At 33.3% G+C, this 112,839-nt stretch carries 102 protein-coding genes and 2 tRNA genes; 65 read left to right on the top strand and 39 right to left on the bottom strand.

Translation table 11 applies throughout. The annotated features are described in order from the left end of the window. The 3 genes from APR43_RS15760 to APR43_RS15750 all read left to right on the top strand — a co-directional run. On the top strand, nucleotides 1-2,105 hold a 2,105-nt coding region (locus tag APR43_RS15760), incomplete at its 5' end, for a gliding motility-associated C-terminal domain-containing protein (protein WP_123959152.1). A gap of 50 nt (nucleotides 2,106-2,155) precedes the next feature. Then, nucleotides 2,156-3,067: a type IX secretion system membrane protein PorP/SprF gene (locus tag APR43_RS15755; protein ID WP_053471673.1), complete on the top strand. Its 912-nt coding sequence runs from the start codon at nucleotides 2,156-2,158 to the stop codon at nucleotides 3,065-3,067. 9 nt (nucleotides 3,068-3,076) lie between these two features. Continuing rightward, nucleotides 3,077-5,080, top strand: coding sequence for an OmpA family protein (locus APR43_RS15750; RefSeq protein ID WP_053471672.1), 2,004 nt, complete (start codon nucleotides 3,077-3,079; stop codon nucleotides 5,078-5,080). 49 nt (nucleotides 5,081-5,129) lie between these two features. Here the strand turns inward: APR43_RS15750 and APR43_RS15745 are convergent, their stop codons facing one another. Next, complete coding sequence (locus APR43_RS15745) at nucleotides 5,130-5,468, bottom strand: hypothetical protein (protein ID WP_053471671.1); 339 nt, start codon at nucleotides 5,466-5,468, stop codon at nucleotides 5,130-5,132. An 87-nt stretch (nucleotides 5,469-5,555) separates the two neighbouring features. Between APR43_RS15745 and APR43_RS15740 the strand changes: the two genes are divergently transcribed. From APR43_RS15740 to APR43_RS15655, 17 genes are all read left to right on the top strand, one after another. Continuing rightward, entirely contained in the window at nucleotides 5,556-5,798 is a 243-nt protein-coding gene (locus APR43_RS15740) for a helix-turn-helix domain-containing protein (RefSeq protein ID WP_053471670.1), read from the top strand. Nucleotides 5,799-7,470: 1,672 nt separating this feature from the next. Further along, a complete protein-coding gene (locus APR43_RS15730; protein WP_053471668.1) occupies nucleotides 7,471-7,896 on the top strand; it encodes a CBS domain-containing protein in 426 nt (141 codons plus the stop codon). Between the two features lie 156 nt (nucleotides 7,897-8,052). After that, complete coding sequence (locus APR43_RS15725; RefSeq protein ID WP_053471667.1) at nucleotides 8,053-10,344, top strand: NADP-dependent malic enzyme; 2,292 nt, start codon at nucleotides 8,053-8,055, stop codon at nucleotides 10,342-10,344. Between the two features lie 80 nt (nucleotides 10,345-10,424). Beyond that, a complete protein-coding gene (gene ruvA / locus APR43_RS15720) occupies nucleotides 10,425-11,006 on the top strand; it encodes a Holliday junction branch migration protein RuvA (protein WP_053471666.1) in 582 nt (193 codons plus the stop codon). A gap of 24 nt (nucleotides 11,007-11,030) precedes the next feature. Next, nucleotides 11,031-18,251 (top strand): cell surface protein SprA, encoded by a 7,221-nt coding sequence (gene sprA / locus APR43_RS15715; protein ID WP_053471665.1) that lies wholly within the window; start codon nucleotides 11,031-11,033, stop codon nucleotides 18,249-18,251. An 85-nt stretch (nucleotides 18,252-18,336) separates the two neighbouring features. Next, nucleotides 18,337-18,717: a glycine cleavage system protein GcvH gene (gene gcvH, locus APR43_RS15710; protein ID WP_053471664.1), complete on the top strand. Its 381-nt coding sequence runs from the start codon at nucleotides 18,337-18,339 to the stop codon at nucleotides 18,715-18,717. After that, nucleotides 18,710-19,093, top strand: a complete 384-nt coding sequence (locus APR43_RS15705; RefSeq protein ID WP_053471663.1) for a VanZ family protein — start codon at nucleotides 18,710-18,712, stop codon at nucleotides 19,091-19,093. The genes gcvH and APR43_RS15705 overlap by 8 nt, the downstream gene beginning before the upstream one ends. A 114-nt stretch (nucleotides 19,094-19,207) precedes the next feature. Beyond that, nucleotides 19,208-19,948 (top strand): deoxyribose-phosphate aldolase, encoded by a 741-nt coding sequence (gene deoC / locus APR43_RS15700; RefSeq protein ID WP_053471662.1) that lies wholly within the window; start codon nucleotides 19,208-19,210, stop codon nucleotides 19,946-19,948. Between the two features lie 19 nt (nucleotides 19,949-19,967). Further along, complete coding sequence (locus APR43_RS15695; RefSeq protein WP_053471661.1) at nucleotides 19,968-22,082, top strand: energy transducer TonB; 2,115 nt, start codon at nucleotides 19,968-19,970, stop codon at nucleotides 22,080-22,082. 158 nt (nucleotides 22,083-22,240) lie between these two features. Continuing rightward, entirely contained in the window at nucleotides 22,241-23,143 is a 903-nt protein-coding gene (gene cyoE, locus APR43_RS15690; protein ID WP_053471660.1) for a heme o synthase, read from the top strand. Between the two features lie 2 nt (nucleotides 23,144-23,145). Next, the gene (locus APR43_RS15685) at nucleotides 23,146-23,733 is read left to right on the top strand and encodes a heme-copper oxidase subunit III (protein WP_053471659.1); all 588 of its coding nucleotides are present in this window, start codon (nucleotides 23,146-23,148) and stop codon (nucleotides 23,731-23,733) included. Between the two features lie 42 nt (nucleotides 23,734-23,775). Beyond that, a complete protein-coding gene (locus APR43_RS15680) occupies nucleotides 23,776-24,762 on the top strand; it encodes a cytochrome c oxidase subunit 3 (RefSeq protein ID WP_053471658.1) in 987 nt (328 codons plus the stop codon). 18 nt (nucleotides 24,763-24,780) lie between these two features. After that, nucleotides 24,781-25,131 carry a cytochrome C oxidase subunit IV family protein gene (locus APR43_RS15675; RefSeq protein ID WP_053471657.1) on the top strand — a complete coding sequence of 117 codons (351 nt, stop codon included), beginning with the start codon at nucleotides 24,781-24,783 and terminating at the stop codon, nucleotides 25,129-25,131. 78 nt (nucleotides 25,132-25,209) lie between these two features. After that, nucleotides 25,210-25,866: a hypothetical protein gene (locus APR43_RS15670; protein ID WP_053471656.1), complete on the top strand. Its 657-nt coding sequence runs from the start codon at nucleotides 25,210-25,212 to the stop codon at nucleotides 25,864-25,866. 11 nt (nucleotides 25,867-25,877) lie between these two features. Continuing rightward, nucleotides 25,878-26,564, top strand: a complete 687-nt coding sequence (locus tag APR43_RS15665) for an SCO family protein (RefSeq protein ID WP_053471655.1) — start codon at nucleotides 25,878-25,880, stop codon at nucleotides 26,562-26,564. Between the two features lie 2 nt (nucleotides 26,565-26,566). Then, a complete protein-coding gene (locus APR43_RS15660; RefSeq protein WP_053471654.1) occupies nucleotides 26,567-27,151 on the top strand; it encodes a DUF420 domain-containing protein in 585 nt (194 codons plus the stop codon). Next, the gene (locus APR43_RS15655) at nucleotides 27,141-27,398 is read left to right on the top strand and encodes a hypothetical protein (protein ID WP_053471653.1); all 258 of its coding nucleotides are present in this window, start codon (nucleotides 27,141-27,143) and stop codon (nucleotides 27,396-27,398) included. The genes APR43_RS15660 and APR43_RS15655 overlap by 11 nt, the downstream gene beginning before the upstream one ends. 29 nt (nucleotides 27,399-27,427) lie before the next feature. Here APR43_RS15655 and APR43_RS15650 read toward each other — a convergent pair whose 3' ends face one another. Next, the gene (locus APR43_RS15650; protein WP_053471652.1) at nucleotides 27,428-28,834 is read right to left on the bottom strand and encodes a DUF4403 family protein; all 1,407 of its coding nucleotides are present in this window, start codon (nucleotides 28,832-28,834) and stop codon (nucleotides 27,428-27,430) included. A 178-nt stretch (nucleotides 28,835-29,012) separates the two neighbouring features. Here APR43_RS15650 and APR43_RS15645 point away from each other — a divergent pair, with 178 nt between their 5' ends. The 8 genes from APR43_RS15645 (at nucleotide 29,013) to tsaB (ending at nucleotide 37,110) form a co-directional block, all read left to right on the top strand. After that, a complete protein-coding gene (locus APR43_RS15645; RefSeq protein WP_053471651.1) occupies nucleotides 29,013-29,714 on the top strand; it encodes an ABC transporter ATP-binding protein in 702 nt (233 codons plus the stop codon). Next, nucleotides 29,707-30,951 (top strand): ABC transporter permease, encoded by a 1,245-nt coding sequence (locus APR43_RS15640; RefSeq protein WP_053471650.1) that lies wholly within the window; start codon nucleotides 29,707-29,709, stop codon nucleotides 30,949-30,951. The genes APR43_RS15645 and APR43_RS15640 overlap by 8 nt, the downstream gene beginning before the upstream one ends. Nucleotides 30,952-30,953: 2 nt before the next feature. Continuing rightward, nucleotides 30,954-32,219, top strand: coding sequence for an ABC transporter permease (locus APR43_RS15635; protein ID WP_053471649.1), 1,266 nt, complete (start codon nucleotides 30,954-30,956; stop codon nucleotides 32,217-32,219). A 42-nt stretch (nucleotides 32,220-32,261) separates the two neighbouring features. Further along, nucleotides 32,262-33,380: an efflux RND transporter periplasmic adaptor subunit gene (locus APR43_RS15630; RefSeq protein ID WP_053471648.1), complete on the top strand. Its 1,119-nt coding sequence runs from the start codon at nucleotides 32,262-32,264 to the stop codon at nucleotides 33,378-33,380. Nucleotides 33,381-33,461: 81 nt separating this feature from the next. Beyond that, nucleotides 33,462-34,850, top strand: coding sequence for a TolC family protein (locus tag APR43_RS15625; protein WP_053471647.1), 1,389 nt, complete (start codon nucleotides 33,462-33,464; stop codon nucleotides 34,848-34,850). Nucleotides 34,851-34,856: 6 nt separating this feature from the next. Further along, nucleotides 34,857-36,146, top strand: coding sequence for an efflux RND transporter periplasmic adaptor subunit (locus APR43_RS15620; protein WP_053471646.1), 1,290 nt, complete (start codon nucleotides 34,857-34,859; stop codon nucleotides 36,144-36,146). A 9-nt stretch (nucleotides 36,147-36,155) separates the two neighbouring features. Then, complete coding sequence (locus tag APR43_RS15615; protein WP_053471645.1) at nucleotides 36,156-36,410, top strand: hypothetical protein; 255 nt, start codon at nucleotides 36,156-36,158, stop codon at nucleotides 36,408-36,410. A gap of 25 nt (nucleotides 36,411-36,435) precedes the next feature. Beyond that, nucleotides 36,436-37,110, top strand: a complete 675-nt coding sequence (tsaB, locus tag APR43_RS15610; protein ID WP_053471644.1) for a tRNA (adenosine(37)-N6)-threonylcarbamoyltransferase complex dimerization subunit type 1 TsaB — start codon at nucleotides 36,436-36,438, stop codon at nucleotides 37,108-37,110. Between the two features lie 8 nt (nucleotides 37,111-37,118). On the opposite strand, the gene APR43_RS15605 is transcribed toward tsaB, so the two are convergent. The 3 genes from APR43_RS15605 to APR43_RS15595 form a co-directional block, all read right to left on the bottom strand. Next, on the bottom strand, nucleotides 37,119-37,931 hold the full coding sequence (locus APR43_RS15605) for a mechanosensitive ion channel family protein (RefSeq protein ID WP_053471643.1): 813 nt from the start codon (nucleotides 37,929-37,931) through the stop codon (nucleotides 37,119-37,121). Between the two features lie 91 nt (nucleotides 37,932-38,022). After that, nucleotides 38,023-38,349: a hypothetical protein gene (locus tag APR43_RS15600; RefSeq protein ID WP_053471642.1), complete on the bottom strand. Its 327-nt coding sequence runs from the start codon at nucleotides 38,347-38,349 to the stop codon at nucleotides 38,023-38,025. A 135-nt stretch (nucleotides 38,350-38,484) separates the two neighbouring features. Then, nucleotides 38,485-39,384 (bottom strand): NifU family protein, encoded by a 900-nt coding sequence (locus APR43_RS15595; protein ID WP_053471641.1) that lies wholly within the window; start codon nucleotides 39,382-39,384, stop codon nucleotides 38,485-38,487. Nucleotides 39,385-39,527: 143 nt separating this feature from the next. On the opposite strand from APR43_RS15595, the gene APR43_RS15590 reads away from it, so the two are divergent. Next, nucleotides 39,528-40,517: a type IX secretion system membrane protein PorP/SprF gene (locus APR43_RS15590; protein WP_053471640.1), complete on the top strand. Its 990-nt coding sequence runs from the start codon at nucleotides 39,528-39,530 to the stop codon at nucleotides 40,515-40,517. A gap of 9 nt (nucleotides 40,518-40,526) precedes the next feature. Beyond that, nucleotides 40,527-41,039, top strand: coding sequence for a gamma carbonic anhydrase family protein (locus APR43_RS15585; RefSeq protein ID WP_053471639.1), 513 nt, complete (start codon nucleotides 40,527-40,529; stop codon nucleotides 41,037-41,039). 110 nt (nucleotides 41,040-41,149) lie between these two features. Here the strand turns inward: APR43_RS15585 and APR43_RS15580 are convergent, their stop codons facing one another. The 5 genes from APR43_RS15580 to APR43_RS15560 all read right to left on the bottom strand — a co-directional run bounded on the left by APR43_RS15580 (nucleotide 41,150) and on the right by APR43_RS15560 (nucleotide 45,210). After that, entirely contained in the window at nucleotides 41,150-41,866 is a 717-nt protein-coding gene (locus APR43_RS15580) for a LytR/AlgR family response regulator transcription factor (protein WP_053471638.1), read from the bottom strand. A gap of 117 nt (nucleotides 41,867-41,983) precedes the next feature. After that, on the bottom strand, nucleotides 41,984-43,075 hold the full coding sequence (locus APR43_RS15575; RefSeq protein WP_053471637.1) for a sensor histidine kinase: 1,092 nt from the start codon (nucleotides 43,073-43,075) through the stop codon (nucleotides 41,984-41,986). Continuing rightward, nucleotides 43,076-43,405: a DUF4907 domain-containing protein gene (locus tag APR43_RS15570; RefSeq protein ID WP_053471636.1), complete on the bottom strand. Its 330-nt coding sequence runs from the start codon at nucleotides 43,403-43,405 to the stop codon at nucleotides 43,076-43,078. Beyond that, entirely contained in the window at nucleotides 43,395-44,402 is a 1,008-nt protein-coding gene (locus tag APR43_RS15565) for a Kelch repeat-containing protein (RefSeq protein WP_053471635.1), read from the bottom strand. The genes APR43_RS15570 and APR43_RS15565 overlap by 11 nt, the downstream gene beginning before the upstream one ends. A gap of 16 nt (nucleotides 44,403-44,418) precedes the next feature. After that, nucleotides 44,419-45,210 carry a DUF6268 family outer membrane beta-barrel protein gene (locus APR43_RS15560; RefSeq protein WP_240514959.1) on the bottom strand — a complete coding sequence of 264 codons (792 nt, stop codon included), beginning with the start codon at nucleotides 45,208-45,210 and terminating at the stop codon, nucleotides 44,419-44,421. 281 nt (nucleotides 45,211-45,491) lie between these two features. Between APR43_RS15560 and APR43_RS15555 the strand changes: the two genes are divergently transcribed. Together APR43_RS15555 and APR43_RS15550 are read left to right on the top strand one after the other, a co-directional pair. Beyond that, nucleotides 45,492-46,820, top strand: a complete 1,329-nt coding sequence (locus APR43_RS15555) for a DUF4270 family protein (protein WP_053471633.1) — start codon at nucleotides 45,492-45,494, stop codon at nucleotides 46,818-46,820. Further along, nucleotides 46,821-48,059 carry an aromatic hydrocarbon degradation protein gene (locus APR43_RS15550; RefSeq protein WP_053471632.1) on the top strand — a complete coding sequence of 413 codons (1,239 nt, stop codon included), beginning with the start codon at nucleotides 46,821-46,823 and terminating at the stop codon, nucleotides 48,057-48,059. On the opposite strand, the gene murI is transcribed toward APR43_RS15550, so the two are convergent. The 8 genes from murI to APR43_RS15510 all read right to left on the bottom strand — a co-directional run bounded on the left by murI (nucleotide 48,060) and on the right by APR43_RS15510 (nucleotide 56,488). Next, nucleotides 48,060-48,836, bottom strand: a complete 777-nt coding sequence (gene murI, locus APR43_RS15545; RefSeq protein WP_053471631.1) for a glutamate racemase — start codon at nucleotides 48,834-48,836, stop codon at nucleotides 48,060-48,062. It abuts the gene before it with no gap. Nucleotides 48,837-48,985: 149 nt separating this feature from the next. Next, nucleotides 48,986-49,489 carry an OmpH family outer membrane protein gene (locus tag APR43_RS15540; protein WP_177178064.1) on the bottom strand — a complete coding sequence of 168 codons (504 nt, stop codon included), beginning with the start codon at nucleotides 49,487-49,489 and terminating at the stop codon, nucleotides 48,986-48,988. A 13-nt stretch (nucleotides 49,490-49,502) separates the two neighbouring features. Beyond that, on the bottom strand, nucleotides 49,503-50,528 hold the full coding sequence (locus tag APR43_RS15535) for an OmpH family outer membrane protein (RefSeq protein ID WP_053471630.1): 1,026 nt from the start codon (nucleotides 50,526-50,528) through the stop codon (nucleotides 49,503-49,505). Nucleotides 50,529-50,587: 59 nt separating this feature from the next. Next, nucleotides 50,588-53,335, bottom strand: coding sequence for an outer membrane protein assembly factor BamA (bamA, locus tag APR43_RS15530; RefSeq protein WP_053471629.1), 2,748 nt, complete (start codon nucleotides 53,333-53,335; stop codon nucleotides 50,588-50,590). Then, nucleotides 53,268-54,008: an isoprenyl transferase gene (locus APR43_RS15525; RefSeq protein ID WP_053471628.1), complete on the bottom strand. Its 741-nt coding sequence runs from the start codon at nucleotides 54,006-54,008 to the stop codon at nucleotides 53,268-53,270. The genes bamA and APR43_RS15525 overlap by 68 nt, the downstream gene beginning before the upstream one ends. Nucleotides 54,009-54,013: 5 nt before the next feature. After that, complete coding sequence (locus tag APR43_RS15520) at nucleotides 54,014-54,703, bottom strand: DUF6089 family protein (protein WP_053471627.1); 690 nt, start codon at nucleotides 54,701-54,703, stop codon at nucleotides 54,014-54,016. 173 nt (nucleotides 54,704-54,876) lie between these two features. Continuing rightward, complete coding sequence (locus APR43_RS15515) at nucleotides 54,877-55,761, bottom strand: NAD kinase (RefSeq protein ID WP_053471626.1); 885 nt, start codon at nucleotides 55,759-55,761, stop codon at nucleotides 54,877-54,879. Between the two features lie 67 nt (nucleotides 55,762-55,828). Further along, nucleotides 55,829-56,488, bottom strand: a complete 660-nt coding sequence (locus APR43_RS15510) for a CBS domain-containing protein (protein ID WP_053471625.1) — start codon at nucleotides 56,486-56,488, stop codon at nucleotides 55,829-55,831. A 116-nt stretch (nucleotides 56,489-56,604) separates the two neighbouring features. Here APR43_RS15510 and APR43_RS15505 point away from each other — a divergent pair, with 116 nt between their 5' ends. The 4 genes from APR43_RS15505 (at nucleotide 56,605) to APR43_RS15490 (ending at nucleotide 61,531) form a co-directional block, all read left to right on the top strand. Further along, the gene (locus APR43_RS15505; protein ID WP_053471624.1) at nucleotides 56,605-57,318 is read left to right on the top strand and encodes a pyridoxine 5'-phosphate synthase; all 714 of its coding nucleotides are present in this window, start codon (nucleotides 56,605-56,607) and stop codon (nucleotides 57,316-57,318) included. 9 nt (nucleotides 57,319-57,327) lie between these two features. Further along, nucleotides 57,328-58,314, top strand: coding sequence for a YhcG family protein (locus APR43_RS15500; RefSeq protein WP_053471623.1), 987 nt, complete (start codon nucleotides 57,328-57,330; stop codon nucleotides 58,312-58,314). A gap of 86 nt (nucleotides 58,315-58,400) precedes the next feature. Continuing rightward, on the top strand, nucleotides 58,401-60,674 hold the full coding sequence (locus APR43_RS15495) for a TonB-dependent receptor plug domain-containing protein (RefSeq protein ID WP_053471622.1): 2,274 nt from the start codon (nucleotides 58,401-58,403) through the stop codon (nucleotides 60,672-60,674). Nucleotides 60,675-60,676: 2 nt separating this feature from the next. Next, nucleotides 60,677-61,531, top strand: a complete 855-nt coding sequence (locus APR43_RS15490; protein ID WP_053471621.1) for a DUF4249 domain-containing protein — start codon at nucleotides 60,677-60,679, stop codon at nucleotides 61,529-61,531. Between the two features lie 48 nt (nucleotides 61,532-61,579). Here the strand turns inward: APR43_RS15490 and APR43_RS15485 are convergent, their stop codons facing one another. Then, the gene (locus APR43_RS15485) at nucleotides 61,580-62,935 is read right to left on the bottom strand and encodes a hypothetical protein (RefSeq protein WP_053471620.1); all 1,356 of its coding nucleotides are present in this window, start codon (nucleotides 62,933-62,935) and stop codon (nucleotides 61,580-61,582) included. 220 nt (nucleotides 62,936-63,155) lie between these two features. Here APR43_RS15485 and APR43_RS15480 point away from each other — a divergent pair, with 220 nt between their 5' ends. The 7 genes from APR43_RS15480 to APR43_RS15450 all read left to right on the top strand — a co-directional run bounded on the left by APR43_RS15480 (nucleotide 63,156) and on the right by APR43_RS15450 (nucleotide 69,950). After that, entirely contained in the window at nucleotides 63,156-63,920 is a 765-nt protein-coding gene (locus APR43_RS15480; protein WP_053471619.1) for an alpha/beta fold hydrolase, read from the top strand. Nucleotides 63,921-64,063: 143 nt separating this feature from the next. Beyond that, nucleotides 64,064-64,993: a sterol desaturase family protein gene (locus tag APR43_RS15475; RefSeq protein ID WP_053471618.1), complete on the top strand. Its 930-nt coding sequence runs from the start codon at nucleotides 64,064-64,066 to the stop codon at nucleotides 64,991-64,993. Nucleotides 64,994-65,083: 90 nt separating this feature from the next. Further along, entirely contained in the window at nucleotides 65,084-65,428 is a 345-nt protein-coding gene (locus APR43_RS15470) for a phage holin family protein (RefSeq protein ID WP_053471617.1), read from the top strand. Between the two features lie 114 nt (nucleotides 65,429-65,542). Then, complete coding sequence (locus APR43_RS15465) at nucleotides 65,543-66,865, top strand: trigger factor (protein WP_053471616.1); 1,323 nt, start codon at nucleotides 65,543-65,545, stop codon at nucleotides 66,863-66,865. A gap of 222 nt (nucleotides 66,866-67,087) precedes the next feature. Then, nucleotides 67,088-67,762, top strand: a complete 675-nt coding sequence (clpP, locus tag APR43_RS15460; RefSeq protein ID WP_053471615.1) for an ATP-dependent Clp endopeptidase proteolytic subunit ClpP — start codon at nucleotides 67,088-67,090, stop codon at nucleotides 67,760-67,762. A 170-nt stretch (nucleotides 67,763-67,932) separates the two neighbouring features. After that, on the top strand, nucleotides 67,933-69,165 hold the full coding sequence (gene clpX / locus APR43_RS15455; protein WP_053471614.1) for an ATP-dependent Clp protease ATP-binding subunit ClpX: 1,233 nt from the start codon (nucleotides 67,933-67,935) through the stop codon (nucleotides 69,163-69,165). A gap of 131 nt (nucleotides 69,166-69,296) precedes the next feature. Continuing rightward, complete coding sequence (locus tag APR43_RS15450) at nucleotides 69,297-69,950, top strand: murein L,D-transpeptidase catalytic domain-containing protein (protein ID WP_053471613.1); 654 nt, start codon at nucleotides 69,297-69,299, stop codon at nucleotides 69,948-69,950. Nucleotides 69,951-70,105: 155 nt separating this feature from the next. Here APR43_RS15450 and APR43_RS15445 read toward each other — a convergent pair whose 3' ends face one another. Beyond that, nucleotides 70,106-71,071, bottom strand: coding sequence for a GlxA family transcriptional regulator (locus tag APR43_RS15445; RefSeq protein ID WP_053471612.1), 966 nt, complete (start codon nucleotides 71,069-71,071; stop codon nucleotides 70,106-70,108). A 143-nt stretch (nucleotides 71,072-71,214) separates the two neighbouring features. Between APR43_RS15445 and APR43_RS15440 the strand changes: the two genes are divergently transcribed. The 7 genes from APR43_RS15440 to serB all read left to right on the top strand — a co-directional run bounded on the left by APR43_RS15440 (nucleotide 71,215) and on the right by serB (nucleotide 75,396). Beyond that, complete coding sequence (locus APR43_RS15440; RefSeq protein ID WP_053471611.1) at nucleotides 71,215-71,625, top strand: VOC family protein; 411 nt, start codon at nucleotides 71,215-71,217, stop codon at nucleotides 71,623-71,625. Nucleotides 71,626-71,646: 21 nt separating this feature from the next. Continuing rightward, nucleotides 71,647-72,054, top strand: a complete 408-nt coding sequence (locus APR43_RS15435; RefSeq protein ID WP_053471610.1) for an SRPBCC domain-containing protein — start codon at nucleotides 71,647-71,649, stop codon at nucleotides 72,052-72,054. A gap of 24 nt (nucleotides 72,055-72,078) precedes the next feature. After that, nucleotides 72,079-72,483 carry an SRPBCC family protein gene (locus tag APR43_RS15430; protein ID WP_053471609.1) on the top strand — a complete coding sequence of 135 codons (405 nt, stop codon included), beginning with the start codon at nucleotides 72,079-72,081 and terminating at the stop codon, nucleotides 72,481-72,483. A 117-nt stretch (nucleotides 72,484-72,600) separates the two neighbouring features. Further along, on the top strand, nucleotides 72,601-73,008 hold the full coding sequence (locus APR43_RS15425; RefSeq protein ID WP_053471608.1) for a VOC family protein: 408 nt from the start codon (nucleotides 72,601-72,603) through the stop codon (nucleotides 73,006-73,008). A 2-nt stretch (nucleotides 73,009-73,010) separates the two neighbouring features. Then, a complete protein-coding gene (locus APR43_RS15420) occupies nucleotides 73,011-73,454 on the top strand; it encodes an ATPase (RefSeq protein ID WP_053471607.1) in 444 nt (147 codons plus the stop codon). 116 nt (nucleotides 73,455-73,570) lie between these two features. Then, nucleotides 73,571-74,008 (top strand): VOC family protein, encoded by a 438-nt coding sequence (locus APR43_RS15415; protein ID WP_053471606.1) that lies wholly within the window; start codon nucleotides 73,571-73,573, stop codon nucleotides 74,006-74,008. 158 nt (nucleotides 74,009-74,166) lie between these two features. Then, nucleotides 74,167-75,396, top strand: coding sequence for a phosphoserine phosphatase SerB (gene serB / locus APR43_RS15410; RefSeq protein WP_053471675.1), 1,230 nt, complete (start codon nucleotides 74,167-74,169; stop codon nucleotides 75,394-75,396). Between the two features lie 241 nt (nucleotides 75,397-75,637). Here the strand turns inward: serB and APR43_RS15405 are convergent, their stop codons facing one another. Then, entirely contained in the window at nucleotides 75,638-77,146 is a 1,509-nt protein-coding gene (locus tag APR43_RS15405; RefSeq protein ID WP_053471605.1) for a GH3 auxin-responsive promoter family protein, read from the bottom strand. 220 nt (nucleotides 77,147-77,366) lie between these two features. Here APR43_RS15405 and APR43_RS15400 point away from each other — a divergent pair, with 220 nt between their 5' ends. Further along, the gene (locus APR43_RS15400; protein WP_053471604.1) at nucleotides 77,367-78,161 is read left to right on the top strand and encodes a DUF2797 domain-containing protein; all 795 of its coding nucleotides are present in this window, start codon (nucleotides 77,367-77,369) and stop codon (nucleotides 78,159-78,161) included. A gap of 332 nt (nucleotides 78,162-78,493) precedes the next feature. After that, nucleotides 78,494-79,498, top strand: a complete 1,005-nt coding sequence (locus APR43_RS15395; protein WP_240514958.1) for a glycosyltransferase family 9 protein — start codon at nucleotides 78,494-78,496, stop codon at nucleotides 79,496-79,498. A gap of 76 nt (nucleotides 79,499-79,574) precedes the next feature. Here the strand turns inward: APR43_RS15395 and APR43_RS15390 are convergent, their stop codons facing one another. The 3 genes from APR43_RS15390 to sppA all read right to left on the bottom strand — a co-directional run bounded on the left by APR43_RS15390 (nucleotide 79,575) and on the right by sppA (nucleotide 85,063). Continuing rightward, complete coding sequence (locus tag APR43_RS15390; protein ID WP_053471603.1) at nucleotides 79,575-82,175, bottom strand: AsmA-like C-terminal region-containing protein; 2,601 nt, start codon at nucleotides 82,173-82,175, stop codon at nucleotides 79,575-79,577. Between the two features lie 170 nt (nucleotides 82,176-82,345). Continuing rightward, on the bottom strand, nucleotides 82,346-83,293 hold the full coding sequence (locus tag APR43_RS15385; protein WP_053471602.1) for an alpha/beta hydrolase: 948 nt from the start codon (nucleotides 83,291-83,293) through the stop codon (nucleotides 82,346-82,348). A gap of 12 nt (nucleotides 83,294-83,305) precedes the next feature. Continuing rightward, nucleotides 83,306-85,063 carry a signal peptide peptidase SppA gene (gene sppA / locus APR43_RS15380; protein ID WP_053471601.1) on the bottom strand — a complete coding sequence of 586 codons (1,758 nt, stop codon included), beginning with the start codon at nucleotides 85,061-85,063 and terminating at the stop codon, nucleotides 83,306-83,308. Between the two features lie 137 nt (nucleotides 85,064-85,200). On the opposite strand from sppA, the gene folK reads away from it, so the two are divergent. Then, entirely contained in the window at nucleotides 85,201-86,334 is a 1,134-nt protein-coding gene (gene folK / locus APR43_RS15375; RefSeq protein WP_053471600.1) for a 2-amino-4-hydroxy-6-hydroxymethyldihydropteridine diphosphokinase, read from the top strand. Between the two features lie 92 nt (nucleotides 86,335-86,426). Here the strand turns inward: folK and APR43_RS15370 are convergent, their stop codons facing one another. From APR43_RS15370 to APR43_RS15360, 3 genes are all read right to left on the bottom strand, one after another. Beyond that, nucleotides 86,427-89,462, bottom strand: coding sequence for a T9SS type B sorting domain-containing protein (locus APR43_RS15370; RefSeq protein ID WP_082356412.1), 3,036 nt, complete (start codon nucleotides 89,460-89,462; stop codon nucleotides 86,427-86,429). 113 nt (nucleotides 89,463-89,575) lie between these two features. Continuing rightward, complete coding sequence (locus tag APR43_RS15365; protein WP_053471599.1) at nucleotides 89,576-90,112, bottom strand: RNA methyltransferase; 537 nt, start codon at nucleotides 90,110-90,112, stop codon at nucleotides 89,576-89,578. Nucleotides 90,113-90,186: 74 nt separating this feature from the next. Then, entirely contained in the window at nucleotides 90,187-90,618 is a 432-nt protein-coding gene (locus APR43_RS15360) for a DUF1573 domain-containing protein (RefSeq protein WP_053471598.1), read from the bottom strand. A 156-nt stretch (nucleotides 90,619-90,774) separates the two neighbouring features. On the opposite strand from APR43_RS15360, the gene mutS reads away from it, so the two are divergent. From mutS to APR43_RS15340, 4 genes are all read left to right on the top strand, one after another. Next, complete coding sequence (gene mutS / locus APR43_RS15355; RefSeq protein ID WP_053471597.1) at nucleotides 90,775-93,381, top strand: DNA mismatch repair protein MutS; 2,607 nt, start codon at nucleotides 90,775-90,777, stop codon at nucleotides 93,379-93,381. A gap of 161 nt (nucleotides 93,382-93,542) precedes the next feature. Continuing rightward, nucleotides 93,543-93,615, top strand: a tRNA-Gly gene (locus APR43_RS15350). A 14-nt stretch (nucleotides 93,616-93,629) separates the two neighbouring features. Beyond that, nucleotides 93,630-93,715 (top strand) — tRNA-Leu (locus APR43_RS15345). A gap of 134 nt (nucleotides 93,716-93,849) precedes the next feature. Then, entirely contained in the window at nucleotides 93,850-94,230 is a 381-nt protein-coding gene (locus tag APR43_RS15340; protein WP_053471596.1) for a hypothetical protein, read from the top strand. A 159-nt stretch (nucleotides 94,231-94,389) separates the two neighbouring features. Here APR43_RS15340 and APR43_RS15335 read toward each other — a convergent pair whose 3' ends face one another. Beyond that, nucleotides 94,390-94,614, bottom strand: coding sequence for a hypothetical protein (locus tag APR43_RS15335; RefSeq protein WP_053471595.1), 225 nt, complete (start codon nucleotides 94,612-94,614; stop codon nucleotides 94,390-94,392). A 344-nt stretch (nucleotides 94,615-94,958) separates the two neighbouring features. Next, a complete protein-coding gene (locus APR43_RS15330; RefSeq protein WP_053471594.1) occupies nucleotides 94,959-96,191 on the bottom strand; it encodes a 3-deoxy-D-manno-octulosonic acid transferase in 1,233 nt (410 codons plus the stop codon). Nucleotides 96,192-96,324: 133 nt separating this feature from the next. Between APR43_RS15330 and APR43_RS15325 the strand changes: the two genes are divergently transcribed. The 5 genes from APR43_RS15325 to APR43_RS15305 all read left to right on the top strand — a co-directional run bounded on the left by APR43_RS15325 (nucleotide 96,325) and on the right by APR43_RS15305 (nucleotide 100,053). Continuing rightward, nucleotides 96,325-97,458, top strand: a complete 1,134-nt coding sequence (locus APR43_RS15325; RefSeq protein ID WP_053471593.1) for a DegT/DnrJ/EryC1/StrS family aminotransferase — start codon at nucleotides 96,325-96,327, stop codon at nucleotides 97,456-97,458. A gap of 35 nt (nucleotides 97,459-97,493) precedes the next feature. Then, entirely contained in the window at nucleotides 97,494-98,510 is a 1,017-nt protein-coding gene (gene galE / locus APR43_RS15320) for a UDP-glucose 4-epimerase GalE (RefSeq protein WP_053471592.1), read from the top strand. Nucleotides 98,511-98,592: 82 nt separating this feature from the next. After that, nucleotides 98,593-99,498, top strand: coding sequence for a DMT family transporter (locus APR43_RS15315; RefSeq protein ID WP_053471591.1), 906 nt, complete (start codon nucleotides 98,593-98,595; stop codon nucleotides 99,496-99,498). A 52-nt stretch (nucleotides 99,499-99,550) separates the two neighbouring features. After that, on the top strand, nucleotides 99,551-99,748 hold the full coding sequence (locus tag APR43_RS15310) for a hypothetical protein (RefSeq protein ID WP_053471590.1): 198 nt from the start codon (nucleotides 99,551-99,553) through the stop codon (nucleotides 99,746-99,748). Beyond that, a complete protein-coding gene (locus tag APR43_RS15305; RefSeq protein WP_053471589.1) occupies nucleotides 99,736-100,053 on the top strand; it encodes a hypothetical protein in 318 nt (105 codons plus the stop codon). Before APR43_RS15310 ends, APR43_RS15305 begins: the two co-directional genes overlap by 13 nt. A gap of 91 nt (nucleotides 100,054-100,144) precedes the next feature. Here the strand turns inward: APR43_RS15305 and fabD are convergent, their stop codons facing one another. Together fabD and APR43_RS15295 are read right to left on the bottom strand one after the other, a co-directional pair. Continuing rightward, the gene (gene fabD, locus APR43_RS15300; RefSeq protein ID WP_053471588.1) at nucleotides 100,145-101,020 is read right to left on the bottom strand and encodes an ACP S-malonyltransferase; all 876 of its coding nucleotides are present in this window, start codon (nucleotides 101,018-101,020) and stop codon (nucleotides 100,145-100,147) included. A 72-nt stretch (nucleotides 101,021-101,092) separates the two neighbouring features. Continuing rightward, nucleotides 101,093-101,455 carry a DUF983 domain-containing protein gene (locus APR43_RS15295; RefSeq protein WP_053471587.1) on the bottom strand — a complete coding sequence of 121 codons (363 nt, stop codon included), beginning with the start codon at nucleotides 101,453-101,455 and terminating at the stop codon, nucleotides 101,093-101,095. A gap of 96 nt (nucleotides 101,456-101,551) precedes the next feature. On the opposite strand from APR43_RS15295, the gene APR43_RS15290 reads away from it, so the two are divergent. Then, entirely contained in the window at nucleotides 101,552-102,415 is an 864-nt protein-coding gene (locus APR43_RS15290) for a helix-turn-helix domain-containing protein (RefSeq protein WP_053471586.1), read from the top strand. 299 nt (nucleotides 102,416-102,714) lie between these two features. On the opposite strand, the gene APR43_RS15285 is transcribed toward APR43_RS15290, so the two are convergent. From APR43_RS15285 to APR43_RS15270, 4 genes are all read right to left on the bottom strand, one after another. Next, on the bottom strand, nucleotides 102,715-103,248 hold the full coding sequence (locus APR43_RS15285; RefSeq protein ID WP_053471585.1) for a YceI family protein: 534 nt from the start codon (nucleotides 103,246-103,248) through the stop codon (nucleotides 102,715-102,717). Between the two features lie 157 nt (nucleotides 103,249-103,405). Continuing rightward, nucleotides 103,406-104,122, bottom strand: a complete 717-nt coding sequence (locus APR43_RS15280) for a pirin family protein (RefSeq protein WP_053471584.1) — start codon at nucleotides 104,120-104,122, stop codon at nucleotides 103,406-103,408. Nucleotides 104,123-104,551: 429 nt separating this feature from the next. Continuing rightward, entirely contained in the window at nucleotides 104,552-104,911 is a 360-nt protein-coding gene (locus APR43_RS15275) for a hypothetical protein (protein WP_053471583.1), read from the bottom strand. Between the two features lie 6 nt (nucleotides 104,912-104,917). Next, entirely contained in the window at nucleotides 104,918-106,399 is a 1,482-nt protein-coding gene (locus APR43_RS15270; protein ID WP_053471582.1) for a helix-turn-helix domain-containing protein, read from the bottom strand. A gap of 196 nt (nucleotides 106,400-106,595) precedes the next feature. Here APR43_RS15270 and aceB point away from each other — a divergent pair, with 196 nt between their 5' ends. Both aceB and aceA read left to right on the top strand, forming a co-directional pair. Beyond that, complete coding sequence (aceB, locus tag APR43_RS15265; protein WP_053471581.1) at nucleotides 106,596-108,197, top strand: malate synthase A; 1,602 nt, start codon at nucleotides 106,596-106,598, stop codon at nucleotides 108,195-108,197. A 339-nt stretch (nucleotides 108,198-108,536) separates the two neighbouring features. Then, nucleotides 108,537-109,817 carry an isocitrate lyase gene (aceA, locus tag APR43_RS15260; protein WP_053471580.1) on the top strand — a complete coding sequence of 427 codons (1,281 nt, stop codon included), beginning with the start codon at nucleotides 108,537-108,539 and terminating at the stop codon, nucleotides 109,815-109,817. A gap of 209 nt (nucleotides 109,818-110,026) precedes the next feature. Here aceA and APR43_RS15255 read toward each other — a convergent pair whose 3' ends face one another. The 4 genes from APR43_RS15255 to APR43_RS15240 are packed head-to-tail and all read right to left on the bottom strand — an operon-like array spanning nucleotide 110,027 to nucleotide 112,568. Further along, nucleotides 110,027-110,602, bottom strand: a complete 576-nt coding sequence (locus APR43_RS15255) for a Crp/Fnr family transcriptional regulator (RefSeq protein WP_053471579.1) — start codon at nucleotides 110,600-110,602, stop codon at nucleotides 110,027-110,029. Continuing rightward, nucleotides 110,602-110,919 (bottom strand): DUF6370 family protein, encoded by a 318-nt coding sequence (locus APR43_RS15250; protein WP_053471578.1) that lies wholly within the window; start codon nucleotides 110,917-110,919, stop codon nucleotides 110,602-110,604. Before APR43_RS15250 ends, APR43_RS15255 begins: the two co-directional genes overlap by 1 nt. 3 nt (nucleotides 110,920-110,922) lie before the next feature. After that, the gene (gene purT, locus APR43_RS15245; protein ID WP_053471577.1) at nucleotides 110,923-112,083 is read right to left on the bottom strand and encodes a formate-dependent phosphoribosylglycinamide formyltransferase; all 1,161 of its coding nucleotides are present in this window, start codon (nucleotides 112,081-112,083) and stop codon (nucleotides 110,923-110,925) included. Further along, a complete protein-coding gene (locus APR43_RS15240) occupies nucleotides 112,080-112,568 on the bottom strand; it encodes a hypothetical protein (RefSeq protein WP_053471576.1) in 489 nt (162 codons plus the stop codon). The genes purT and APR43_RS15240 overlap by 4 nt, the downstream gene beginning before the upstream one ends. Between the last annotated feature and the right edge of the window lie 271 nt (nucleotides 112,569-112,839).

Below are 112,839 nucleotides of genomic sequence, written 5' to 3'. Positions count from 1 at the left end.
CAGGATTGACATTAAATGCAGACGGAACGGTAACAGTTGCACCAAATACACCGGCAGGAACTTACGATGTTACATACAGCATCTGTGAGATCAGTAACCCAACAAATTGTGATACAGTAATCTCAAAAGTTGTGGTAATTAGTGGAGCACTATTACAAGCGATTGATGATGTAGTAGGATCTGTAGTTGGAGTAAATCATCCGCAAACAATTATTAATGTATTTAATAATGATACTAACAACGGATTACCAGTTGTTGCAAATGATCTTAATCTTTCAGTTGTAACTCCAGATCCAACAGGATTCTTAACATTAAATCCTGACGGAACAGTTACATTGGGAGCAAATGCACCAAGAGGAACATATGAGTTGACTTATCAGATTTGTGAAAAACTGAACCCAACAAATTGTAGTTCGGCTTCGATTAAAGTAACAGTTGATGAACCAACAATAACAGTAACAGCAAGCAGTTATTGTTCAAATAACGTTCCTTATGTGAAATACAATGTCGTGGCAGATAATTTTACACCAACTAATTTATTAACGATTCAATGGATCGATAGTGCAAACAATGTAGTTGCAACTCAAACTAACTTACCATTAAGCGGAGATATATTATGGCCGGGTGCAACTATTGATGGCAGCGGAAATGGAACAGACTGGCCGGGATGGGTAAATACAAACGGTCAATGGACAGAAGCTGCTGATGGATTTGAGAAAACAAGACCAGGAGTTACAATGGTATTCTCATTAAACCCAACAGTTAGTGTACCGGTAAATTATCCAGCAGCTACGGGAGATTGTAATGCAAGACCAACTTTTGCTATCCAGGCAAATAATGATACAGCAGGACCAATTGATGTTAGCAAAGGAGAAACTTCTGGTATAAATGTATTTAATAATGATACGCATAACGGAGCACAAGTTATTCCAGCAAACGTAATTTTAAGTACAGTTACTCCAGATGCTAATTTAACTTTAAATGCAGATGGTACAGTTGGTATTAAACCTGGAACACAAACGGGAACGTATCACTTGACGTATCAAATATGTGATGCTTTAAGTTCATCTAATTGCAGTCAGGCAGTTGTAACTATTGAAGTCTTGAATACAGTTATTCCGGTTACACCTACAAAACCAATTGTAGCTAACAATGACGGAGTAATATCGGTTGATGGAATTAATGGTTCTCTTGAGTTCATAAATGTATTAGATAATGATTTATTAGACGGATTAGCAGTTAATCCTGCAGACGTTACTATTACAAACACATCTGGAAACAACAATTTTGAATTTAATGCAGACGGAACCGTAAATGTAAAACCAAATACACCAGGCGGACCTTACGATATTACATATCAAATTTGTGAGAAAGCAGCAACGACTACAAATTGTGCTTCGGCAACATTGACAGTTTTTGTAGAAGTTCCGGGAATTGCAATTGTTAAAACAGCGGTATTCAATGATGATAATCATAACGACATCGCAAATGCAGGCGAAACAATTACATACAAATTCGAAGTAACAAACACAGGAAATGTACCGTTAACAGGAATTACAATTTCAGATCCACTGCCGGGAGTAATCGTTTCAGGACAAGCTATCAGTTTAGCTGTTGGCGAATCAAACGATACAAACTTTACAGCAGTTTATAAAATAACACAAACAGATATCAATAATGGAAAAGTTACAAATCAGGCAAGTGTTAAAGGAAGCAGTGCAAAAGGAGTAGTAGTTGAGGATCTTTCAGATAATGATGGAATAAACGGAGACAAACCTACTGTGATAACATTAAATGGTTGTGAAATTGACGTTAAGAAAGGTTTCTCTCCAAATGGAGATGGTAAAAATGAGCGATTCTACATTCAGGGAATAGAATGCTACCCAGATAATACAGTAGAAATCTACAATCGTTGGGGAGTATTGGTTTTCGAAAAATCTGGATATAACAATGAAGACAGAGTATTTAAAGGATATTCAGAAGGGCGTACAACTATGAAACAATCAGAAGGATTGCCGGTAGGAACCTATTTCTATATTCTAAAATATAAAGACAGCGGTTCAAACCCTCACGAAAAATCAGGTTATTTATATATCAATAAATAAAAATTACAAACGGCTTAGTAGAAGCTAAGCCGTTTTTAAAACTCTTATAAATGAAAAAATTAGGCTTAATTTTCATGTTTTTTACAATTGTGTGTTCTGCTCAGCAAGATTCTCAATTCACACAATATATGTATAATACAATCGAAATCAATCCGGCATATGCAGGTTCGCGCGGCGTATTAAGTGCTTTCGGTTTATATCGTACACAATGGGTTGGTCTTGACGGAGCACCGGTAACAAGTACTTTTTCTGTAAATACACCTCTGGACAATAGTAAATTAGGATTAGGGGTTTCGTTGGTAAATGATAAAATTGGACCAACGACTGAAAACACACTATCGGCAGATTTGTCTTATAGCGTTCCAACTTCAGAGTCATTTCAGCTTTCATTTGGTATAAAAGCCACAGCCAATCTTTTTAATCTTGATGCAAGTAAATTAAGCTACGAAGATCAAAATGACGAAATGTTTCAGGATTTAAGAAACAAGTTTACACCAAATATTGGAGCCGGAATTTACTGGCATTCAGATCGTGCCTATTTAGGATTATCTGTTCCAAATTTTATCGAAACAAATAGATACGATGATAACGATGTTGCCATCTTCAAAGAAAAAATAAACTACTATTTCATGGCAGGTTATGTTTTCAATTTAGATCGTTTAGAATATATAAAATTTAAACCGGCATTGTTAACAAAAATGGTAGAAGGAGCACCTTTGCAGGTAGACGTTTCAGGAAATTTTATGTTTAATGATAAATTTGTTGTAGGACTTGCTTACCGTTGGAGCGCTTCTGTAAGTGCGATGGCAGGTTTTCAGGTTACAAGAGGAATGTATGTAGGATACGGTTACGATCATGAAACCACACGTTTACAAAAATACAATTCAGGATCACATGAAATTTTCCTTCGTTTTGATTTCTTCAATAACTACAGCAAACTAACTTCACCAAGATTCTTTTAATATTTAAATATGAAGATGAAAAATTTAATTTATTCCTTTTTGTTCCTTTGCCTTTTCATCAATGCAAATGCACAAACTGCCAGTATAAAAAATGCAGATCAAAAATATGATAACTACGCTTACGCGGATGCTATAAAAGCTTACGAAAGTTTAGTAAAAAAAGGAGTTAAAGAAGAAAGAATATTTCAAAGACTTGGTAATTCTTACTATTTCATAGGAGAATTAGAAGAGGCCTTAAACTACTATCAGGAATTATTCAATTTAAATGAAAATCAGGAAGCAGAGTATATGTACAAATATGCTCAATGCTTAAAATCAATTGGAAGTTATCGTAAAGCAGATGAAGTTTTAGAAAAATTCAGCCAAAAAGCACCTTCAGATAAAAGAGCCATTTTATTTTTAAAGAACAAAAGCTACCTGGAAGATATCAAAGCAAATTCAGGCCGATTTGATATTGCCGATGCCGGAGTTAATTCAAAAGATTCAGATTACGGAAGTACAATTTTAGACAATAAATTAGTATTTACATCTGCAAGAGATACTGGTGCGATCATCAAAAAGAATTTTAAATGGACAAATAAAGCCATTTCAACATTATATACAGTCGAATTAAATGCTGATGGAAGTATAGAAAAACCTGTATTATTTCACAAAAAGAATTTAAAAGTAAACTTCAACCAGTCGACTCCGGTTTTTACAAAAGACGGACGAACCATGTATTTTACCAGAAACAATTCTGTAAACGGTAAAAGAAGACAAAACGAAAAGAACATTACGCTTTTAAAACTTTATAAAGCAGTTTTAATAGATAACGAATGGAAAGAAGTGCAGGAACTTCCTTTTAATAGTGACGAATACAGCGTGGCGCATCCAGCCTTAAGCCCTGATGAAAAAACACTATATTTTGCGTCAGATATGCCGGGAACACTTGGGCTTTCGGATATATTTAAAGTAAGTATAGCTGCCGATGGAACTTTTGGAACACCAGAAAATTTAGGCCCGGAAATCAATACAGAAGGAAGAGAAACATTTCCTTTTATTTCAGATGAAAACGAACTTTATTTTGCCAGCGACGGAAGACCAGGTTTAGGCGGACTTGATATTTATGTTTCAAGAATAACTAAAGAAGGTTTATTTGATGAAGTACTAAATGTTGGAGAACCAGTAAATAGTAAACAAGACGATTTTGCTTTTATAATTAATAGTAAAAACAGAAATGGTTTTTTCTCTTCAAACAGAGTAAACGGCCACGGACTGGATGATATTTACCGTTTTACAGAAAACCGAAGATTAATTTGTGAGCAGCTATTATCTGGAATCGTTACAGATCTGGAAACAAACGAACCACTTTCAAATGTTAATTTGATTTTATTTGATGAAGCTGGTAAAACTGCTGTTGAAACAAAATCTGATTCAAACGGAAATTATGCTTTCGCCGATGTAAGATGCGGGAAAAAATATTTCATAAAAACATCAAAAGAAGATTATTTGTTTAAAGAAGTTTCTCTAACACTAAAAAAAGCAACAGGTTCAACTACGCTGCCAATAGCTTTAGAGCAAAAACCAAAACCAATTGTAAAAGCAATGCCGGTTGTAATAAAAGGAAACTCTATTAAACCAGTTAAAGTTAACATTACAATAGGAACCGATTTGGTAAAACTTTTAAACATACCAATGAACTTTTTCGATTTAGGTAAAGCAACAATTAAAAAAGAATCTGAGCCTAAACTGCAAAAAATTGTTGATATACTAAAACAATATCCAAACATAAAAATAGATATTCGTTCGCATACAGACAGCCGTTCATCATCAGAAAGCAATCAGATTTTATCAGATAAAAGAGCACAATCTTCAAAAAGCTGGTTGGAACAAAAAGGAATTGATCCAAGCCGCTTAACAGCAAAAGGATACGGAGAAACGCAGCTGGTAAATCAATGTGCCGATGGCGTAAAATGTACAGAGAAAGAACATCAGCAAAACAGACGAAGCGAATTTATAATTACAAGTATGTAATTTTATAATATAAAAAAGCCCTTTTCAAATCCAGAAAAGGGCTTTTTATTTATGAATTAATGTTGCTAGGTTTTTCAATTAACATCTCACTAATTTCACTTAAAAACTCAAATTCATCTAAAGGAAACATTTCTAAAACGGTTTCTAAAACTAGAGACACATTAACGGGATTTTTATTTGTTTCCGAAATTTTATCTGCTTGTTTGTCTAATGTCAAAATGCACATTTTTATCATATTGGTTATAACGCAACCAAGTTCAAAATAATTTATAAATTTAATTTGAGCGACATTATTTTCTGTTTTATCGTCAGATGGTTTTAAGGTACAGAAATATCTAGCGGTTAATTTTTGTAATTGCTCTAAATTTTTAATTTCATTTTTTTCCATAGTATGTTTTTAGCAAATGTAGTATTATATTTTAAACACGACATATATGTCGCAGTTATTTTTTTCACAGTTTAATAGATTTGATTTGTGGAAAAAAATAAATACGAGTTAGAGATTATTAAATTAGGTTTATTAATCAAAGAACTCAGAGGAAAAGAAAAGATTACACAAGAACAATTGTCAACATTATGTAATGTTGATGTAAGAACTATTCAAAGAATTGAAAAGGGAAAACAAAATATTACCATTAGTTTACTTTTTTCATTAGCTGATTCATTGAAAATAGAATCAAGTGTATTAATAGGTAAAATATTTTCTGAAAATCCATAATAAATCAATTAGACTTCAAATTAAAACCCTTTATATAATCCCTACGGGATATTTTTGGATTGGGATTTCTTTTTTTCTACCGATATTTAACTCCTAACGGAGTACTTCCTAAAAATTTATATTCGGTTTTGTCATCATTCAATATTTCGTAGAAATTATATATCGGTAGCCATTTCAAAATATCGACATGCATTTGTCTCGTAGAGACTATATATTTAATATTGTTTCATATCTCCCTACGGGAAATTGTTTGGGTGAAAATTTCTTTTTTTTCTACCAACCAATTACTCCTAACGGAGTATTTCCTAAAAATTTATATTGGGTTTTGTCATCATTTAATATTTTGTAGAAATTATATATCGGTAGCCATTTAAAAATATCAACATGCATTTGTCTGGTAGAGACTATACATTTAATATTGTTTCCTATCTCCCTACGGGAAATTGTTTGGGTGGAAATTTCTTTTTTTTCTACCAACCAATTACTCCTAACGGAGTATTTCTAAAAATTTATATTCGGTTTTGTCATCATTTAATATTTCGTAGAAATTATATATCGGTAGCCATTTAAAAATATCGCCATGCATTTGGTCTCGTAGAGGCTATACATTTAATATTGTTTCCTATCTCCCTACGGGAAAGTTTGGGTGGGATTTCTTTTTTCGTCCAACCAATTACTCCTAACGGAGTATTTCTAAAAATTTAAATTCGGTTTTGTCATCATTTAATATTTCGTAGAAATTATATATCGGTAGCAAAAAAATTATCACCAAGCATTTTGTCTCGTAGAGACTATACGTTTAATATTGTTTCATATCTCCCTACGGGAAATTGTTTGGGTGAAAATTTCTTTTTTTTCTACCAACCAATTACTCCTAACGGAGTATTTTCTTAAAATTTAAATTCGGTTTTGTCATCATTTAATATTTCGTAGAAATTATATATCGGTAGCCATTTAAAAATATCAATATGCATTTGTCTCGTAGAGATTATACATTTATTATTGTTTCATATCTCCCTACGGGAAATTATTGGATTGGTGATTTCTTTTTTTCTACCAACCAATTACTCCTAACGGAGTATTTTGTAAAAATTTATATTCGGTTTGTTATCATTTAATATTTCGTAGAAATTATATATCGGTAGCAAAAAAAATTATCGACATACATCTTGTCCCGTAGGGACTATACATTTAATATTTTTTCGTATCTCCCTACGGGAAATTATTGAATTGATGATTCGTTTTTGCTGCCAACGATATACTCCTAACGGAGTATTCACAAATTATAACATTTGATTTTACCAATATTTAACTTCTAATGGAATTTCTTCTAAATATTTAATTTCTACGAAACACTCCGTTAGGAGTGACTGGTCGGTAGCAAAAAAAAATATCCGACATGCATTTTGTCCCGTAGGGACATTTGATCGTCGACAAAAACATCAATATATAATGAAATTCATATTTTATTACGAACACATCAAAACGTTAAAAAATCTATTTTTCTACAAAAAATCTTTGTAAATCTTTTCTTTCTTTAACGTATAATTTTTAAAATTTTAATTTTTGTGTATTTTGTTTAAAATGAGCAATTTGCGTTTTTAAAAAATCGATTTCGTTGCGCATTGTATTTGTTTTTATTTTAACTTTATAAATCTAAAATTTTTCAGATATGACTGTACATCAAATACTTAATGCAAAAGGAAGGAATGTATATTCCGTACGTTCAACAACAACCGTTTTTGAAGCCTTAAAAGTAATGGGCGATAAAAACATAGGCGCCATTCTTGTTATTGACGGAAACGATTTAAAAGGGATTTTGTCTGAGAGGGATTATGCTCGAAAAATTGTTTTAAAAGACAAATCTTCAAAAGAAACTTTTGTACATGAAATTATGGAAAGCAATGTTTTCTCGGTACTGCTTTCAAATAATATCGAAGACTGCATGGAACTCATGAGTTCAAAAAGAATCAGACATCTTCCTGTTTTAGAAGATGGAACAGTAGTGGGAATTATTTCAATTAGCGATGTTGTTAAGGCAATTATCGAAATTCAAAAAGACACTATTAATCACTTAAACTCTTACATATCACAGTAAATACGCTTATTAAAATACTTTTTTCAATAGTCCGATACAGCTCGGACTATTTTTTTTGACCTCTCGATTTTGATATTTTAACAAAAGAAAGAACCAAAACGCCCCATTTTAAAACTAAGACTTATATCTTTGTAAGCTAGAATAAAAGCTAAAATAATGAACAAAGAGAGTAAAAAAAGAGAGGCGTTACTGTATCACTCAGAGCCAACTCCAGGAAAAATTCAGGTAGTTCCAACAAAAAAATATGCAACCCAAAGAGATTTATCGCTGGCTTATTCGCCAGGAGTTGCTGAGCCTTGTTTAGCAATTGCAGAAAACATTGAAGATGTATATAAATATACTGCAAAAGGAAATTTAGTTGCCGTAATTTCAAACGGTACAGCTGTATTAGGTCTTGGAGACATAGGTCCGGAAGCAGGAAAACCTGTAATGGAAGGAAAAGGTTTGTTGTTTAAAATATTCTCTGATATTGACGTTTTTGACATCGAAGTTGGTACAAAAGACGTTGAAGAATTTATTCAGACTGTAAAAAATATTGCTCCAACTTTTGGAGGTATTAATCTTGAAGATATCAAAGCACCGGAATCCTTTGAAATCGAAAGAAGATTAATAGAAGAATTAGATATTCCGGTAATGCACGATGACCAGCACGGAACCGCAATTATTTCTTCTGCAGCTTTAATCAACGCGCTTGAATTAGCAGGAAAAAAAGCCGAAGATGTAAAAGTTGTAGTTTCCGGAGCAGGATCTGCAGCAATTGCTTGTACAGACTTATATGTATTATTAGGAGTAAAAGTGGAGAATGTTTTAATGTATAACAGTAAAGGACTTTTAACAAAAGACAATCCTTCACTTTCAGACTTACAATTAAAATATGCAATCGACGGTCCAAAAATTGAATTAGCAGAAGCTGTAAAAGGAGCTGATGTTTTCATCGGATTATCATCTGGAGATATTCTTTCGCCAGAAATGCTATTGACAATGAAAGATAACCCGATTGTTTTTGCAATGGCAAATCCAAATCCGGAGATCGATTATAATTTAGCTGTAGAAACTCGTAAAGATGTTATTATGGCTACAGGCCGTTCTGATTTTCCTAATCAGGTAAATAACGTTTTAGGATTTCCTTATATTTTTAGAGGAGCTTTAGACGTACGTGCTACAAAAATTAACGAAGCGATGAAAATGGCTGCTGTAAAAGCATTGGCTATTTTAGCAAAAGAACCAGTTCCAGAACAGGTTAACGTAGCTTATGGAGCAACAAAATTAGGTTTCGGACAAGAATATATCATTCCAAAACCATTTGATCCTAGATTAATTACCGTTGTAGCGCCTGCAGTTGCAAAAGCAGCAATGGAATCTGGAGTAGCAAAAAATCCTATTACAGACTGGGCAGCTTATGAAGATAAGCTTCGCGAACGTATGGGTAATGATAATAAAATGGTACGTTTAATTACAAACCGTGCTAAATTAGATCCTAAACGAATTGTTTTTGCTGAGGCAGACCAATTAAATGTATTAAAAGCAGCGCAGATTGTACACGAAGACGGAATTGGTATTCCGGTTTTATTAGGAAGCAGAGAAACTATTTTAGAATTAAAAGAAGAATTAGGTTTTGATGCTGAATTAGAAATCATTGATCCTAAAACAAACGAAGAAGAAGAAAGACGTAACAAATTTGCAGCTTCATACTGGGAAACAAGAGAACGCAGAGGAGTTTCATTGCTTGATGCTCAAAAATTCATGCGCGAAAGAAACTATTTTGCTGCCATGATGGTAAACGAAGGCGAAGCAGATGCTCTTGTTACAGGTTACTCAAGAAGTTACCCAAGTGTAGTAAAACCAATGCTTCAATTAATTGAAAAAGCACACGGAGCTTCACTTGTTGCAACAGCAAACATGATGTTAACGTCACGCGGGCCAATGTTTTTATCAGATACAGCAATAAACATCAATCCATCATCTGAAGATTTAGTGAACATTGCATTAATGACAGCTAAAACAGCAAAAATGTTCGGAATTGAACCTGTTATTGCAATGGTTTCGTATTCAAACTTTGGTTCATCATCACATCAAAATGCTTCAAAAGTAAGAGATGCTGTGGCGTATTTGCATAAAAATCACCCTGAGATGGTCGTAGATGGTGAAATTCAGGCAGATTTTGCTTTAAATTCAGAAATGCTTCAGGAGAAATTCCCTTTCTCTAAATTAGCAGGAAAAAAAGTAAATACACTGATATTCCCTAACTTAGAGTCAGCAAATATCACTTATAAGCTGATGAAAGAATTGAATAAATCAGCTTCTATTGGACCAATTATGATGGGATTGAATAAACCTGTTCACATTTTTCAATTAGGCGCAAGCGTTGAAGAAATGGTAAACATGGCAGCAATCGCTGTTATCGACGCTCAGGAAAAAGAAAATAAAAAAAATAAATTGGCTCAATAAGTAGAATTAAATAAGGATCAAATAATATTGTCTTATTTTTATTGCATTTTTATTATATTTGATACTTATTAATAATACATATGATAGCACATTTGCAGGGAAAATTAGTCGAAAAGAATCCCACAGAAGTTGTAATTGATTGCGGTGGAGTAGGATACCACGTAAATATTTCTTTACATACTTTTTCATTAATCCCTAATGCTGATTTTATAAAATTGTATACGCATCTTCAAATCAAAGAAGATGCGCATACTTTATTTGGATTTGTAGAAAAATCTGAACGAGAAATATTTAGAATGCTTTTGTCTGTATCAGGAATTGGGGCAAACATTGCACGAACAATGCTTTCTTCAATAGAACCAAGACAAATTATTAATGCAATTGCCTCAGGAGATGTTGGTTTAATTCAGTCCATAAAAGGAATTGGAAACAAAACTGCACAGCGAGTAATACTTGATTTGAAAGAAAAAGTGTTAAAGTTGTACGATTTGGATGAAGTTTCAGTAGTTCAAAACAATACAAATCGAGATGAAGCGTTATCTGCTTTGGAAGTTTTAGGTTTCGTTCGAAAAACTTCAGAAAAAGTAGTAGAGAAGATCGTAAAAGAAGATCCGGAAGCTACTGTAGAAACGATCATCAAAAAGGCTTTAAAAAGCTTATAAAACCAATTTTTTATAACCAATTGTATGCGTAAAATTTGTATTTTTTTACTGGTTTTATTTTGTGGTAATGTTATACGATCACAAGTAAATCCGGCGGTTCAAGATACAACTAAAACTCAGTTTTCTGTAGGGAAACTCGAGATCGATAATCCTCCAAGCATACTTTCGGCTTATAAATACGATCCCATTACAGATCGATATATTTACACTACTTCGGTTGATGGCTTTTCAATCGACTATCCTCTTGTTTTAACTCCTAAAGAATATGAAGATTTAGTTCTAAAAGAATCACGAAGAGATTATTTTAGAAAAAAAGCAGATGCAATCGATGGTAAAAAAACCGGAGCCGAAGCCGCTAAAAAAGATTTACTGCCAAGATACTACATCAATTCAAGTCTTTTTGAAAGCGTTTTTGGAAGTAATACCATTGATGTAAAACCTACAGGTTCTGTCGAAATGGATTTAGGTGTTCGTTACACCAAACAAGACAACCCTTCATTCTCACCTCGAAACAGATCAAGTCTTACTTTCGACTTTGATCAGCGTATCAGTATGAGTTTAATGGGGAAAGTGGGAACAAGATTAGAAGTAAATGCTAATTATGATACACAATCAACATTTGCATTTCAAAACTTATTTAAACTAGCGTATACTCCTTCTGAAGATGATATTATTCAAAAAGTAGAAGTAGGTAACGTGAGTATGCCGCTGAATAGTACGTTAATACGTGGAGCACAAAGTTTATTTGGGGTAAAAGCACAATTACAATTTGGAAAAACAACCATTACAGGGGTTTTCTCCGAACAAAAATCACAAACAAAAAGTGTAGTTGCAGAAAACGGAGGAACGGTTCAAAACTTTGATTTATATGCTTTAGACTACGATAGCGATCGTCACTTTTTCTTATCTCAATATTTTAGAAATAAGTACGATGCATCATTAAAAAAATATCCATTTATTGACAGCCGTGTGCAGATTACAAGATTAGAAGTTTGGGTAACAAACAAACAAAATCGTGTAAGCACCAATAACAATAACCTTAGAAACATTATCGCGCTTCAGGATTTAGGTGAAGCTCAAATTACAGGAATTCCAGATAATCAGGTTGTAGTTATTAGTTCAACTGCAGGATTTTTCAATAATGGGATAGATTCGCCAACGGATAACAATAATAATAAGTACGACCCGGCAACAATAGGTCAGGCAAGTTCTTTCCTGAATTCTAAAATTAGAGAAATTGTAACAGCAAAAGCCGGATTCAACAATACAAACGTAAGTGAAGCAACAGATTATTCTGTTTTAGAAAATGCCAGAAAATTAACTACTGCAGAGTATACATTTAATCCGCAGTTAGGATATCTTTCTTTGCAGCAGCGTTTGGCAAATGATGAAATTCTTGCCGTTGCCTTCGAATATACAATTGGAGGAAAAGTGTATCAGGTTGGAGAATTTGGTAGTGATGGTGTCGACGGAACAGTCGTAACAGGAAATAACAACGCAAATCAGGCAATTATTACACAGAGTTTAGTTTTAAAAATGCTGAAAAGTAATTTGACAAACGTTCAAAATCCGGTTTGGAACCTGATGATGAAAAACGTTTATCAAATTCCGCAGGCATATCAAATTAAACAAGACGATTTCAGGTTAAATATTCTTTACACAGATCCTTCGCCTATAAATTATATCACGCCGGTTCAGGGATCGAGTTTCCCTTCAAACCCAACATCGGATATGAAGGTAGAAAATACCCCATTATTAAATGTTTTCAACCTAGACCGTTTAAATTATAATAACGATCCACAAGCTGGAGGTGATGGTTTCTTCGATTATATTCCGGGTGTTACAGTCGATGTTCAAAACGGACGAATTATATTTACCACAAAAGAGCCTTTTGGGGAACTTATATTTGACAAATTGAAAGATGGTGGTCAGAATTATAACGATCCATCAACCTATAATGCAAACCAGCAGAAGTATGTATTTAGAAATATGTACCGAAATACACAAGCAGGTGCATTGCAGGACAGTGATAAAAACAAATTCTTATTAAGAGGAAAATACAAATCATCCGGAAGTAACGGAATCCCTATTGGAGCATTTAACGTGCCGCAAGGTTCTGTTGTCGTTACAGCGGCCGGAAGAGTTTTGGTTGAAGGAATAGATTACAGCGTCGATTACCAATTAGGAAGGGTTCAAATTCTTGATCCATCATTGCAGGCATCAAATACGCCAATTGAAGTTTCGTTAGAAAATAACTCCATCTTCGGACAGCAGACCCGAAGATTTATGGGATTAAATGTCGAGCATAAAATTTCGGATAAATTTGTAGTGGGCGGAACTTTCTTAAAAATGACAGAAAGACCATTTACCCAAAAATCAAGTTATGGTCAGGAATCTGTAAACAATACCATTTTTGGATTCAACGGAAACTATTCAACAGAAGTTCCATTCTTAACCAGATTAGCAAACAAACTTCCAAATGTTGATACAGATGTTCCTTCGAATTTATCTATTCGTGGTGAAGTTGCATTTTTAAAACCAGATGCGCCAAAAGCCAGTGATTTTGAAGGAGAAGCAACAATTTATGTTGATGATTTTGAAGGTTCGCAGTCAACTATAGATATGCGTTCTGCTTATGCATGGAGTTTATCTTCTGTTCCATTTATTAATAATGATGCAGATAATACCTTTAATGCAGGTTTTAATACTTTAGAGTACGGTTTTAAGAGAGCAAAATTATCCTGGTATACCATTGATCCGGTATTTTATACCTCAAAACCATCAGGAATCTCAAATGATGATTTATCATTAAATACAACAAGAAGAATTTACAGCAGAGAGCTATATCCAAATACAGATATTGCTCAAGGGCAGATACAGGTAGTCAATACACTTGATTTAACGTATTATCCATCTGAAAGAGGTCCGTATAATAATAATCCCAATTTTGCATCCACTAATCCGGCAACAAATTTTGGTGGAATTATGCGTGCTTTAAATTCAACCAATTTTGAGCAGGGAAATGTCGAATATATTCAGTTTTGGGTTCTTGATCCTTATGTCGGAAACTCAGAAGCACCGGCAAATAATACAGGTAAAATTTATTTCAACTTAGGAGAAATTTCTGAAGATGTTTTAAAAGACGGAAGAAAGCAATACGAAAACGGATTAGGACCAGATCAAATTAAGGTTAATCCGAGGCCGCTTTGGGGAGATGTTCCGGCTTCGCAATCTTTAATTTATGCTTTTGATACTAATCCTGACAATAGAAAAAATCAGGATATTGGTTTAGATGGATTGCCAAGTTCTCAGGAAGGTCAAATTTATACCAATTATGCAGGCGAGGCAGATCCGGCTGCAGATGATTATACGTATTATTTAAATACAGATGGAGGCGTTTTAGAACGCTATAAAAATTATAACGGTACAGAAGGAAACTCTGCAGTAAGCATCGACGATCCTAATCGTGGTTCTACAACTCTGCCGGATGTTGAAGATATTAACCGTGACAACACAATGAGTACCATCAATGCGTATTATGAATATAGTATTGATATTAAACCAGGAATGCAGATTGGTCAAAACTACATTACAGATATTCGTGAACCGGGTGATTTAGGACCTATAGAATTGCCAAATGGAGGAACAACAACTGCCAGATGGATTCAATTTAAAATCCCTGTTTCGCAGCCGCAAAATACGATTGGAAACATTACAGACTTTAGATCTATTCGTTTCATGCGTATGTTCATGACCGGATTTAGCAGTCAGGCCACAGTACGTTTTGGTGCTTTAGATTTAGTAAGAGGAGAATGGAGAAGATATACAGGAACATTAGATGTTAATCACCCAAAACCGGAAGATTCTACTGTAGAATTTGATGTTGCAGCCGTAAATATTCAGGAAAACAGCAATAAATGTCCAGTTAACTATGTAATTCCTCCGGGAGTACAAAGAGAACAGCTGTACAATAACAATACAGTTATTAATCAAAACGAACAGGCATTAGCAGTAAGAGTTGCGGGTTCAGGGTTACAATATCAGGATTCGAGAGCAGTTTTCAAAAACGTAAGTGTTGATATGCGTCAGTATAAAAAACTGAAAATGTTTTTACACGCAGAATCTTTACCACGTGAAAACACACTTGAAAATGATGAAATGGTAGGTTTCATTCGTTTTGGAAATGACTTTACACAAAACTTTTATCAAGTAGAAATTCCGTTAAAAGTAACTCCTACAGGAGCATCTTGTAACATAAGTCCGGATCAGGTTTGGATGGAAGAAAATGATATTGATTTGGCGCTCGAATTGCTGACTAAAATGAAAATCAAAGGGATGAGCATTGATATCAATTCTACTAAAAGAGATGTCAATGGTATTTATTACCCGGATAATGACCCGGATGTTGAAGGTGGTGACGGAAGCGACAGATTAACTTTAGGTATTAAAGGAAATCCTAACTTCGGTTTAGTCCGAAATTTAATGGTGGGAGTAAAGAGTAGGGCGGATCATAAAGATATTAAAGGAGAGGTTTGGTTTAACGAACTTCGTATGTCTGATTTAGAAAATAAAGGCGGTATGGCGGCGATATTAAATGTCGACACCAATATGGCCGATCTTGCTACACTTTCTGCAACGGGTAGAAAAAGTACAATTGGTTTCGGTTCTTTAGAGCAGGGAGCAAATGAACGCAGCCGTGAAGATATTCAGCAGTATAACATTGTAACCAATTTAAACTTAGGAAAATTACTGCCTAAAAAATGGGGAATTAACCTGCCATTTAATTATGCAATTGGCGAAGAAGTAATTACTCCGGAATATGATCCGTTCAACCAGGATATTAAGTTAGATCAATTAATTAGAGAAACAACAGATCAGGCAGAAAAAGACAATATTAGAACCCGTGCGGTAGATTATACAAAAAGAAAAAGTATCAACTTTATCGGCGTAAGAAAAGACAGAGCGCAAGAGCAAAAACCTCATGTTTATGATGTGGAGAATTTTACATTTTCACAATCCTACAATCAGGTGGAACGTCATGATTATGAAGTTGAAAACTATGAAGACGAACAATCAAATACGGCTGTAAACTATGCTTACACATTCCAGCCAAAAGAAGTTGTTCCGTTTAAGAGTACTAAATTCATGAAGAAAAGTGATTACTGGAAATTGCTAAGTGATTTCAACTTTAATTATCTTCCTTCAAATATATCTTTCAACTCTAATATTTTAAGACAAAGCAATCGCCAGCAGTTTAGAGAAGTTGAGTTAACTGAAAATAGTATTGGACTTGATCCGCTTTACAGAAGAAATTTTGCCTTTAATTATCAATATGGTTTTGGTTTTAATTTAACCAAATCTTTAAAGCTGAATTATAGTGCAACATCAAATAACATTGTTCGAAACTTTTTAAACGATGATAATACTCCAAAAGAAGATTTTAATATCTGGGATGATTACTTTGATATTGGAACGCCAAACCAGCACGCACAGCAATTGGTCTTGAATTATGAGATTCCAATTAACAAAATTCCAATTTTTAGTTTTGTAAAAGCGAGTTATTCTTATACGGCAGATTATAACTGGCAGCGTTCATCAACAGCGTTTTCTCAATATGAAGATCCTAATACCGGTGCTATTTATGATTTAGGAAATACAATTCAAAATGCAAACTCAAATACGCTTACAACGACCTTAACTATGGCTACGTTGTATAAGTATTTAGGTTTAGTTCCTGGTGCAAAAAAGCAAGCGAAACCTAAACCGGCAGCTCCGCCAAAACCGGGAGAAAAAATTGTAAATACAGCTAAACCAGTAGTAAGCAGCAGTCCGTTTTACGATGGTTTAATTGGCGTATTAACAAGTCTTAAAAATGTACAGATTAATTATACTAAAAACAGCGGAACCGTTTTACCGGGTTATACGCCAAGTATTGGTTTCTTAGGAACATCTAAACCAAGTTTAGGATTTATTTTCGGAAGTCAGGATGATGTACGTTACGAAGCGGCTAAAAACGGATGGTTAACAACTTATCAGGATTTCAACCAAAGCTATTCGCAGGTTACAAATAAATTGTTGAAGGTTACGGCTAATATTGATTTACTGCCAGATTTAAAAGTTGATTTATCGATGGACCGTTCTTATTCTGAAAATACTTCAGAACAATATACGGTTGATCCGGCGACTCGTGAATATATGCCGTTGTCTCCTTATACTTATGGAATGTTCTCTATTTCGACAGTATTAATAAAGACAGCTTTTCAAACCAGCAACGAAAATGAGTCAGCTGCATTTGATGATTTTAGAAATAACCGTTTAATAATTGCAAACCGTTTGGCAGAGCAGCATTACGGTTCAGGAGTTGAGATTCCAAGATATGGAGATGTGAACAATCCAATTCCGGCACCGACAGCTCCAAATTACGCGATTTATACAGCCAATGAAGGATATCCAATAGGGTATACTAAGAGTAATCAGGCCGTATTATTGCCGTCATTCCTTGCGGCGTATGCAGGAAATGATGCTTCTAGTTCATCAACAGATATATTTAGAAGTTTCCCAATTCCAAACTGGAGTATTAAGTACAATGGATTAATGCGTTACAAATATTTCAAAGATAAATTCAAGCGTTTTTCATTACAGCATAATTATAGAGCATCGTATACAATCAATCAGTTTAGATCAAATTTTGATTATAATGATACGCCAACAGTGCAGGACGTTAATACCAATTTCTTCAATAAAATTATTATGTCGAATATCAACTTGGTAGAACAGTTCAGCCCATTAATTAGGATGGATTTTGAGTTGAAAAGCTCGCTGAGAGTTCTTTCTGAAATTAAAAAAGACAGAGCATTATCCATGAGTTTTGACAATAATTTATTGACAGAAGTTAAAGGTATTGAATACGTAGTTGGTTTAGGATATCGATTTAAGGATGTTATATTCTCATCAAGACTTGCGGATAATCCAACAGGAATTATTAAAAGTGACATCAACATAAAAGCTGATTTTTCATTTAGAAATAATCAAACTTTAGTTCGTTACTTAGATTATGATAACAATCAATTAGCGGCCGGACAAAATATCTGGTCATTAAAATTAACAGCAGATTATTCATTCAGTAAAAACCTTACGGCAATATTCTATTACGATCATTCGTTCTCAAAGGCAGTGATTTCAACATCATTCCCTTTAACGAACATTCGATCAGGTTTTACGCTTCGATATAATTTCGGAAATTAAATTTAGGTTTATAATCGAGAATTTATTAGAAGATTATTACATTTGTTGCTGAATTATTAAAATATCAATTTTCAAACATACTATTATGAGCATACCAGCAAATTTAAAGTACACAAAAGATCACGAATGGGTTAGCATCGAAGGAGATGTTGCGACTGTAGGAATTACTCATTTTGCACAAAAAGAGTTAGGGGATATCGTGTATGTTGAAGTAGAAACTTTAGATCAGACACTTGATAAAGATGAGGTTTTTGGAACAGTTGAAGCTGTAAAAACAGTTTCTGATTTGTTTTTGCCTTTAACTGGAGAAATTATTGCTTTTAATGAAGATTTAGAAAGCGCTCCTGAAACTGTAAATTCTGATCCTTACGGAGCTGGATGGATGATTAAAATTAAAATTGCTGATGCATCAGAAATAGATAGTTTATTATCTGACGAAGCTTATAAACAACTTATCGGTGCCTAAACAATTATTGTTAATCTGGGCAATTATCTGCTCTGGAATCATTGCGTATTTTTGTTTAATAGATTCAAGTAATATTCCGGCGGTAAATTTTCCGAGTATTGACAAAATTGTGCATTTTTGTTTTCACTTTGGCTTTACAATTTCCTGGATCTTATTCTTTAAAAAAGAGCTTAAAGGAAAAGATGCGAACGATTACAAAGCGTATTTGATTTCGTTTATCTTTTCTGTTTTCTTCGGAATAACAATCGAAATTATGCAAAGTGTTTTAACAACAACACGAGCATCAGATGTAACAGATGTTTTAGCAAATGCATTAGGTGCATTCGTAGGCGTTTTTTCGGCGATAGCCTTCAAAAAACAAATCGATAAAATATAAGAATATAATTACCCACTTCGGTGGGTTTTTTATTGGCATAAAATCAAGCTTTTAAAACAGTATTTTTTCTGAATTTAAATGTATTTTTGCCCCATTCGATCTAACTTCAATATTATGAATGTTAAGCAATACTTAGATTCTACTTATTTAAAAACTGCTGCTCAAGCCGGAATTTCGGAAGAGCATAATAGTATTGTAGTTAAAAATGCAATTGCAGAAGCGATTCAGGAAAAGTTTAAACTCATCATGATTCGGCCTGAATATGTGAGTCTGGCCAAAGAAATGATCTTAAAAGAAAATTCGAATTTACTGGTTGGAACCGTAATAGATTTTCCAAAGGGAAATTCAAGTTTGGAATCTAAGATTAAAGAAGCAAACGAAGCGATTGAAAATGGTGCCGATGATTTAGATTTTGTCTGCAATTATGAAGCTTTTAAAAACGGAGACGTTTCATTAATAAAAGAAGAAATTCTAATAGGAAGCCAAATAGGATTAGCCAGCAATAAAACAGTAAAATGGATTATTGAAGTTGCAGCATTAACGGATAAAGAAATTATTCAGCTTTCGGCTTTAATAAAAAATGTTGTTATATCGAATTTTAAAGAAGATTATGCTTCTGTTTTTGTAAAATCATCAACAGGTTTTTATAAAACCGAAAATAATCTGCCAAACGGAGCCACAATTCCAACTATTATAATGATGCTCGAAAACGCATCGCCTTTGCCGGTAAAAGCTGCCGGCGGTGTTCGCTCTTATGAAGATGCAGTAGAAATGATTCGTTTAGGAGTTAAACGCATCGGGACTTCGGCAGCAAAAGCGATCGCAGACGGAAAAAATACCACAAATCAATATTAAATCATAAGCCCCAATCTACGTGAATAAGTTTTTTTTATCTTTTGTTATCACCCTGTTTACCTTACTTGGTTTTGCACAGCAGACTAATGTAAAACCTGATTTTACTTCAGAGCAGTTTCCTGTTTTTCCGCATTGCGAAAATCTTCAGTCTAAAAATTTAGAAAACTGTTTTTACAGAGAAGTGCAGAATTTTGTCTATGATAATTTTCAAATTCCTGAAAACTTAAAACAAAACAATTACAAAGGAGAAGTAAAGGTGCTTTTTGAAGTGGATGCAAACGGTGAGTTTAAAGTAATTTACGTAAATGCGGCAAATGATCAATTAGGTGAAGAAGCAAAACGTGTTTTCGGGAAATTTCCAAAAATAAAACCTTCGACTTATAACGGAAAACCGACTTATTCAAAATACACTATCTCAATTGATATTCCTTTAAAAAGTGCAGATCAGATTGCAGCAGAAGCTTTGGCAGCATCTGAAATTGAAAAGCCAATTGAAAAGCCAATGACAGAATTAGACAGTATTGTATACAAAAAATACAATATGCCTGAATTTGAAAGTCATTTAAATATTCCATTTTCGCATAGTTATTATGCACAGTTTGATGGCGCAATGAACCAGGTGGGAAGTAATAATCATACCGCTTCAAAACCGTATACTTATGCTGAGGTTTCAAAATATTATAATTTAAAAGCAGTAAACGAATCGCTTCAGAAAAAAGTTTCAGGCTGGTGGGGAAGAAAACTTTGGAATGAAAACCTTGTTCAGATTCAGGGTGAAGATTACTGGCTGGCATTAAATCCAATTCTTGATTTGCAAATGGGGAAAGCGTCAGATCTTGATGCATCTTATTCATATGTAAATACGCGCGGACTTAATTTTAGAGGAGGTTTAGGAAAACAGATTAATTTTACCACAACCATTTTTGAAAGTCAGGGAAGATTTGCAGGTTATTACAATGATTATGCAGAAACATTAAAACCTTCTGGAGGAAATCCGGCGATTATTCCGGGAATGGGAATTGCTAAAAGATTTAAAACAGATGCTTACGATTTTCCTTTGGCGGAAGCCAATATTACTTTTGCACCAAGTAAAATATTTGACTTACAATTAGGTTACGGAAGAAATTTTATTGGAGACGGATATCGTTCTTTACTTGAAACTGATGGAGCAAGTCCTTATCCTTATTTTAAAATCAATACGACTTTTTGGAAAATTAAATATACCAATACTTATATGTGGCTTAAAGATGTTCGGCCAGACGTAACAGTCGATAGAACGTATGCAAGCAAATATATGGCGAATCATTATTTGAGCTGGAATGTGTCGAATAAACTGAATTTAGGTTTCTTTGAATCTGTAGTTTGGACGGATACCAACAACAGGGGATTTGATGTTAATTTTGTAAATCCTATTATTTTTTACCGTTCTGTTGAGTTTGCCTCATCATCCCGAAGCGGAAATGCGCTTTTAGGAATGACGTCTAAATACAAATGGAATAACAATGTTAATTTATACGCTCAGTTTTTATTAGATGAATTCTCGATTGGCGATATGAAGTCCGGAGATCAAAGCTGGAAAAATAAATTTGGTTACCAGTTAGGCGCTAAATATTACAACGCTTTTCATGTAAAAGATTTGCTTTTACAATTAGAATACAATCACGTTCGTCCTTATGTGTATTCTCATAGTGATCCAATTACGAATTATGGCCATAATAATCAAAGTATTGGGCATCAATGGGGAGGAAACTTTGAAGAATTTATTGCAATTGGCCGTTACCATAAAGGACGTCTTTTTGCCGATGCTAAATTTACGGTTGGAAAAAGAGGCTTGGATTTTGATACCGCAGAAAACACTTATAATTACGGAGGAAATATCTATAAAGACTATGATTTAAACCGTCCTTATGATACAGGTGTAAAAGTGGGTCAGGGAAATAAAACGAGTATTTTTATTGCCGATATACAAGGAGGATATTTAATAAATCCGATCACAAATTTAAAATTATTCGGAAGTTTTATTTACAGAAATTTTGATCCAACTCAGGAAACGGCGACAACATTTAAACAAAGTACGACCTGGTTTACTATTGGTTTACGTTCTGATATCTTTAACTGGTATTTTGATTACTAGAATTTTTAATAAGATTTTTCGAAATAATAGTGTTAAAGATTGGAAAGTTCTTATTTTGTAGAGGTTTTATTGGAAAAAATCTAATTTTAAAGTTCCAAATTCTATAATCTAATTTGTACATTTGCACCACTCAAAAAAAATATACAAAGACTACGGTATTGAACGCTGCTAAAAATACAATTTCAATCAAATCAATATTTCTGGATTTCAAAGAGATAACTAAGGCCGGCTTGGCTATTAGTGTTTTGTTTTCTTCAATCGCCGGATATTTATTAGGAGTTAATGACGAACATCCTTTTAAATGGAGTGTTCTGCTTATTTTGTCAATTGGCGGTTATTGCATGGTTGGAGCTTCAAACGCTTTCAATCAGGTAATTGAAAAAGATATCGATTCGTTAATGGATCGAACAAAAAATCGTCCGGTTCCTTCCGGAAGAATGTCTCCCGTAACGGCATTAATTGTTGCAAGTCTGCTTACTATAATAGGTATTGCATTGTTGTACACGATCAATGCAAAATCTGCAATGTTTGCCGCAGTATCAATATTTTTATATACAAGCATATATACACCATTAAAAACCGTAACTTCATTGTCGGTTTTTGTTGGTGCATTTCCCGGAGCAATTCCATTTATGTTAGGCTGGGTTGCGGCAACAGGAGAATTTGGTATCGAAGCCGGAACATTATTTTTAATTCAGTTTTTCTGGCAGTTTCCTCATTTTTGGGCCATTGGATGGTTTTTGTATGATGATTATGCAAAGGCAGGTATTTTCATGCTTCCAACGGGAAATAAAGATAGAAAAACAGCTTTGCAGGTTATTTTATATACGATTTGGTTAATTATTGCTTCCTTATTACCAGTTTTAGGATATACAGGGCAGTTATTTATTTCGCCAATCGCAGCAGTTTTAGTGTTTTTATTAGGTTTATGGATGTTATTTTATGCGGTGCGTTTGTATCAATTAAGAACACCAAAAGCGGCAAGAACATTAATGCTGGTAAGCGTATCGTATATTTCGTTGCTGCAAATTGTATTTATAGTAGATAAATTTTTAAGATAGTTATGGAAATGGCAATTCAAATAAGTGAAGAGCAGGTAAGAAAATCAAAATCGGCAAAACTGATTTTGCTGTTCGCAATGGTAAGTATGACCATGATGTTTGCAGGACTTGCAAGTGCGTTTGTGGTAAGTAAATCAAGAGCAGACTGGTTGAGTAATTTTCAAATACCAACTGCATTTTATTTTAGTACAGCAGTTATTATTGGCTGCAGTGTTACTTTTTATTTAGCGAAAAAAGCAATCGAAAAAGGAAACAGAAGCGCAACTTCTGCATTTCTTTTAGGAACATTTGGTTTAGGAATTCTATTTGTATTTTTACAATTTAGAGGTTTCGGGCAAATTATCGAAAGCGGTTATTATATGACAGGACAAGGTAGCTCAATTACTACAACTTTCCTTTATGTAATTGCGCTTATGCACCTATTGCACTTGGCAGGCGGATTAATTTCGCTTTTAATTATAATTTATAATCATTTTAAACAAAAATACAATCCGACTCAAACTCTTGGTATAGAACTAGGTGCGATGTATTGGCACTTTTTGGATTTATTATGGGTATTATTATTTTTATTTTTATATTTCTTTAAATAAGAAAAAAACGTAAATTTGGGAACTTTTTAACGAATATCTTTTATGGAAGCGACAGTTACTACTGCAAATAACGACGAAAAAACTTGGGGAGGCGGTGAGCATATCCAGCCACTAGGAGCAAGTTATGGTAAAATGATGATGTGGTTTTTTATCGTATCAGATGCCTTGACATTCTCTGGATTTTTAGGTGCTTACGGTTTTTCTAGATTTAAATTTATTGAAACATGGCCATTGGCTGACGAAGTGTTTACTCACTTTCCTTTTATGCATGGTGTTTCGGCTCCTATGTATTATGTAGCCTTAATGACTTTTATCTTGATTTTCTCATCTGTAACAATGGTATTAGCTGTTGATGCAGGTCACCAATTAAAGAAAACAAAAGTTGCTGTGTACATGTTCTTAACTATTATTGGAGGTTTAATTTTCGTTGGTTCTCAAGCTTGGGAGTGGAAAAACTTCATTAAAGGAGAGTACGGTGCAGTTGAAACTAAAGGTGGAAGTTTATTGCAGTTTGTTAAAGCAGATGGAACAAGAGTTGCTCTTGCTGATTTTGCAGTAAAATTGCCAGAACAAAGACAAGAATTAACAAGAAGCCATGCAACTTGGTTCGTTCAGGATGCAGAAACACAGCCAACTTATACAGTTGCTGAAATTCAGGCAGGTTTTAAAGCACACCCTGATGTATTAATCAGAACTGAAAAACTTACTGCTGAAAAGAAAAAAACAGTTTTAACAAGAGCAGAATCAGAAGCTCGTTTAGCTGATGCAAAATATGTAGTAGAAGGAGCAAACCTAACAAGAAATGAATACGGTAGTAAACTATTCGCTGATTTCTTCTTCTTCATCACAGGATTCCACGGATTCCACGTATTTTCTGGAGTTATCATTAATATCATTATTTTCTTTAATGTATTATTAGGAACTTACGAGAAAAGAAGAAGCTACGAAATGGTAGAGAAAGTTGGTTTATACTGGCACTTTGTAGATTTAGTTTGGGTATTTGTATTTACAGTTTTCTACTTAGTTTAATTTTAGATTTTAATTATTATGTCACACGAGCACGTATCAAATACAAAAAGAATCTGGTTTGTTTTTGCATTACTATCAGTAGTAACTACAGTAGAAGTTATCCTTGGTATTTACAAACCGGGAGTATTAGAGTTTAATCATTTTGTTGGTTTGAATTTGTTAAACTGGATATTTTATATCTTAACAATATTCAAAGCTTATTATATTGTATGGGCATTCATGCACATGGAAGGTGAAAAAAGCAGCCTTAGATGGTCTGTTGTATCACCGGTTATTTTCCTGGTATTATATTTATTGTTCATCTTGTTGACAGAAGGACACTATATTTATGGGGTTTTTAAAGATTCTACTATTAAATGGAATTTTTAACATGATATTAATTCGAAAAGAAGCTCCGTTTAACGGAGCTTTTTTTATTTTTGTACCTCAATAACTTCCGTTAAAACAATGAAAAAAAATATAGTTCTTTTTGTGCTTTTTGTTTTACCCATTGTAGCCTATTTGTTTTTCGCTTCAGGTGTAAATAGTTTTACAAAACTTCCCATAATTACCCCAAAAATTGCTGACTTTGGAAACTGGAAATCTCTCGACGGCAAAAAAGTTTCTTTAGATAAAAAAATAACCGTTTTAGGTTTTTCCGGTTCTGATATTTTAAGTAACAGAGGAAACTACTTTAACCTTAACGAAAAAATCTACAAACGCTACCACGGTTTCGAAGATCTTCAATTTGTAGTAATCTGCCCGCTTGGAACAGAAACTGAAACTCAAAAGCTTGTTGATGCGATTAAACCTTTTACAGATGTTTCTGGATGGGAATTTGTTTTTGCTTCACCAGATGATATTCAGGCATTTTATAACCAATTACATTTAAAAGGAAAACTGGATGATAAACTAGGTACATCAAATGTTTTCATTGTAGATAAAGAAAGAAACTTAAGAGGCCGCAAAGGCGGAAATAAAGATAAAAAAGACGAATACAAAGAAGGTTACGATACTTTTCATCCATCTGAATTGAGTAATGAAATGCTGGATGATTTTAAAATCATTTTGTATGAATATCGTGCCGCTCTTAAAAAGAACCATAACGCCACAAAACAACTTTAAATACACATATAATGTTCAAAAATAAATCTTACATAGGGATTTCGTTTATTATTTTGATTTTCGGAATCTATGCAGTGCCAAAAATTGTTGACAGAATTAAAAATGGTGATGTTGTAAAAGGTAATCGTTTAGATAATGTTGGTTCTAAAAGTTCTAAAGACGCAAAATTATTAACGATTGGTGCAGCTCCAAAATTTGAATTGACGAATCAGGATAACGTTAAAGTATCTAATGCAACCTATAAAGGAAAAGTATATGTTTTAGAATTTTTCTTCACAACTTGTCCGTCAATCTGCCCAAAGATGAATATGAGCATGTTGGAAATTGAAAAAACATTTTTTGGCAATCCTAATTTCGGAATCGTTTCTATTACCATTGATCCAACTCATGATACACCGCAGGTTTTAAAAGATCATGCAAAATTATTAGGTGTAAAATCTTCAACCTGGAATTTTTTAACTGGAGACAGAGCCACAATTATGGATTTGTCTAACAAAGGTTTTAATCTTTATGCCGGAGAAAATTCAAAAGTAAGCGGAGGTTTTGAACATTCTGGATTGTTTGCTTTGATTGATAAAGACGGAAACATTCGCTGCCGAAAAGATGAATTTGGAAATCCAAATATCTACTATGATGGTTTAGATAAAAAAGGCGTTAGAGAAATTCAGGAAGATATTAAAATACTATTAGAAGAATAAAAATGGAAGATCATTCATTAGAAAAAAAATACAATAAATATATTATTGCTGTTTCAATTGTTATACCGGTACTTGTAGGGATTCTTTTTGCAATCAAATTAAAAGATTTTGGAATCAATGTAGAACCACTTTCCTTTTTACCTCCAATTTATGCTTCTACAAACGGTCTTACAGCGATTGTTTTAGTTGCAGCAGTAATTGCCGTTAAAAACGGAAAACTTAAACTACACGAACGTTTAATGACTTTTGCAATTGCTTTGTCTTTGGCTTTTTTGGCGATGTATGTTGCGTATCATATGACTGCTGATTCTACTAAATTTGGTGATGTAAATCATGACGGAATTTTAGATGCAGTAGAAAAAGCTAAAATTGGTGCTGTTAGATATATATATGCTTTTATTTTAATCACACATATTCTTTTATCCATCATAATCATTCCGTTTGTATTGGTAACCTATGTGCGAGCACTTGCGAAGCGTTTTGATAAACACAAAAAAATAGCTAAAATAACATTCCCGCTTTGGTTATATGTTGCGGTAACAGGTGTTGTAGTTTATTTAATGATTTCTCCTTATTATGCAAACTAAAACTCAAAACTCAAATTCCAAATTCCAAAGCTTTATTTTTGGAATTTGTATTTTCCTAATTGGAATTTCTTCTAATGCTCAATGTGCTATGTGCCGTGCCGCACTCGCAGGAGATTCTAACATAAAGAAAGCAGAAGCTGTAAATGACGGAATCGTTTTTTTAATGATAATCCCGTATTTGCTTGTAGCTATAATTGGTTTTCTTATTTATAAGATGTACCGATCTAAAAAGAAAAATGCAGTATAATTATACTGCATTTTTTTATTTCAATTCGTTTATTTTAATCCGTTTACGGAGACATTTACAGTTCCGTTTATTTTGATAAAAGCGATAATCGCCTGATTTGTTAATTGAATTTTATCAAACTGAATATCGTCCATTTTTCCGTTTACAAAAACGCCCGGCATTGGCGAATAATTTTTAAGATAAGCGGCCATGCTCTTTTTGCCTTCTTCTAAATTAGGCTGAATAGAATATCTGCAGCTTTCTTCCATTTTTCTTAATACAAAACCTTGCGCAAGCCAGTTTGCAGTTCGCATTAGTTTGCTTTTGGTATCTAAAACATAATCCAGTTTGTCGAAATAAATTTCCTTTGTCTGTGCATTATATTGCGGAATTCCGTTTAAATAAAGCGTTCCGTCTATAGAACCCAGAACATCAAGCGCAATAATCATTTTTCCGTTTTTGTGCCAGATTGAAACATTTTTTACCGTTACTTTTTTGCTTCCAGAACCAAATTCCTGTCCGGCAAAATTCTTCGTCATAATTTTTGAAGCATCAATATAACTTGAAATCGCCGCAATATTTGCCGATATCTGATTTGGGATTTTAGTAACCGGTTTTAAAACAATCTTACTTGCATTGAACTTAGATTCCGGCTGTTTGCCTACAATAGTTTCCATATTGCATTTCATTCCCATTTCGAGTAAAAAAGAATCATTTTTAAGTTTTGCATTGGTAGAATAAACTTCAACAGGAACAATTCTTAACCAGCTTTCATAAGTATCGCTCATTTGAAAAGGCGTGCAGATTTTTTCTAAAGCCGATAAAACATTCGGTTTAAAATCCATAGATTTTTCAATTGCCTCATCAATTTTATGTTCCAGTTTAGATTTAAAAATGGAAATTGCCGGATTAATCAAATAAGTAATCGGCATATTTTTTCCAAAAACAGTCATCGTTGGACTTTCGTTCCAGTCTAAAGATCTGAATTCGGTTTTAGTATTCAGTTTCCAATTCGTTAAAGCAACATCGCTGGATAATGTAATAACACCGTTTAAATTAAATTCTCTCGTATCGTAAAGTTCAATACCCATTTTTTTTGTTCCAATTCGGTATTTAATAGTCGCTTTTAGCGGAAGAATTGTTTTTATCTTTTTATCCGGATTTGCAGGATCATTTTGAATTTTTATTGGAGCCTGTTTCCAGATTTTCATTTCAATATCGTCATCTTCAATATTGTTGTCTTCATAAATCAATCCATTTAAGAGTGTATTGGTTTGATTTTCAATGTCATTCAGTTTAACCGTAATAGGCAGATTTATGAAGGAAGGATTGGCATCATAAATTAACGGACTTGCATCATCTGGTTCTGGTTTTAAAGTTTCTAATTTTTGAGAAGTTGAACAGCTAAAGAATGTGGCAGTTACCGCAAACACTGAGATTATGGAAAAAAATTTCATAATTAATGATTTTTTTAAGTGAAGCAAAATTAAGAAAACTATTAAATTATCCTGATAAAGTGTAACATTTGATAACAACTGCCGTCTTATTTAGATAATGAAACACAATTATTAACGTTTTATTATCATAATTTACTTATAAAATATATTATTATTGTTTTAAAAATTTAACAATACCATGATCGAAATTAAAGATTTGCATAAATCCTATAAAATGGGAAGTTCGGAACTGCATGTGTTGAAAGGAATAAATTTTAATATTGCCGAAGGAGAATTAGTAGCGATTATGGGATCATCAGGATCTGGAAAATCCACTCTTCTTAATATTTTAGGAATTCTGGATGAAGCCGATTCTGGTAGTTATATTTTAGACAATACGCCAATTAAAAAATTGAACGAAACCCTAGCTTCAAAATACAGAAACAAGTTTTTAGGTTTTGTTTTTCAGTCTTTTAATTTGATCAATTATAAATCAGCATTAGATAATGTTGCTATGCCCTTGTATTATCAAGGTGTAAAAAGAAAAGAGCGTTACGATATTGCAATGAAATATCTTGAAAAAGTAGGTTTGGGTTCACATTCTCATCACTTGCCAAACGAACTTTCGGGAGGTCAGAAACAGCGTGTTGCAATTGCAAGAGCACTGGCTTCAAACCCAAAAGTTTTATTGGCCGATGAGCCAACTGGAGCTTTAGATACCAAAACTTCTTATGAAGTTATGGAACTTATTCAAGGAATTAACGATGAAGGAAAAACAATTTTGATCGTTACACACGAACCTGATATTGCCGCAATGTGCAAAAGGAATGTAGTCCTGAAAGATGGATTAATTATCGACGATAAATTAGTAGAACAAGTTAGAGCTTCATCTTATGTTTAATATTGAGCGTTGGCAGGAAATATTTGATGCAATTTCCAAAAACCGACTCCGAACTTTTTTGACAGGAGTATCGGTGGCATCGGGGATTTTTATTTTGGTGATTTTGCTTGGAGCGGGAAAAGGGCTTCAAAATGGGATTGAAAAACAATTCGAGCGCGATGCCGCTGGAATTATTGAGGTTTGGTCTGGTACGACTACAAAAGAATATAAAGGACTGAATCCCGGAAGACAGATTCAGTTTAGAAATAGCGATTACAATCAATCTGTTCAAAAATTTGAGGACAAATTAGATTTAAGAGCTTCAACACAAAATTATTGGGGAGCGCAATTTGCTTACGGTAAAGAAAATGGAAATTATCAATACAGAGGTGTTAATCCTGATTATGGCGGAATTGAAAACCTTACGATAGTTCAGGGACGATATATAAATAGTAAGGATTTAGAAAATAACGAAAAAGTCGCTACAATCGGGATGAAAATAAAAACCGATTTGTTTAAAGACAAAGACGCTCTTGGAAAAGAAATTCTAATCAACAATATCAATTTTAAAGTAATTGGAATATTTACAGATCCGGGAGGAGAAAGAGAAGAAGCAAGAGCTTATCTGCCTTTGACAACTGTACAAAGAACTTTTGGTGCCGGAGACAAAATCAGCAACATATTTTTTACTTTAAAAAAGACGGATAATTATGATGAAGCTTTAGCACAATCTGAAAAGTTTACTAAAGAATTAAAGGAATTATTGAAAAGTAAAAATGTTGTAGCTCCGGATGATGACGGCGGAATAAATGCCTATAACTCGGTTAAAGATGCTAAGCAGTTTTATGATTTAAATTTATATATCAGATTGTTTTTCTGGTGGGTTGGTATTTGTACTATTATCGCCGGAGTTGTGGGTGTAAGTAATATCATGCTGATTATTGTAAAAGAAAGAACCAAAGAAATTGGAATTAGAAAAGCATTAGGTGCATCGCCATTTTCTATTATTTCGATGATACTTCACGAATCTATTTTTATTACAACGATAGCAGGTTTTACGGGACTTTTAGCCAGTTTACTGTTGTTGGAATTTGTTGGGCCAATGGTTCAGAGTGAATATTTCAGAAATCCAGAAGTAGATTTTAGTGTGGCTTTAACAACACTATTTTTACTTGTATTTGCAGGCGCCGTAGCAGGGTTTTTCCCAGCATACAGAGCAGCCAAAATTAGACCTATTGTAGCACTTAGAGACGAATAATCATGTTTAAAAAAGATAATTGGGATGAAATTTTACAGGCCTTAACGGCGAATCCCTTCAGAACTATTCTGACTGCTTTTGGTGTATTTTGGGGAATTTTTATTTTGGTGATTTTGCTTGCAGCCGGTAACGGTTTGGAAAACGGAATTAAAAAAGGTTTTGACGGAATTGCCACAAATACGATGTTTATGTGGAGCCAGACAACTTCTAAAGCCTATAAAGGACTGCCAAAAACACGTCGTTATGATTTTAGAAATAGTGATGTTGCAGCTTTAAAAGCGGCTTTGCCAGATTTATTATATGTTTCGCCAAGAAATCAGTTAGGAGATTTTAACGGAACAAATAATGTGGTTCGAGGAACAAAAACTTCTGCTTTTACGATTTATGGAGATTATCCGGAGTTGATTAAACAACAGCCGATGGATATCATAAAAGGCAGATTTATAAACCAGCAGGACATTCTGGATAAAAGAAAAATTGCCGTAATTGGAAAAGGGGTTATCAGCGAGCTTTACGGAAAAGAAGAAGAAGCTGTTGGAACTTATATTAAAGTTAACGGTATCAACTTTATGGTTGTTGGCGTTTATAAATCTAAACAGCAAGGAGGAAATGCAGAACAGGAACAAAAAAATATTTTTATTCCGTTTACAACATTTCAACAGGCTTTTAATTATGGAGATAAAGTAGGATGGATGGCACTTACGGCAAAAGATGAAACCTCGATTACGGACTTGAAACCTAAAATTTTAGAAATAATAAAAGGGCTTCATTCCATTAATCCTGCAGATGACAGGGCAGTAGGGAATTTTGATTTGTATGAACAATTCAATAAAGTGCAGAGTTTATTTAATATCTTGAAAATCATCGCCTATTTTGTTGGGACATTAGTTTTGATTTCAGGTGTTATTGGAATCTCAAATATTATGTTGATTGTAGTTAAAGAACGTACGAAAGAAATAGGAATTAGAAGAGCTTTAGGCGCAACGCCGGGAGCAATTCGCAGTCAGATTTTATCTGAATCTATATTTTTAACGATCATTTCAGGAATGTTTGGTATTGCCGTCGCAACAGGAATTATTGCCCTCTTAAATTTGGCGTTAGATTCCATGCCCCCCGGCAACGATACCATGTTTGCCAACCCGAGTGTTGACTTAGGAGTTGTATTTGTTGCCTTAGTAATATTAGTAGGATCTGGTTTGCTGGCAGGATTTATTCCGGCGCAGACCGCAATTAATGTAAAGCCAGTAGATGCTTTACGAACAGAATAAAATTATCAATCAAAAAAATAATCGATTAAACTAAAAAACAAAATGAAAAAAGGAGTAACCGTAACCATTTTAATTTTAATTGCAGTAGTCTTTTTTGGCGCGCTTTACTATTTGTACGCAAAGAATCAAGAATCGCCAATTGTTTTTAAAACGGAGAAAGCAGAGATTAAAACAATCGTAAAAAATACAATTGCGACTGGTAATATTCAGCCTGATGAAGAGGTATTAATCAAACCAAATATTTCAGGTATTATTGAAGAAGTTTATATCAAAGCAGGAGAAAAAATCAAAGCGGGAGATATGATTGCTAAAATTCGAGTTGTAGCCAACGTATCTAATGTAAGCAGTACTCAAAATCAGGTTCAGACGGCTAAAATTGCTTTAGACAATCAGGAGAAAATCTTTCAAAGACAAAAAACACTTTTTGATAAAGATGTAATTTCTGCCAATGATTTTGATGCGGCACAAGTAGCTTACAAACAAGCAAAACAAACGTATCTGGCTGCAAGACAAAACTTAGATATCGTTAAAACAGGTACAACGACTTCATTAGGAAGTTATGCTAATACCTTAATTCGTTCAACAGTAAACGGAATGGTTTTACAAGTTCCTGTAAAAGTGGGTAACCAGGTTATTGAAAGTAATAATTTCAACGAAGGAACTACAATTGCAAGTGTTGCCGATGTTGGAAGAATGATTTTTATTGGAAAAATTGATGAATCTGAGGTTGGAAAAATTAAAGAAAAAATGGCAATTGAAATAACTGTTGGAGCAATTGAAAATAAAAAATTCGAAGCAGTTTTAACGGATATCGCACCAAAAGGAGTTGTAGAAAACGGAGCAATTCAGTTTGAAATAAAAGCAAGATTAGAAAATAGAGATGATACATTTATTAGAGCCGGTTTAAGTGCAAATGCATCTATTATTCTTGAAAAAGCTGACAAGGTTTTAGCTATCAAAGAATCATTAGTTCAGTTTGACAAAAAAACTCAAAAACCATATGTAGAAGTTGAAACAGCACCTCAAAAATTTGAAAGAAGAGATTTAGTTTTAGGTGTAAGCGACGGAATTTACGTTCAGGTTAAAAGCGGAATCAAAAACACGGATAAAATTAAAATCTGGAATCAGGGTTTAATTGACGAGAAAGAAGAGAAAAAATAATTTGAGGCTGTAAAGAGTTTTTTGGTTTTAAAAAATGTTAAATTTGCGTAGTTTGGTTTACTGCGCTTTCATTCAAAATATATGAAAATAAATAAATATAATAGTCTTGTTTTTGCTATGTTGTTCGGGTTTGGATTAGCCGGACACGCACAATCAAAACAATGGACACTCGAAGAATGTGTGCGATACGCATTAGACAATAACATTACAATTAAATTATCTGAACTGGATGTCAAAACTGCAACTATTGACAAAAGAGGAGCATTAGGAAGTTATCTTCCAACAGTAAATGGAAATGCTTCACATTCATGGAATATCGGTTTGAACGTTAACCCTGTTACGAATATTGCGACTACACAAACAACACAATATTCTTCATTAGGGGTAAACGCAAATGTTGATATTTACAAAGGTCTGCAAAATCAAAATGCATATAGAAGAGCTAGTCTTTCTATTATAGCATCAAAATATCAACTGCTGAAAATGCAGGAAGATATTTCGTTGAATGTTGCCAATGCTTTTCTTCAGATTTTATCTAACAAAGAAGATTTAAAAATAAAGAAAGAACAATTAGCGATCGACGAAAAACGTTATTCTCGTTCTGAAGAAATGGTAAATGCAGGAACAATTCCGCGTGGAGATTTATTTGATTTAAAAGCAACTGTTGCTACAGATAAACAAAATATTACCGTTTCTGAAAACAATTTGTTGATTTCGAAATTAAGTTTGGCGCAGCTTTTACAATTAAAAGAATTTGCAGATTTTGATGTAATTGATGATACAAATGCTAAAGATGAAAATAATATCATGGCGCAAAACCCAATTGATATTTACAATAAAGCAAAAGAAACAAGAACTGAATTAAAATTAGCTCAGACTAATCTTGAAATCGCCGAAAAGAACGTTGCAATTGCAAAGGGAGCTTATCAGCCAACTTTGAGAGGTTTTTACCAATTCAGTACCAGCGCAAGTTACAGTGATCGACTAATTGGAACTGATCCTGTTACTAAACAACCTATTTATGCAGGACCAGATCCGGTTTTTGATCAGTTTAGTGATAATAAAGGACACAATTTTGGTTTTCAGTTAAGTGTTCCAATATTTAATGGCTTCTCTGTAAAAAATAATGTTGAAAGAAACAAAGTAAGTTTAGAGAAATCTAAAATAGATTTAGAGCAAAAAAGTTTAGATTTGCAACGTAACGTTTATACAGCATTTACAGATGCAAAAGGCGCTTTAAATACTTATGAATCTTCAACGATTACTTTAGAAGCAAGACAGCAGGCATATAATTATGCTAAAGAAAAGTATGATGTTGGTTTAATGAATTCATTCGATTTTACACAAGCACAAACTTTGTTGACAAATGCACAATCTGATGTTATCAGAACGAAATACGATTACATGTTCAAAATAAAAATACTTGAGTTCTATTTCGGAATTCCAATTGTTCCAATTATTACAAAATAATTTATTATGTCAAAAAAAACAATTTACTTCTTAGTTGGCGGAGCTGTAATTATTATCATAGCATTAATAGGGCTTTCCAAAGCAGGAGTAATAGGAAACAAAGATGAAGGAAAAGAAGTTGAAACATCAAAAGTGGCTGCTTCAACAATTGTAGAAACAGTTTCGGCTACAGGAAAAATCCAGCCGGAAATTGAAGTAAAACTTTCATCAATGGTTTCCGGTGAAATTATTGCATTAAATGTAAAAGAAGGTCAGGTTGTAAAAAAAGGCGATTTACTGGTAAAAATAAACCCTGATTTGTATACTTCAGGTTTAGAAAGATCAGTAGCAAATTTATCTGGAACTAAAGCCGGTTTAGTGCAGTCTGAAGCCAGTTTTAAAGAGGCAAAAGCAAATTATGAGCGTAACAAAACGCTTTATGATAAAGGTGTAATTTCAAAATCAGATTGGGATAAAGCCATATCGACTTATGAAGTCGCAAAGGCAACAAAACAATCTTCTTACTATAATGTTCAAAGTGCTTCGGCTTCTGTTACAGAAGCCCGAGACAATTTAGGACGTACAACAATTTATGCTCCTGCAGATGGTACAATTTCGGTACTAAATGTTGAATTGGGAGAACGTGTTTTAGGAACGCAGCAAATGGCTGGAACAGAGCTTTTAAGAGTTGCTAACCTTAATAACATGGAAGTTGAAGTTGACGTAAACGAAAATGACATCGTAAAAATTAAAATAGGGGACGAAGCCAATGTTGAAGTCGATGCCTATTTAAAAAAGAAATTTAAAGGTGTTGTAACCAGTATTTCAAATTCTGCAAGTACAACCTTAACTTCAGATCAGGTTACCAATTTCAAAGTTAAAGTTCGTATTTTAAAAGAATCATATCAGGATTTATTAGAAGGAAAACCAGCAGCGTATTCTCCTTTTAGACCTGGAATGACAGCTACTGTTGATATTATTACAACAACTAAAAACAATGTTTTAGCAGTGCCAATTAGTTCTGTTGTCGTAAAATCGGATACAACAGCCGTTACTGACTTTAAAGTAGAAGATCCAAACGAGAAAAAAGCAACTCCAAAAAGCGACAAGAAATTCGAATGTGTTTTTGTGAAAGTAGGAGACAAAGCTAAAATCAGAATCATTAAAACAGGAATTCAAGACGATACAAATATCGAAGTAATGTCTGGTTTGAAAACGGGTGATGTGGTAATCACAGGGCCGTATACAACAGTTTCTAAAGAACTAAATTCTGGAGATAAAGTAAAGCTTAAAAAAGCTGATACTCCAAAAAAGTAAATCAATAATATGATTATTGCATTGCATGGAGTTCCGGCAGAAATGGTTTTCAGTTTACTTGGTGCCTTTATTTCTGTCGTTATATATTTGATATGGGTGCATTACAGCGTCTATAAAACAAAATATTATAATGATGAATTTAAATATTTTTCAGTAGAAAAAAGACTGATTCTATATTTAGGCTTTTTATTAGCAAATTTAGGTGTTGCATTTCTGTTATTTTGGTTATTAACCTTTATTTTTGCAGCTACAATTTTCAGATGATTTTTTAATAAAAACACGTACTACATTGTCTTTCATTCTCAATATCGAAACCGCTACCAAAAACTGTTCAGTCTCAATTGCAAAAAATGGAGAAACCATTCTCTGTAAAGAAATTGCTGAAGAAGGGTATTCGCATGCTGAAAAACTTCATGTTTTTATTGAAGAAGTTATTGCAGAATCCGGTATTTCAGTTCAGGATTTAAAAGCGATTGCAGTAAGTCAGGGACCAGGCTCTTATACAGGTTTACGAATTGGGGTTTCGGCAGCGAAAGGCTTGTGTTTTGCATTAAATATTCCGTTAATTGCTGTAGATACTTTGCAGACTTTAGCATCAAAAGCGAATGTTTTAGATGGAAAAATTATTCCGATGCTGGACGCCAGAAGAATGGAAGTGTACAGCGAAATTTTTACTGCTGATTTACAAGTTGAAAGAGGAATCCAAGCGGAGATTATTACAGAAGAATCTTTTGCAGCCTATACAGAAAAACTTTATTTCGTAGGGGATTGTGCAGAGAAATGCAAACCAGTTTTGACTAAAGAAAATTTTGTGTTTTTAGAAGAAATCAAATACCCTTCGGCAAGAGAAATGAGTAAAATCAGTTTTGATAAATATCAAAAAAGCGACACTGTTGATGTCGCTTATTTTGAACCTTATTATTTGAAAGATTTTATGATGACACTGCCATCAAAAAAACAATAATCTAATTTTTATTTTTGAACGGTAAACGGCTGGACAGAAATTCCTGCTTCGTCTAAAGCTGCTTTACAATTTTCTAAAGTGTCAGAAAAAACAGCTCCGTAATTCACATTTTTGGCCCACGGACGAACTGCAAAATCAACAGAACTCGCTGATAAGTTTTTCACGAAAACTTCTGGTGCAGGCTTTTTAAGCACTTTTGGGTTTTTATTTAAAACATCCAATAAAACTTCTTTAGCCTTTTTAATGTCAGAATCATAAGAAACTGAAAAAGTCAAATCGGCTCTTCTTTCTCCCTGCATCGAATAATTAATAATAGTTCCGTTTGACAATGCGCCATTTGGAACAAAAACCGTTTGATTATTTCCGGTCAACATTTTAGTGACAAAAATCTGAATCTCTAAAACCGTTGCAATAACTCCCTGAGCCTCGATTGTATCACCAACTTTAAAAGGTTTGAAAACGATAATCAGCATTCCGCCCGCAAAATTCGAAAGCGAACCCTGAAGTGATAAACCAATCGCAAGACCCATTGCACCCAGAATAGCTACAAATGAAGAAGTCTCGATTCCCAGTTTTGAAATAAAAGTAACAAACAATAAAACACGAAGCGCCCACAACAAAATATCAGCAAGGAACTTTGTTAATGTTGGGTCAAGGTTTCTCTTAACCATTACTTTTCTGATAACTCTGTTGATTAATCGAATAGCATATAAACCAACAAATAAAATCAGCAGTGCCGAGATTAGTTTTGGAGAATAATCGATTAAAATATTGATGAATTTTGTAGCGTAATTGCTAAATTGTTCAGGATTGATGTACATATTATTTTGAATAAAAAAACCTTCTCAAAGAGAAGGTAAATTGATTTTGCAAATATAGCTATATTTTGTTTTTATATGAAAATACTTTCCGTTACTTCTCTTCTTCAGAGTCTGAATCTGTTACTGCGTCTTCGCTCACATCAACCACAGTTTCTGTAACCAGTTTATAATCTTCATTTGCAGTTTCAGTAATTACTTCTTTAATAGAATCAATCACGTCATGTATAGAGTCAGATGCTTTTTCTACATATTCGCTCACGGCATCTTTAGTATGTTCCAGATATTCGGCTGCAGAATCGATTATAGGTTCTGAGGCTTCTTTGACTTCTTCAAAAGTATTTTCGGCCTGATCTGCAAAATCTACCGCTGTTTCTTTTGCCGAGCCAAACAAATTGCTGAAAAATGATGATAATCCCATGGTTTTAAAATGATTAGTTAAGGTTACAATATTAATTATTTTTGGAGAAAAACAATTTAATTTTCGTTTAATTAATTATGAAATAAAAAAAGCGCCTCAAATGAGACGCTTACAATTATAGATAATTGAAATTTTTTATGCATTTAAAGCTTCAACTTTAATAGCTTCATCATTCAACATACTTTTCAGCATATTTTCGATACCGCTTTTTAAAGTAAAAGTAGACGATGGACAACCGCTGCACGCACCTTGCAATATCACTTTTACAGTTTTGTCTTCTTCATTATATGAATCAAAAGCAATATTTCCACCATCAGCCGCAACTGCTGGTTTTACGTATTCTTCTAAAATATTGATAATTTGCTGAGATGTAACATCTAATTTGTCAAATGCTTCATCTTTTGTAACATCATTTTTAGTAGTAGTCTGAATTAGATTTTCATCTAAAACAGTTCCTCCGTTTTCAATAAATTGTTTAATAAATGTTCTTAACTCCAAAGTGATTTCAGACCAGTCGTTGATTTCGTATTTAGTAACAGAAATATAGTTCTCATCAATAAAAACCTCTTTAACATAAGGAAATTTGAATAATTCCTGTGCAAGCGGAGAAGAAACAGTCTGGTCAATATTTTTGTATTCAACCGCGTTTCTAGTCAACATTCTGCTTACCACAAATTTAAGTGCAGAAGGATTTGGAGTTGTTTCTCCATAAACCGTAATAGGCTGTTTTTTTGCTTTGTTTTCGTCAACTTTAATGATAACACCGCCTTTGTCTACAAATGCTGCAATTTGCTCTGCAACATCATCTTGTACGTCACTCCATTCTACAATGCTGTATCTTTCGATTGCAATAAAATTTCCTGAAATATAAACGGTTTTTACAAACGGCAGATAGAACAATTGCTGTGCTAAAGGCGAAGCTTGGGCTTCATCTATGTTTTTGAATTCAAAGTTTTGATTTTGAGTAATGAAATCTTCAAATTCGAATTTTAGGATAGTAGGATTTTGAGTCTCTTTTATAGTGATTTTTGTCATGGTAGTAATTTTTTGCAAATTTACTAAAGTTATTTTCTACTATTACCTATATTTGATTTTTTAATAAAATAATTAAGACTCTATTCAAATAATTCGTACGAAATTATCAAGAGTGTAAAAATTAGACTAACTAGCCCGCCATTATGAAATTAAAAATCAAGTTATTAATTGTTTTTTTAATAACGACTTTTTATACTTATTCTCAAGAAGGAATTCCTGTTTACTCTGATTATTTATCAGATAATTACTACTTGATTCATCCTTCGATGGCTGGAGCAGCAAATTGTGCAAAAGTTAGATTAACAGCCAGAAAGCAATGGTTTGGTCAGGAAGATGCGCCGACACTTCAAACTTTAAGTGTTAACGGAAGATTAGGAGAGCGTTCCGGTGCCGGGATTATTGTTTTTAATGATAAAAACGGATATCATTCTGAAAAAGGAGTAAAGCTTACCTATGCGCATCATATTATGTTTTCAAGAGATGAAGTCGATTTAAATCAACTTTCTTTTGGTATTAGCGGAGGATTGATTCAGAATCAGTTAGATGAAACAAAATTTGGCGGTACTTTTGATCCAATTGTTTTTGGTTCTATTCAAAAAGACTCTTATTTTAATGTAGATTTTGGAGCTTCTTATAACTATTTAGATTTTTATGCGCATGCAACGGTTCAGGGCGTTCTTGAAACCAGAAGAGAATTGTATACAGATTACGAAAGTGATAATTTAAGAAAGTTTCTTCTTAGTGCAGGTTATGTATTTGGGAAAAGAGATAAAATTACCTGGGAGCCTTCTATTTTATTTCAACTGTTTGATCAGACAAAAGAAAAATCTATTGACCTGAACTTAAAAGCTTATAAGAATTTAGATTTTGGAAGTTTATGGGCTGCTTTATCTTATAGAAGAAGTTTTGACGGAGCTCAGTTTAGCTCTGGAAGCGGAGTTTCAAATCAAAAACTGCAATATTTTACACCAATTGTGGGCGTGAATTTTAAAAACTTTATGTTTGCTTACACCTATTCTCAGGTTACAGGCGATGTAAAATTTGATACTGGCGGATACCACCAGATTACTTTAGGAGTTAATATATTTTGTAGAAAGGAACGTTACGATTGTAACTGTCCGGCAATTAATTAAAATTTTATTATGCTTATTAAATCTGTAAACGGAAAATCACCTGCAATTCCAGAAGATTGTTACGTTGCTGAAAATGCAACTATAGTTGGCGATGTTTCTTTTGGTGAATCTTGCAGTGTTTGGTTTAATGCAGTTGTTCGCGGCGATGTTCACTTTATTAAAATAGGAAATAAAGTAAATATTCAGGATGGAGCAATAATTCACTGCACCTATCAAAAACACCCAACAATTATAGGAAACAATGTTTCTATAGGACATAATGCCATTGTTCATGGTTGTACAATTCACGACAATGTTTTAATAGGAATGGGGGCTATTGTAATGGATAACTGCGTTGTCGAAAGTAACTCTATCGTGGCAGCCGGAGCAGTTTTGACCCATAATACAGTTGTTCCTTCGGGAACTATTTTTGCCGGTGTTCCTGCCAAAAAGGTAAAAGATATAGATCAATCTGATTTTGCCGGAGAAATTGAACGTATATCAAACAACTACGTAATGTATTCTGGCTGGTTTAAAGAATAAATTCTATTAAATTCCAAATAATAAAAATTCCAAAATAAAAAATTCCAAATTCCAATAGTTATTGACACTTCATTGGAATTTGGAATTTTTATTTTTTGGAATTTAATACTTTAAAGATTGATTTTTTCGAAGAAAGCATTTTTATAACTTTCGCTTATTGGAATTCGTTTATCGCTAATCAAAACTTTATTTTTTTGTATTGATTTTACGTGTTTTATATTGATAATATAAGATCTGTGGATTCGCGAAAATCCTTTGCTTGAAAGCAGGTTTTCTAATTTTATTAAACTGATTAAAGTCAGCGTGAATTTATTGTCTGTCGTGTAAATTTTTACATAATCTTTCAAACCTTCGATAAAAAGAATATCCGAGAAATTCATTTTTACATTTTCATATTCAGCTCTCACAAACATAAAATCTTGTTCAACTTCCGGAGTGGCAATGCTTTCAGAAATGGGCTGAACAGCCGCTGCAGGATTACTGATTTGCTGCGCCCGAACCACAGATTTTAAAAAACGATGAAACGGAATTGGTTTTACTAAGTAATCAACCGCACCAAGATTAAAACCTTCAACGGCATAATCAGAATAAGCGGTTGTAAAAATTACCAAAGGTTTTTTTTCGATTGTATTTAAAAAGTCAATTCCTGAAAAATGTGGCATTTGAATATCAAGAAAAATCAAATCAATATTATTTTGATTGATAAACGAAACGGCATCGATCGCATTATTAAAAGTGCTGACCAGTTCAAGCGAATCTACCTTCTTGACAAAATCTTCTAATAGTTCAACTGCTAAAGGTTCATCATCAATAATTACACATTTCATCTGTTGAAAATTAAGTTTTTAAATTTGTTTTGGCAGTCAAAAGTAGTTTTAAACCAATGAATTAAGTTTTAAAATTATCATAAAAGTACGCAATTAATCCAAGTATCATTTTAACGTTTATGTCGTTTTGATTTCATCTAATTTTAAACTTAAATGAACACGATAAAAATGATTATCCTGATTAATAGTCAGTTCGTGTGCGTTTGGATAAAGTAAATCCAGTCGGCTTTGAATATTTATAAGTCCGATACCAGAATTGTCAGGATCTTTTTCATAATTTTCGATAGTATTTTCGATCCAAAAATCCAGATCATTTTCAGAAATGAATATCTTAATCTTTACGTGCGTAGCCCCTTTGTAATCGGTTCCGTACTTAAAAGCATTTTCTACAAAAGAAATTAAAAGCAAAGGTTCAATAAACTTGTTTTTGGTATTGCCGTGAACATTTATTACAATGTCTTCAATATTATTCAGCCTCAGTTTTTGCAGTTCAATATAATTCTGAATGTAATTGATCTCTTTTTCTAAAGCCACCGTTTTGTTATCTGTTTCGTAGAGCATATAGCGCATTAATTCAGATAAGGTTACGATGGCATCAGGGACCAAATCAGATTTCTTATGTGCCAGAGAATAAATACTGTTTAACGAATTGAATAAAAAATGCGGATTGGTTTGCTTGCGCAGATAAATCAATTCGGTATTCGTTCTGTGTGTTTCGGCGATTAGTTTATTTTGCTGGTTATTGTAAAACTCTGTCAGTGTTCTAATAACGGCGCTTATGGTAATAATTAAAATATAAAAAAAAGACGGGCCAATTTTAAAAAACAACGGCTGTCTCGCCGGCGCCATCATTACTCTGCCTCTTTGCTTATACAGGTTAATTGCTTCAGGCGGAATCATTCTTGTTCTCATGTGTCTAAACTCAGGAATAAAATAATGAATCCTGATAATCATGAAGACAGCAATAAGAATAAAAATGAACAGAAAATATTTCCAATACTTTTTTTGTAAAAGAAGAGCAGGTACCAAGTAAAAATAATTCAGATAAAATAACAGAATTCCCGTTGCCCATTGTACATAGAAATCATTATTGATTCTAAATGGACTTTCATAAAATTGAATCAGCGATGTTAGAATAAAGAAAATCCAAATCATAAAATGGAATAGTATTTTATTTGAATTTGTATTTTTAATGGTATCTAGTGTCATTTATAATTTTATTTTTAATAAAATTAATTCATTTTTGGTTACCGTTGGAGATAAGTTTTGTTTGAGTTTTTCAACCACAAAATGGGCTGTTTTTAAAGCGTCTTCTTCTGTTGAAAAACTTTTGTTATCATTTATTACAGGAATAATCGATTGTTTAATTATGATTTTATCTTTATAAGAAATCGAATATCCCCAGCCTGTATTTGTTTTAAATGATTCGGTTTTAAAAACTTCCTTTTTTGTACAGGAAACAATTTGTAAAACCAGAACCAAAAGCAATAAATTCTTCTGGATTTTACTCCAGAAGAATTGTTTAGTATTAATTGTCATCGTCGCTTTGTTCATCTTGAGGTCTAAATTCCCATGCATCGTCAAAGTAAGTAGAACCCACTCTTCCTAACATATAAAAACCACGATTGTTAATTGTAAAGCCAACAGCATCAGTTCTTGTTGCGCCTTCCATAGCTGTTCTTTCTTCCCAAAGATCTGTTGAAGGATTGTATTCCCAAACCGTTTTGATATTTTCACCGCCCACAACATATCCTAATCCGTTCATTGAAAAACTAGAAGCATTAGACCTTGTAATAGCATATTCATCATTCCAGGTGTAATCATCATCTGTATCTTTATCGATATCTCTTTTTCTTGTCCAGACATCAGTTGCAGGATCAAATTCCCAAAAATCTTCCTGATAAACACCATTATTAACTCCGGTAACCAAATAGGCTTTATCTGAAATTACAAATACAGTAGCATTACGTCTTTTATTACCGCTAAATCCGTTTACAAGTGTCCATGTATTTGCCTGATCATCATATTGATAAAAATCTTTTAAATAATTTCCATCATAACCAGTTCCAAAATAAGCTTTTCCGCCAGCTTGGAAACCAACAGCAGCATAACGGCCTGTTCCTGCAAAATCAGCTTTTTGAGTCCAGCTGTTGCTTGATGGATCATATTGATAGAAATCCTTTAATTTATTAGTTCCATCATAACCAAGTCCCACATAACCTTTATTATTTAGCGTAAAACTTGATGCCGAACTTCTGGCAACACCTCCGAAATTAGCTTTCTGTTCCCAGTAATCTCCAGTTGAGTTATAAGCCCATAAATCTTTTAAATATTCATCTCCGGTATAACCCGTTGCTACATAAGCAAAATCTCCAATTACAAAACTTGTTGCACTAGATCTTGCAGGACCGTCAAACGCTGATTTTTTAATCCAGTTACCTACTAAATCATCGTCATCGTCATCATTGCTGCAGCTTATAAAAAAGAGGCTCGAAAGCAGGGTTGCGAATAATATTCCTTTTTTTAGATTATTCATAGTGTTTAAAATTTATTTATTGTTTGTATTTGATCCCAATTCCTAAAATGTATCCGTTGCTTATGTTGAAATCATAAACAGTATGATTATCACCGTTCGTTAATTTGTATTTTTTGTCAAAATCATATCCGGCTTTAAAATTTAAAAACCAGTTTTTATCGACATTTCTCTCATATTCAAATGAGGTTGTCATTTGTGATAAAGTAGCTTTTGCGGCATTTTTATCTATTTCATTCTGAATATTTAAATTGTAAAAACTTCCGTTAAAGCTGTTACTTAAACTAAACTTGTTGCGTATGTTATTCAAATACGAAATCCTTGAATCCGGAAAACCAATCAGCACATTAGCGTTGTCATTCATTTTATAATTTAAAGAAGCTGACGGCAGAAATTTTGGGTTTCCAAAAGCGCTGGTTTTTGCGGCTCCAATACTTAAAGTCATTTTTGAACTTAATTCCTGTTTTATTTCAAAACTTCCTAAAAGTGTAAAATCAGAAAAACCTAAATTTTCCTGAAAACTGAACGTTGGCGTAACCGCAAAATTCAGTTTTGTCGAATTTGATATTTCCTGCGAAAATTCAAATTTGTTTTTAATCTGCTGTAACTTTTCAAAATCTTCAAAGGATTCATAATGACCTAAATTATAGTTTACATTCAAATTCGAATATTCCAGCGTATTTGTAATCAGGCTTTTTGAACTTATTTTTTTGTTGAACGAAACACCAATACTTGTTTCAGTAAAATCAATTTTGTCAGTAGGCTCTGTTTTCAAATTCAGCTGTACTGAAAAATTTTCCTGCGCATTCATATTTAGAAATGACACTAAAAAAACCGAACAAATTATAAACCTTATTTTCATTACTTATTTATTGGTTCAAAAGTAGGTTGGAGAAGGTTTTAAAAAAAAGAAGATATATGTATGACTCTTTTTGATAGACAAAACAGCCTTTTTTAAGGTCGAATGAAATATTTATTTGCAATATTCCATTGTAGATGTTTTTTCGCCGTTGATAGTCTAAAAACACGTGACTGTATATGTTATAGTGTGGTGCAGAAGACTGCATTTTATATTTGCTCAAAAAATTGATTATGGGCAAGTTTTTATTAATGTTAGTTTTTGCTTTTACTATATTTTCCTGCGGTACAGATACTGATGCGGGAAATTTTGTTGTAGGTTCAGATTATTTGGCTATAAATAATAAAGTAGTGATGATCGATACGCTTACGGTCGAAATGTCAACTATAAATTTCGATTCACTTATTACTTCGGGACAAAGCCGAATTTTAATAGGTAATTATGATGATCCTATTTTAGGAAAAGTAAAATCAAACAGTTATTTCCAGCTTTCTGCAAGTTCTTATACCTTGAATAATTCAGGTTCAGATACTGAGACTGTAAATTTTGTTTTTGATTCTATCTCCATGATTTTAAAATATGATAACTATTATTACGGAGATACTACTCAGGTTCAAAAATTTGACATTCATCGACTGACCCAAAAAGTAAAGCCAAATAAAGATGATGACAGTTTTTACAATAACTCCACTTTAAGCTACAGCGACGAAAGTCTGGGCACTGTTTCGTACAAACCCCGTCCAATTGAAAAAGATTCTATTAATATTAAAATGAGTAAGGATTTTGGAGAAGCGCTCTTTCAAAAAATAAAAAAGAGAGAAATTACAGGTTTGGATAATCTTACTGAATATTTAAAAGGATTAGTGCTTGTTCCTTCAGGTTCTAATTCATCAAGTGTAATAGGATTTCATACTGCTACCAGTAAAGTTCGAATGTATTATTCCAAATATCAGGGCGACGCAGATGCCGATTCTTTTTTTATCGATTTCCTGATGTCAAATACAGCGACACAATTTAACTCTATATCGCTCGATAAAACAGGAACTATAATTCAAAATTTACCCGTTTCGACCAGTAAACTTTCAAGTTCCTTAACCAATAAACAAGGTTTTATTCAGTCCGGAACCGGAGTTGCCTGCCGTATTGATTTTCCAAACATAAAACAGCTTAAAAATATTTCAAGTAACGGAGCTATTGTCGACGCTCAAATGTTTATAAAGCCTGTAAATAATTCGTATTCAAATAAATATCCTCTGGCAGATTCTTTAAAAGTATATGTAGGCGATAATTTAAACAGAATTAGCGGCAGTTTGCTTAATGCTGCAGGAGCGGCAGTTTATGGAACTTTGAGCCAGAAAAGCGATGAGTTTAATGAAAATATAGGTTATACCATTCCGCTGGGCAGTTTTTTACAAAAGGAAATGCTGAAAGCGTCAGATTCAAGATCATCCCTGATATTAACATTGCCCGGAATTTCTAAATCAGTTAACAGACTTGTTTTAGGAGATCAAAAACATCCCGAAAATAAAATTCTAATAAAAATTTATTACCTCTCCTATTAAATGAAAAAGAAAATAATTTTTGTAAGCTGCTTCATTTTAATGACGCTGACTTCATTTTCTCAAAGTATTTCGAGTTCGCCCTATTCATTGTATGGTTTAGGAAGTGTATATGATGCCGATTTTGGTGCGATTTCATCAATTGGATCTTCCGGAATTGCTTTGCCTTCAGAAGGTTTTATCAATAATCTAAATCCGGCGTCTTTAGGGTTTATGCCTTTAAATCATTTTATGCTTGATGTGGGCGGAAAAGCTATTGGAACAACATACCAAAGTAAATCCAAAACCGAGAAGCGAAATAACTTTCAGTTTTCTCATTTAGCTTTTGCTTTTCCCGTAACTAAGAACTCAGGTTTTAGTATTGCACTTAAACCGTATTCGAGTTCTACGTATAAAATTTCAAATCTTTTACTGCCTATTGCAGATAGTAAGGAATCGTATAATTTGTCTGCAGCTGGTTCAGGAGGATTAAATGATTTTGATTTTTCCTATGGATATCGTTTTGGTAAAAAGCTGACTGTTGGAGCTACTGCCGCTTTGTTATTTGGAAATATTACAGACGACCGGACCTTTACTATTTTGAATTCAATTACTAATGTTCATAAAAAAACAGATTACAGCGGATTTCGTGCTACTTTAGGAATGCAGTATAAAATCGATTCTACATTGACAATTGGAACAACTTTTAAACTTCCGGCACAAATTAAAGGCTCAAAAGTTCAATCTGTTCAAACGTCTACAGATGGAGTTGTTAATGTTATTGAGTCTGAAACAGCTTCGGATGTAGATGATTATTATATGCCTTTAGAAATAGGAATAGGGATCAGCAAACGCTTTAAGAATGTTTTGAACATGACTTTAGATTACGAAAAAAGTTTGTGGAATGATACCAGACAGTCTGATCTTTATGGAGATTTTGTAAATCAGGACAGATTTGCCCTTGGGTTTTCTTATTTTAATGCCAATAGAAATATGCGGAAATATTGGGATAGAATAACCTATTCTGCGGGAGCAAATTTTGATACGGGTTATCTTGAAGTCGACGGCAAAAGAGTTAACAATGCCTCCATTTCTGTGGGCGTTAATCTGCCAATCGAAAACACCTCTTCGTCCCTAAATATTTCATATTCCTATGGTCAAAGAGGCAGGGTATCAGAAAATCTTATTAAAGAAAATTATCATAAGATAACCCTTAATTTATCTTTAGACGGAATTTGGTTTGTGAAACGAAAGTTTGATTAATTAAAAGTCTTTTTCAATTACCGGATATTTATCTTCTAAAATAGATTTTAAAACTGCTGGATTTGAATTGACATAAAATATAGGTTCACTTTTTGGAGTGTCAGTAAAACCGACTTTTTCACGCAAAATATTTTGTGTTTGTCTTGCTACTGCCTCTCCAGAATCTATAATTTGAATATGATCAGGAAGTATTTTTTTAATCTGCGGAATTAAATACGGATAATGACTGCATCCTAAAACAAGATAATCAATATTAGCATCGATCATAGGCTGTAGATATTCCTCTAATAATTGCGTCATTTCCGGAGAATATAAATTGCCATCTTCAATTAATTTAACCAGACCGTAACCAACCTGCTCAATAATTGTAGTATGCTGAAACATCTCTGCAGTTTTATTAAACAGTTCGCTGTTTAAGGTTCCTTTTGTAGCCAGAATACCAATTACCTGCGTTTTAGAATTATTGGCAGCAGGTTTTATTGCAGGTTCAATTCCTATAAACGGTATATCATAATCATTACGAAGTTCCCAAATTGCATTTGTCGTCGCAGTGTTGCATGCCACTACAATTAATTTACAATTGTTTTCAAGTAAAAACTCTACATTTTTTTTACTTAAGGCAACAATCTCTTCTTTTGTTTTTTGACCGTAGGGAGCATTTTTGCTATCGGCTAAATAAATTGTTTTTTCGTTTGGAAGTAAATCGTGAATTTCTTTCCAGATTGAAGTCCCTCCAATGCCAGAGTCGAAAACGCCTATAGGATTATTGTTTGTCATAATACAAAATTAGTATTTTTTGAAATAAAAATATATTCCAATTTAGTAGAAATCTGGAAATATTAATGGATTTTAATTTTAAATAAATGTAAAAAAAAACTGCTTAAATTTTAAAAATTTAAGCAGTTTAATTATAAGGAATTCGTTTATTAGAATCCTAAGTCTTTTTTCACGTCAGCAGTAATGTTTGGACCATCAGCTAATAAAAGAGTAGAACCATCTAAAACATATTGGAAACCTTTAGCTTTACCAACTTTTTGGATAGAAGCTCTTACTTTTTCCATTAAAGGTTTTACGATATCAGTTTCTTTTTGTTGAAGTTCTTTTTGAGCATTGTCTCTGTAGTCAACAATTCTTTTTTGCATATCCTGAACTTCTTTAGAACGATCACCGTTTACAGCCTCAGTTACAGTTGCTGCTTCAGCTTCATACTTTTTGATTTTAGTTTGGTATTCGTCAACCATTTTTTTGTATTCAGCATCATATGTCCCACTTAATTTTTGCAGTTGATTTTGAGCATCTAGCATAGCAGGCATTTTCGACATAATCTCGCTAACATCAACATGGGCAACCTTCGCCTGTGCGTTCATTGTATTACTTGCTCCTAAAATAAGTATTGCAGCAATTAGTAAAGTTTTGATTTGTTTCATCATTTTAAAAAATTAATTAATTATTGGTCGTATTTGTTTTTTGTGTTTCGGCCTCTTTTGCTTTTTTAGCCGCTTCTCGTTCTTCGAGTATTTTTTTTCTTCTCTCTTCTAATTCTTTTTTACGTTGTTCGTAAAGCTTTTGTCTTTCTGCTGCTTTATCTACTGCAGGTTCTGTTGTCGCTGGGTCAGTAGTTGTTGCAGCAGCAGGTTTAGCTGTTTCTCCAGGTTTAGCCGTTTCAGTTGTTTTTGCTGCCTCGGTTGTTTTTGCTGGTTCAGAAACCGTGCCATTTTTTTTAGCTTCACGCTCTGCCTGAATTGCTTTTCTTCTGTCGTCGTATTCTTTTTTCTTAGCTTCCTGCTCCAGTCTTCTGTCTTCAATCAGTTTTTCTCTCGCAGTTCTCTTTTCATCTAATGCTTTTTGACGATCTGCCATTGCCGGATTTTCATCAATTGCATTTTCCTTGCTCTCTTTAGCTTCCTGATCTTTCAATTGTTTTTTAGTCAATTGTTCTCTTTTCTCAGTTCTGTTTAAAATACGCAGTACCTGATCACTAATATCGAATCTTTTATTACTAAAAAGCATTGTCAAATCTGACGATTTATCAAAAATGAAATCATAATTTTTAGCTTCGGCAATATCTTGAACAGCTGTAAAAACCTGATCCTGAATTGGCTTTGCTAAAGCTGATTTCTGTCTCATTAAATTTCCATCAGCACCAAATTGTTTTTGTTGATATTCCAGCATTTCGTTTTCCTGAAATTTTATTTCAGTTTCTCTTTCATCAATTAATTCTTTAGTCAATAAAGCTTTTTCCGCCTTAAGATTTTCTTTAAGCGTATTGATGTTTAATTTTTTGGCTTCTATTTCTTGCTTCCACTTTTGAGCTTTTAGCTCTAATTGTGATTTTGCTTCTTTGTAATCAGAAACATTTTCCAAAATATATTCCATATCAATGTAACCGATTCTAGTCGTTTTACCTTGACCCTGAATTGTATTTACGGCAATCAAGACTAAAAATATAAATAAAAACCGTTGTTTCATAACATTACTTTATTTTGAATTTTTAGCCAAAGGTATTAAAATTTGTACTAAAACCCGCACTAAAACTGTTGACCAATAATAAAATGTGTTTCCCATCCATTTGCCTTGTTTGTAACAGACCCTGGAAGAGCATCAAAACCGTAACCAAAATCAATTCCTAATAATCCAAATGCAGGCATGAATACACGTAAACCAGCACCAGCAGAACGATTTAAATCAAACGGATTGTAATCTTTAAACGATGGATATGATGAACCTGCTTCTAAAAACGTCAATGCATAAATCGATGCAGACGATTTTAATGTAATAGGATAACGTAATTCCATCGAGAATTTGTTATACACAGTAGCTCCAATCTGTTGTCCCAATGAATTAACAGGTGTCAGCGAGTTGTTCGGATAACCTCTTAATTGTATTGTTTCTCTACCATCCATTGAATAGTTTGCCATTCCATCTCCTCCTAAATAGAAACGCTCAAACGGAACAACTCCTCTTGATTGATCATAAGCTCCTAAGAAACCAAATTCTGTTAATGTTCTTAAAACTAATTTTCCATACACTTTAGTATACCAGTCTGCTTTAAATTTTACTTTATAGTATTCTAACCAGTTATATTTCTTTTGATCGACCTTTGCAGCATCAGTATCTGCGCTTGCATAATCTGATCCAACGCTTGATATTTTTCCTGAACTATCGGTTTTGTAATAATCTCCTTTGTTAAGAGGCTGGCCAAAGTCGTCAGATTTGTTTTCGCCTGTGTATTGTGCTTTATATTCTTTTTGATTTCCTAAATCTCCGTAATTAACCCCATTAAATAATGAGTATGGAGGCGTAACTTTTGCAGAGATGCTAAATTCAGAACCATAAGTTGGGAATATTGGGTTAACCCCTTTATTACTTCTTGAGATTCCTATTGTATAAGCAAGGTTTCTAGATGCTCCGTTACCAAATGTAAACAATCCAGTATAGTAATTGTTTAAGTCATAATGCTGATAACTCACAGATTGTGAAAGAACGAAATAATCATCCGGCACCGTTAAACGTTTTGCTAAACCAACCTGAACCGTAAAAATATTAAAACTTTGGCTTTTATCTACAGTTCTCGTTACATAATTGTTATTGAACTGTTTACTGTATGAAATTGATGAACTAAACTGTACTGGTTTTTTACCTCCAAACCATGGTTCAGAGAATGATAAACTGTACGTTTGGAAATAAGTACTTCCTTGTAAACGAAGTGCTACTTTTTGTCCGTCTCCCATAGGAAGCGGTTTATAAGCATCTTTATCAAATAATTTTCTAGCCGAGAAGTTGTTGAAAGATAAACCTAAGGTTCCAATGAAACCTCCGCCGCCGTAACCTCCTTGAAGCTCAACCTGGCTAGATCCTTTTTCTACTAATTGGTATTCAATATCAACAGTTCCTGCAGCAGGATCAACGTTTCTAAATTCGGGTTTAATAGCCTCCGGATCAAAGAAACCTAATTGACCAATTTCACGAATAGTTCTAACTAATTCTTCTTTGCTGTATTTGTTTCCTGGCTTAGTTCTTAACTCACGGTAAATAACGTGGTCATTTGTTTTGTCATTTCCAGTAACATAGATTTTATTGAAATAAGCGATAGGACCTTCTGTAATTCTAATCTCAAAATCAATTGTATCGTTTACAGTTTTTACCTCTACAGCATTAATTTTAGAGAATAAATAACCGTTGTTTTGGTATAAGTTCGTGATATCTTCCCCGTCAGGTTTTGTGTTATCAGCGATTCTTTTTTCTAGTAAAACACCATTATAAGTTTCTCCTTTTTTGATCCCTAAATAACGGTTTAACTGCTGATCTGAATAAACGGTATTTCCTAAAAACTTAATATTTCCGAAGTAATATTTGTTTCCTTCTTCTACATTAATTTTTATAGCAAGCATATTTTTGTCTTTGTTATAAGTAACAGAGTCATAAATAATACGTGCATCACGATATCCTTTTTCTTTGTAAGCAGCGATAACTTTTTCTAAGTCAGTTTTATATTTTTCAGGGATAAATTTAGACGCTTTAAAAACACGAAGCAGATTTTTTTGTTTCGTATCCTTCATCGCAGCTCTTAATTTTGTATCGGTAAGCTGTTTGTTTCCAATGAAATCAATACTGCTTATTTTAACTTTATCTCCTTTATCTACCCTCACTAGCATGTTTACCTGATTTCCGGCAGTACTGTCGGGAGTAGTAGTAATGGTAACTTTTGTATTGTAAAAGCCGTCTTTTTTATACTTGTTTTCGATGTAATTTTTAGTAGTTGTAATTAAGTTTTCGTTTACAATTTTATTTTTAGTTAAATTGTTATCCTTAATTAATCCTTCGACTTTACTTTTCTTAACGCCGGTGATTTTAACTTCATTTAATTTTGGAAGTTCAACAATATTTAAATCTAAATAAATACTGTCGTTTTGAACCTTATTAATATAAAAAGAGATTTCGTCGAAAAGACCTAGTTTACCTAATTTTTTGATAGCGCCCGTGATTTCTTCACCCGGAACTGTTATTTCATGCCCCACTTGAAGGCCTGAGAAAGTAACAACAGTCTGCTCATTGAAGCTTATTTTACCAACAACAGAAACTTTAGCCAGAATATATTTTTTTCCTTGGTCAAAAGGAACTCTATCTTGAGCTTTAACTTGTGAAAAACTACCCAATAGTAAAAGGGTACAGATTATTTGTGGTATTCTTTTTTGTAACACTAAAAAATTATTTAATTTGTTCACTGGTTTTTCCAAATCTACGTTCTCTTTTTTGATAACTAATAATAGCCTCATATAAATCTTGATCTTTAAAGTCTGGCCACAAGACATTAGTAAAATATAATTCAGCATAGGCAATCTGCCACAACAGAAAATTACTTATTCTATGTTCTCCACTTGTTCGTATTAATAAATCTACGTCAGGTAAATTTTGCGTGTAAAGATGCTCATTTATAATTGAATCGTCAATAGTGTCTATTGAAATTATATTATTTTTAACTTTATCACTAATCACTCTAACAGCATTTACCAATTCCTCTCTGGAACCATAGCTTAAAGCAAGGGTTAACGTTAGTCTGGTATTGTTTTTGGTCTTCTCAATTACGTCTAAAAGTTCCTTTTGTGCCGATTTTGGCAATTTATCAAGATTTCCAATAGCATTAAGTCTGATATTGTTTTCTTGAAGTGTAACTAGCTCTTTTTTTAAGGAATTGATCAATATTTTCATTAATGCCTCAACTTCCAGTTTAGGACGATTCCAGTTTTCTGTAGAAAAGGCATACAGCGTTAGGTACTCAATACCTAGTTTGGCACAAGTTGTAATTGTTTTTTTTACAGATTTGGTGCCGTTTTCATGTCCAAAAGCTCTTAAAAAGCCTTGTTGTTTAGCCCAGCGCCCGTTTCCGTCCATAATAATGGCCAGATGTTTTGGTAAGTTTGATTGATCTATAGAGTCTAGTAAATTCATTTTTATTATTCTGCGCAGTAGCAAGGTTTTTGTCCAAAGGTATAAGTTAAAGTAATACCTGAAAAGACATACCAGTCATTATTATTTAAATTTCCGAATTTTAAAATGTTTGTATTGCTGGTATCAGGATTACTGCCGTCAATATTGTCGGTAAAAGTATATCGTGCGCCAACTTCGGCACCTATAACAAAATGCGGAGTTACATTTGATTTAATTCCGAGTGTTATAGGTATTGCAAATGAATTTGAATTGATCTTTTGCGTTGTACTAATGCTGTTGATATTACGGTATAAACCATCATAAATAAAAAAGCTTAAACCTGAATATATATAAGGAGTAATTTTTGTGTGATAATCATGAAGATTAAAATCGAAAAAATTAAATTCTAAACCAGCAGAAAATTCTTTTACCTCGTTTTCAAAACGATATCCTCTGTTGCTGCGGCTTGTTTCGTCTGAATCAGCATCATTTCCAAGAATATTAGACTGTGTATAAGAAAAACGATAAGAGTGCCTTGGACTTTTGTTCCATTTGTACAAAATACCAAAAGCCGGTTTATTTGGGTTAATGTAAGTTGTACTTCCAACGTCACCAACAAAGTTACTTCCGCCAACAAACACACCAAGCTCATTGATTTGAGCATTAAGTGTAATAAAAGGGAAAAAACATAACAATAAATTAAAAATTTTCTTCATTTAATTCAAAATTGCGTGCAAATATAATAATTATCAATACGAATCAAAGTTCCTTTAGATAAATGTGCTTTTTTTTCAATTTACATTATGATTTTGAGCAATTTAATGATGATTCGCTATATGCAGAACGAGAAAATGTGGTATTATCGTATAGTGATGAAGGAGAAAAGAGATTAATTTCTCTTGTCCTCTCCCCAGAGCAGTTTATTTCTTAAGGTTTTTAAGAAAGTTTCGCCCGGTATTTCAATCATTTTTATTTTATAATCTGTTTTTTTGATCTTAAGAACTGATTCGTTTTTTACCGAAGAAATTCTGGAATCTAAGGAAACCAAATATTGGTCTTCTCTTCCTGTTACGCGTAAAGTGATTTCTGTATCGTCTGGAATAACAAGTGGTCTGGCGGTTAAATTATGTGGTGCGATTGGTGTAATTACTAAACTTTTTACATCTGGAGTTAAAATAGGTCCTCCGCAGCTTAATGAATATCCTGTAGAACCTGTTGGAGTAGAAATAATCAAACCATCTGCCCAGTAAGAATTTAAATATTCATTGTTTAAATAAGTATCAACAGTAATCATCGAAGTCGTATCTTTTCTGCTGACAGTAACCTCGTTCATTGCAAAATTAAGTTCTGCGAAAGCATCATTTTTAGGTTCGCAGGATATGCCCAGTAAAGTTCTTTCAGAAGTTGTGTAGTTTTGATCGATAACATATTGCAGTAAACTGTCAATGTTTTCTTTTTGAACTTTTGCAAGAAACCCTAATCTTCCTGCATTTATACCTAATAAAGGAATACCTGAATTACGAACAAAAGCCGCCGCTCTCAAAATCGTTCCATCGCCGCCAATACTAATCAGCATTTCAAAACTATTATCTAAAGTAGTACTTGGAGAAAAAGTTTTATACTCCTTTTTTACAAGCTGCTTATCGTAAAGCATGTCCAGAAAATTTTCCTCAATTACCATTTCTACATTATTAGAATTGAAAAACGAGAAAATGTCTTTTATAATAGGTTCGGTACTGTTTTGATAATATTGTCCGTAAATGGCTATTTTCATTCTTCTTAATTAGATAATGAGGAAATGTGTTAATTTGATAATTTATTAGTTGAGAACATTTTCTAATTTAAATATTAAGATACTTGTCTAAATAATCAGAACGTTCTTTTAAACTATTAATATAGGTATCTTCCTGATGTTCTGAAATGATTTCATAACCATATCTTCTATACGTCTGAATAATTTCGTTCATCGCTCCCAAACCTATTTTTATGGTAATCTGAACATTTTCCACATCAGCTTCAGAAACAAAACAGCCCAAAATTTTACCGTTATTACTTTCTACAATTTGCGTTACTTCGCTCATTGAATAATCCAGCAGTCCTTTTTGAACAATAATAATTCCTCCTTGTTCCTTTAAAAATGGCGTTTCCTGAAAAAATTTCATAATATCTTCCATTTCATAATAGCCTATATAGCTGTTATTTTCATCAAGAATTGGAATAATATTAGTGTGATTTTTTGCAAAGACTTCCAGGACATCCAGCCAGATCATTGATTTTCTGGCAAAAAAGCGTTCTAAAGTGTATTTGTAGTCAATAGCTTTTTTATCGGTATCAAACGTTTCCACATCATCAGAAGAAATACTTCCAATGAAAATCCCATCTTCTAAAATCGGGAAATGAGAAAAATTTACATCGATGAAAAAGTCCTGAATCGAGGCTATCGTTTCCTGACTATCAATCGCTCTGAAATCATTTGTGATATAGTTTGTAATTTCTGTCATAAATCAATCGAAGATATTTGATGCAAAATAATCAAAAAATACCAAAAACTGCTGCGTTTTACTTTGTATTTTTGTCGTAACAAATATAGTGTTACTTGAATTAATTATCTATTTATATGACAAAGTTAAGTGTTAATATCAATAAAATTGCAACGCTGCGAAATGCAAGAGGCGGAAATGTACCTGATTTATTAAAAGTTGCTGTCGATATTCAGCGTTTTGGAGGGCAGGGAATTACCATTCATCCGCGTCCGGACGAGCGTCATATTCGCTATCAGGATGCGCGCGATTTAAAAGCAATTGTTACTACTGAATATAATATTGAAGGAAATCCGCAGCATAATTTTATTGATTTAGTTTTAGAATGCAAACCAGATCAGGTTACTTTAGTTCCAGATGCAATTGGAGCCATTACATCTTCTGCAGGCTGGGATACCATTAAAAATCAAGATTATTTAACCGAAGTTATTCAGGAATTTCAAAGAAACGGAATCAGAACATCGATTTTTGTTGATCCGGTTTTAGAAATTATAGAAGGAGCTAAAAAAACAGGAACGGACAGAATCGAATTATATACAGAAGCTTTTGCACATCAATATGATTTAGGAAACAAAAACGGAATCGATCCGTATGTGAAAGCTGCAGAATTAGCAAACGAATTAGGTTTAGGAATTAACGCCGGACATGATTTGAGTTTAGACAATATTCAGTTCTTCAAACAAAATATTCCGGGATTGCTGGAAGTTTCAATTGGACACGCTTTAATTTCAGAGGCGCTTTATCTTGGTTTGGATAATGTTGTGAATATGTATTTAAATAAATTGAAATAAGATCTGATAATGATTACGAATCAAACGCCATTATTTTCAGAGATTAAAGAAATTATTCTCCAGTCTCGTCAGCGTGTTTTTAGGATGGCAAATTCTGTCTTACTTGAAACATATTGGCAAATAGGGAAATTAATTATTGAAGACGAACAAGAAGGAAAAGATCGTGCAGATTATGGGAAAGCTACTTTAAAGAATCTGGCAGATCAGCTCACTTTTGAATTTGGAAAAGGGTTTGATGATAGTAATCTTCGAAATATGCGTTCATTTTATAAAATGTTTCCAATTCGTGACGCATTGCGTCACGAATTGAGCTGGACACATTATCGATTATTGTCAAGATTAAATTCTGATGAAAAAATAAATTATTATTTAAATGAAAGTATTCTGAACAACTGGAATAGCAGAACGCTTCAAAGACAAATAAATTCATTGGCATTTGAGCGTGTTTTGGAACACAAAAGGATTGAAACAAAACCTGAGACAATTCATAATTTAATAAAAGACCCGTATATTTTTGAGTTTTTAGGATTGTCTGCTGAAACTAAAAATTCAGAACGGAGCATAGAAACTTCAATAATAGATCATTTGCAACAATTTTTATTGGAATTTGGAAAAGGGTTTGCATTTGTAGCACGCCAACAACATATTGTTACAGATACTTCTGATTTCTATATTGATTTAGTGTTTTATAATTATATTTTGAAATGCTTTGTAATCATTGACTTAAAAACGGGTTCATTGTCTCATCAGGATATTGGACAAATCGATATGTATGTACGTATGTATGATGATTTGAAAAAAGGAGAATCAGATCAGCCTACAATTGGAATTTTACTTTGTTCTGAAAAAGATGAAACAATTGTGAAATATTCTGTTTTAGCAGATAAAAAAAGTGTTTTTGCAAGTCAATATTTACTTTATATGCCGAAAGAAGAAGATTTGAAAGCGCTGATTGAAAGTGATATTCAAAAATTTCAATTAGATAAGGAACATTAAAAAAATAAGATTAAAATTAAAACAATTATAACCTGATGTAATTGGGTTATAATTGTTTATTTTCGCACTTTTCTTATTAAAATTAAGTGTCGAAATCTATTATTCTTTTTTTATTATTATCCTTTTCCAACCTTTTTGCACAGTCAAATGTTAGGATATCAGGAAATGTAAAATCATCCGAAAATCAAAATTTAATTGGTGTCAATGTTTCTTTTGAGATAAACAAAAAACAGCTGTATACTATTACAGATACTTTAGGTAACTTTTCAGAAAGCATTCCTTCAGGTAATTTGGTTCTAAAAATTAACCATTTAGATTTTATACCAAAAACTATTTATTGCAATCTTCAAAAAGATACCATACTTTCTATTGTTTTAGAAAAAGATATTTCGCTTTTAAAAGAAGTGATTATTTCGAATGATAAAAAAAGCGGAATCAAAACTTTATCCGGCGGTAAACTTTCTTTTAATTTAAAAGAATTAAACGCTGTTCCAGCACTTTTAGGAACTACAGATATTATAAAACTTTTGCAATTGACACCGGGAGTACAAAATTCAGGAGATGCAAACGGTTACTTGTACGTGCGCGGCGGTGATCCCGGACATAACGCCATTTTATATAATGAAGCTCCCATTTATGGAATGTCTCATTTATTAGGGATTTTCCCTTTTTACAACGCAGATCATATTAAGGATGTAGAATTTGATAAATCAAGTTCGAATGCAAAATATGGCGGACGATTAAGTTCGACAACAGTTTTAAACACCAATAAAAAATTACCATCAGAGTTTTCGATTCAGGGAAATGCCGGAATTTTGGCTTCGCAGGTAACATTGGCAGTTCCTCTTAATGATAAAACAGGATTTTATGTATCTGGAAGAAAAACTTATATAGATGAAGTTGTAGGCCCAATATTAAAATCTGGTTCAGATAGCAATGATGTTCAGGATATGAAATATGGTTTTTCTGATGCGAATTTTACTTTTTTATCCCAAGTTTCTAAAAAGAATATGTTTTCATTAGATGCTTTTTTTAGTGGAGATGAGTTAAAAATAAAAGACGAAAATCTGGCGTTGCGAACGAATTTAAAATGGAGCAATTTTACAGTTTCCCCATCTTTAACCACAACATTTTCTCCAAAAGTAAACATGTCTAATTCGGTTTATTTTAGTCATTATTCTAATGATTTAAGTATGGAACAGGCAACAATTCAATTTGGAGTTTCTTCTTTTGTAAAAGATTTTGGATTTACAAATTCAGTTAGATTTTCAATTCATAATATTCCATTTGAATCAGGATTGCAATATGTTTATCATAATTTGCAGCCTCAAAAAGTGAATGTAGAAAACCTGACAACGCTTGATAATTATTCCCAAAGAATAATTAATGCCAATGAAGCAGCAATTTTTCTAAACGCAAAACCGAAGTTATTTGAAAACGTAACGGCCGATTTAGGACTTCGAATTAATTATTATACTTCGGGATCAGATTCGTATTTGCATTTTCAACCGCGCGCTGTGCTGAATTATTATGCGAATGAAAGATATTCATTTTATGCTTCTTATAATAGACAATATCAATATTTGAGTTTGATTACAACTTCAAGCGTTGGTATTCCAACAGATTTTTGGATTGCGAGTTCTGATGGAATAAAACCACAATCGTCTAATGAATTTGCTGTTGGTTCCAATCAAAATATTACCAGAAATTTTTCTTCTTCATTTGGCGGATTTTATCGTTCGATGAAAAATCTGCTGGAATATCCGTATGGAATAACGCAGTTTAATGAAATCACAACGCTCAAAAATGATTTGTATGTAGGTGAAGGAAAAGCATACGGATTTGAAATGATGCTGAAAAAAAGCAACGGAAAATTTACTGGCTGGCTGAGCTACACATTAAGCTGGTCTGATCGAAATTTTGATGAATTGAATAATGGAAAAACGTATTTTGCGAAATATGACAGACGCCACAATCTTTCAGTTGTCGGAATGTATGATTTAAATGCAAAATGGAATTTTGGAGTTACTCAAATTTTTGGCTCCGGAAATCGATTTACAATGCCAACTTCCTGGTACTTCATAAACAATAATCCTGTTAAAGAATACTCAGGATATAATAATGCACAAATGCCGGATTATATTAGGACTGATCTTTCGGCAAATTATTATTTTATAAAAACGCAGAAAAAAGAAAGTGCTTTAAACTTTTCTATTTACAATGCATTCAATATTTCAAACCCGGTTTATGTTGTTTTAGATGTAGAAGTAAACGAAGATAAAAGCAAAGTTGTGGTAAAGCAGGAAAAAAAGGTTTTATACCGAATTCTTCCTTCTGTTAGCTGGAGATTTAAATTTTAAAGATGAAAAAATATATACTATTTCTTTTTGCTTTAGTACTAACAAGTTGTTCAAAAGACGACTTTAGTGAACAAAAAAACCTGGAATCAAAAATAGTCGTTGAAGGCTGGATTGAAGAAGGTGATTTTGCCAATGTTTTACTGTCGAGCAGTATTCCGGTTAAGGATGTTATTGATTCTACAAATGTTTTAAATCATGTAATTCGATCTGCAAAAATCACAATTTCTGATGGTGTGAATTCAGAAGTTTTAAGAGTGAAAAACGATAAAAACAGAATTCCTCCATTTGTGTATTTCGGGTCAACATTAAAAGGAGAAGCCGGAAAAGAATATTCTATTAAAATTGAATACCTAAATCGTGTTGTTGAAGCTGTAACATCAATTCCAAAATCGGTGCCGCTTAAAAGTGCAGAATATATAAAGAAGAATGCAATAGATACAACCGGTTATATTTTTGTAAAATTTGATGATCCGCCGGCCGAAAAAAACTATTACCAAATCGCTACAAAAATTGACGGCGAAGAACCCATTTTTGTGCCTTCGTTTTATGGCAATTTAGACGATAAAAACTTCGAAAATTCTTCGGTTTCTGTGCAGATAAACAGAGGTGTTTTGTTGTTCCCTAAAACAAAATTCACGCCTTATTTTGCCGATGGAGACGTTATTTATGTAAAACTAAGAACTCAAACCAAAGAAGCATTAGATTTTTGGAACAGCTGGCAAAACGAAATCGTAAACAGCAAAAATCCTATTTACCCGTCAAACACAAGTTTAAAATCGAATATAAAAGGAGGTATTGGTATTTGGGCAGGATATGGGCAAAGTACTATAATTGTGAAAACGCCTCCAAAAAAATAAAGCCGATTTGAAATATTCAAACCGGCTTTAAATTGTATTTTTTAAAAACTATTTTTCTTCTTTATTAAAAGCACTAATAAAGTCTTCAAATTTAGTTTGGAATGTATCAAATCCTTCAGAGAAGTAAGTACTCATAGATACTTCAGTATTATCATTGAATTTTAAATAATAATCTTCACCATAGTATTGTACTTTAAACTCTTCGTTATAAGACCAGTAACCATCAGGATTCCATTGGTCAACTGTCCATACAGGTATGTTAGCATAATAGCTGTAATCCTCTGCAGAATGTTGTATAATATCTGCTATTTTAGTTCCGTCTTTTTTAGAAACTAAAACCAATTTTATATTTTTATTAAAATTGACAGCACTTCCTTCGGAGTATTTTTTCTCATATACATTTTTTGCTGTATAATAAGCTTTAAAATCAGTTTTAGGGTTTTGATAATCAGGATAATCAGGGTGTACTACGCTTTTTTCTAATGCTGCTTGATCTGCCGCTTCACTAACTAAATCCATATCGGCAACAATAATGAAATTATCCATTAATTGGAATAAACCATTTGCTTTACCTCTGTATTGAGTAAGTTCTTCATTAGCAAGTAATTTGTCAATTTCAGCGTTACTTCCGGCATTAAAGTTAATTAGAGTTTTTCCGTTGTAAGTAAGAGATGCTTTTGAGGTATTTTGCGCTGCCTTAACACCACTCATTTCCCAAGTGTAACCATCGTTCAAAGTCATTTTGTATGCAAAATCAGTAGGGATTTCTTTTCCGTTTGCATATTTTGCAGTTTGTGTAAATACAGCCGCTTGAGCATTATCAATTGTTAAAACTGCATCTGCAGAAAGTGGAAGAAAGAAATAGTCTGTTATTTCTTCATCGTCATAATAATTAGTGGCGAATTTTACTTTTATGTCAGATGAAACACTTTTAGAAGTAAAAACAGCATTGTTTACAGTTTGAGATTTTTTAGCAGGGAAAACAAATTTTAGCTCTGTAGTTGAAGCTGTTTTTACCCATTTTTCGTTGGTATTATTCCATGTATAAACACCATAGACACCAGAAACAGTTAAAATATCTTCAATGCCATTATCATCTTTTCCATCAAAAAGCTCAATTTGATCAACACCTAACAATCTTGATAAATTTTCTAATGCTTCAATAGCTCCAGAACTTTTCGTTTTGTCCAGCTCAGTAAGCATTTGATTAGCTTCAGCCTCTAATTTTAATTTTTGCTCACCAGGAGTTAATTTAGAATAAGGCTGTTTAACAATTGCAGCAATTTGTTCTTCTAATGATAATTCTGTTTCAGGTTTAGTAGTTTCATCATTGCTTTCGTCGCTTGAACATGAAACCATAAGCTGCGAAGCAACTAATGATAATAAAAGGAATTTTTTAATCATAAAGGTGGTATTAATTAATTTGGATTTAAATCAAGTTTTTGGTTTTGATTTCGGGGCGCAAGATAGCTTATTTGATTCTATTAACTTTACGGGATCACGTAAAAATGTAAACTTTTTTCTATTAATATTAATTGTAAAAAATATCTCGAAGAACACATTCTGTTACAGATTAATAGATAAGTTTTTTACATTTGTAGCAGAATTTTAAAAGAAAAATTTAATGCTTTACTCAAAAATAGAAGGCGAAGGAAAATCATTTATCATCATGCATGGATTTCTTGGAATGTCTGATAATTGGAAAACGCTGGCAGGACAATATGTTGAGGCCGGATTTCAGGTTCATATTTTAGATTTAAGAAACCACGGACGCAGCTTTCATTCTGACGAATGGAGTTACGAAGCGATGGTTCAGGACGTATATGAATATTGTCAGGCAAATAATCTGACAAGAATTGATATTCTTGGACATTCGATGGGTGGAAAAGTGGCGATGCTTTTTGCGACAACACATTCTGATCTTGTAGATAAATTAATTGTGGCAGATATTGGACCGAAATTTTACAAACAGCATCATCAGGATATTTTGGCAGGTTTAAATGCAGTTGATTTTTCTGTAAAGCCAAGCCGAAATGATGTTGAAGCAATCGTCGCAAAATATGTTTCTGATTTTGGAACGCGCCAGTTTTTATTGAAAAATTTATATTGGAAAGAACCCGGACAACTTGCTTTCCGTTTTAATTTGGAGGTTTTCAATAATAATCTCGATGCTATCGGGAAACCATTGGCGGAAAATTTAGTTTTTAATAATCCAACCTTGTTTATTAGAGGAGGAGAATCTGGATATATTTTAGATACAGATTTGGATGAAATAAGAAAACAGTTTCCGAATTTTAAACTAGAAACTATTCCGGGCGCAGGACACTGGCTTCATGCCGAAAATCCTAAAATGTTTTTTGAACTGACAACCGAGTTTTTGAAAGAGTAATTTTAAAATGCTTTAGCCATTAATAATATTAGGTAAATTGATAGTGCGCTATTAATTAAAGAAATCTTAAAAATAAGAATTTACTTACATATAAACATTAAAATTCATAAATTTGCATTTTGAATTTTAATGTTTATAATTTAATGGATTTCAATTTTTATAATTTATTTGACGAAAGTGGTTTAGGGTTGATTTATTTGTATTCCTCTCCATTTTTTGCACTTTTGATTTTTGTCGAAATGCTCTTTAGTCATTTTGGTAAAAAAAACCTGTATACTAAAAATGACGTTTTTGTAAATGTCACATTTGCGATGCTTAATTTTGCATTAGATTTTATAATGAAATCGTTTGCTTTTGGGGTTATGTTTTTCTTTTTTCAACACCGTATTTTTTCTTGGAATATACACATTTGGTATTATTGGGTTGCTGTTTTTTTACTACAGGATTTCGCATATTATTTATTGCATGTTGTAGATCATAAATCAAGGTTTTTTTGGTCCGTACATATTACGCATCATAGCTCAGAATACTATAATATTTCTACCGGATTCAGGTCGCCTGTTTTCCAGCCACTTTATCGTTATTTGTATTTTTCTCCTTTGGCTTTTCTAGGTTTTAACCCTTGGCATATTATGGTGGCTTATGCATTGTTTCAGGTTTATGGAACTTTGGTACATACTCAAAGTGTAAAAAGTATGGGTATTTTAGAATGGATTTTAGTGACACCATCGCATCACAGAGTGCATCATGCCAGAAATATTAAATATTTAGACAAAAACATGGGAATGGCATTAATAATTTGGGATAGAATATTTGGGACTTTTCAGAAAGAAGAACCAGAAATACCCGTGAAATTTGGAATTTATCCAAAACCAAAAGATGATAGTGCTTTTGAACTTTTATTTTACGAATGGAAAAAAATGTGGAAAGATATTAAGCAGCCTAACATCGGTTGGCAAAACCGATTGAAGTATATGTTTTATGCTCCCGGCTGGAAACCAAACGGACAAGGAAAAACAGTAAAAGATTATCAAAGAGAATATGAATTGAAGCAAAATAAAATATTAAACTAACCTGAAAATTTAATTTAAGAAACCATTTCTGAATAAATATAGGGTTAGAAAAAAATCATTACTTTTATTAAAATTTTAAAAGAAAAAGTTATGAAATTAATACTAAGACTTCTTGTCACGGCAGCTTTAGTCTTGTTGATCGCGAATTTTTTACCAGGGGTTCATGTTGCCAGTTTTGCCACGGCTGTTATAGTTGCAGTGGTTTTAGGATTGTTAAATGTTTTTATAAAACCAATTTTGGTAATATTAACTTTTCCGGTTACAGTTATTACGCTGGGGCTATTTTTACTGGTCATCAATGCTATAATAATTATACTTTGCACTTATATTGTGGGAGGTTTTGCAGTCGAATCATTCTGGACAGCATTATTTTTCAGTATTATTTTGTCTATTCTTCAGTCAATTACTTACAAAATATTAGGAGACGATAAATAAATCAAAATTAAAAGCACATAAACTGCTTCAAATACAATAAATTAAAAACTTGGTTGGGTTGCAAAAATTTTATAATTTTGCAACCCAATTTTATTATGTAAATTAAAGAAGAAGATGGATATTAAAAGAGTAGCAATAGACGCTGTAAACGAGACAATTGTATTGAACGTTGTTCATATGGATTATAAAGGTCAAGTGGCAAAAAGAATCAACGAAAAATTGCCTTTAGCGCAAGTAAAAGGATTTAGAAAAGGACAAGTTCCTAAAGATCTTGTTGAAAAACAATACGGAAAGGGTATTAAACAAGAAGAAATTAAAAAAGTAGTTGATTTGGCTTTAGAGCGTTTTATTCAATCTGAAAGATTAAATCTTTTAGGAACTCCTCTTGCTAAAGAAAACGAAAACATTGACTGGGATGCAGAAGAATTAACTTTTGAATACGAAATTGGTTTAGTGCCAAACTTTGAAATTGATTTAGAAGCTAAAAACAATATCGTAAAATATATCGTTACTGCTGATGATAAATTAATCGACGGACAAGTAGAGCGTATCCAAAAACAATTTGGAAAAGCAATTCCTCAGGATAAAGTTGAAGCTGATTCAGATTTAACAGGAACTTTTACAAACGAAGAAAAAGGTATCAGCAATACAACTACAATTTCTGTATCTACATTCAACAAAAAAGCCGGAGATAAATTCATCGGTAAAAAAGTTGGAGATGTTGTTAAAGTAAGCACAAAAGGTTTATTTGAAGACGATCACCAATTAATGGATTACTTAAAAGTATCTCATGATGATGTTCACGGTTTAGATATCGAAGTAAACTTTACAATCGAAGCTATCAACGGTGCTGAATTGGCAGAATTAAACCAGGAATTATTTGATAAACTTTTTGGTGAAGGAAAAGTAGCTTCTTTAGAAGACTTAAAAGCTAAAATTAAAGAAGATGCTGAAGCTCAATTTGCACAGCAAGCAGACCAAAAATTATTATTAGACGTTCAGGATTTCCTAATCGAAAATACAAAATTTGATTTACCAGCTGAATTCCTTAAAAAATGGTTACAAACTGTTGGAGAGAAAAAACTTTCTGCAGAAGAAGCTGAAGTTGAATACGCAAGATCTGAAAAAGGTTTACGTTTTCAATTAATTGAAGGAAAAGCAATGGCTCAAAGTAATATCCAAATTACATTTGAAGATTTAAAAGAGTTTACTTCAGGCGCTATCAGACAACAAATGGCTCAATTTGGACAAACAAATCCAACTGACGAAGAAGTTCAGGGAATCGTGGCTAGAGTTTTATCTAACCAGGAAGAAGTGAAAAGACTTTCTGAGCAGGTTGTAGCAGCTAAATTGTTAGATTTATTCAAAGAGAAAGCAAATCCAACAACTAAAGAAGTTACTTACGAAGAATTTATTGCAGCTTCTTACGGAGAATAATTTCTGAAAAATAATTATATTTGAGCGTCGGCAGTTTTTCTGCCGACGCTCTTTTTTTTGTTTCAAGTTTAAAGTTTCAGGTTTATTGAAGTTCGAGAACTTTAAACTTGAAACAAAATTAAACCTGAAACAAAAACTAAGACAAATTGACATTCTTTAGAAATAGGTACAACCTTTGATGGAGAATATATATTAAATAAAGTAAACTTAGAACAGATACATATGAACTACGGTAAAGAATTCAAAAAATTTGCTACAAAGCACCAAGGAGTAAACGCTATGTACTATGACAAAATCATAGCTGCGATGAACCCAACGAATATGACTCCATATATCATCGAAGAACGTCAGTTGAATATTTCTCAATTAGACGTTTTTTCAAGATTAATGATGGACAGAATTATCTTTTTAGGAACTGGTATCGACGACCAAATCGCTAATATCGTTCAGGCTCAGTTATTATTTTTAGAAAGCGCTGATGCATCAAAAGATATCCAGATTTATTTAAATTCTCCTGGAGGAAGCGTTTACGCAGGATTAGGAATTTATGACACAATGCAATTTATTAAACCAGACGTAGCTACAATTTGTACAGGTATGGCAGCTTCTATGGGAGCAGTTTTATTATGTGCAGGAGCAGCAGGAAAACGTTCGGCTCTGCCACATTCACGTGTAATGATTCACCAGCCATCTGGAGGAGCACAAGGTGTTGCAACAGATATGGAAATCAACTTACGTGAAATGTTGAAATTAAAAGATGAATTATATCACATCATTTCGCAGCATTCAGGACAAACCTTTGACAGAGTTCACAAAGACAGTGAGCGCGATTACTGGATGATCGCTGAAGAAGCAAAAGAATACGGAATGATTGATGAAGTATTAAGAAGAAGCTAATTTTTTTTAAGCTTCTAAGTTGCTAAGACGCTGAGAATCTAAGTGTTCTTTGTAATTTAAAATCAAAATAAAAATCAAATATTAAGCTGTAAAGGCGTTAAGTTTTAAAGTTTTAGATAAAAAAAGCTTAGAAACTTAGTATCTTTGCAGCTTAGTAACTTAAATAAAGAATGGCAAAAGTAGTATTAGAATGTTCGTTTTGTGGAAGAAAAAAGCCAGAAACTAATTTATTAATTGCTGGTATTAATGCACATATTTGCGATAAGTGTATTGAACAGGCACACGGAATTGTTCTAGAAGAATTAAAATCAAGCGGAAGCGCGAAACTTGTTGGCGACTTAATTTTAAAGAAACCAAAAGAAATCAGAGCTTTCCTGGATCAATATGTTATTGGTCAGGACCAGACAAAAAAAGTAATGTCAGTTGCGGTTTACAATCACTACAAACGTTTAATGCAGCAGCAATTAGACGATGAAGTAGAAATTGAAAAAAGTAACATCATTATGGTTGGTCAAACCGGAACAGGAAAAACATTGGTTGCTAAAACAATCGCAAAAATGTTAGATGTTCCTTTGGCTATTGTTGATGCAACAGTATTAACAGAAGCTGGTTATGTAGGAGAAGATGTTGAAAGTATTTTAACCCGTCTTTTACAAGCTGCCGATTATGATGTAACCAAAGCAGAAAGAGGAATCGTATTTATTGATGAAATTGATAAAATAGCCCGTAAGAGCGATAATCCGTCAATAACACGTGACGTTTCTGGTGAAGGTGTCCAACAGGCTTTATTGAAATTATTAGAAGGAACAGTTGTAAACGTACCGCCAAAAGGAGGACGTAAACACCCGGACCAAAAATTTGTTGAAGTAAATACACAAAATATCCTGTTTATTGCAGGAGGAGCTTTTGATGGAGTAGAACGTATTATTTCTAAACGTTTAAACCGTCAGGCAGTTGGATATTCTACTTCTAAAAATGTAGACAATATCGATAAAAATAACCTGCTTCAATATATTATTCCAAAAGACATTAAAGATTTTGGTTTAATTCCGGAGATAATTGGTCGTTTACCGGTATTGACACACATGGATCCTTTAGATAAAGAAACACTTCGTGCTATTTTGACACAACCTAAAAATGCATTGGTAAAACAATATCAGAAATTATTTTTAATGGATGAAGTTGAGTTTACGATTACCGATGAAGCTTTAGACTTTATTGTAGACAAAGCATTAGAGTACAAATTAGGAGCACGTGGATTACGTTCGCTTTGCGAAGCAATCTTGACAGATGCAATGTACGAACTGCCAAGTTCTGACGATAAAGTTTTAGTAATCGATAAAGATTATGCAGAACATACTTTAAGTAAAAACTTATTGAAGCGAATGGAAATTGCTTCGTAAATTTCATACCACTTTGTCAAAGTTTAAACTTTGACAAAGTTTCACTTTTAAACCTGTTCATTTATTTGAGCAGGTTTTTTTTATACTTTTAAAGTAAGATTTCCGTTTTGGATTTTGTGTAAATTGTAAGCATGAAAAATATGATTTTTGTAATTGGTTTAGCCTTGATTTTATCTTGTAATCAAAAAGATAAAAATGAAATGTTGGTTTCTAAAAACGAAAACAAAATAGAAGTAATTGAAAAAGAGAAACCTCGTGCTGAAATTGATTACAGTAAATTTTATAAAGAAGCAAAACAATACTGCCTTCAAAATAATTTAAATAAAGATAAATTTATTCTAATCGATCTGGGACTGCATTCTGGTTTAAAGAGATTCTTTATTTACGATTTTAAGAAAAACCTAGTTGTAAAATCATCTATGGTAAGTCACGGCTGCGGCGATAACAGATGGGGCGGAACACTAACTAAAGAAAAACCGCAGATTAGCAACGAATTTGATTCGCATTGTTCCTCGCTGGGTAAATATGTTATTTTAGACCGAGGCGTAAGTCAATGGGGAATAAAAGTCAATTATATTTTGCAGGGAAAAGACAAAACGAATTCAAATGCTAGAAACCGTGCCATAGTTTTACATTCCTGGGAAGCAGTTCCGGAAAATGAAGTTTATCCCGAAGGAACACCGGAAGGCTGGGGCTGTCCCGCAGTTTCAAACGAAAGCATGAAAGAAATTGACGAACTTTTAAAAACAAATAAAAAAGTCCTGATGTGGATCATCAAAGCTTAGTTTTCAAAAGGTCTTTTTTTCTAATGAAAATAAAAATGTTATAAATAGCCCTGATCGAAACGGCATCCTTTTGCTGTGGGGTTCACAGCAAAAGATATAGTGTAGAGCAGGACAAATTGTCTTTTGAAAAACAAAATTTCTGCTCCTAAAATAAACTACTGAACCCTAAACTTCTCCCGATATTCAATAGGTTTCATGCCCACCATTTTATAAAATACCTTTCTAAAAGCTTTTGGATCGTTGTATCCGGTTTTTTCAATAATTTCTGAAATTGAAAGCTGCGTTTGTTCCAAATATTTTTTTGAACTTTCAACTCTAATATTCTGCAGATATTCAATTGGCGGAATTCCTGTAACTTGTTTAAAACGGCGTGTCATGTTTCTGGCACTTGTTGGAATATCTTTGGTAATTTCTTCCAGTTTTTCGATACTGTGATATTGGCTTTCAATTTTTTGCTGTAACATCGCCACCAAAGTATCATTATGCAAATGATTCGGTCTAAAAGTGCTAAAATAGCTCTGTTTGTATCGGTTTAAATCAATCGAGAAAATCTTGGCAATTTGCACTGCAATTTCATTTCCGCAATATTTTTGAACCAAAAGAATCAATAAATGAAACGTTGAGGTAGATCCGCCGCTCGTATACAAACTTCCGTCAGCTGTTAAAGTTTCTTCGGGTTTTAATTTTACCATTGGGAAAGCTTTTGTAAAAGCACTGCAAGCGTCGACATGAGTTGTTGCCAGTTTTTCATTCAATAATCCCGAAGCAGCAAACAAAAATGCTCCCGTACAAAAACTAGCTAATTCAGCCCCTACCTGATGTTGTTTTTGCAACCACGGAATAAATTTTTTATTCTTCGCAATCATTTCACTCATATTATCCGTAGTAAAAGCCGGAATCAAAATGAGTTCTAAAAGGATATCAGAATTCTCGATCGTATTAACTTCATATCCAAACAAACGTTCCTGACTAATTTGTTCTGCCAATTGAAAAACCATAATTTCAAATGGTTTGTCAACTGCCGGACTTAATTTATTTGCCGTTTCAAAAACTTCTAAAATTGCGGCTATACTTAATAATTTATAGTCGTGAGGAACGATTAAACCTACTTTCTTGCTCATGATTTTGTGGTTTTTTGGAGGATTAGCTTTATAACAAAAGTAATAAAATTGTCTTAAATGCCCCTAAAGTTGACTTTTAATGTATCGCAAAGGACATTCTAAAATTCTAAATTTGTTTTAAATAAATTGTAACTTTATATATTATGGAAACGAAAATGTATTTAAATCTGGCTGTAAAAGAGCTGGATAAAGCGATAAAATTTTTTAATGAATTGGGTTTTCCTACGAATCCGAAATTTACAAATGAAAAAGGAGCTTGTATAATTATTGGTGAGAATATTAATTTAATGATTTTGGCAGAAGAGTTTTATCAGACTTTTACAGATAAGAAAATCTGCGATTCTCATACAACCAGCGAAGCCCTTATTTCTATTTCTTTAGGATCAAGAGAAGAAGTTGATGAAATGATTGAAAAAGCAGTTAAAGCTGGCGGGACTGATTATAGAAAAGCACAAGATTATGGATGGATGTACCAAAGAACTTTTCTTGACCCGGACGGACATCATTGGGAAGTTTTCTATATGGATGAAAGTCAGATTCCGGATCAGATGTAATTAATTTAAAATTTGACCAAAATGATTACAGTTCAAAATACAATTAATGCATCTATAGATAAAGTCTGGGATTTCTGGATTTCTCCAAAACATATTCAAAAATGGAATTATGCTTTTGAAGAATGGCATACGCCTTATGCAGAAAATGATTTACAGGTAAATGGTAAATTTAAATATGAAATGGCTGCTAAAGATAAAAGCGCAGGTTTTGATTTTGAAGGAGAATATACCCAAATAGAAAAATTTCGATTAATAGAATATAAACTTTTGGACAACAGAACCGGAAGTATTCATTTTGAAGAACAAGGCAAAAAGGTAAAAATCACAGAAGTATTTGAACCAAACAAAGAAGATTCTGAAAGTATGCAGGAGCAATGGTGTCAGAACGTAATTGACAATTTTAAAAAATACGTTGAAAGTGTTGAATAAGTATAATTTTTAAATATATAAATAATGATAACAGTACAGAATACAATTAACGCATCAATAAACAAAGTTTGGGATTTTTGGACATTACCGGAACATATTACAAAATGGAGTTTTGCTTCTCCAGACTGGCATACGCCTTATGCCGAAAATGATGTAAAGCAGGGCGGAAAATTCAAATCAACAATGGCCGCAAAAGATGGAAGCATGAGTTTTGATTTTGAAGGAGAATATACTTTCGTAGAACCAAACAAAACGATAAAATACGTTATGGCCGACGGAAGAAAAGTTGAAATTACCTTCAAAGAAACTTTAGATGGCGTAGAAGTAACAGAAAGTTTCGACCCGGAAACTCAAAATCCAGAAGAAATGCAGCGCGGCGGCTGGCAGGCAATTTTGGACAACTTTAAAAGTTACGCCGAGGCAAATTAGTTTTTGTTAGGTACAAAGGTTCAAAGCAACAAAGGCTCAAAGGTTTTCCCCCAATCTTAAATTAACTTAAATCACTTATATGGTTTTAAAAAAAATGTTTAACGAAAATATGAAAGAATGACGAAACAAATATGGTTAAATCTGCCAGTGAAAAGCGTGGCAAAAGCAAAAGATTTTTTCTGGAAAATAGGCTTCTCTTTTAATGAGCAGCACGATACACCAAGTTCAACCTGTATGGTTGTAGGTGAATCACATTTTGTAGTAATGCTGTTTGAAGAATCACTTTTTGAAGGTTTTTCGCAAAACAAAATAACCGATACAAAAGCAAGTTCTGAAATTTTGATTTCAATTGATGCCGAAAGTAAAGAAGAAGTTGATGAACTGGCTCAAAAAGTTCAGGATGCAGGAGGAACTATTTTTTCTTCTCCAGCCGAAAGTCAGGGATGGATGTACGGCTTTGGTTTTGCCGATATAGACGGACATCGCTGGAATGTTTTATTTATGGATTTTACTAAACTATCTTAATTATGGAAACGTTAGAATTTAAAATTAGAATTAAAGCCCCGGCTCAAAAAGTTTGGGATGTTTTATGGGAGGATGAAACTTATAGAAAATGGACAAGTGTTTTTTGCGAAGGATCTCATACCATAAGTACTTGGAACGAAGGAGATAAAATACATTTCATGACGCCAACCGGAGAAGGAATGTATAGCATAATCGAAACAAAAACGCCAAACGAATATATGGCTTTTAAGCATATAGGTGAGATAAAAGATTTTAAAGAACAGCCTCTCAATGAAGAAACCAAAAAATGGAGCGGCGCAATGGAAACCTACCGATTAATTCCAGATGGTGAATTTACAGATTTGATTGCTCGTAACGATTCGGGTGAAAAATATGTCGATTATTTCAAAGATGTTTTTCCCAGGGGTTTAGAGGTTGTGAAAGAACTTTCGGAAGAAGAGAAATAGAAGAAAGAAAAAAATTATAGAATAAAGAGAATAGAACAAAGAGAAGAGATTAAATTTTATAACTATAGCAAAGGACAACAATTTATAATTTACAACTCAAAATTAAAAAAAATATCATGGCAACAGTAAACCCTTATTTATTATTTAACGGAAATTGCGAAGAAGCATTCCTGTTTTACAAATCTGTTTTTGGCGGGGAATTTCCTTATATCGGAAAATTTAAAGAAATGCCAAAAGAAGAAGGCTGTGACGAAGTTTCAGCAGAAGATGCAGAGAGAATTATGCACGTTTCCCTGCCAATTGGAAATACAATTTTAATGGGAAGTGACAGCTCTACAAGATTTGGAGATTTACCTTTTGGTGAAAATTTTTCGGTTTCAATTAATACAGAAAGCACAGAAGAAGCTGACCGAATTTTTAACGGACTTTCGGCTGGAGGTAAAATCGAAATGCCTTTAAATAAAACATTTTGGGGCGCTTATTTCGGAATGTTCAAAGATAAATTCGGTATAAACTGGATGGTAAACTTTGACGAAAATATGCAAAACAAATAATTAAAAAGTTACGTTATTCTAATAGCGGAGCATAATTGTTAAATTACTCAGGAAAGCGCATGAATATGCGCTTTTTCTTTGCAAAAAAAACAATGATTATTCTTTTTTATCACCAAGAGATTGCCGATTTTTGTCGCTCGTTAAATAATAAAGATAAAATGGCAATAGAAGATAAAGAGATTATTTTATTAAAAGTTTCAGGACACGATAAAATAGGGGTGACAGCAGGTTTAACAGCCGTATTGGCGGCATACGATGCTAATATTTTAGATATTGGCCAAGCCGACATTCATGATACATTATCTTTAGGTATTTTATTCGAAATAGAAGCGGGTTCATCTTCTGGACCTGTTTTAAAAGACTTGTTGTTTAAAGCGTATGAATTAGAAATTAAGGTAAAGTTTATTCCAATCTCTATCGAAGACTACGAGAAATGGGTAAAATCACAATCTAAGCAGCGATACATCATCAATATTTTAGGCGAAAAACTGGCAGCGTCACAATTAGCAGCGGTTACTAAAATAATGTCAGATCAAAATTTAAATATCGATTCAATTATACGTTTAACGGGAAGAACTTCGATTGTAGAAAAAGAAGAATATCCACGTTCATGTATCCAGTTATCTGTAACGGGCGAAATTGTAAATAAAATTGTCATGACGGCAAGTTTTATGGAAATTTCAAGAACCTTAAACGTTGATATTTCTTTTCAGGAAGATAATATTTACAGAAGAAACCGTCGTTTGGTTTGCTTCGATATGGACTCTACTTTAATCCAAACCGAAGTTATTGACGAATTGGCAGAACTAAATGGAGTAGGCGCGCAGGTAAGAGCCATTACAGAATCGGCGATGAATGGTGAAATTGATTTCAACGAAAGTTTCAAACAACGCATGGCTTTGTTGGAAGGTTTGAGCGAAGACGTTTTACAAAATGTTGCTAAAAACTTGCCAATTACACAAGGAGCACACCGTTTAATGAAAGCCTTAAAATATTACGGATATAAAACCGCAATTCTTTCTGGAGGATTTACTTATTTTGGAGATTATCTTCAAAAAGAATTGGGTATCGATTATGTTCACGCGAACCAATTAGAAATTAAAGACGGTAAATTAACTGGAAAATATCTTGGCGATATCGTAGACGGACAAAAGAAAGCCGAATACCTAAAAGCAATCGCCGAAAAAGAAGGAATTCACATTAACCAGACTATTGCAGTTGGCGACGGAGCAAACGATTTACCAATGCTAAACTTAGCCGGTCTAGGAATCGCTTTCCATGCAAAACCAAAAGTAAAAGAAAGTGCTTCAACCTCAATTTCAAGTTTAGGACTTGATGGTGTTTTATATCTTTTAGGTTATCATGACAGATATATCGATATGATGTAATCAGTAAAAGTTCACGACATTTTTGTCATTTCGACGAAGGAGAAATCGCACTAGAAATTCCGCAATGTAAATCGTCAATCTTTGTCGATTATCGAGTGCGATTTCTCCTTCGTCGAAATGACATACTGAACTTATAAAAAATAAAAAACCTTAGCTTTTCAATAAAGACTAAGGTTTTTTTATGAAAAATCTTTAATAAAAATTCGTGCTAATTCGAGAAATTCGTGGCAAACCAAAAAAATTACATCTCCTTCAACTGCTCCAAATAATCTCTCTGATTCGAAAGCCTTGGAATCTTATGCTGACCACCCAGTTTATCTCTTTCTTTCAACCAGTCATAAAACAAATTTTCCCTGGCGACATTAATCACCAAAGGATTCAAGGTCATATTGTTATAGCGTTTCGCTTCGTAATCGGAATTTAAAGTCTGTAAAGTTTCATCCAGAACTTTTTGGAAAAGACCAACGTCGGCAGGTTTTTGTTTGAATTCAATCATCCATTCGTGAGCACCTTTTTCTTTGTCCTGCATAAAAATAGGAGCAACTGTATAATCGATAACTTCGGTTTGAGTGATCTGACAAGCTTTCGCAATAGCCTGATCAGTGTTTTCGACCATTAATTCTTCCCCAAAAACATTAATATGATGTTTGGTTCTTCCCGTAACTCTAATTCTGTACGGATTTAACGAAGTAAAACGAACAGTATCGCCAATTAAATAACGCCATAAACCAGAATTTGTCGTAATAACAATTGCATAGTTTTTATTCAATTCAACGTCGGCCAAACGAATCACTTTTTGATCTGTAGCTCCAAAAGTTTCCATCGGAATAAATTCATAGAAAATTCCGTAATCCAGCATCAGCAATAAATCACTTGAATTATTTAAATCCTGAATCGCAAAAAAACCTTCAGATGCATTATAGATTTCGTAGTATTTAAAATCTTTACTTGGTAAAATTTTCTTGTATTGTTCTTTATAAGGGGAAAAACTCACGCCGCCGTGAAAATAAACTTCAAGATTTGGCCAAAGTTCTAATAAACTTTGTTTGCCCGTATTTTCCAGAACTTTATTCATTAAAACCAGCATCCACGAAGGAACTCCGGCAAAACTGGTTACATTTTCATTTTTGGTTTCATTAATAATCGCTGCGATTTTAGTTTCCCATTCGCTCATTAACGAAGTTTTACTGCTTGGTGTACTGCTGAACTCGGCCCAAATAGGCATATTTTCAATCAAAATTGCCGATAAATCGCCAAAAAAAGTATTGTTGTTTTCGTAAATCTGAGAACTTCCGCCTAAGCGTAAACTCTTACCCAAAAACAATTCAGAATCTTCATTATTATTCAAATACAAACAAAGTAAATCCTTACTTCCTTTATAATGACAATCTTCAAGAGCTTCGTTACTTACCGGGATAAATTTACTTTTAGCATTTGTAGTACCGCTCGATTTGGCAAACCATTTAATAGGCGATTCCCAAAAAACGCCTTGTTCGCCCTGACGTGTACGTTCGATCAAAGGCTGTAGTTCTTCATAACTCGCAATTGGAACTCTTTCTGTAAAAGTCTGATAAGAATTTATCGATTCAAAATCATATTTTTTTCCAATAACGGTATTTTCAGATGCCAATAATAAATTATGCAAAAGTTCTTCCTGAACTTCATTTGGGTATTTTAAAAAAAGTTCGATTTGATGTATCCTTTGTTTGAGGACCCAGGAAGCGAAAGAATTTATTATGGATAAAGGCATGAGTGTTTTTTAGGTTTTAGATTGCTGATTTTAAATTTAGGTTTTACGATTCATGTAAATCGGAACTTAAAATTTGAATATCAAGCAACAAATAGTAACTTTGTCATTGTATCAAAAATAGTGTTTTTTTGTAATAAAAACCACTACTTATAAACTAAAGATTAACTCAAAAAATAAGAGCAGTCTAAAATCTAATATCTAAAATCTACAATTAATCCTAATGACATATCAAGGCGTACTTACAAAAATGCAGACTGAATTTGGAAACCCAATTCAATATTATTTAGTTTTCGAAGATAGTTTCTTGAATGTAAACCAATTATTAGATAAAGAAATTGAAATTAGTTTTGCAGGTTTTCAATGTTTGAATTGTCATAAGAAGAAAAAGATTTTTAGACAAGGTTTTTGTTATGATTGTTTTTACTCAAGTCCTGCTGTAGGCGACTGGATTATGAGACCTGAATTGAGTACGGCACATTTAGGAATTGCAGATCGTGATTTAGAATACGAACAAAAAGCACAATTACAGCCGCATGTTGTTTACTTAGCTTTATCGAGCGAAATAAAAGTAGGGGTAACACGCAAAAGTCAGGTTCCAACACGCTGGATCGATCAGGGAGCGACACAAGCCATTGCAATTGTTGAGGTTCCCAACCGTTATTTGGCAGGAATTACCGAGGTAGCGTTAAAAGATCATTATGCAGATAAAACAAACTGGCGTAAAATGCTGCAGTGTACAGCAGAAGGATGTGACTTAATTTTTGAAAAGTCAAAAGTCGAAAACCTAATCCCGGCAGAAGTTAAGGAGTACTTTTACAGTCAGAAAAATGATTTATACGAACTAAATTATCCGGTTTTAAATTATCCGGCAAAAGTGGCAAGTTTGAATTTAGATAAAACCCCAACTTTTCAGGGAAAATTGGTAGGAATCAAAGGCCAGTATTTAATTTTTGAAAATGGAACAGTTTTTAACATCCGTGGTTCAGAAGGTTACGTTGTAAATATTAACGTCTAGTATTTTCTATTCTCTGTCGATTCTTAACGACTAATGGTCTATTGTTTGTCATTTGTTTTGTTAATTGTTGTAATTTTATTTCATTGGAAGGTCCAAAAATGGGAATAATTATAGATTTTATTACAATTTTGTAATAATTGCTTATTATTAGAATTTATTTTTGAGCAAAAAAAGAGGCTAAATTTGGAAACATTTAAAAAGTGTGTTTTAAACAATTTATGCTTCATTTTTTAGCTAAAATGTTTTTTGCTGTTTCCAAAAATAATCTCGAAATAAATACCACAATGAGTAGCTTAAAAAAAGTTAGCATTAACAAAGTCAGGCGTAACCTAATGCGCATATTAACCAAAAATATTGGTAGTGCAAACATTAGTAAAGGCGGAACTATTGATAAAAGTAAAATTAAAAAAGTACTAATCTGCAGGCCAAACGGCAGACTTGGAAATATGCTTTTAGTTACACCGCTTATTCAGGAAGTCTCTGCCGTGTTTCCGGGTGTAAAAATCGATTTGTTTGTAAAAGGGACACTGGCTCCAATTGTTTTTGAAAAGTATGATAATGTCGATAAAATAATCGATCTCCCTAAAAAACCTTTCAAAGACTTAGTCAAATATTTTAAAGTCTGGACTTTAATAAAAAAACAGAATTACGATCTTGTAATAAATGTTGATCAAAATTCTTCTTCGGGCCGCTTAGCCGTTCAATTCTCAAATGCTAAATATAAATTTTTTGGAGATCTTCCTGAAAATGTGCAATCCAATTATGATGATCACGAGCATATTGCAAAATATCCCGTTTATAATTTAAGATATTTTTTAAGCCAATTTGGTATTGAAGATAAAAAAGAACCCGTTCCGCTTCTGGATTTAAAATTGACTCAGGAAGAAATTGCAAAAGGAAAAGAAATTCTCAACAACATTGTTGATGAACAAAAAAGAACAATCGCAATTTTTACGTTTGCAACCGGAGAAAAATGTTATTGTGTTTCGTGGTGGGAAGAGTTTTATACTGCTTTAAAAAAGGAATATCCAGATTATAATATTTTCGAAGTTCTGCCTGTTGAAAATGTTTCTCAAATTGATTTTCAGGCGCCTTCGTTCTACAGTAAGGATATTCGCGAAATAGGTTCCGTATTAGCAAATGTAGATGTTTTTATTGGTGCAGACAGTGGAATTATGCATTTGTCAAGTGCTTCAAAAGCTCCAACTGCTGGTTTATTTTCAATTTCAAGTTTAAAAAAATATCAGCCATACGGAAATAACAGCGTAGGAATTGATACCAACCAATTAACAGTTCCGGATTATATAAATGCCATAAATAAGATATTGAATCAATAAATTCAAATCAGATTGCTATAAAAAGAAACTGCTCCCGAAAGTAATTTCGGGAGCAGTTTTTTATTTTGACTAAAACTTATTTTTTCTTTTTGAAAAGCCCGTTGAGTAAGTCCGTTGCTTTTTTAGTAGTTTCCTGAGTTTTTTGTTCTTTCTCCGTTTTTGCTGCCTGAGTTGTGTCTTTCGCTTTTGTATTTTTATTAATTAAATCAGTTAAAGCAGAAGCGCCTTTTTGAGTCAGTTTTTCTTTTTGCTGATTTGCTACTTGCGATGCTAAACTAGTAACGGCACTTTTCATATCTGTAGTAATTTTTGGATTTGAAAAGTTTCCTCCAATAACAGCATTGATTGGAATATTTTCCAGTTTCGCCGCATCTGCAGGAGACAATTTAGATAGAAAAGCATTTGCTTCGCTTCCTAAATATTTAGCAGGAACATCAAATTTTAAATTGTAATTCATCGTTTGGTCAAAACCGTGAGTTCCGCCAACTGTTACTTTAATATCCTGATATTTAATGTCGAAAGGTTTTACGTTTACTTTTCCGTTTTCAAAACTTAAGGCAGCTTTAATATCATTCAAATTCAGTTTATTCATATCAATGAATTTAATGTTTGAAGTCAATGAATTTAATACCGTAGAATTTTTAGCATTTATCGTTGTAGAAAGTAATTGACCAATTAAATCCCCAGAAATAGATTTTAAATCAGGAGTTAATTCCTTATCATCTAAATTTCCGTTTAATTTAATAGTCGAATTTAATTTACCATTAATAATTCCGGCAATTGGTGCGATTTTTTTCATCATGTCTAACTGCGTAAAAGTCTGTGCAATATCAACCTGATTGAAACCTAAATTCATATCAAACGTTGGCACTTTTGCTTTTGTCGAAACAGATCCTGTTAAACCAATTGTTCCGCCAAAAATGGACGTTTTAAAGTTCTCTAAAAGTGCTTTTTCATCTTTAATAATCAATTTTCCGGAAACATCTTTCAGCTTTAAATTGTCATATAAAACAGTTGTCGCTTTTGCATTTAAAGTACAGTTTAGGAAAGCTGGGATTTTCATCGCTTCCGCTGGTTTAGCAGGCGTTTTTTCCTCTGTTTTAGCAGGTTCTCCAGAAGTCATGAAATCATCAACAGCCAGTTGATTAGAGCTCATATTGAAGTTTCCTTTAAGTTCTTGTTTCTTAAACATAAAACCGTAGAAATTTTCTAAAACTCCGTTGATGGCAATATCACTTTTTCCTGTTGTAGCATTAAATTGTTTCAGGTTGATTGTGCTTGGGTTAAATTCAACCAAAGCCGTGCTGATATTCATTGATTTATTGTTTTCATCAGTATATTTAAATCCTGATAAACTCATAGTTCCGGCATTCTTGATGTTTTGATATTGGCTTTTCTCAACAGATGCCATATCAAAATTTGTAGTAACATCAGCTTTTAAAATACCTGCCAAAGGTTTATCCATTTTAATTGGATATGCTTTTGAAAGATTAGCTAAATTGATAGTTCCCTTTAAAGCCGCATTTACAAGCGGATTAACAGTAATGTTTCTAACATTTGCTTTAGCGCTAAAAACATCCTGATCGATTCTAAAAGATAGTTTGTCTAAGTTTACATAAGTGTCGTTTAGAATTCCGGTTTCATTGATAATTTTAGTATCAATTACAATATTCTGAACTGATTTTGGTAAGTTCGGATATTGAAACGAAGCATTATTTGATGCAATGGCAATGTTAAACGCAGGAACTGTTGTGTCTGTTAATTTTCCTTTTGCAAAACCAACAACGGTAAAGTCTCCGGTTGTTTTTACGCCATCAAGACTTGATGCATAAGCAGAAGGTATTAAGCCTAAGAAATTGGTAAACGACGAAGTTGGTGTTTTAAATTTCAAGTCATAAATCTGACCTTCTTTAACCATTTGAATAAATCCGTCAAACTCTAACGGCAATTGGTTAATTAAAGCTTTATTTTCTTTAAAAGTATATTTACTTTGCTCTAAATCAATTCCTAAAACAGCGTCTAAAGTCAATTTTATATTTTTCATATAATTAACTTTATCCATATCTAAAGATACGTTTGCTGTAGTTTTTGTATTTAAATCCAGTTTTGAATTGGTAAAATCTCCAGTTCCTTCGTGATTTAAACTATCAATAACCATTTTAATTTTAGAACCCTGATCAATATATCTAAAGGTAAAGTTCTCGATTTTATAGTTTTGGATTTTTAAAGAAAGCGGACTGCTTTTTTCATCCGTTTTGTCTTCTTTTTTGTCTTTTAAGGCAATATCAAAATTCCCAACACCATCTTTATTGAAGATAATGTTGATTAAACCGTTTTCAGATGTAATTCCCTGAATGTTTAAAGGTTCATCTTTTCCTTTAAAAAGCTCTTTAATGCTCATTTTAAGATTTAATTCTCCTAATGATACCAAAGTATCTCCTTCAAAAGGTGCTTTGTTGATAATCACCAATTTTTCGATTCCAACCGCAGCATTCGGGAAGTTCTTAAACAAGCTTAAATCAGCATCGGCAAAACTCACTTTTGCATCAACACTTTCGTTGATGGCTTCGGCAATTTTTGCTTTGATCTGGTCTTTAAAGAAATACGGAATGGCAAATAGAGCGGCCACAAAAACCACTAGAACAATGGCAGTTACTTTTAAAATTTTCTTTAACATATTTATAGATTTGAGGTTTATTTTTTGAAAATTGACTCTTGCAAAAATAGTTTTTTTATTGAAGTACGGCGATAAAATTTTCTTAATATTGTAAGAAAATTATGTTAGTATTAAATAAAAAAAATCCGCTTGATACTTTTCAAACGGATTTAGTTTTTTTATTGTTGTAACTATTTTTTAATAAAGAAAACAATCTTATGGACTAAGGTTTCAGAAATGGGAAGAGTTTCATTATTATAACTTTCCATATTCGCCTTTTGATCGCCGTCGATTATTTTCATGATATGATTCATTTTATCTACAATGACCAATTCTGAATTCGGTTTAGCCTTCGATAAGTTTTCGGCATCTTTAACAGAAACTTGTAAATCATTATTTCCCTGAATGATTAAAACAGGAATTGTCAGTTTTTTAATTTCTGTCTGCGGATCGTATTTAAACCACGAAATTAAATACGGTTGAATACTTGCCCTGAAAAGCGAATTTAAAAGCGGATCTACTTTGTTTACTTTATTGCCGGCTTTTAAACTGTCAATAATAGGAAAGGTCATATCCTCGATTTGCTTGTTTGATTTAGAAGCAATTTGCGTCTTTATCAGTTTATCTGCAGATTCTCCGGCTCCGGCAATCGAAACAAATTTATTGGCTTTTGCACTTGCAATCATTCCTATTAAAGACCCTTCGCTATGACCAATAACCGTTAATTGCGTAAAACGTTTGTCTTGTTTCAAATAGTTAATCCAGCTTTTTACATCTTCGGTATAATTTTCAAAAACCAGACTAGACTCTGCAACTGCCGATTTTTTGCTTTCGCCAATGCCGCGTTTGTCAAAGCGTAAAGATGCAATTCCGTTTTTTGCCAGTTCTTCTGCCAGCATTTTTAAGGAATTGTTTTTCATCATCGAATTATTTCCGTCTCGGTCTGTTGGGCCAGAACCAGCAATAATCAATGCAACCGGACATTTTTTTATTCCGTCTGGAACAGTAAGCGTACCAAAAATATGATCATTATTGATTTTTAAAATAGCGGGTGTTTCTTTAAAAGTATCTTGTTTCGGACTTTGAGCATTTACGTATGTCAAAAACAAAACGGTTAAAAACAGAATTATGTTTTTCATCTTTAAATGGAATTATTTAATGTTTATTCCGAAAGGCATCATGGCCTGAACTCCTTTTTGTCTCTGGAATCTTTTTACCTGTTCAATAAGCAAATAATTTTCTTCGCCAATTTCTTCTTTTATAAAAGCTTCCTTAGATTGTGCAAAAGGTAAATTACCCATTAAATCACCAAATGTTTTTTCGTATTCAGGATAGTTTTGTGTGCCGTAATCTTTGATTTTAGCAATTTTTGCAGCTTCTGCAATAGCATCGTTCAAACCTCCAATTTTGTCAACTAATCCAATTTTCAACGCTTCAGATCCAGACCATACTCTTCCTTGTGCAATAGAATCAACTTGTGCAAAAGTCATTTTTCTTCCTTCAGCAACATGCGTTACAAAAGTTTTGTAAATCTGTTCAACGCCTTCCAGTGTAAAAGCTTTGAATTTTTCATCAACCGGAACAAACGGACTATAATTTGCTGAGTTTTCGTGTGTTTTTACCTGTTCTGTATTAATTCCTAATTTGTTGGCAAGCGGAGTAAAGTTTGGTAGTACTCCAAAAACCCCAATAGAACCTGTAATCGTATTGCTTTCTGCAAAAATTTTATTGGCATTACAAGCGATATAATAACCTCCTGAAGCGGCATAATTCCCCATTGAAACAATTACCGGTTTTACTTTTTTGGTTACTTCAATTTCTCTCCAGATTAAATCAGAAGTCAGTGCGCTTCCGCCCGGGCTGTCAATTCTTAAAACGATCGCTTTTACATCTTCATTTTTTCTGGCTTCCTGCAGCGAACGGCGCATTGAACCTTCGCCAATAACATTTACATCGCCTTCGCCGCCGGCAATTTCGCCTTGAGCGTAAATAATTGCAATTTGATCAGTAGCAACATTGGTTAATGCCGTTGTTACATTATTTTGAGTATAATCTAAAATCGAAATTTTATTATAATCTTCGTCGTCTTTAACTTTCAACGCTTTTTTAATGGCATTGTGATACACATCTTCATAAGCTACAATATCAACTAAATGCTGTGTTTTTGCCATTTGTGGAGTTCTGGCTAATAAACCGTTTGCAATTTCATTTAATTTATCAACCGGAATATTTCGGCTTTTTGAGATATCGCTGCAAACTGTTGACCAAATCGAATTTAAAAGTGCGGTAACTTGTTCTCTGTTCGCATCGCTCATTTTGTTTTCTAAAAATGGCTCAACGGCACTTTTGTATTTTCCGTGACGAATCACTTCCATATGGATTCCTGATTTTTCCTGGAAATCTTTAAAGAACATCACTTCTGACGAAAGTCCTTTAAAATCTAAATCTCCGGCCGGATTCAAATACACAACGTTAGCAACAGAATTTAAATAATATTCTTTCTGCGAATATGTATTGGCGTAAGCCCAGACAAATTTCCCTGATTTTTTAAAATTTTCCAGTGCATTTCTCAAATCTTTATATTGCGCAAGTCCAAGAGAAGACTCGTCGTTTAAGATTGAGATTCCTTTAATATTATCGTCTGTTTCTGCCGCTTCAATTGCATTGATAACATCAGTTAAACCAACACTTTTTTTATCTGAAAAAACAGTTACCCAAGGATCTTTATATTTTCCGGCATAATCATTATTGATTTGTTTTAAATCTAATTCGATAACAGAATCATTTTTAACCGAAACCTTGTCATCTCCGCCAAAAATGGCCCCAATTAGGATTACTCCAAAAAAGAAGAGCATGATAAATACAAAAATACCAATAACTGTGGCAATTACATTTCCTAAAAACTTCATAAGTATATTTTTTTTAATAAGTAGCGATAAAGGGCTATTTGTTACAAATTTCGCACATAAATTTTAATCGGCTCGATGTGCCGTTTCACAAATATATTGGTTAATTCTAAAATAGTTTTAGTTAATTTGCATTAATTATGAAATCACAGCACCAAGTCGTTTTATCCATAGGCAGCAACCAGGGAAACAGGTTAAAAAACATTGAAACCTGTATCGCTTTGATACATCAGGAAGTGGGAACTGTAATCAAGGTTTCTAAACTTTATGAAACGCCTGCCTGGGGTTTTGAGAGCGATGCATTTTATAATTGCGCGTTACTTTTGCACACTACATCATCGGCACAAAAAATATTAAATCAGGTTTTAAAAGTCGAAAAACAACTAGGAAGAATCAGATTAAATCAGGAAGGATATCAATCCCGGATTATTGATGTTGATGTAATTGTTTTTGATGATGAAATTATAGAGACCGAAAAACTTCATATTCCGCATCCTTTGATGCAGAACCGAAATTTTGTTTTATTACCGATGCAGGATTTAAAGTTAGATTGGAAACATCCTGTTTTTCAGAAATCTATTTCAGAATTAATTGCCATTTCTCCAGACGACAGCGTTTGTACTGTTGTTCAGGATTTGAAATGCCCGTTGAGTGAAATTCAGTTAGAGAAATATAATTATATCGCTTTTGAAGGAAATATTGGTGCCGGAAAAACTACTTTAGTTCACAAATTTGCAGATGATTTTAATGCGAAAACCGTTTTAGAACGTTTTGCAGATAATCCGTTTCTGCCTAAGTTTTATAAAGATCAAAACCGATATGCTTTTCCCCTTGAAATGTCTTTCTTGGCAGATCGTTATCAGCAATTATCTGATGATTTAGCGCAGTTTGATTTATTTAAAGATTTTATCGTAGCCGATTATCATATTTTTAAATCACTGATTTTTGCTAAAATTACTTTGCAGGAAGACGAATATCGTTTGTACCGAAATCTATTCGATATCATTTACAAAGAAATGCCAAAACCGGATTTGTATATTTATTTGTATCAAAATACAGAACGTCTTCTTCAAAACATAAAAAAGCGAGGCCGAAGCTACGAGCAAAATATTGAAGCTGAATATCTGGATAAAATCAACAACGGATATTTGGAATACATAAAATCCCAAACCGATTTGAATGTTTTAATTATCGATGTTTCTGATCGTGATTTTGTAAAAAAACAAGAAGATTATCTTTTTGTTTTAAGCGAAATCCAGAAAAAGCTGAATTAATTAGCTAATTAGAAAATGTGTCAATTAGATAATTTATTGAAGATATTTTTTAATTATCTCATTTTCTAATTGACACATTTTCTAATTCAAAATTATCTTAGTAATGAAAAGTGTCCTCGTAAAATTGGTTTTGTATTATCTATTTTTAAGGCATACCAATAATCTGAAGCCGGAAGCGGTGTTCTCTCAAAAGTTCCGTCCCAAGTCATATTAGAAGCGTTTAACTGCGCGATGAGTTTGCCATAACGGTCAAAAATAGTGACTTCTGCCTGTGGATAATTTTCCATTCCGGTTACTTCCCATAAATCATTATGAGTGTCATTATTTGGAGTGAAAAATGCTGGAAAAACAAGAACAACAAAATTTTGCGTATCTCCGCCGCAGCCGCTTTTCTCGCGAACATATGCCGTTTGCAGTCCGCCCGGAACATCATAAAAAACATTCGAATCCTGAAAATTAACGCCGTCTACAGAAAATTCAAAATACGGAGCTTGTTTTTTAATGTAAATTACCACTCTCGTTCCGCTTACATCAATTCGGTCTATTTCTGGAACCGGACGCTCTTCAACTATTATTGTTTTTGTACTTGAACAGCTTTCAGGAGCAGGACTTGTTACAATTACAGTATAAGTACCACCTTTTGAAACAGGTGTTGTTTGTCCTGTATCTCCATTTGACCATGCATAAGTCATTCCCGAAACTCCCGCATCTAGTATTATAGTTTGAGATTGACACAGCGGTAAGGTTTCATCGTGAACAACTGGCGGCGTATAAATTTGAATTTCTACAGGCGTACGAGTTGGGTTGATACAGCCAGAGTTTGAAGCCTCAGCATAATAAGTTGTATTTGATGAAATTGTTGGCGTTGTAAAACTGCTTCCGTTAAAAACACTTGTTCCTCCAGTTTGAGTTGTAAACCAGTTAATAGTTCCAATGTTTGAACTTGCCCTAATAGTTACAGATCCTGGCCCGCAATTTGAATAAGAAGTCTGACCTGCAACCGGAGTTGTTGGGGTCATGTTTACCGTAGCCGTAACCGATTTTCTGTTTGATTCGCAGCCTGCATCTACATAATAAGTTGTTGTAGTATTTATTGTTGGAGTAGTATACGTGTTTCCTGTTCCTAATAAATTTCCTCCTACAGCGGTATCATACCAGCTAATTGTTGCTCCTGCAGTTGCTGTTGCAGTAAAAGTAAAAGTTCCTGAATCGCAAACCGGATTTGGATTTGCTCCCGGTGTTGCAACAGGAATTGTAATTTTTGTACTTGCCGCAATTTCAAGCGGAGATTCTCCCGGCATTCCGCCATATTCCACCACATAACCTTTTGGCTGATATGGGTCACCAGACGTTAACGAACCGGTATTAGAAAGGTCGTTCCATGAACCTCTAATCCCTATTCCCGGTTGTGTAATATGTGCATAATCTTCTTCACCTAAATTATTTGGTTCTCCAGAATTCCAGAAAGTATAATTCATTATAGTCCCGGCTTCAGGACCGGTAACCCATTTCCATAAGCCTTCGGTTTCGGCATCGCTTCCGCCAATCCATCCCGTTCCTGAGGCTTGTTCACCTATTAATTGAGCCTCATCTGCAGATAAAACGGTAGCTAAATATCCTGTAAGCCCGTAATAAGTACTGGATTCTGCAGCTGCTTTGGCACTTGTCCAGGTAATACCAATACTCGGAACAAACAAATAAAAGTGCTGTGTTGAAGGTAAATAATTGGCATTACCAATTGTTATGGAGAAAGTTCTTGTTCCAGAAGCTGAAGCCGAAGAATTTGAGAAAACCACATCTTTTACAGCATCAATTAAGTCAGTATATAAAACATTAGCACCTGTTGGGCTGGTTATGCTTAATTTTCCTGCTGTTACATCCCAGCTTGTTATTACATTAGGGTGTGCCGCCGGATTTGAAAGTGCAAGCTGATCTAAACCACTTGAATAACCAGATGAAATTTGAATATAAACACCTTTAGTTGCTGTTTCCGCAGGATCGTGCGTAATAGTAAAATCAGTTACAATTTTTATAGTGTTTTGTGGGCAGTATAACTGATCTCCGGTTGCTTTAACAATAGGAGCAGTTGTTGCAGGTTTACTACAGTCGTTTGAGTATTTTGCTGTACTTTCTTTGTAGGCCGTCCAGTTTGTATTTGAATAAATCTCATTATCAACTTGTATGCAGGTTAGACTTGAATTCGATTTGAAATTTCCATGGCTTATTTTTGCGTTCTGCCCGTTTTTTAAATTCAAATTTGTTAACAGATTGTCATTACACAAAAGAGTAGTTAGATTAATATTTTTAGATAAATCTAAACTAGATAATTGATTATTATTGCAATCTAAGTGTCCTAAAATTGAATTATTAGAAATATCCAGAGAAGTTATTTGATTTTTACCGCAATCGAAAAATCCTAAATCTGGATTATTGGAAACATTTAGAGAAGTTATTTGATTATTATTTGCGATTAAAAATTGCAATGCTGCGTTTTTAGAAAGGTCAAGATTTGATAAATTGTTATTATCGCACCTTAGAGCAATTAAATTAATGTTTTTTGAAAGATCTAAAGCTGTTAACTTATTAAAGAAGCAAGATAAGCTTGTTAAAGAAGTATTTTTAGTAATATCTATACTTGTTAGGTTATTGTTGGAAAAAAAAAAAGTGTTTAAGGAGGTATTTTTTGAAACATCCAGACTGCTTAATTTATTATTCTCTATAGATAAAACTTCCAATGCCGTGTTTTTTGAAAGATCTATAGTAGATAATTCATTATACTCGCACGATAAAGACTTCAGGAAAATGTTGTTTGTAAGGTTTAAAGTGGTAAGAGCGTTTCTTTGATATATATTATCATTCGCTATTCCCAAGGCTAATCTTTCCAGTTTTACAAAAGATTCAATACCAGTTAAATCAGCAATGTTTCTACCTTGAATGAATAATATCGTTACATCTTTAACATTTGCAGTCAGAACCTGGCTATCAATAACGCCGCTGTCAATGCCTAAATCAATTAGAGCCTGTTCAAAATTTGGATCAGGAATAGATGTATATTGAGCAAATCCGGTTAAAGGGAAAAGCAGTAAGAAAAATAAATGTTGTGGTTTAAGGAAATAGATAGTTTTCATTTTATAAAAGTATCAATTTCTTAATAATAAAAAAATATATTTATATTTCTAACATTTAAATACTGAAACTAATTTAAAAATCACATTTTTTTGGTAAAAATATTCTTTAATTCTTAGTTTGGCCAGTTTAATTTCTGGAATAAATCCCAAACCACAATTCCGGCGCTTACAGAAATGTTTAAGGAATGTTTTGTGCCTAATTGCGGAATCTCAATACAGCCGTCGCAAATAGCAACCGCTTCCTGAGATACGCCATAAACTTCGTTTCCAAAAACTAAAGCGTATTTTTGGTTTTTCTCCACTTTAAAATCCTGAAGAAAAATGGCACTTTCAACTTGTTCAATAGCAAGAGTAAGGACATTTTCTTTTTTTAGGTTTTCTATAACTTCCAATACATTTTCGTGATGTTCCCACGCAACGGTTTCAGTCGCGCCAAGAGCAGTTTTATGAATTTCTTTATTAGGAGGAGTCGCTGTAATACCGCAAAGAATTATTTTTTCGATCAAAAAAGCATCGGCAGTTCTAAAAACAGATCCAATATTGTGCAAACTGCGAATATCATCCAAAACTAATATTAAAGGAGTTTTGTCTGATTTTTTAAAATCTTCGATTGATTTTCTGTCTAGTTCGCTATTTTCGAGTTTTCTCATTGGTTTAAATTCAGGTCATAAAAAAAGCTTCCAAAGATAAGGAAGCTTTTTCAATTATTTTGTTGTTTCTCAGATTAGCTTTTTACTGGATCTGGTAAAACTGTACCTTTAATTGTAAGTACTTTTGTTGGTTGTCCTTCAGCATTTGAAGTAACAGTTACAGTTTTTGTAAAAGCACCAACTCTGTCAGTAGCATATTTTACACCAATAATACCTTTAGCACCTGGAGCGATTGGCTCTTTTGGTGTTGTAGGCACTGTACAACCACAAGAACCTTGAGTGTTAGTAATGATTAACGGTTTTGTTCCGTTGTTAACAAAAACGAATTCACGTTTACCGTCAGCATTGTGAGCGATAGTTCCGTAATCGATAGTTTCTGTTTCAAAAAGCATTCCTGCTCCTTCAACTTTAGCAACTTTAGCAGCTTTAGCTTTTTTAGTTGTTTGTGCGTTAGTAGCCGTAATACCAGCTACAGCTAACATAGCGAATAAAATTATTTTTTTCATTTTTAAGGGTCTTTTTTAATGATGAACAAAGCTATATAAAATTCTTATATCTGAACATAAAAAAATCTTAAAATATTTTAATTTTTGAAGTGACTGTTATGCCGCCAAAAAATTATAAATTCGCTGTCTTAATTTTCATTTAAAAACATATCAATTTTGGCAGCTAAAGAGAAAGTGGTGAAGGAAACACCTTTAATGAAACAGTATAACGAGATCAAGAGAAAATATCCTGATGCCTGTCTGCTTTTCAGAGTAGGGGATTTTTATGAAACTTTTGGAGAAGATGCCATCAGAGCTTCTAAGATTCTTGGGATTACTTTAACAAAAAGAGGTGCAGGGTCTGATACTGAGACAGCTCTGGCAGGCTTTCCACACCATTCAATCAATACATATTTACCAAAATTGGTGAAAGCCGGACTTCGTGTTGCAATCTGCGATCAGCTTGAAGATCCTAAAATGACAAAAACGATTGTAAAGCGAGGTGTTACAGAATTGGTGACTCCGGGAGTTTCTTTAAACGATGAAGTTTTACAATCAAAAACAAACAACTTTTTAGCATCTGTTTATTTTGCTAACAAAAATATCGGGATTTCATTTTTAGATGTTTCGACAGGAGAATTTCTTACCGCTCAGGGAAATGCCGAATACATAGATAAATTACTGCAGAATTTTAATCCAAGTGAAGTTCTTGTTCCTAAGAATTGCAAAAGTGATTTTAAAACCGCTTTTGGAGAAGATTTTCACAGTTTTTATCTGGAAGACTGGATTTACAAAGAAGATTACGCTTTAGAAACGCTAACGAAACATTTTCAAACCAACTCTTTAAAAGGTTTTGGTGTAGAAGAATTAAAAGAAGGGATTATTTCTGCCGGAGCAATCCTTTATTATTTATCAGAAACGCAGCATAACAGAGTGCAGCATATTACAGCGATTCAACGAATTGCCGAAGATGCTTATGTATGGATGGATCGTTTTACGATTAGAAATTTAGAATTGTATCACAGCTATAATCCAAATGCAGTAACACTTTTAGATGTAATCGACAAAACGCTTTCGCCAATGGGCGGACGTTTGTTAAAACGCTGGCTGGCTCTTCCGCTAAAAGACGGTAATAAAATAAAAGGACGTCATGATGTGGTTGCGTATTTGAAATCAAATCAGGATGTTTTACAAAATATTCAATATCAAATTAAGCAAATTTCAGATTTAGAGCGTTTGATTTCTAAAATTGCAGCAGGAAAAGTTTCTCCGCGCGAAATTGTGTATTTGAAAGAATCGCTGGATGCTATTATTCCAATAAAAACCTTAGCGCTCGAAAGTCCGCAGGAAGCTGTAAAAGTTATCGGAGACAGTTTGCATTCGTGTGATTTACTGCGTGAAAAAATTAAAACTACCTTAAATCAGGATGCGCCGGTTGCTATTTCAAAAGGAAATGCAATTGCGGCAGGAATTAATGAAGAATTAGATGAGTTGAGAGCAATTTCTACATCTGGAAAAGAATTTTTGGAAGGAATAGAAAGAAGAGAATCAGAACGTACGGGAATTTCATCTTTAAAAATATCATTCAACAATGTTTTTGGATATTATATTGAAGTTCGAAACACACATAAAGATAAAGTTCCGGAAGAATGGATTCGTAAACAGACTTTAGTAAATGCAGAACGTTATATTACGGAAGAATTAAAAGAATACGAAACCAAAATTTTAGGCGCCGAAGAAAAAATTCATAAAATTGAATCGGAACTTTTTGAGCAGTTGGTAGCCTGGATTGCGACTTATATCAAACCTGTTCAAATGAATGCTTATTTGGTAGCACAATTAGACTGTTTATGTTCGTTTACGCAAATGGCGGTTGAGAATCAATATGTGTGTCCTGAAATTGATGAAACTTTTGAATTAGACATTAAAAACGGAAGACACCCTGTAATTGAAAAACAATTGCCGGTTGGAACTCCCTATATAGCAAACGATGTTTTTCTGGATAGAGAAACGCAGCAAATTATAATGATTACCGGACCTAACATGTCGGGTAAGTCGGCTATTTTAAGACAAACTGCTTTAATTGTGCTTTTAGCACAAATGGGAAGTTTTGTTCCTGCTGACAGTGTAAGAATGGGAGTTGTAGATAAAATCTTTACAAGAGTAGGTGCTTCTGATAACATCTCGATGGGAGAATCGACTTTTATGGTTGAGATGAATGAAACGGCTTCTATTTTGAACAATATTTCAGATCGCAGTTTGGTGCTTCTGGATGAAATTGGAAGAGGAACAAGTACGTATGACGGAATTTCGATTGCCTGGGCTATTGCCGAGTTTTTGCACGAACATCCATCAAAACCAAAAACGTTGTTTGCAACTCATTATCATGAGTTGAATGAAATGACAGAATCGCTTTCCAGAATTCAAAATTATAATGTTGCGGTAAAAGAATTAAAAGACACCGTTCTTTTTGTTAGAAAGCTTGTAAAAGGCGGAAGTGAACATAGTTTTGGAATTCACGTGGCAAAAATGGCCGGAATGCCCCAGATTGTAATTTTGAAAGCACAGAAACTTTTAAAGAAATTAGAAAAAAATCATTCGAGCGATGCATTAAACGGCGTAAAATCTGCGAATGATGAAATGCAGATGAGTTTCTTTAATCTTGATGATCCTTTGCTGGAAGAAATCAAAGAAGAGATCTTAAGCCTCGATATTAATGCGATTACACCCGTTGAAGCATTGATGAAGCTGAATGAAATAAAAAGAATGCTGGTTAAGAAATAAATCGAAAAAATTTTTCAAGTTTAAAGTTTAGGTTATCAGAAAGTTATAAAATAAGTAAATATTTTTTTGAAAAAAGGCTTGTGTAATTGAATAAATGTCCTAAATTTGCACTCGCAATACGAAACAAGTCAAGTATTGTAGTTCTTACTAGAATTTGAAACGCGAAAATAGCTCAGTTGGTAGAGCGCGACCTTGCCAAGGTCGAGGTCGCGGGTTCGAGCCCCGTTTTTCGCTCAAAACCATATAATGCTCGGATGGTGAAATTGGTAGACACGCTGGACTTAAAATCCAGTGAACAGCAATGTTCGTGCGGGTTCAAGTCCCGCTCTGAGTACTAAAGCCTCTTCTTTTGAAGAGGCTTTTTTTATTTAGTAAATTCTTTAAAGTGCTAACGCGCTGAAATTCGAAGGTTCGGAGAATCTAAATCAATAATCTAAAATCAACAATCTAAAATCAACAATTCAATATATGGGTGCTTTTGTAATTAGTAGGCGATTTAATGATGAATATAAGTTTGTGTTTACTTCTCGAAAAGGGAAAGTGATTTTTACAAGTTTGAGTTATGAATTGAGGTTTGAATGTGAAGAAGATATTGAAAGGTTTAAAAGAACAATTGAACTTTCTAAATTTTTAAAATTTAAAGGCTCTGGAGGAAAGTATTTTTTTAAATTGATGTTAGATGGCGTTCACTTTGCAACAAGCCGAAAATACACTACAGAATTGCTTTTGCAAAAAGGAATAAAAGAAATTGTGACTTATGCTTCAAAAGCGGAGATTTTAGATTTCTCGTCGAGTGAACCGATTTTTGGAGATGAAGAGGTTTCTGTTGAAGAGGAAATAGAAGATTAAATAAAAAGAAATTCCAATATTTTAATTCCAAACCCCAACAATACATTATGTATATTGGAATTTGGAATTTTAAAATATTGGAATTTTGTTTTGTTGATTTTTGAGCAAAAAAAAACCATCACAAGGATGGTTTTAAAATCTTTAGAATTTAGGTTCTAATTATTTTTTTACTTCTTTAGCAGCTTCTTCTACTTTAGCAGCAGCAGAATCAACTTTAGTAGCAGCTGAGTCAACAGTTGCAGCAGCAGAATCAACTACAGCAGCAGCAGAATCAACAGCAACAGCAGTAGAATCTACAGTTTCAGTAGCTGCGGCGTCAGCTTTTTTACAAGATACAACAGTTAAAACAGCAACAACAGCTAAACTTAAAAATACTTTTTTCATCTTACTTTATTATAAAAGGTTAATTATTAATTCGTGGCAAAGATATAAATTTTTTAATATGTAAAATATTTTTTCACTTTTTTTTTAAAATATTTTCCTAGCTCACGTTTATCTTATTTATCAAAGAATATGCCAAAAATATAAAATTATCTTAAATTATTTAATGTTTTGTATAAATAATTTTTTGTTGAAAATTCTACGGTCGAATTGGCTATTTCATTTCTCTTAATTGCATTTTATCTTGCTTTTTAAGGAATATTGCTTTCGTGTACACAATGAAAATTACCAGCTTTTAATTCGTTTCTCTGAAATAATCGCTCCCAAAATTTAATTTGAATCGTGACTTACTTCGAAACAACTCTCATAATTGCATTTGTGGCTCCCTTGTTGTTTTGAATAAAAGATTCGCAAATTTGACTTTTTTCTTTAAGAAATGTTTGATCAGTCAGAAGACGGTCTAAAATTTCTTTTAATTCAGAGATATTAGAAATTGGCATACATCCGCTAAGCTCAACTAAAGAAACCGCTTCGGCAAAATTAGAATAATTAGGGCCAATTACAATTGGAATTCCAAATGTTGCCGGTTCTAAAATATTATGAATTCCCGGGTTCCCAAATCCGCCGCCAACGTAAGCGATCGTTCCGTAGCTATATATTTTGGTTAAAATCCCGATGGTGTCAATTATAAATACATTATAACTTGATAAATCTTTGTTCTCTTTTTCAGAAAATAAAACTGTCGATTTTGTAATTTGGGATTTCAGATTCGAGATTTGATCCGTTTTTATATTATGCGGTGCAATAATAAATTTTACATTTTCAGGAGCCTGATTGATGTATTCAGCAATTAAAACTTCATCTTTTGGCCATGAACTTCCAATAACTATCGTTTGCTGGTTATTTTTGAAATTTTCGATGTAATCAAGAGTATTGTCTCTTTCTAAAATCGCAGCAACTCTGTCAAAACGCGTATCGCCGGATACAATTACATTGTTAAAACCTATAGCTTCAATTTTTTGTTTAGAACTTTCATTCTGCACAAAGAAATAAGTGAAGGCTTTTAATGCTTTTCTGTAAAAAGCGCCATACCATTTAAAAAACATCTGACTGTCCCTGAAAATTCCGGAAATCAAATAAGTTGGTGTTTTGCTTTTTTCTAATTCCTTTAAATAATTTAACCAAAATTCATATTTGATGAAAAAAGCAAATTCAGGATGAACTAATTTTAAAAATCTTTTAGCGTTGCTTTTGGTGTCCAAAGGCAGATAAATGGTGACATCTGCAACCGTGTTATTTTTACGCACTTCGTATCCCGAAGGGGAAAAAAAAGTTACAATAATTTTATGCGACGGATATTTTTCTTTGATTTTTTCAATTACAGGAAGTCCTTGCTCATATTCGCCAAGCGAAGCAGCGTGAAACCAAATTGTCTTGTCTTCGGGCTTTATTTTTTCTTCTAAAAAGGAGAATACATTTTTTCGACCTTCAACAAAAAGCTTAATTTTCGGACTAAAAAGTGCGACTATTTTAAGAAAAAACGCTGCTAAAGAAACAGCTAAATTGTATAAAAAAAGCATGTAGTAATTTTTGCAGCTAAATTACATTTCTTTCGTTTATTTTCATTGGTTTGAAGGTATTAATAACTATTTTTGTTCCTTCTTTCTGACATTCTGGTTTAATAGAAAGGCTTTTTTAAATAAAATATCGAAAATGAAAAAAATACAAATGGTTGACTTAAAAAGTCAATATGAAAAAATAAAAACAACTGTAGACGCTTCAATTCAAGAGGTTTTAGATACAAATACTTATATTAACGGACCTTTAGTTCATCAGTTTCAAAAAAATCTTGAAGACTATTTAGGAGCAAAACATGTGATTCCTTGTGCAAATGGAACCGATGCTTTGCAAATTGCAATGATGGGTCTGGATTTAAAACCAGGTGACGAAGTTATTACTGCCGATTTTACTTTTGCAGCAACAGTTGAGGTTATTGCATTGTTACAATTAACCCCGGTTTTAGTTGATGTTGATTTGCATAATATGAACATCGATATTGATGCAGTAAAAAAAGCAATTACGCCAAAAACAAAAGCAATTGTTCCGGTACATTTATTTGGACGCGCTGCTAATATGGACGCCATTATGGAAATTGCAGCTGAACATAATTTATATGTAATCGAAGATAACGCACAAGCAATTGGAGCTGATTATATTTCAAAATCTGGAACAAAAAGCAAAGTTGGAGTTATTGGTCACGTTGCAGCGACTTCATTTTTCCCTTCTAAAAACTTAGGCTGCTACGGAGACGGTGGAGCAATTTTTACAAATGATGATAAATTGGCTCACGTTATCCGCGGAATTGTAAATCACGGAATGTACGAGCGTTACCACCATGATGTTGTGGGTGTAAATTCACGTTTAGACAGTATTCAGGCAGGAGTTTTAAATGCAAAACTGCCTTTGTTAGATGAATATAATAAAGCACGTCGTTTGGCAGCTTCAAAATACAATGCAGCTTTCGCTGGAAACAAACACATTGTTACACCGGAATTTGATGCAAATGAAAATGATCACGTTTTTCACCAATATGTTTTAAGAATCTTAGATGCCGACAGAAATGCTTTAATGCAGCATTTGTTAGATAAAGGAATTCCATGTGCAATTTATTACCCAATTCCATTGCATTCTCAAAAAGCATATTTAGATCCTCGCTATAAAGAAGAGCAATTTCCGGTTACAAATCAATTAGTACAGGAAGTAATTGCTTTACCAATGCATACAGAACTTGACGACGAGCAAATCAAATTTATTACAGATTCTGTTTTAGAATTTTTGAATAAATAATTAACAGCCAAAATAACCACATAAACAACCAAATAATGAAAGTATTAGTAACAGGAGGATTAGGATTTATAGGTTCTCACACGGTAGTCGAATTGCAAAATGAAGGCTTTGAAGTTGTGATAATTGATAACCTTTCAAATTCTTCAGAAGATGTTTTAAAAGGAATTACAGCCATTACGGGAAAAACGCCTTTATTCGAAAAAATTGATTTAAGAGAAAAAAGTGCCGTTCGGGATTTCTTTAAAAAACATAATGATGTTACTGGGGTAATTCATTTTGCCGCTTCAAAAGCAGTTGGTGAAAGTGTTGAGCAGCCTTTGTTGTATTACGAAAACAACATTAGCAGTTTAGTTTATCTTTTGCAGGAATTACAGCAAAAACCTGAAGCAAGTTTTATTTTTAGTTCGTCTTGTACGGTTTACGGTCAAGCCGAAAAAATGCCAATTACAGAAGATGCTCCGGTTCAAACAGCAATGTCTCCTTACGGAAACACGAAACAAATTGGAGAAGAAATAATTGCAGATACAGCAAAAGTAACTAACATTAGCGCGATTTTATTGCGTTATTTTAACCCAGTTGGTGCGCATTCTTCTACTGAAATAGGAGAATTACCATTAGGAGTTCCTCAAAATTTAGTTCCGTTTATTACACAGACAGGAGTAGGTTTGCGTCAGGAATTATCTGTTTTCGGAAATGATTATCCAACACCAGACGGAACTGCTGTTCGCGATTATATTCACGTTGTCGATTTAGCAAAAGCGCACGTAATTGCATTACAGCGTTTATTGAATAAAAAGAATTTAGCGAAAGTTGAAACTTTTAATTTAGGAACTGGAAAAGGAAGTTCTGTGCTTGAAGTGATTCACAGTTTTGAAAAAGTAAGCGATAAAAAACTGCCATACGTAATTAAGCCACGTCGCGAAGGTGATATTACAGAAGCATATGCAAACACAGATAAGGCTAATAATGTCTTGGGTTGGAAAGCTGAATTAAGTTTAGACGAAGCTATGGCAAGCGCCTGGAAATGGGAACAAAAAGTGAGGAATAAATAATTCTCCACATTAAAATTATAAAATTTTAAGATCCCAAATTATAGCAATATAGTTTGGGATTTTTTTTTAGATGCTGATTATTATGAAACAAAGTTTAGATTATAAATTGATTTTTGCTCTGGCAGCTGTTGGAATTATCTGGGGTACTACATTTTTAGGAATCAGGGTTGCGGTTGAGACTATTCCGCCTTGGTTTGTTACTTCAATTCGTCAAGGATTGGCTGGATTGATTATGATGACTATTTTATTATTCAAAAAAGAATTAAAATGGATTGGTTGGCAGAGTTTTAAACAACAACTTATTCCTTCGGTTTTGATGATTGTAATTGCAAATGGTTTTACCACAATTGCAGAAAAGACATTACCAAGCGGATTGGCATCTGTAATAAGTGCGTTATCTCCAATATTGATATTTCTTGGAAGCATTTTAGTGGGTTTGCAAAAAATGAGCTTTAAAGGTTTTGTTGGAGTATTAATTGGGTTTTCGGGAGTTGTTTTTATATTCAAAGACGGACTTGGGTCGTTTTTAGATGCTGATTATAGAACTGGAATGATGTTTATGGGATTTGCGATTTTAGCTTGGGCCATTGGAACAATTTACACCAAAACACACGCCAATAAATCAAACAATATTGTACTTAATTTGTTTTATCAATTTACATCTGCGTCTTGTATTCAGTTGGTTTTGGCTTCAATTTTTTCGCCAAATCCTGATTTTAGTTCGTGGACTTCCAGAAGTATTTTTGCGGCTTTGTATTTGTCGATTTTTGGATCAGTAATTGCTTTTTTTAGTTATAGTTATGCTTTAAAACATGTTACAGCAGTTCAAGTTTCTATTTTAGCTTATATAAATACGATAATTGCAGTTTTTCTGGGTTGGTTGCTTTTAGACGAAGTTATTACAATTGATTTTATTATTGCTACTGCGCTGATTATTCTTGGCGTTTTTATTGTCAATTATAAGAAGAAGGAAAAGAAAGCTTTATAAGTTTTGATTCAGTTTATTTTGTAAATTTGTAAGAATAAAAAATGTAGGAATTATGAATTCGGAAGAAGAAAATAAAAAGAAGAATAAGGTTGAAGAACCTGCAACTGAATACGAGATTCAGAAACCGAAATTTAAAGGCATAGACCCTGACACTTTTGATTTTGATGCCGAGTTTGCAAGAGGGTTAACACCGGAGGAGTTTAAAGCTGAAATGTCTAAAAGAATAAAGGCTTATCCTTGGAAAAAATAATTTTTGAAAAAGCAGTTCTTGAATATTTTGATAATTTAGTTTATTCACTTTTTAAAGAAGAGTATTTCGGTTCTCATGAATCCGCTCAGAATTATATCGATAAAATAGTTGATTTTATTATTTCGAGTACTTCTACTTTTCCTCCCAAGAAAACTCCAAAATCACTTCAATATTTAGGTTCGAATTATATTTTTTATAAATCAAATGCAAGAACAACTTGGTATATTTTCTTTGAGAAAAGAGATCGGAATTATATAATAACAGGAATTACAAATAATTATACAGAAGAAGCAAAAGAGCTATAAAAACAAAATCCTCATAAACAATTAGTTCATGAGGATTTTTTTATGAATATAGTTTTTAACTGATCACTAAAAACTGAATACTGAATACTAATTAAGCATTCGCAGTAACCGCTTCTTTATCAATTTTATTAATCAAACCAGCTAATACTTTTCCTGGACCAACTTCAGTAAACAAAGTAGCGCCGTCAGCAATCATTTGCTGTACAGATTGCGTCCATTTTACAGGAGCAGTCAATTGAATGATTAAGTTCTTTTTAATTTCGTTTGCGTCAGAAACCGCATTGGCAGTTACGTTTTGGTAAACCGGACAAATAGGAGTAGAGAATGTAGTTGCTTCAATTGCTGCAGCTAATTCTTCTCTTGCTGGTTCCATCATTGGCGAGTGAAATGCACCACCAACAGGTAAAATTAAAGCGCGTTTTGCTCCCGCAGCTTTCATCGCTTCACAAGCTTTTTCAACTGCTGAAGTTTCTCCAGAAATAACTAATTGTCCAGGACAGTTATAATTTGCTGCAACTACAACACCGTCGATAGAAGCACAAACTTCTTCCACAATATTATCAGCTAAACCTAAAACTGCAGCCATTGTAGATGGAGTGATTTCGCAGGCTTTTTGCATAGCAAGTGCACGTTGAGAAACTAATTTAAGACCATCTTCAAAAGATAAAGTTCCGTTAGCAACCAATGCAGAGAATTCTCCTAAAGAATGTCCTGCAACCATTTCTGGTTTAAAATCTTCGCCTAAAGTTTTCGCTAAAATAACAGAATGTAAAAATACTGCCGGCTGTGTAACTTTAGTTTCTTTTAGTTCTTCGGCTGTACCTTCGAACATGATATCTGTAATTCTAAAACCTAAAATTTCATTGGCTTTTTCGAATAATTCTTTGGCTAAAGCCGAGTTTTCATATAGGTCTTTGCCCATTCCTGTAAACTGTGCGCCCTGACCTGGAAATACGTATGCTTTCATTTGTCTAATTTAATTTTTACTTTTTTTAAAATTGAAAATTAGTTTCAATTGGAAGGCAAAAGTACTATTTTTTTATTTCGTATAGTCCTTAAACATATAAATCCATGCTAATCTTGAAAATCTAAGATTAAAAGAAGTAAGTAAAGTAATGACAACAGCAATGATTGGAATAATTCTTAAATCGAAATTTGTCTCAAAGAAAAACTGAGCAATACAATACGTAGCAATTCCCTGAGCGACTGTTAATCCGTAGTTTACATACATCGCGCCAAAGAAATAACCAGGCTCTTTTTGGAACTTGTAATTGCAATGACTGCAGTATTCATTCATTTTTGGAAGACCAAAAGATAAAAAAATATTTCTGTCTGTAAATACTTTTCCTTTATGACAAACAGGACATTCGTTGCTTAAAATATGAGTTAATGAATTTGACATGACTTTGATGTTTTTTATTTATACAAAGTTAATTCAGAGCAGGATAAAAGCCTTTTTAGTATCTTCGCTTATTCTAGCACAATAAAGACATTTGTTATGAAAAAATATCCCATTTACAGCGTTCAGAATTTTAGCTGCAATGATATTCATCGCGATTTTTACGTCAATACTTTTACAGAGCATTTAAAAAGCCACAGTTTTGTCGAAGAACCGCATCGCCATGATTCGTATTTAATGGTATTTTTTACAAAAGGTTCCGGACAGCACGAAGTCGATTTTGACCAATTCGAAATTAAAAGAGGAAGTTTATTTGTGCTTCAGCCCGGACAAATGCATCATTGGAGTTTATCTAAAGATGTTGAAGGTTTTGTGATTATCTTTTCGCAGGAATTGTACAACTTGTATTTCGGACAAAAAAATATCAACGAATATAATTTTTATCATTCCATTCATAACCGACCGGAATTGGTTTTCGAAGAAAAAGAAATTCCGAAAATTCAGCCTTATTTTGATTTGCTGATTCAGGAAAACAATCAGAATAATAAATATCAGCTGGATAAAATGCTGAATTTATTAGATTCAATTCATATCGAAATTGCACGCAAATATGGCGAAACCTATTCTCATCAAACGCATTCGTACAATATTAAAATCAATAAGTTTGAATCGCTTTTGGAGGAATATTTCAGAACTGAAAAATTGCCGTCTTTCTACGCAGAAAAATTAAATATTACATTAAAGCATTTAAACAGAATCTGCAATGAAATTCTGCAAAAGACAGCCACAGAAGTTATCACAGATCGTGTAATCCTAGAAATTAAAAGAATGCTGATCGACAAACAATTAGCCGTAAACGAAGTAGCCTTTAAAGTTGGCTACGAAGATTACTCCTATTTCTCCCGATTCTTCAAAAAACAAACAGGATTATCACCAACAGAATTTCGAAATACAGTGCGATAAGTTTTAAGTTTGCCACGACCCGAGCGATAGCGAACAGGCGAAGCAATTACACTAATTTCCACGAATTTTTTTCTTTCAAAACTGAAAATGTTCTTTTTCTGCCACAGATTATAAAGATTAAAAAAGATTTTTTTTCCTGTATTGTGAGAATAAATAATCTGTGAAAATCCTTTTAATCTGTGGCAAAAAAATAATTCGTGAAAATTCGTGTAATTCGTGGCAAACCCCAAAAAAAACCTGCACTCCCGAGAAAAGGTGCAGGCTTCGTAACCAACCAAATTAAAACCTATTATAAAGTATTAAGCTTGTTTTACAAATTGTAATTCAATGTTTAATTTTACTTCTTCACCAACTAAAACACCTCCAGTTTCAAGAGCTGAGTTCCAGTTTAAACCCCAATCTTTACGATTGATTTTTCCTTCAATGCTTAAACCTACTTTTGTATTTCCCCAAGGATCAGTTAGGATTCCGCTATATTCTACAGGAAAAGTTACGCTTTTAGAAACACCTTTAATGTTTAAATCTCCAGTAATTTCATAGCTTCCTTCATTGATTTTTTTGAAAGACGAAGCTTTGAAAGTTAATTTTGGATGATTCTCAGCATCAAAGAAATCACCGCTTCTTAAATGTCCGTCTCTGTCTGCATTTGCAGTATCGACTGAAGCAATATCAGCAGAAAATTCAATAGCTGCATTTTCAAAGTTGTCTCCGTCTGTAGTAATTGTTGCGTCGTAAGTTCCAAATTTACCTGAAACATTTGTAAACATCATGTGTTTAACTTTAAAACCAATTTCTGAATGTGTTGGGTCAATTGACCATTTTGTAGTTGCCATAATTTTATTTTTTAAATATTAATTTATTTCATTTTGATAGGACAAAGTTACTTCGGTTGTCTTCGTTTGGCACTTAACCTAGATTAAGAAATGAAGACGAAATAAATATTTGATTCCCAGTTTGTTTTGTTTTTATTGTTTGAAAAATTGCATTGAATTAGTAATTCATCGGAACATCCATCAATAAAAATTCAGCATCTGTATTTGCTTTTATGTTTAAGATATCAGTTCCTGAAATTCCAACGGCATCACGAGTGTTTAATTCCTGCCCGTTGATCGTAACATTTCCTTTTAAAACGAAAGCATAAACTCCGTTTCCTTCTTTTTTAATTTTATATTCAGTCGTTACGCCAGAGTCAAAATTTCCCATATTGAACCAAGCGTCCTGATGAATCCAAACACCTTCATCATCAGCATTTGGAGATAAAATCTGAGATAATTTATTATGTCTGTCCGCAACATCTAAAGTAATTTGCTGGTAACGTGGCGTAACGTTTCTTTTATTTGGAAACAACCAGATTTGCAATAATTTAGTCTGCTGATCAGCATTCGGGTTAAACTCACTATGCTGCACTCCGGTTCCTGCACTCATTACCTGAATATCACCATTTTTGATAATTTCAGTATTTCCCATACTGTCTTTGTGAGCCAAATCTCCTTCTAACGGAATGGTGATAATTTCCATGTTATCGTGAGGATGCGTTCCAAATCCCATTCCCGCAGCAATCGTATCATCATTCAAAACACGAAGCGCTCCAAACTGAATTCTGTCCGGGTTGTACCAGCTCGCAAAACTAAAACTGTGATAAGCATTTAGCCATCCGTGATTTGCATTTCCTCTTGTTTCTGCTTTATGTAATATTATATTTTCCATGATCTTGTATGTTTTGTAATTTTATAGTACAAAGATACCACCAAGGTCAAGGAAACGCACTTAACCTAGATTAAGAAGTTTTTCTGAGAGGTTCAAAGGTTCAGAGTTGCAGAGGTTCAAAGGTTTTTTCTGGAGCAGAAATTTTGGTTTTCAAAAGACGTTCAGTCCCGCTATCCGTTGCAATCTTTTGTGTCTCGTTGAAGAAACGAGACACAAAAGGATTTTCACTTCTATCGGGGCTATACTAGAAATTTAATTTTCAGAAGTTGGATAGGTGTAAAGGGATAACGTTCCGAAGGAACAAAACATATTGTAGGGATGGATTTTATCCATTCTTCAAAGATTGGCGATATTGCATGAGGAGTTTCTTGTGGAGATTCCTCGTTCCTCGGAATGACAAATAATAGGCGATAAAAAGACAGAGATAAATTATTTAATTCTAATTAATTTCCCTTTTCCAACCACTTCATCAAGATAATTTGCAGACGAACTTTGCTTATCATGCATATTAAATAGAATAGTGTCTTTTGTAATTTGATCTTTTGAAATACTTATAATTAAATCCGTATTAATAAAATTATCCAATAGTATTTTGTTGCCATAAGAAATTGTTCCTTTCGGTAAATACTTGTTGTCAAATTTGAAAACACTATCATTAAAAGTAATTTTATCTTTTTGAATATACGAATCGTTTTCTTCAATTAAATAATTATAGCGACCGTTAAGTTTATCTGTTTTCTGATTGAAGTTAATAGAAAGGAATATTATTATTAAAGCGAAATATTTCATAGGATTCTAACTAAATTGATTAATAAACTGCTGTACAACAGCATCTGTATTTTCATGGCGTTTTTTTCTTTCTAAAACAATTGGCGGCGCAGCTCTTTCCAGGCAATCTTTTACAGCACAAGTTTCACAAGTTACACCAACAATTCGTTTCACTAAAGGTTTTCCTTCAATGAATTTGAATTTCTTTTTCATCGTTGGATTAATTAAAATGCCGACAGAAATACTTCTAATATAATTTTCTGCAAAAGGATCTTTTGTAGCCGATGAAAAAACTAAATATTCGTTTCCGCTATTGGCGTAACTGGATATTTGTGCATCAAAAAAATGAGATTTATTTTGTTTGATGGCTTCGTCAATCGTTTTAACCGAAACCCATCTTCTGCAATAATGCTCGTTGGTTTCGTTGGCGTGTGGTTCCTGCTGGTGCGTAATATGTAATTCCTTATTGATTTGGTAAACATCCGAGCCAACTTGGTGAGATAATCTTAAAAAGAATAAGTTTTTCAGCTGAAAATCTTTCGGTAATAAATTAGTTAATCGCTGATAAAAAGATTCAGGCGAAACTTCAAAACTTTCAATTAATTGAACAAATTCTTCAGGTTTTGGATTTTCATTTTCTAAAAAAGAATTGATTTTTTCAACCACTAATTTTCTCGGTAATAATAAAGCACCAGCAAAATAAGAAGCATAAAAGTTATGCAAAACCTGATCGAAATTTTCAAACTTAATCCAGCTGAAAGTCAATAATCGATCGGAGATTTTTAAATAATTATAAGCAATTTCTTTGGCTAGAATAAAAGCCTTTTGCGGAGCATCGAGTTCTGTTGAAAGTAATAAAGTTTTGCTTTTTGGAACATAAATCGAACGTAAATCGTCTAAAGCTTCCTGATCTGTAAAAGCAATTTCTTTTATATTGTATTCGTATTCTTCTTTTAGAATATCTTCTAACTCTTCGATACTTATTTTAGAATCCAGATTAATTTGAAACGACTTCGAAAACGCAATTACTTTTTCTTCTAAATCTTCAAAATAATTACTGTGTGCTTCCTGATACGAGCGCAAAGCGGCCAAAAAGAAACTTTCGCGGCTTAAATTATAATGTTGTGCAATTTCGATAATCGTACTGATAAATGCATTGACTTTTGCAGGAGCATTCGCAATAATATCAATTAAATCAGCTTCCTGAATCCCGAAAAGCTCTAACGGAATCTCTTTTAAGATTCCTGATTTTAAGATTTCACCAATCGGAGCGAGATTATTATCAAGTTTTAAAGACACCATTTGGTCATAAGTCACGTCCAAATGTTCGCAGAGAAGTAAAATTTTATCTGTTTTTGGATATTTTTTTCCCTTTTCAATCTCGTTTAAATACGATTTTGAAAGATTTGTCAGTTTGGCCAAGCCAAAAAGTGACAGATTTTTTTGCGTTCTGACTTGCTTCAATTTTAGTCCGAAGATCAGCTTTATATAGTCTTTTTCGATATCCATGAATCAAATATAGTTATTCTAAAAATAATCGCCAAAAAATTATTTTTAAAATTTAGCGAACGTTCGCTTGTTTTGTAAAAAACTTTTTTCTAATATTGTGGTGTAGAAATTATTATATATCAGATTGTTATGGTTTAGTGTTTTGAAAAACAACAAACGATTCAATTGTTTCTAACGAAAATTAAAAACCACAGCTATGAAAAACCAAATTGAAATTACCGAAACGGCAATGGAATTTTTAGCCGAAAAGAAGCTTCGTTATCCAAAAATCTGGACAGAAGAAGCGATTGTTTTTATAACTGAATTGCATAGAAAATTCGAATCACAACGAAAATTATTGCTTTTACAGCGCGACCAAAAACAAGTCACTTTTGATCAGGGAATCATGCCGACTTTTATTCCGGAAACGAAGAATATCAGAGAAGGTAATTGGACAGCTGCCGAAACTCCAAAAGATTTATTGGACAGAAGAGTAGAGATTACAGGTCCGGTTGATCGCAAAATGATTATCAATGCATTGAACTCTGGAGCGAAAACTTTTATGGCCGATTTTGAAGACAGCACTTCGCCAACCTGGCAAAATTTGATGGAAGGCCAGCTGAATTTAATCGATGCGGTTAGCAAAACAATCACGTATACCGATTTGGTGAAGCAAAAGTCCTATCATTTAAATGAAAAAATCGCAACGCTAATTGTTCGTCCAAGAGGTTTGCATTTGCCGGAAAAGCATCTTTTAATTGAAGGAAATGAGGTTTCGGGTTCTTTGGTAGATTTTGGATTGTATGTTTTTCATAATCATAAACGACTTTTAGAAAACAATTCTGGGCCGTATTTCTACATTCCGAAACTAGAACATTATCTGGAAGCCCGCTGGTGGAATAATGTAATTGATTTTACCGAGGATTATTTGAAACTAAAAAGAGGAACTATAAAAGTGACGGTTTTAATTGAAACTATAACGGCAAGTTTTCAGCTTGATGAAATCATTTACGAATTAAAAGAGCATATCGTTGGTTTGAACTGCGGACGCTGGGATTATATTTTCTCTTATATCAAAAAGTTTAGAAAAAATCCAAAATTCATTGTTCCGGATCGTGATCAGGTAACTATGACTTCGCCTTTTATGAATGCTTATTCAAATCTGGTAATTCAAAGATGTCATAAACGCGGAATTCATGCAATTGGCGGAATGGCAGCGCAGATTCCGATTCGAAATAATGAAGAAGCAAATGCTGCCGCTTTCGCGAAAGTAAGAACGGATAAAGAACGGGAAGTTAAAAATGGACACGATGGAACTTGGGTCGCACATCCGGATTTGGTTTCGCTGGCAAAAGAAATTTTTGATAAAGGAATGCCGACTCCAAATCAAATTCATATAAAAAGAGAACATCGAAAAATTACAGAAGCTGATTTAATTGAACCACCAATTGGAATCATTACAGAAAATGGTGTTCGAAAAAATATCAATGTTGCGGTTTTGTATCTCGCTTCATGGCTAAACGGACAAGGTGCAGCTGCTTTGCATAATTTGATGGAAGACGCTGCAACAGCTGAAATTTCGAGATCGCAATTGTGGCAATGGCTTCAGAATAAAGTGGTTTTAGATAATGGACGAAAATTAGATTTGGCTTATTATCATGAACTAGCTTTAGATGAATTCAGAAAAATTAAAGAAGAATTAAGCGAAGAAAATCATGAAAAACAACAATTTCCATTGGCTGAAAAAGTACTGGAAAGATTAGTAGTAAATACTGATTTTGTTGACTTCTTGACGATTCCATGTTACAAATACTTGTGATTTTTTAGACACAGAATATATAAATAAAATCAGCTCAATCTGCCAAATCTGCGAGCGAATAATTTTTTCACGCAGATTTAGCAGATCAGGCAGATAAAATTTAGTATTAAATTATTTAAACACATAGAAACATAGATTTTAATTTTTCTTTAAAAAGGGAAAAGAAAAAACTAGTTTTTCACACATAGTCCCGATAGCTATCGGGATGCATTGAAACAAGTGAAACGTCTTTAACCACAAAGTATAACTATGTTTCTATTTGTTAAAAAAATAAGTCCAGTTAAAACTGATTACTGATAACTGAGACTGAAAACTTTACTAACCACTTAAACTATACTTATGAAAACAACAGAAGACAGAATTCAGGAATTGATTAACGATTGGATCACGAACCCAAGATGGAAAGGTGTTGAACGTCCTTACACTGCAAGTGAAGTAGTTGAACTTCAGGGGTCTTATCATATTGAGCATTCTATTGCCAAAATGGGAGCGCAAAAATTATGGAAAAAGTTAAAAAGTCAGGATTATGTAGCTGGTTTGGGAGCGTTGACTGGAAATCAGGCGATTCAGGAAGTTGATGCTGGTTTAGAAGCAATTTATTTAAGCGGATGGCAGGTTGCTGCTGATGCAAATCTGGCGGGAGAAATGTATCCTGACCAATCACTTTATCCGGTAAACAGCGTTCCGATGGTGGTAAAAAAGATCAACAATGCTTTACTGCGTGCTGATCAGATTCAGACCGTAAATAAAATTGAAGATAAAAAAGATTATTTAGTTCCTATTGTAGCTGATGCTGAAGCAGGGTTTGGAGGAAACTTAAATGCTTTCGAATTAATGAAATCTATGATTGAAGCAGGAGCTTCTGGAGTTCATTTTGAAGATCAATTGAGTTCTGCTAAAAAGTGCGGACACTTGGGCGGAAAGGTTTTGGTTCCAACTCAGGAAGCGATCAATAAATTAATTGCGGCTCGTTTAGCTGCAGATGTTATGGGTGTTTCGACTTTAATCGTTGCCAGAACAGATGCTGATGCAGCAAATTTATTAACAAGCGATGCAGACCCAAGAGATAGAAAGTTTTTAACCGGAGAAAAAACTGCGGAAGGTTTCTTTTATGTGAAGAACGGAATCGAGCAGGGAATTGCAAGAGGGTTGAGCTATGCTCCTTACGCCGATTTAATTTGGATGGAAACCAGTAATCCGGATTTAGAATTTGCGAGAAAGTTTGCAACAGCTATGAAAAAAGAATTCCCGGATAAAATGCTGGCATACAATTGTTCCCCGTCTTTTAATTGGGCCGCGAAATTAACGGTTGCCGAAATGGAAACGTTTAGAGAGGATTTAGCGGCAATGGGTTATAAATTCCAGTTCATCACTTTGGCAGGATTCCACGCTTTGAACACAAGTATGTTTGAATTGTCTAAAGCGTATAAAGAACGCGGAATGGCGGGTTACTCTGAATTGCAAGAACGTGAATTCGCATTACAGAAAAACGGATTCAGAGCAGTAAAACATCAGGCTTTTGTAGGTACTTCTTATTTTGATGCGGTTCAAAATACGGTTATGATAGGAAGATCTTCAATAACAGCGATGAAACATTCTACAGAGGTTGAGCAATTTTAATTCAAAAGAAAAGCCAGTTCAATGAACTGGCTTTATTTTTTTTGCCACAGATTAAAAGGATTAAAAGGTTTTTTTTTCGCCACGAATTACACAAATTTCCACGAATTTTATTTCAATTTTTAATACGATTTAATTCGTGGAAATTTGTGTAATTCGTGGCAACATTTTTTTAAATCTATTTAATCCTTTTAATCTGTGGCAAAAAAAAACTATTTCTTCAAAAGTCTAGCTTTCATTTTGCTGAAGAATTCTGGTGTTACGCCAATGAAAGAAGCGATTTGTTTTTGAGGAACTTTATGAACCAATGTTCCGTATTTTTTAGTGAATTTTTCGAAACGTTCTTCGGCGGGTAAACTTAAATTGTCCATTAATCTTTGTTGATTAGCGACTAATGAATTTTCAATTAAAATTCTAAAAAAGCGTTCCAATTTTGGAATTTCAAGATACAATTGTTCCTGATTTTCTTTGGATAAAGAAACAACTTCGGCTTCTTCCAGAACTTCAATAAAAAGCTGTCCCGGTTTTTGCGAAAAATAACTGTACATATCGCTCATCCACCAGCCTTCGCAGGCAAATGATAAAACATGTTCCACAATATTATCATTGATATTGAAACTTCTTAAAATTCCCGAGTTTACGAAATAGGAATGTTTACAGACTTCGCCGGCGTTTAATAAAATCGTTTTGGCTTTATAAGTATTCGTTTCTAATTTTGATAAAAAAAGTGTTTGTTCCTCTGGTGTCAAAGAAACATGTTTGGCAATATTTTCAAGAATTAATGCCATTATTTTTCGTTTACTAAAGTGAATGAAGTCGCTTTAAAACGATTTTTTTCAATTGTTCCGGTTACAGAAGCTTTTCTGATGGCATTGCAAAATCCATCTTCTGCATGTGCGTCTCCGTGATCGTGAATGGTTGTTCCGTCAACGAAATAGGTTTTTCCGTCAATACGGACCGCTAAATCACAGCTTTTACCTTTCATTCCAAATTGGCATTCTCCGCAAGAAGCTTCTACAATTGTTGGTTTCTCAAATTTCTTCTTGTCTTGTGCTTGAGCCGCGATTCCAATAAACAGGAAAAGCATGAATATAAGTTTTTTCATTTCTTAAGAATTTACAGTTATTAATTTTGCCGTTTCTTTGGCGCGTTCTGTTACTTTTTCGATTGGAGTTGATAAAGAATCCTGAGCTAAAACAACTCCCATTCGGCGATACGGTCTTGAAGTTGGTTTGCCAAAAATCCTGAAATCAGTTTTTGGTAAAGCAGCGACTTTTTCGATTCCGGTAAAAGTTGGATTTGTTGAATCTTCGGATGCTAAAATTACAGCACTTGCTCCGGCTTTTTCTAAAGTAATTTCAAAAATTGGAAGACTTAAAATCGCTCTTAAATGCAATTCGAATTCATTAAAATTCTGAGTTCCTGCTAAAGTTACCATTCCGGTATCATGCGGACGAGGAGAAAGTTCAGAGAAATAAACACCTTCTTTAGTCAAGAAAAACTCAACACCAAAAAGTCCGGCTCCTCCAAGTGCTTCCGTAATTTTTTCGGCCATATCCTGAGCTTCGTATAAATCAGCTTCAGAAACCTGTGCCGGCTGCCAGCTTTCCTGATAATCACCGCGTTCTTGTCTGTGGCCAATTGGAGCGCAAAACAAAGTTGGGTTATTATTTTGTGTAATTGTCAAAAGCGTAATTTCCGAATCAAAATTGACAAAGGCCTCTACAATAACTTCTATAACATCACCACGCGAACCTGCAACGGCATATTGCCAGGCTTTTTCGATATCGCTTTCTGTTTTTATAGTCGATTGCCCTTTTCCTGATGAAGACATTAAAGGTTTTACGACGCACGGAATTCCAACTTCCTGAACCGCTTTTTGCAGTTCTTCTGCTGAAGTGGCGTATTGATATTTTGCTGTTTTTAATCCTAATTCTTTTGCTGCTAAATCACGAATTGCTTTACGGTTCATGGTAAAGTTTGCTGCTTTCGCCGAAGGAACAACAGTGATTCCCTGTTTTTCGTAATCGTAAAAACGTTCGGTTCGAATGGCTTCTATTTCTGGAACTATAAAATCTGGTTGGTGTTTGGCTACAATTTTGTCTAGCGCTTCGCCGTCGAGCATATTAATGACTTCAAAACCGTGTGCAACCTGCATGGCTGGTGCATTTTCGTAACTGTCAACTGCAATTAAGGTTTGTCCGATTCGTTGGGCGGCAATGACAAATTCTTTGCCTAATTCGCCTGAACCCAAGAGTAGTATTTTCATTTTATTTGATTTAAAGTTTGGGTATTTTGGCTTGCTTTTACAATAATTAAACTGCTTATAAAAATTAAAATCATTAATATAAATGATAGGAATAAAATCATTAGTATTGAAAATAGAATTTTGTCATAAAGTTGTACTCTCAATGCAACAGATATTCCGTTAAAAAATAATCCGACTATATAAAGTGTGAAAAGAGCTAATATTAATTTTGAACTTACTCCAAAAGAAAATTGAGAACAAGCTTGAAAATAAGTGATTTGATTTAATGAATAACTTATTTTTTTAGCTGTATTCCAAAAAAGAAAAATGATAAATATTGGAAATAAAATTCCCCAGAAAATTGGATTCCAAAAAATACCGAAATCACATATTTGAATACATAAATCGATAAAATAACTATCCGAAAATATTAATAATGGAAAAAAAGCGGTCACAAAAATCCCAGCAATAATTGCGTGTTTTTGAATATTATTTTTTGATTCCATTTAAATTTAGTTTGGAGAGTAAAGATAAATAAAATGGAATTTATTCTCACGCAGATTTTGGAGATTTGGCTGATTTGAGTTTAATTTTTACATTAAGTAACCACAATCTTGTCATTTCGATTTCTATGATAAAACCAAATCTTTTTGATAATGGATTTGGTTTTTTATTACCGCAAAAACCCGATGTATTATTTTGTTTCTCACAGCGTTTAAAACGCTCATTTTATTCTTTCCTTCATCAACTTTTCTGATGTAGTATTTTCTTAAATCA

The organism is Flavobacterium sp. NLM (assembly GCF_002210235.1).
GTDB lineage: Bacteria > Bacteroidota > Bacteroidia > Flavobacteriales > Flavobacteriaceae > Flavobacterium > Flavobacterium panici.
Note: the sequence above shows the minus strand (reverse complement) of the source record. Positions and strands in the feature narration are given on the sequence as shown.

Bases quoted from the DNA above. Each gene is read 5' to 3' on its own strand.
- APR43_RS15755 (WP_053471673.1), top strand. From the start codon at position 2,156: ATGAAAAAATTAGGCTTAATTTTCATGTTTTTTACAATTGTGTGTTCT.
- APR43_RS15750 (WP_053471672.1), top strand. From the start codon at position 3,077: ATGAAGATGAAAAATTTAATTTATTCCTTTTTGTTCCTTTGCCTTTTC.
- APR43_RS15745 (WP_053471671.1), bottom strand. From the start codon at position 5,468: ATGGAAAAAAATGAAATTAAAAATTTAGAGCAATTACAAAAATTAACC.
- APR43_RS15730 (WP_053471668.1), top strand. From the start codon at position 7,471: ATGACTGTACATCAAATACTTAATGCAAAAGGAAGGAATGTATATTCC.
- APR43_RS15725 (WP_053471667.1), top strand. From the start codon at position 8,053: ATGAACAAAGAGAGTAAAAAAAGAGAGGCGTTACTGTATCACTCAGAG.
- ruvA (WP_053471666.1), top strand. From the start codon at position 10,425: ATGATAGCACATTTGCAGGGAAAATTAGTCGAAAAGAATCCCACAGAA.
- sprA (WP_053471665.1), top strand. From the start codon at position 11,031: ATGCGTAAAATTTGTATTTTTTTACTGGTTTTATTTTGTGGTAATGTT.
- gcvH (WP_053471664.1), top strand. From the start codon at position 18,337: ATGAGCATACCAGCAAATTTAAAGTACACAAAAGATCACGAATGGGTT.
- deoC (WP_053471662.1), top strand. From the start codon at position 19,208: ATGAATGTTAAGCAATACTTAGATTCTACTTATTTAAAAACTGCTGCT.
- APR43_RS15685 (WP_053471659.1), top strand. From the start codon at position 23,146: ATGGAAATGGCAATTCAAATAAGTGAAGAGCAGGTAAGAAAATCAAAA.
- APR43_RS15680 (WP_053471658.1), top strand. From the start codon at position 23,776: ATGGAAGCGACAGTTACTACTGCAAATAACGACGAAAAAACTTGGGGA.
- APR43_RS15675 (WP_053471657.1), top strand. From the start codon at position 24,781: ATGTCACACGAGCACGTATCAAATACAAAAAGAATCTGGTTTGTTTTT.
- APR43_RS15670 (WP_053471656.1), top strand. From the start codon at position 25,210: ATGAAAAAAAATATAGTTCTTTTTGTGCTTTTTGTTTTACCCATTGTA.
- APR43_RS15665 (WP_053471655.1), top strand. From the start codon at position 25,878: ATGTTCAAAAATAAATCTTACATAGGGATTTCGTTTATTATTTTGATT.
- APR43_RS15660 (WP_053471654.1), top strand. From the start codon at position 26,567: ATGGAAGATCATTCATTAGAAAAAAAATACAATAAATATATTATTGCT.
- APR43_RS15655 (WP_053471653.1), top strand. From the start codon at position 27,141: ATGCAAACTAAAACTCAAAACTCAAATTCCAAATTCCAAAGCTTTATT.
- APR43_RS15650 (WP_053471652.1), bottom strand. From the start codon at position 28,834: ATGAAATTTTTTTCCATAATCTCAGTGTTTGCGGTAACTGCCACATTC.
- APR43_RS15645 (WP_053471651.1), top strand. From the start codon at position 29,013: ATGATCGAAATTAAAGATTTGCATAAATCCTATAAAATGGGAAGTTCG.
- APR43_RS15640 (WP_053471650.1), top strand. From the start codon at position 29,707: ATGTTTAATATTGAGCGTTGGCAGGAAATATTTGATGCAATTTCCAAA.
- APR43_RS15635 (WP_053471649.1), top strand. From the start codon at position 30,954: ATGTTTAAAAAAGATAATTGGGATGAAATTTTACAGGCCTTAACGGCG.
- APR43_RS15630 (WP_053471648.1), top strand. From the start codon at position 32,262: ATGAAAAAAGGAGTAACCGTAACCATTTTAATTTTAATTGCAGTAGTC.
- APR43_RS15625 (WP_053471647.1), top strand. From the start codon at position 33,462: ATGAAAATAAATAAATATAATAGTCTTGTTTTTGCTATGTTGTTCGGG.
- APR43_RS15620 (WP_053471646.1), top strand. From the start codon at position 34,857: ATGTCAAAAAAAACAATTTACTTCTTAGTTGGCGGAGCTGTAATTATT.
- APR43_RS15615 (WP_053471645.1), top strand. From the start codon at position 36,156: ATGATTATTGCATTGCATGGAGTTCCGGCAGAAATGGTTTTCAGTTTA.
- APR43_RS15605 (WP_053471643.1), bottom strand. From the start codon at position 37,931: ATGTACATCAATCCTGAACAATTTAGCAATTACGCTACAAAATTCATC.
- APR43_RS15600 (WP_053471642.1), bottom strand. From the start codon at position 38,349: ATGGGATTATCATCATTTTTCAGCAATTTGTTTGGCTCGGCAAAAGAA.
- APR43_RS15595 (WP_053471641.1), bottom strand. From the start codon at position 39,384: ATGACAAAAATCACTATAAAAGAGACTCAAAATCCTACTATCCTAAAA.
- APR43_RS15590 (WP_053471640.1), top strand. From the start codon at position 39,528: ATGAAATTAAAAATCAAGTTATTAATTGTTTTTTTAATAACGACTTTT.
- APR43_RS15585 (WP_053471639.1), top strand. From the start codon at position 40,527: ATGCTTATTAAATCTGTAAACGGAAAATCACCTGCAATTCCAGAAGAT.
- APR43_RS15580 (WP_053471638.1), bottom strand. From the start codon at position 41,866: ATGAAATGTGTAATTATTGATGATGAACCTTTAGCAGTTGAACTATTA.
- APR43_RS15575 (WP_053471637.1), bottom strand. From the start codon at position 43,075: ATGACACTAGATACCATTAAAAATACAAATTCAAATAAAATACTATTC.
- APR43_RS15570 (WP_053471636.1), bottom strand. From the start codon at position 43,405: ATGACAATTAATACTAAACAATTCTTCTGGAGTAAAATCCAGAAGAAT.
- APR43_RS15565 (WP_053471635.1), bottom strand. From the start codon at position 44,402: ATGAATAATCTAAAAAAAGGAATATTATTCGCAACCCTGCTTTCGAGC.
- APR43_RS15560 (WP_240514959.1), bottom strand. From the start codon at position 45,210: ATGAATGCGCAGGAAAATTTTTCAGTACAGCTGAATTTGAAAACAGAG.
- APR43_RS15555 (WP_053471633.1), top strand. From the start codon at position 45,492: ATGGGCAAGTTTTTATTAATGTTAGTTTTTGCTTTTACTATATTTTCC.
- APR43_RS15550 (WP_053471632.1), top strand. From the start codon at position 46,821: ATGAAAAAGAAAATAATTTTTGTAAGCTGCTTCATTTTAATGACGCTG.
- murI (WP_053471631.1), bottom strand. From the start codon at position 48,836: ATGACAAACAATAATCCTATAGGCGTTTTCGACTCTGGCATTGGAGGG.
- APR43_RS15540 (WP_177178064.1), bottom strand. From the start codon at position 49,489: ATGATGAAACAAATCAAAACTTTACTAATTGCTGCAATACTTATTTTA.
- APR43_RS15535 (WP_053471630.1), bottom strand. From the start codon at position 50,528: ATGAAACAACGGTTTTTATTTATATTTTTAGTCTTGATTGCCGTAAAT.
- bamA (WP_053471629.1), bottom strand. From the start codon at position 53,335: ATGAGGCTATTATTAGTTATCAAAAAAGAGAACGTAGATTTGGAAAAA.
- APR43_RS15525 (WP_053471628.1), bottom strand. From the start codon at position 54,008: ATGAATTTACTAGACTCTATAGATCAATCAAACTTACCAAAACATCTG.
- APR43_RS15520 (WP_053471627.1), bottom strand. From the start codon at position 54,703: ATGAAGAAAATTTTTAATTTATTGTTATGTTTTTTCCCTTTTATTACA.
- APR43_RS15515 (WP_053471626.1), bottom strand. From the start codon at position 55,761: ATGAAAATAGCCATTTACGGACAATATTATCAAAACAGTACCGAACCT.
- APR43_RS15510 (WP_053471625.1), bottom strand. From the start codon at position 56,488: ATGACAGAAATTACAAACTATATCACAAATGATTTCAGAGCGATTGAT.
- APR43_RS15505 (WP_053471624.1), top strand. From the start codon at position 56,605: ATGACAAAGTTAAGTGTTAATATCAATAAAATTGCAACGCTGCGAAAT.
- APR43_RS15500 (WP_053471623.1), top strand. From the start codon at position 57,328: ATGATTACGAATCAAACGCCATTATTTTCAGAGATTAAAGAAATTATT.
- APR43_RS15490 (WP_053471621.1), top strand. From the start codon at position 60,677: ATGAAAAAATATATACTATTTCTTTTTGCTTTAGTACTAACAAGTTGT.
- APR43_RS15485 (WP_053471620.1), bottom strand. From the start codon at position 62,935: ATGATTAAAAAATTCCTTTTATTATCATTAGTTGCTTCGCAGCTTATG.
- APR43_RS15480 (WP_053471619.1), top strand. From the start codon at position 63,156: ATGCTTTACTCAAAAATAGAAGGCGAAGGAAAATCATTTATCATCATG.
- APR43_RS15475 (WP_053471618.1), top strand. From the start codon at position 64,064: ATGGATTTCAATTTTTATAATTTATTTGACGAAAGTGGTTTAGGGTTG.
- APR43_RS15470 (WP_053471617.1), top strand. From the start codon at position 65,084: ATGAAATTAATACTAAGACTTCTTGTCACGGCAGCTTTAGTCTTGTTG.
- APR43_RS15465 (WP_053471616.1), top strand. From the start codon at position 65,543: ATGGATATTAAAAGAGTAGCAATAGACGCTGTAAACGAGACAATTGTA.
- clpP (WP_053471615.1), top strand. From the start codon at position 67,088: ATGAACTACGGTAAAGAATTCAAAAAATTTGCTACAAAGCACCAAGGA.
- clpX (WP_053471614.1), top strand. From the start codon at position 67,933: ATGGCAAAAGTAGTATTAGAATGTTCGTTTTGTGGAAGAAAAAAGCCA.
- APR43_RS15450 (WP_053471613.1), top strand. From the start codon at position 69,297: ATGAAAAATATGATTTTTGTAATTGGTTTAGCCTTGATTTTATCTTGT.
- APR43_RS15445 (WP_053471612.1), bottom strand. From the start codon at position 71,071: ATGAGCAAGAAAGTAGGTTTAATCGTTCCTCACGACTATAAATTATTA.
- APR43_RS15440 (WP_053471611.1), top strand. From the start codon at position 71,215: ATGGAAACGAAAATGTATTTAAATCTGGCTGTAAAAGAGCTGGATAAA.
- APR43_RS15435 (WP_053471610.1), top strand. From the start codon at position 71,647: ATGATTACAGTTCAAAATACAATTAATGCATCTATAGATAAAGTCTGG.
- APR43_RS15430 (WP_053471609.1), top strand. From the start codon at position 72,079: ATGATAACAGTACAGAATACAATTAACGCATCAATAAACAAAGTTTGG.
- APR43_RS15425 (WP_053471608.1), top strand. From the start codon at position 72,601: ATGACGAAACAAATATGGTTAAATCTGCCAGTGAAAAGCGTGGCAAAA.
- APR43_RS15420 (WP_053471607.1), top strand. From the start codon at position 73,011: ATGGAAACGTTAGAATTTAAAATTAGAATTAAAGCCCCGGCTCAAAAA.
- APR43_RS15415 (WP_053471606.1), top strand. From the start codon at position 73,571: ATGGCAACAGTAAACCCTTATTTATTATTTAACGGAAATTGCGAAGAA.
- serB (WP_053471675.1), top strand. From the start codon at position 74,167: ATGGCAATAGAAGATAAAGAGATTATTTTATTAAAAGTTTCAGGACAC.
- APR43_RS15405 (WP_053471605.1), bottom strand. From the start codon at position 77,146: ATGCCTTTATCCATAATAAATTCTTTCGCTTCCTGGGTCCTCAAACAA.
- APR43_RS15400 (WP_053471604.1), top strand. From the start codon at position 77,367: ATGACATATCAAGGCGTACTTACAAAAATGCAGACTGAATTTGGAAAC.
- APR43_RS15395 (WP_240514958.1), top strand. From the start codon at position 78,494: ATGCGCATATTAACCAAAAATATTGGTAGTGCAAACATTAGTAAAGGC.
- APR43_RS15390 (WP_053471603.1), bottom strand. From the start codon at position 82,175: ATGTTAAAGAAAATTTTAAAAGTAACTGCCATTGTTCTAGTGGTTTTT.
- APR43_RS15385 (WP_053471602.1), bottom strand. From the start codon at position 83,293: ATGAAAAACATAATTCTGTTTTTAACCGTTTTGTTTTTGACATACGTA.
- sppA (WP_053471601.1), bottom strand. From the start codon at position 85,063: ATGAAGTTTTTAGGAAATGTAATTGCCACAGTTATTGGTATTTTTGTA.
- folK (WP_053471600.1), top strand. From the start codon at position 85,201: ATGAAATCACAGCACCAAGTCGTTTTATCCATAGGCAGCAACCAGGGA.
- APR43_RS15370 (WP_082356412.1), bottom strand. From the start codon at position 89,462: ATGAAAACTATCTATTTCCTTAAACCACAACATTTATTTTTCTTACTG.
- APR43_RS15365 (WP_053471599.1), bottom strand. From the start codon at position 90,112: ATGAGAAAACTCGAAAATAGCGAACTAGACAGAAAATCAATCGAAGAT.
- APR43_RS15360 (WP_053471598.1), bottom strand. From the start codon at position 90,618: ATGAAAAAAATAATTTTATTCGCTATGTTAGCTGTAGCTGGTATTACG.
- APR43_RS15340 (WP_053471596.1), top strand. From the start codon at position 93,850: ATGGGTGCTTTTGTAATTAGTAGGCGATTTAATGATGAATATAAGTTT.
- APR43_RS15335 (WP_053471595.1), bottom strand. From the start codon at position 94,614: ATGAAAAAAGTATTTTTAAGTTTAGCTGTTGTTGCTGTTTTAACTGTT.
- APR43_RS15330 (WP_053471594.1), bottom strand. From the start codon at position 96,191: ATGCTTTTTTTATACAATTTAGCTGTTTCTTTAGCAGCGTTTTTTCTT.
- APR43_RS15325 (WP_053471593.1), top strand. From the start codon at position 96,325: ATGAAAAAAATACAAATGGTTGACTTAAAAAGTCAATATGAAAAAATA.
- galE (WP_053471592.1), top strand. From the start codon at position 97,494: ATGAAAGTATTAGTAACAGGAGGATTAGGATTTATAGGTTCTCACACG.
- APR43_RS15315 (WP_053471591.1), top strand. From the start codon at position 98,593: ATGAAACAAAGTTTAGATTATAAATTGATTTTTGCTCTGGCAGCTGTT.
- APR43_RS15310 (WP_053471590.1), top strand. From the start codon at position 99,551: ATGAATTCGGAAGAAGAAAATAAAAAGAAGAATAAGGTTGAAGAACCT.
- fabD (WP_053471588.1), bottom strand. From the start codon at position 101,020: ATGAAAGCATACGTATTTCCAGGTCAGGGCGCACAGTTTACAGGAATG.
- APR43_RS15295 (WP_053471587.1), bottom strand. From the start codon at position 101,455: ATGTCAAATTCATTAACTCATATTTTAAGCAACGAATGTCCTGTTTGT.
- APR43_RS15290 (WP_053471586.1), top strand. From the start codon at position 101,552: ATGAAAAAATATCCCATTTACAGCGTTCAGAATTTTAGCTGCAATGAT.
- APR43_RS15285 (WP_053471585.1), bottom strand. From the start codon at position 103,248: ATGGCAACTACAAAATGGTCAATTGACCCAACACATTCAGAAATTGGT.
- APR43_RS15280 (WP_053471584.1), bottom strand. From the start codon at position 104,122: ATGGAAAATATAATATTACATAAAGCAGAAACAAGAGGAAATGCAAAT.
- APR43_RS15275 (WP_053471583.1), bottom strand. From the start codon at position 104,911: ATGAAATATTTCGCTTTAATAATAATATTCCTTTCTATTAACTTCAAT.
- APR43_RS15270 (WP_053471582.1), bottom strand. From the start codon at position 106,399: ATGGATATCGAAAAAGACTATATAAAGCTGATCTTCGGACTAAAATTG.
- aceB (WP_053471581.1), top strand. From the start codon at position 106,596: ATGAAAAACCAAATTGAAATTACCGAAACGGCAATGGAATTTTTAGCC.
- aceA (WP_053471580.1), top strand. From the start codon at position 108,537: ATGAAAACAACAGAAGACAGAATTCAGGAATTGATTAACGATTGGATC.
- APR43_RS15255 (WP_053471579.1), bottom strand. From the start codon at position 110,602: ATGGCATTAATTCTTGAAAATATTGCCAAACATGTTTCTTTGACACCA.
- APR43_RS15250 (WP_053471578.1), bottom strand. From the start codon at position 110,919: ATGAAAAAACTTATATTCATGCTTTTCCTGTTTATTGGAATCGCGGCT.
- purT (WP_053471577.1), bottom strand. From the start codon at position 112,083: ATGAAAATACTACTCTTGGGTTCAGGCGAATTAGGCAAAGAATTTGTC.
- APR43_RS15240 (WP_053471576.1), bottom strand. From the start codon at position 112,568: ATGGAATCAAAAAATAATATTCAAAAACACGCAATTATTGCTGGGATT.